The following is a 114,349-nucleotide window of genomic DNA, read 5'->3' on the forward strand; positions in this document are numbered from 1 at the left end:
GCTGCCTTGACATCCGCTCCGAACGTTTCAAAGCCGGGACAGTCCTCAATTTTCGCCATTCTGCATCACCCATATACATTTTATAGTTCATGAGCGATTGGCGAAATGTTGCTATGTCCGTTCTGTCTACATTTTATAATTCATGTTTATTTGATTATGGCAATACATAACCATGACACCAGAGTAGACTAATCTGGGCCATCCTGAACAGCCCATAAGAAAGCCATTTAGAGAATTTTCAAAATGAGTGTTGACTTTCTTTCTTATTGTGCTACAATGAAAATATCATTTAGAGATTTTTCAAAATAACAGGGGGGCAAAGGTGAAAGCACTGTGAGTTTACCTAATATTTTCAAAGCATTAAGTGATCCTGTCCGACGGGAGATACTACTGAAACTAAAACAAAAACGGAAGATGTCAGCCGGTGAAATTGCCGCAGAATTTGACTTGACTAATGCCACTATTTCATACCACCTTTCCACTCTAAAAAAGGCTGATTTGATTTTTGAAACACGCTATCAGAAATACATCTATTATGAAATCAATACATCGGTATTTGAAAGTGTTGTCATGTGGCTTATGCAATTTCAGGAGGATAAAGATGAACCCCAAAAATAAACGAACCTTGTTTCTGACAAGTACAATTTGCATTATTTTGTCCATCGTAGCATTCGCTCTGTCCCACATGGGCGAGGCCAGCAACGAAAACTATATTCTGCTCTATGTGATTGCCGTTTTGCTGAATATTGTTCTGAACCTTGCGCTTAGTATCAAAATCGCTTCGACAAACGGAGCCAAGGCGTTAGTATCTTTGGGTAAATGGATTATGCCGATTGCGGGAGTTGTATATTTGATCCCGCAGGTATATTCCGTACTTTTTCCCGCTAAGACTATGCAAGATACTTATTGGTATGTCTTTATTGGCATTTTATTTATTGTCAGCGGCAATTATTTCCCCAAAAACCACATCAACCCCTATATCGGGCTAAAGTTTCCATGGTTATTCAATGATGAAGAAGGCTGGTACAAGACGCATCGGCTGGGCGGCTACACATGGATATTAGCCGGTATTGTCAGCATTCTTCATCCACTACACAATCTTGTTTTTGTAACCGTTCCGCTAATCATTTTTCTGGTTGGCATTGTCCCGTTGGTCTATTCGCTTGTCCTCTATTTTAAGAGGAAACGAAGCAATTAAAGGAGGTAATACTTATGAAGTCCGCAACGAAGCATATTGTTATCAGCACCATTTTGTGTGCATTGACGCTGGTAGTCTTTCTCGCTTTCTATAACCGCCTGCCGGCGTCTATCCCCGTCCACTTTGATTCTACCGGAGTTGCAAATTCTTTCTGGCCCCGCAATGTTGTAGTGTTCGGCGTCCCTGTGGCTTGCGTCCTGCTGAACCTCATTTCTGGCTTTACCGTAAGGCAGAAAGAGAATGCAAAGCCGTATATGTACTATATCATGGCTGTTGTTGCATTCGTAGCAACGGGCATCATGATTTATTTGGGGATGAAGTGAATTTCCCCAACAAGAACTTTGGTGGCGGAACGGTTATTTTTTTTTGAGTTTCATTTTGAAATTTTTCTAAATAAAGACAAGGAATGCTATGTTACAAATCAAGAACTTATCCAAAAGCTACGGTGCGAAAAAGGCTGTAAGCAACCTTAGTTTTGTCGTGGAAGATGGCGACATAATGGGCTTCATCGGAAAGAATGGAGCTGGCAAAACCACAACATTGAAAGCCTGTTTAGGTATCATCGGCATTGACGAGGGAGAAATCCTTTTGGATGGAACTTCTGTCCTAAAAGAACCGTTGGCTTGTAAGCAGAAGATGGCGTATGTGCCAGATAATCCCCAGCTTGACGAGTATATGACAGGATTGCAGTATATCAACTTTATCTGTGATATTTACGAAGTACCGTCCAAGATGCGGAAACAAAACTTCGAGAAATTGGCCTTGGCTTTTCAGATGGGGCCGCATTTGAATAACTTGATTTCCTCTTACTCCCACGGCATGAAACAGAAACTTGCGCTGATTGCCGCCTTTTCACACACGCCTAAACTGCTGATATTGGATGAACCTTTCGTCGGATTAGACCCGGAGGCATTTGTGATCCTGAAAGAGCAGATGAAAGAACTCTGTGCAAGTGGAAATTCCGTTCTGTTTTCAAGCCATATTCTTGATGTGGTAGAAAAGGTGTGCAATAAAGTGTCCGTTATTAAGCATGGACAATTACTGTATTCCGGCAGGACAACAGAAATCGTTGGAACAAAGGGTTTGGAAGAAGTATTTATGGAGATGAATGGCGATGAAATTTCTGTTACCCCTACTAAGGAATAATCTTTTGCAGCTATCTCATGCCAATCAGCTTCGATATGCAGATACAAAGAACCGCACAAAAACGATCACTTTGTATATGCTTATAGCCGCGATCCTAATGGGATTGCTTGCATACCTGATTTACTCCTTGAAAATCATTTATTCTATTGCGTGGTCGTTGGAAGAAGTAGTCATAGAACTTGTTGTTCCTATGGCGCTAATCTGCGTGATACTCAATATTGCGATTAGTGTTTTTTGGGGAAGCGGCCTGCTCCTTAGCGATACTAACATTGACAGTGTGCTTGCGCTTCCAATTCCGCTGCGTACATTGATACTCTCAAAATTGAGTGTCTTGTTTATAGTTGAAGTAGCCCTTACTGCGGCTCTGCTGCTTCCTATGATGGTGCTGTTTGGCCTGACCGCAGATATGGGATTTCCGTTTTATCTAATTGTGCTTGAAATAACAATCCTCTTTCCTGTCATTCCCGGCCTTTTGGGAACAATGATCGGAACACAGATTTACCGCATCTTGAAAAGTTCCTCTGCTCGTATCGCCCGACTAAAGGCAGCGGCGGCTATTCTGGTTTTGTTTGCATTTATGATCTTTATGTTCTGCAAATTCCCTGATATAGCTGCCGGAAATTTTGGGGATGTTATTTCTACCTCGACTTTTACACTTTATGCAGGCCGGTATATTCACCGATTGCTTAACGGGGACTATCTGTTGATAGGTTTATACTTCGGCGGGGTATTCCTGATAGGCGTTACTCTGCTCTATGGTCTAATCAAAATATTTCGTAACTGGTATAGCAATGATGCAATACAAGGCTCAAAAAGTCAGCCCGTCGATTGGAACAAAGAAACCACGGAACAGCACAGCCCGGTATCTGCTCTTTTAGAAAGAGAGCGCACACGTTATTTTTCGCTTCCAGTATATCTAACCAATACCGCCTGCGGATTGCTTTTTGCTGCGGTCTTTGTTCTGCTGGTTGTTTTAATGTCGGATAAGATCACACCATACATTTATCAGTTGGCCGAATATTTTCAGGTGCCTTTTGCTGATTATGATGTGCTGTTCATATATGCTTTTTCTATCTTGACAACAATATCCTGCACAACCTATGTCAGTATTTCTATCGAGGGGAAACAGATTGAAATACTGAAATCCTTACCCATTGCGGCAAAGAGCCTCTTTCGAGTAAAGCTGCTGCACCATCTCTCAATGTCTGTACCGACAATTTTTGTTTTGAATACCATCATGGCATTGTATTTGCAATGGTCTTTCCCTAAAGCTATGCTGGGGTATGCTTTTCCTTTGCTATGTTCGGTGCTGATTGGAATGATAGGCTACATCTTAAATCTTATTTTCCCAAATTTTGAATGGGAGAATGTCACCCACATTATCAAGCAAAGCCTACCAGCGATTTTGACAGCATTGATTGGAGTTGTAGTTACCTGCGGAACGGCATATTTGTTGTTGAGATTTTTCCCAAGTTCTTTGTTTATCGGGAGTTGGATTGCCTGTGCAATCATTTTACTGTTGTTTTTAGCAATGGTGACGTGGGTAGACAAAAAAGGTCAGTATTTATATTACAAAGTTTAATCAAGGATTGAAGGGAGTTTTGATTATGTGGTTTATCTGGATTATGTGGGTGATTGTGGCAATCGCTATTATCGCTACGATTATCTTGTTGACGGGCAAAGGAAGTATGTTGGTTTCAGGATTTAATACGAAAAGCCCCGAAGAACGTGCGAAATACGATAAGGAAAAGGTAAGCAAGCAGACTGGATTGCTTATGATTTTCGTCGATGTTGGGTTGCTGGCCTTGACATCGTACATTCAATTTCGGGCCATCCCGGCGATACAGAATATCACTATTTCGGACTATGGCACGGAAATAACTATTGTCGCGCTGGGTATCTGTGCATATATCATTGTTATCGGCATTTGGGCTGCTATGCGTGGTTTCAAGAACTGCAAGAATGACGGTACAAAGCAATGATCGAAACATGGATATTGTGTCCAGTATGCGATTCCAAAACGCGAGTACGAATACGAGAAGATACAGTTCTTGAAAACTTCCCGTTGTACTGTCCCAAATGCAAGCATGAAACATTGATCTCCGCACGACAACTGAATATATCTGTTATCAAAGAGCCAGACGCACAGACGCAGAGCCGGTAATGCACAAGGTGAATTCACTTGTGATTATCGGTTCTTTTTTTCAGTATATGATGAGAACCTGCCCCGACTAAGGGGAAATAAAAAAGCCGTTGGTTGGAGCAGGTAATTTTACGCGCCCATTTTGAACCGGCGGCTTTTGAGAAAATCAAGGCCGCCGGCTCTTTTTGCTTATCAAAGCGTTTCATCGTCCGTATGGCGGCCATAGGAGGATGCCGCCATGCGCCTGATATTCTATCGAACGCCTAGCTTTGAACTGTCAAAAAAAGCCTTGCTCCCGCACAGGGTCAGCAGGGCTTTTACTATGTACTATACGATGTAGTTACTGCGCGTTTCGTGCTGTCATTATGCCCAGTTGGCCGTTTTCGGTCTGCTGGGCTTTTCTATTGTCGCCTGAAAATCTACCTGTTTCAAAAAATATTTTTGGAAATTTTCAAAAAAGCGGGTAGAATCGGGTATTTCAGGTGTCATATTAGCGGAAAGGGAAAAATCCACCCGACATCCCCACGGAAAGGGGGTGAGAAGATGGAAGCTATCCCTCGCAACGATGGCGAACAGTACCGATTCGATGCGTTCTGCAAAGCGGTGCTGCGAAATGAGGCCCGGAACTATCACCGAAATAAGAAACGTCTGCTTGACCGTGAAAAGTCATTCAGCGTTCTTTCGTTGGAAGAACTGGGGCAGCTCACGAGTGTAGACCATTATCCAAGTGAAGAATTTGTATTTTCATCCTACGGCTGTGATCTGCACATCGACAATGAACTTGTTGCCAATGCGTTTGCCGCTCTGCCAAAGCAAGAACAAAGCATTTTGATTCTGTTTTGCGTTCTGGAACTGGGCGATGGCGAGATTGGCGACCTCATGGGAATGTCCCGGAGTGCTGTACAGCGCCACCGGACAAAAACGCTGAATGAGCTGCGAAAAGAACTAAAGGCGCACTTGCCGGAGGGAGGTTAGGCGTAAATGAACTCCTATGAACACACGAGCAGAGATTTTTTACCGCTCTCGGTGATTCGCTCTGCCTGCGCTGGGGACACCGATGCAGTTGAACAGGTTTTGCGACATTACAGAGGTTATATCAACAAGCTCTGTACAGGCATTCTCTACGACAAGCACGGCCAGCCCCATGTGTGCATAGACGAGTACATGAAACGCCATCTGGAAATCAAACTTATTTCCTCTATTGTGACCAGAGCCGAAACGGTCTGACCCTTTCCACGTTTCGGGACAGCACCTTGAAAAATATGCCCGCAGGACAATGGCGGTGCATCATAGGGCAAACGGATACGTTGCTGTCTGTATCGAGCCGGACGGCGGGTGCGCCACGATGCTTTTCTCTGAAAAGCGGAGCGATTTCCACCCCGCCGCAATGCAAGCGCGGCTGCTTGCGGGCCATGACATACAGGCAGGCTGATACTCCCTTACCGTCAAAGTCCGAGCGTTCAGAGCGTCGCAGGCAATGAGTAGGGCTGCATGAGGAATGCAGGGGTGAGATTCCCGTGGGCTGCTGCCAGCAGCCATCCGTTGGCTCATTTTTTGATTTTTAAGAAAGGGGATTTTTACGATGCAAGCGAAAAAGACAAACCCTGAAAAAACAAAAAATCCAGAGATGCTTACTCTGGATTCGACTTATCGTATTGGCAATCGCTCCTTTATCGTTGAGCCGGTGTTCAAAGAAGAAAGCTCCCAGACCTTAGGAGAAGTTCTTCTCCGGCTGATGAAATCCGAAAGCGAAAAATTATAATGACCTTTCGGGAGGCAGCGGACAGAGAAAGCGGATTGTGTTATAATATAGGTGTACAAGTGAATTTGCTATTCGACTGTCCCAAGAAAGGAGCGAGTATGAAACAGTCGAGTAACAAGAAATCCCGTGAAGCAACCGCTTTTCTCTATGAGCGTCTTTCCCGTGATGATAATTTGGAGGGCGAGAGTTACAGCATCGGCAACCAAAAGAAGCTGCTCACCAAAGTTGCAAAGGAAAAAGGCTATACCAATCTGGTTCACTTTCTGGATGATGGCATTTCCGGCGTGACCATGAACCGTCCCGGTTTCGTTGAAATGATGCAGCAACTTGAACAAGGGAAAGCCGCCGCTGTGTTCGTCAAAGACCTTTCCCGTCTGGGCCGAAACTATATTGAGGTCGGACGGCTGACAGAAGAATTTTTCCCGGACCATGACATCCGACTTGTTGCCGTTTCGGACAACATCGACACGGCCGAGGGAGAAAACGAACTGGCACCCATCCGAAACCTGTTCAATGAGTGGTATGCCCGCGACATCAGCAAGAAACGCCGTATCAGTAATAAAATCAAAGGCAACTCCGGCGAACCGATGGGACTTCCTCCCTATGGGTATATCAAGGACCCGAACAATCCCAAGCATTGGGTCATTGATGAAGAAGCTGCACAAGCTGTCCGGCGCATTTTTGATATGACGTTGGAGGGCTTTGGCACGGAACAGATTGCCACCCAGTTTGAAAAGGAAGGCATCCTGACGCCGCAGGCCTACTGGATTCAGAAAGGCATCGGCCGTCCCGGAAGGAGCAAGATACGGCCCGCTACCAAGTGGAATGGCTCCACGATTACCCATCTTCTGTACCAGCAGGAGTATTGTGGTGATGTTCTGAACTTCAAAACCTACTCCAAGTCCTACAAGAACAAGAAGCGGATTCATAACGACCCGGAAAATTGGGTGGTGTTCCAAGATGTTCACGAACCCATTATTGAACGTGCCGTGTTTGAGCAGGTACAGCAGAAACGCGGAAAAATGCGCAAACGTCGTACCAGCAACGGAGAACACAATATGTTCTCTGGCTTACTTGTCTGCGCAGACTGCGGCTGCAATCTGCACTTCCACTTCAATCAGGGCAACCCGGAAATCAAGTATTTCAACTGCTCCAACTACAAGGGCAATCGCGGCACCTGCCAATCCACCCACTACATCAGGGTAGACTTTCTGGAAGAAGTGGTGCTGGGCGAAATTCGGCGGCTGACCAAGTTTGCCAGCCTCTATGAGGACGACTTTTTGAAGGCTGTTATCGGGCACTCCCAGCAGGCGGACGAAGCCGACCGCAAGCTGAAAGAGAAAGAGTTGAAAGCACTCCTTGCCCGTGATGAAGAACTGGACGGCCTCTTTGAGCGCATCTATGAGGACAATGTTTCCGGCAAGATCTCTGATGAACGCTTTTCCAGAATGTCCCGGAGATATGAGGACGAGCAAAAGGAGCTGACCGAGAAAATCAAACAGCTCCGCTCCGAAATCGAAAAGCAGAGCAGCCGAACTATGACAACGGATATGTTTATCAGTCTGGTTCGCAAGTACACCAGAGCAAAAAAGCTGACACCCCGGATGCTGAACGAACTGGTGGAAAAAATCGAAGTGTTCGATGCAGAAAAGGTCAACGGCGTGTGGGGGCAGCGGCTCCGCATTCACTACAACTGCGTGGGCACCATCGAGATTCCAAGCGCACTTCCTTTACCGACACCTGATGTGTCGGTGAATACAAGAAAAGGCGTAGTTGTGAACTACGCCCCCTGTGATGTCGCTATTTAGCAAATAAAAAATGACGAATGCTCTTTAACAGCTAAATGCTGTAAGAACATTCGTCATGGTGCGGATAAGAGGACTTGAACCTCCACCGAGTTGCCCCGATTAGAACCTGAATCTAACGCGTCTGCCAATTCCGCCATATCCGCATATTCTGTTTTGTTCGTGAGCTGTGTTGCTCGGAACGATAGTTATTATACCAGATATGGCAGAATTGTCAAGCATTTTTTCAAAAAAACTTTTTTCTCACTGCAAAGCGTCATACTTTCGCGAAAAAAGCCCTCTGCAGGCCGATTTTCCGGCGGTGCAGAGGGTCGGAGTTTCTTTGTTTTTTTCTTCAGCAGGCAGCCGTGCCGGAGGCCAGCAGATCAGACTTTGCCCCACACCAGCCACAGGTACGCATAGCCTGCCAGCACTGCAGCCAGCGTAAAGGGCACGCCGATGCGCAGGAAGTCGCGGGTGGTGACGGTCTCGCCGTTTTTGCGCAGAATGCCAATGGCCGCGATATTGGCCGAAGCACCGATCGGCGTCAAGTTGCCGCCCAGAGTGGCACCGGTGAGCAGGCCGAAGTAAAACACGTAGGGTTCCACGCCCACGCCATCGTTCATCAGGGCGGCGATGCTCTGCACCACCGGCAGCATGGCGGCCACGTAAGGGATGTTATCGATGAAGGCCGAAAGCACCACCGACACCACCACCAGCAGGGTGAACAGCCGGAAGGGACTTTCCCCTGCCACGGCATGGAACAGCCGGGCTGCTGCGTCGATAACACCCGCCGCGTGGATGCCCGCGATCACGATGAACAAGCCGAACAACAGCAGCAGGGTGTCGCAGTCCAGCTCGCCCAGCACATGCGCCAGCGGCTTGGCCGACCCTGCCCGCAGGCAGGCGCGCGCCACGCCAAACAGGCACAGCCCCATGCACACAAGACCGCTGCGCAGCTCGTACACCGTGTGCAGCGGCCCGGCTGCAGGCTCCGGCAGGAAAGATGCCGCGATCAGCAGGCCTACCGTCAGCAGCATCAGGGCAGTGGGCACATCGTCCTCCACCTCAGTCTCCACCTTTGCACAGACCGGCTGGGTCTCACGGCGGAACAGCCACATCAGCACCGCCAGCGATGCCAGTGCGCCCAGCTCCACGCCCCAGAAGATGCCCGGACGGCCCCGCATCCAGAAGAAATCGAAGAAGTTCATGTCGGCAAAGCTGCCCAGCAGGATGCTGGTGGTGTCGCCCACCAGCGTGGCCGCGCCCTGCAGGTTGGAGGACACCGCAATGGCAATGAGCACCGGCACCGGCGAGATCTTCAGCTTGCGGGCAATGGCAAGGCCCACCGGTGCCACCATGAGCACCGTGGCCACATTGTCCACAAAAGCACTGATGACACCGGAAAACAGCGCCAGCATACACACCGCCCACTTGACATCCGGCACACAGACGATCAGCATTTCCGCCAGGCGGGCAGGCATTTTGCTCTCGATGAACAGTGCCACCGTACCCATGGTGCCCGCCATCATGAGCAGCACATTATAATCCACGGCCTGCAGCGCGGCGCGGAGTGAAAACTCGTAGACCCCTGCCTCGCCCAGCACAATAAAGAGCACCGCACTGCACAGTGCCACCCACGGGCGGTACTGCTGCAGCTGCAGCATCAATACATAGGTAACAGCAAACAGGATCAGTGCAAGTATCATTCGTTGATCTCCCCGCTGCGGGCATCCTCGTCGATCATGCGGTAGCCCACGCCCAGCTCATTGAGGATATAGGCATTGCTGCCCGGACGGCTGCCCAGCTTTTTGCGGATATTGGCCATGTTCACCTGCAGCTTTTTGGTGCTGCCGATGTCGGTATCGCCCCAGATGGCCTTGACGATGGCCGCATAGGTCATCACGCGGCCCGCGTGCTGGGAAAGGAACGCCACGATGTTGTATTCGGTCTGGGTCAGCTTGATCTCCTGCTCGTCCACGAACACCTTACGGCGGTCATAGTTGATGCGCATTCCCTGTGCGCGGAACTCACCCGCCGGGGCATTGCCGCCGTGCATGGCACTGTAGCGGTTCAGCCGCAGGGCAGCGCGCACGCGGGCCAGCAGTTCGCCGGTGCTGAAGGGCTTGGTGATGTAATCATTGGCACCCAGATCCAGCGCTTCGATCTTATCCATCTCGTCGGTGCGGGCCGAGAGCACCACGATGGGGGTCATATACTTCTGCCGCACGGTGCGGATGAATTCCAGCCCGTCCCGGTCCGGCAGGCCCAGATCCAGAATGACCAGATCCGGGTTGTGGGAGGCGAACAGGGTCAGGCCCATGGTACAGGTATGGGCCACCAGAGCCTGATAATCGTTGGTAGTGAGCAGCGTTTCGATAAAGCTGCAGATATTTGCCTCATCCTCTACGATCAGGACCTTGAATTTGTTATTGCTCATCTTCTGCATCCTCCATTTCAATTTCTTCGGTCTCCAGCCAGAAGCGGATGGTCGTTCCCTCACCCAGACGGCTCTCGGCCTTGATCTCGCCGCCGTGCGCCTTGATGATGGCCGCACACACCGAAAGGCCGATGCCCATGCCGTGCTTGCGGCTGTCTGCCGGTACATCTGGGTCGGTGCCGCCGGTGCCGGAGAACAGCGTTTTCAGCCGTTCTCTGGGGATGCCGCAGCCATTGTCCGTCACCTCGAACACCGCACGATTGCCCACCGTGAACACCTTCAAGGTCAGTTTTGTCATGCCCTCGGCGTGCAGAGCGGCATTTTCCAGCAGGTTCATCAGCACCTGCTGGATCAGCATAGAATCCATGGGGATCACGATAAAGGCATCCGGCGTTTCCAGCTCCACCGGGATCTCCGGGTAGCGCTTGCGGAACTTGACCAGCACCGTATCCAGCAGTTCGTCCAGCACAGTGGGGGTCTTTTGCACCGTCACCTTCTCGCTGTCGATGCGGGTGACGGAAAGCAGATTCTCCACCATGCGGGTCAGCCACTGGGCATCGCTGCAGGCTTCGCCAAGCAGTTTAATGGTCTTTTCCTTATCCAGCGAGTCATAATTTTCGATCACAGTGGAGCAGGCACCGTAGATGGAGGTGAGCGGGGTGCGCAGATCGTGAGAAACCGCGCGCAGAAGATTTGCACGCATCTTCTCCTTCTCGCTTTCCATACGCAGCTGTTCCTGTTTTTTGATGCGGGTGGTGAGGGTGCTGGTCATGATGGACACCACCAGCATCACAAGGCCGGAGAACAGGTTTTCCGACAGGGTAAAGTTGAAGGCGAAATACGGTGAGAGGAAGGCAAAGTTCACTGCCAGCACGCTGATGAGCGAAGCCGCCACGCCCCACGCATAACCTTCTGTATACATAGAGGTAACGAATACTGCCAGCATAAAGATAAGCATTGCCACGCCCTCAATGCGGCCCATAACGGCCTGTGTAAGCATCACCATGGCATAGGCGGCGAACAGAGCCAGCAGCATTACGGTGGCATCCCGCACAAGCGTCTGTTTTTTCATGCACATTCCCCTTCCCAAATAATATATTCCGTTTCCCGCATTATACCATAGAAAAACTAAAGATACAGTAAAAATCCTTTGCCGTAAAGAGGGACGTGATTTGACACTCCCTCTCCCCCGTAGTAGAATAGCCTTATCAACACTTTATCTCACTGGATCAGGAGTAACGATATGCTGTATTTCGAGAACGACTACTGTGAGGGTGCACACCCTGCCATCCTGCAAAAGCTGGCCGAGACCAACTTTGAAAAGGTGCCCGGCTATGGCACCGACCCCTACTGCGCCAGCGCCAAAGCAAAGATTTGCGCTGCCTGCGGCTGCCCGGATGCAGACGTGACCTTCATCTCCGGCGGCACCCAGACCAACGCCATCGTCATTGCGTCCATGCTGCAGCGCTGGCAGGGCGTGATGGCTGCTGTCACCGCCCATGTGGCTGCACACGAAGCCGGTGCCATTGAGTATACCGGCCACAAGGTCATCGCCCTGCCCGCCCACGAGGGCAAGGTGAGCGCCGCCGATGTGCGCGACTGGTGCGCCACCTTCTATGCCGATGCCAACCACGACCACATGGTGTTCCCCGGCATGGTATATATCTCTCACCCGTCCGAGTACGGCACCCTGTACACCAAGGCTGAGCTGGAAGAGCTGCACGCTGTGTGTCAGGAGTACCACATGCCCCTGTTCATGGACGGCGCACGCCTGGGCTACGGTTTGATGGCCAAGGGCACCGATGTTACCCTGCAGGATATCGCCCGCCTGACCGATGTGTTCTACATCGGCGGCACCAAGGTGGGCGCGCTGTGCGGCGAGGCCGTGGTGTTCCCCCACGGCGCACCGGCCCACTTTATGACTATGGTCAAGCAGCAGGGCGCGCTGCTTGCCAAGGGCCGTCTGATGGGCCTGCAGTTCGATGTGCTGTTCACCGATGATCTGTACACCCGCATCAGCCGGAACGCCATCGAGACCGCCGACCGTCTGAAGGAGGGCCTTGCTGCCAAGGGCTACCGCTTCTATATGGAGTCGCCCACCAATCAGGTGTTCCCCATTCTGGAAAACAGCCAGCTGGAAGCGCTGGAGCCTCTGGCAAAGTTCGGCTTCTGGGAGAAGTACGACGACACCCACACCGTGATGCGCATTGCCACCAGCTGGGCCACCCGCATGGAGGAGATCGAGCAGTTGATCGACCTGATGTGACCCTGCCGAAGATTTTTGGCGGTTTTATGCGGGATACCAATTGCAATTTCTTTCACAATGTGGTATCTTTTGGGTAGACCAATGGGTTGGAGCCGGTGGGCCTTGCAGGACAGCGCTTCGGCCAGCTGGCTCTATGAAATGATCGGAAAGAAGGTATTTTACATGGGATTTTTTGATAAGCTGTTCGGCGGCAAGGCCGAGCAGGAAGAGACCGCCAAATTCTTTGGTCAGAGCAAGACCGTTCTGACCCCCATCCGCGGCAAGGTGCTGGCACAGGCCGACATCCCCGACGAGACCTTTGCACAGGGCATCCTTGGCCCCGGCTGCGGCATCGAGCCCACCGGCAAGACCGTGTATGCTCCGTTTGACGGCACCGTGGAACAGGTGGCTTCCACCCTGCACGCCGTGGGCCTGACCAGCGAGGACGGCATCGAGATCCTGATCCATGTTGGCATGGACACTGTGGAGATGCAGGGCAAGGGCTTCAAGGCACTGGTCAAGGTGGGCGATAAGGTCAAGGCCGGCACCCCGCTGCTGAAGGTGGATCTGGACGCCATCCGCGCCGCAGGCCATCCCACCGCTACCGCCATCATCGTGACCAACGGCGATGACATGGGCGAGCTGAAGATGCTGGCCGAGGGCGATGTGCTGGCCGGCACCCCGCTGTTCAAGTTCTGATTTCTGCACAGCAAAAGGCGTGCACTTCCGCAAAGGAGGTGCACGCCTTTTTGATTTCCCGATCTTACTGGCCGCCCGGCTTGTAGTGCAGCACCCGCTCCGACACCAACCCGTTGAAGAACTGGATGAAGGGCCCCAGGCAGAAGGCACAGATCAGCGTACCGATGCCCACAAGGCCGCCCAGCAGCCAGCACAGCAGCGCACACAGTGCATCGGTGAACACGCGGCAGCCGAAGTACGGCACCGGGGTGTAGTCCCGCAGGCCCAGCGAGAGGTAATCGTACGGGGCGATGCCCAGATCTGCCGTCTGGTACAGCGAAGCCCCCAGCGCCGTGACCGGCACCGCCAGCGCCACCCACAGCAGCTGCACCGGCAGGCCCAGCGCCTCGGCCGGGCCAAAGTGGGCTGCAATGGGGTCGTAGAAGGCCGTGACAATGAACCCGACGCCAATGCCGTTGACAAAGGTGCCAAGGCCGATGTACTTGCGCCCGAACCAGAACTGCAGTGCAAAGAACAGGATGTTCGTGCACAGGTTCTGCACGCCCAGCGAGATGCCCAGCATCTCGGCCAGACGCATATTCAGTGCGCTGATGGAGTCGTTGCCAAGGTGAGACTGCTTGAACAGTGCAATGCCCAGCCCGATGATCACAATACCGACCACCATGCCGAGGATGCGCCGCGCCGAGGGCATCTGCGGGTTCTTTTTCATGATTCTGTTCTCCTTTTTTGCACCAGTTTTACAACGTTCGTTGAAAGCTCAGCGGTGAAGCTGCGTTTCGATCCTTGCCCTGTCCAGCCCCTCGCCGATGACGATGAGCACATCCTGCCCCTGCGGGATGGGTTCCAGTGTTCTGCCGGCAGCGGTGGCGTTCAGCTCCAGCCAGCCGGTGGTGCCCTGCGGGTCCGGTGCAAAGCCCTTCACCCGCAGCACATGACCGCAGGCGGCATCCGCAAACAGGTGGTCGGCAGCGGCCTGCAGCTGCTGCAGCGTCAGGTGCTGCTCCAGAAAGCACAGAGAGCTGAAGGCTTCGTGCTCATCAAAATGCATCTTTTCGCAGCTGGCCTGCCTGCAGCCGCAGGCCGCAATGGCGGCAAGGTCGGCATCGGTAAGCCGTGCCCAGTCCTTGGTGATGATTTCTTCCGGCGCAAAGCGGCGGGAGCACTTGCAGCCCTCCAGCGCACGGGTCAGGTGGGCCACGGCGGCAGCGGTCTGCTGCTGCCCGGCCAGCTGGGTACGGCTGACCAGCACCCGGCCCGCATTGGATGTCTCGGATGCCAGCACGTACTCAGCCTGCGGCGAAAGCGTTTCCGGCAGCATGGCATCCACTATGGCGATCACATTGCCGATGTGATACCAGCGGTCCAGCGGGTCGTCCCGCAGTACATCAAAAAACTCGTCCACATCAAAGATGCCGCTGGGTTCCACCACCACCCGGTCGAACCCGCGCATGGCCATAGCAATAAGCTTGGTGCGCATCCGGCGTTGATGGGTGTCGCAGTCGCATCCGCCGCTGATGGTCTCAAGGTCGCAGTTCGGGCCAAGAAGGTCCTGCACCAGCATGGCATCCACGTTCACCGCGCCGAAGTCGTTTTCCAGAATGCAGACGTTGTGGCCCTGTGCCACCAGATACCGGACATACCGGCGCAGAAAGGTGGTTTTGCCTGCACCCAGAAAGCCGGTGATAAGGTCTACCTGTACCATAATAAAAAAGCACCCCCTGTGCTGTTGTTTGCCCGATCCCAGTATACCGCAGCAAACTGCAATACGCCAGTAGCAGATGCAAAAGCCCCGCATTTCTGCGGGACTTTTTATGTTCGTATTCAGCCGCTGTCGGATGCAGAGCTGTACTCGGCAATGATTTTGCGGGCGGCAGGTGCCATTTGGGCCGGTACGGCGGCAGGCTTTGCAAGGAAGTAGCCCTGCAGCGCATCCGCGCCCAGCTCTATGACCTTGCGCAGTTCGGCGGCGGTCTCCACGCCCTCGGCAATGATCTGCATACTGCGCGGGTGGGCATAGGCCACGATGTTCTGCACGATCTGCTGCTTGTCCGGGTCGGTATCGATGCCGCGGATGATGGCTATATCCACCTTGATGAACCGGGGCGAAAGCTCCAGCAGGCTGTTCTCGTTGGCAAAGCCGCTGCCGTAATCGTCCAGCGCGAACATGCCGGAGAAGCCCGGCGCATGGCGCTTGGCCTCCAGTGCTTCGTGGTCGATCTCCTCTTCCTCGGTGATCTCAATGACCATCTGGCGGCACAGCTCATGCCAGCGGCTTTCCATATACTCGCTGTCCTCTCTGGGCAGGCAGACGCTTGCAATGGAGTTGATGAACAGCATCGTGTCCCTGCGCACAAGGCCCTCGCTGCGCAGGTGGTCGAAGGTCTCCAGCGACTTGAAGAAGGTCAGCCGCTCGATCTCGCACAGTGCGCCCTGCTCCCGCGCCAGCTTCATGATGGTAGCGGGCGAGCGCAGCGCTTCCCTATCGGAGCGCATCAGGGCTTCGTAGGCCATCACCTTGCCGGTGCGGGCCGAGAAGATAGGCTGGAATACATAGTACACCCGCTCCTCGGTAAGCAGCTGCTGGAAGTCGCGTCTCAGCTGTGCGGCCTGTGCTTCCTGCTGGTAGATCTCCATGCTGAACTCTTCCAGATGTCCCTTGTTGGTGCGCTTGACCTGATAGAGGGCAAAGTCGGCATACTTTTTCAGGGTGTCCATATCGGTGCCGCTGGCCGGGTACCATGCCACACCGCCGGAAATGCTGATACGCAGCTCATTGCCGCTGGGCAGGATGGCAACGCTCTTCTGCATAGCGCTGCTCAGGGTGCGGATCTTCTCACGGATCTGATCCTGACTGGAATAGCCGTAGAACAGCAGCACGAACTCATCGCCGGAAAGGCGGGACACCACAGTGCCGTTGGGCGTGTTCTCAGCAAGGCAGCGACCCGTGCGGTGGATGTACTGGTCGCCCCAGTCGTGGCCGTAGGTATCGTTGATGTGCTTGAGGTTGTCCAGATCCATCATCAGCAGAGCTGCAACGCCCAGCTGGTGCGGATCGCGGAACAGCTCTTCGCTCACGCGGTGGAAGGCCTGACGGTTATACAGGCCGGTCAGGATATCGTAATCGCGTTCGTGCTCAATACGCATGCGCTCCAGCGTGGCGGCGGTAACGTCCTCAGCCAGACCCACCTGCGTGGTCTGGTCGTTGGTGACGCGCAGCATGATGTAGCGGGTCTCGCCCTCCTTGCGGATGGTGAGCATCTTGTCCCCCTCTGCCGTAGTGGTGCAGGGATGGGAAAGTTGGATGTGGCTCAGCTTTTCCTCAAAGCGGCGCACACTCAGGAAGCAATCCTTGGGCTGGGGGGCACCCAGCAGCGCAAAAAAGTTATCGGTAACATACACACTGCCAGTGTCGAACCGCAGCTCATAGCCGCCCAGCTCCACACTGGCCATGTCCATGATGCGCAAAAACTTTGTGGAGTTGTTCAGCAGCTCGCTGTTCAAGCTGGTCAGTGCATCGGCCAGACGGTCCAGCTCCCGGATGTTGGTATGGGACAGCTGCGGGAACTGCTTTTTCTCCTGCCCGTCCACCACTTCGTGATACAGCAGCTCCACCGGATGGGCCAGATTGCGGGCAACGACCAGACTGCCCAGCGCGCCCAGCACCAGCGTAAACGCAATGGCAATGGCGATCACGCTGCGCACATTGTCTGCAAAGGCAAACAGCACCTTGCTGTTCACGGTGCCGATCAGCAGCCAGCGCTCATTGGAAAACGGCGCGTTGCGGCTGTACAGGGTAATGGGCAGGGCCACGGCATAATAGTCTTTATTCCGTAGCGTCAGCCAGTACTCGTCCGCCCGGAGTTCGCAGTTCATCATGCCGGCCGGTGCTTCCAAAGCGGTCACGTCCTCGCTGGAAGTGACCGCCTTGCTGACGATAAAGGAGGTATCTTTCTCATCAGCAGTGGTGGAGACTAAGAAGTAGGTGCCGGTATTGCCGTCCTGCAGTTCACTGTAAGGCAGCTTTGTCTGCAGGTAACTGGTAAGCAGCTCCACACCCACCACACCGTAGATTGTGCCGTCCGGCAGGATCAGCGGCTGGGAGTAGGCAATGGCGGTGCGGCTGTCGTCGCCTATCTTATAGACACTGGTGGTCCAGCGGCCGTAATCCTCAGCGTTCAGCCTTGCGCCGTCCTCCCACGCGGTCTGGAAGGGAGTCTTGAAAAAGCCGTTGCCCTTCAGGCCGTAGTAGCGCAAGGTGGGCTGCCAGCTTTTATCGGTGGTGATGCTCAGCTTTTTGACCACCGCCGAGCTGCCGCGCTCGATCATCAGATCGGCGTTGTCCCCCGAAGGGCGGGCATCCGGGTCCAGATCCCGCAGGTAGATGCCGGGCAGGCCGCAGCCCACATCAAGGTTGTACAGATTCACGGTGTTCAGTACCACAAAGATGCCACTGACCGGTTTTGCTCGCAGGGTGCTCACCAACTCCGGCGCAATGGCCGTGAGCAGTGCGTCGCTCTTCTCACGGCTCGTGTTCAGTTCGGCCAGATCGAGCTGGCCTTCTTCCTGCATGGCAAGAACGGTATTGTTGATGTGCTCCGACAGATCGGTCAGGTTCTGTGCATCCTGCATCAGGTCCTGCACGTAGCTGACGCGGTTGCGCACCTGCATGTTGAGCATGTCCTTGGCGTTCTGGTTCAGCCTGCCGTCCACATTGGTAATGGTAATGCTGACTGCCAGCAGCACCACCTCTACCTGCATCACCAGCATCATGGCGCTAAAAATGGTGCGGAAGATAGGCCTGCCCGTTTTTTTGCGCCGGGCGGCATCCGTATCCTTCTGTCTGCACAGCATCACCATCACCTCTCTTCCTCAGCGTGTTCCGTCGGCTCAGCCCTCGTACCGTTTGAGCTGGCTGCAGATATCCTGATACCATGCCTCAAAGTGATCGTCGGTCAGGAACTCGGCTTCTGCGTCCGCAGCGCTCTGACCCTCGGCGATGCGCTGCTCCACGGTCTCGCGGTCCGCAGCGGCAAGGTCACTCAGGCCGTATTCCAGCACCTTGCGGGCGCTGCTGCCGCCTGCAAAGGCGTGGGGCGTGTACAGGCGGTTGCCGTTCACGGTATCTACGGCAGCGGTCAGGATCTGCTCCATGCTGTCGTTCAGGGTCAGGCCGCTGGAGGTGATCGTATCCATGCTGTTGGCTTCCCTGGTAACAGGCAGATAGCCGGAACCCACCGCAAAGGCAATGTTGTTTTCCGGCTGGACGAACCACTTGAGGAACTCCACCGAAGCTTCGATCTCTTCCTCCTTGCCAGCAGTCACCACCATGCCGGCACCCTGCTGCACGGCAACCTTTTCGCCGTCTGCAAACTCCGGGCTGGGCAGCGCCTTCATGCTGATATCGTGGCTCTCGTTGGCATCGTTCGTCACCCGCGCGGGGAAGAAGGTAGCGCTGGAACAGGAGCCAACATAGCCCAGCACGTTGCCGGCCTTGATATCGTCACTGCGGAAGCGGCCGCTGGCGGCAAACCAGCCCTTGACGAAGGGCACGTAGTAGTTATCCCACAGCTTGCGGGCCGCATCGTGCTCAAAGTTGACGGTCATTTTGCCGTTCTTCACCTCAAAGATGGTGCCGCCCAGCTGCTGTGCGCCCACCAGCATGTAGTTTGCCATAGCATCGCGGCCGAACAGGGCCTTGCCGTCGTCCGGGGCAGCGGTCTGGGCATCGGTCCAGTTGTAGTATTTTTCAGCGGTGTCTACCAGACCTTCCACGGTGGCAAGGTCGTCGTAGCTGGCACCGGTGGCCTCGGCAAAGGGCTGCCAGTCGGTGTCGTTGAAGAGCATCACCTCGGTGGATTTTGCCACCGGGAAGATCTTTACGCTGCCGTTGGCGTCAAAGTCGCCCTCAGAGAGGTAGCCGTCAATAAACTGGGCCTTCTCGTCATCGGTCAGGTAGGGTGCAAGATCCACCACCATATCCATCTGATCCAGCGCATAGACCGTATCGGCATAAGCCGAGAACACGTTGGGCATGGCGGGCGCACCCACCTTGCCTTCGGCAGCATCCATCACGCTCTGTTCCAGATCGTTCACGCTGCCCTGACTCTCGGTGGACACCACGATGCCCTTCTCGGCACCCACGGTCTCGTTGAACTTGTCCACAAGATCGGTAAAGCTTTCCAGCTGGTCGCCGTTATAATAAGTCCACACCGTAATGTTGGTCACCTGCGTGGTCTTTGCATTCTGGGCGCTGCTGCCGCAGCCAACGCAGCCAAGGGCCAGTGCCGCGGCGCACAGCCCGGACACGACCGCTTTGAGATATTTTTTCATCAAATCCCCCCTGAGAGCGCTCACGCAGCAGGACGTTCCGGCTGCCATATCACCCGACTATACCTAGTCTATCATACCACCTTTTTCCGGGTGCGTAAACAAAATCCGGCAAAAATCTTCACAATCACAAGAAAGCGGAAGAACTTTCCACCCATCGGAACAAAAAGCACAGCCCTTCCCATTGGCTGGGAAAAGCTGTGCTTTGCAGCTGTTATTCGGTTTTTTCTGCCGGGACGGTGGACACAGTGATCTGCTCATAATCCGCACTGTGGGCAAGATAAACGCTCAGGTCACCGGTGTTGGTGGTCTCCATGCCGTCCAGCTTTGTGCAGGCGCAAAGGCCGAAGGCCAGCACATCCATGCCGGCAGCAGCGCCCTGCCAGAATTTATCCTCGCAGCCGGGCTTTGCCCAGCGCCGCGGCAGATACTGCACAAAGCCCACAGCCGTCAACAATTCATCCGCCTCGGCCAGCTGGGCCTCGGCAGCGGCATCGTCCAGCATATCCCTGCCCGCGCAGCGCTGCAGGATGACATGGCACACCGGGCGGCGTGTGGCCTCCAGCACCGAGTGGCGGAAACCGTAGCGGGAGACGTTCTTTTTGCCGTACAGCAGGATGAAGCCCATGCTGTTGCGGCTGTCCGCCCGCAGGAAGCCGTGGGTGATGTAGGGCATCTGCTGGGTATAGTTGAGGGTATCCAGCGTGCAGAAATCCAGCGGTTCCAGCGAGTACAGCTCCAGATCGTACCGGGTGATGTGGGAGCGGTTGTAGAACGGCATGTTCGCGCCGTTGATGTCCGCCGGGCAGGTGCGCATGGTGACAGGCGCGTTCTCGGCCACATGGTAACAGTTGCGGATGAGCCGCAGCAGGTGGTCGATATCGCTGCCGTTGGTAATGGAAGCCGAGCCACCGCCCAGACGGATGGCCTGCACCTCGCAGTCGGCAAAGTCAGCAGCGTTGGCCCTAAGCTCCAGCGCCATGGCCAGCACATATTCATGCAGCATTTCGGTGTTGCGGCCCTCGATCAGGGTGCGTCCGTTGAAGGACGGCTTCCGGGTGATGAAGGGGAAATTCAGCTTCATCACCACCGGGTGAAGCGGGGTAGTTTCCATAATTATATGACCTCCGTCAACAGCAATGCCGCACCGGAAGCAGAGGTTTGCCCTGCCCCGGCGCGGCACCGAGAAGAAAGAAAAAACCGTTTAGGATGGGCTTGCGGTACCGACAGCTTTATTCTATCGGACAGCAGCCCGTTTGGCAAGAGAAATTATGCCTTTGCCTGTGCGATGCAGTCGGCCACAGCCTCCTGCACAGCCTTGACAGAGAAGCTCAGAGTGGAAGAGGTGATGGCATCCACGCTGGTATCGCCCTGGCTCTCCACAACGGCAGCTGCCATGCTGGAGCGCAGGTCGTCCTTCATCAGGTCCTCGTTGCCGGAAGAGGTGATCTTGCAGTCGGTGATGGCATCCTCGCTGAAGGTCATGGTAACGGTGACGGTGCTGTAGCTGGAGTTCTTGGAGGAGGTGTAGGTACCGGCATAGTATTTGCCGTTGGTGGTACGCTCCTCGGCAGAGTTCTCGCCGCCAATGCCGTTGTCCAGATCGTTCTTGACATACTCAGCAGCCAGGTAACCGGTCACGAATGCACTGCCACAGCTGTTGCCTGCGGTGGGGGTGTGGTACTGCACACCGTAGCGCTGGCCGCAGCAGTTGCCGACAGCGTACAGGCCGGGGATGGGTGCCTTGGCACCGGTCAGAACGCGGTACTCACCGTCAGTGCAGACAGCAGCATGCTGGCACAGGCCGCCGGAGGGGTTGCCGCCGGTAACGGCAGAAGCTGCGAAGAAGGGAGGATCCTGGATCTTGAAGTGCATCATGGATGCGTCTGCGCCCCAGTCGGAGTCGTAACCGGCATCGCACATCTCGTTCCAGTGCTTCACTTCGTCCAGGAAGCCCTGCTTTGCGTCACCCTCATAGCCCATGATGTCGGCCAGCTCTTCCAGAGTGTCGGCAGCATACAGGGTGGTGGGGTCGTTGCCGTAGCGGGCAAATGCCTGCACGGAGAAGCCGTCGGGGCCGGTCTTGTAGTTGGCCATATCCTTGCGGACCTTCTCCAGCATGTACTCGTTGCTGCGATCCATGGCCTGATGGTCGTAGGCCTGATACTCGCAGTATGCATCCCAGTTGGAGTCGGTGACGCAGACCATCTTCTGGCCTTCGGGCATCATATCCAGATAGCCCACGGAGCCGTGGCGGGTGATGGTCTCATTGAAGAAACGCTTGCCGTCGTTGCCAAAGATGGGCCAGATGCCGCCGAAGGGGAAGGACGGACGGCTGTTGATGCCGGCTGCCTGACCTGCACGGGGGCCTGCCTCCATGGTAGCGCCTGCCCACATCATCATACGGATGCCGGAGCCATCACGGCCCATGGAAGAAACGTTGTTCACATCGGTGCGGTCCTTGCCGTAAGACCATGCCAGATTGCGCAGGGTATCGCACAGGTCCAGACGCATGTCCGGGTTGCCTCCAAAGTCGCCTGCTGCCACGATGACAGCGTCGGCGTTGACCTGGAAGTACTTGCCGTCGATATCGGTGAAGATGGCACCGGTGACCTTGCCATTGTCGTGTACGAGGGTCAGGCCCTGAGCGCCGTAGATGTACTCACAGCCCTTCTCCACAGCCTTCTGCTGCAGCAGTCGCACGGTATACGGCCACATGTTGTTGTTGGTGTTGGTCTCGGTGCCGGTATCACGCCACTGGGTCATGCCAACGTAGTAGTAGCTGTGGCTGCAGGGGTTCTGAAAGTGCTTGTTGCCCTTGTAGTTCACAGCGTGAGCGTACTTTGCAACATAGTCGGGATCCAGCTCAGCCAGCATCCAGTCCAGAGCTTCGCCGGAACGGGTGGCGTAATCCTTGACGATCTTCTGGTTTGCGTGGCCCAGAGCCTTGACCATGTACTCGGTGAAGATGTCCATGGGGTCGTACTTCTCGGCACCCTTGTCCAGGAAGAACTTGGAGTTGTAGGTGGTCAGGTCGCAGGCGTAGTTGTCGTACTCTTCCCAGGTCTGCACCTCGCAGCAGATGGTGTCCAGACCCTCTTCTGCACAGCGCAGGGCAGCGGCAGTACCAGCCTGACCAGCACCGATGACCAGGACCTCGCAGTCCTTGGTGTACTCCACCTTATCGGCCAGCTGCGGCTCGTCGCCCAGCCATGCGGGCTTGTTGTTCATGAACTGCTCTTCCGGAATGTTCAGAGGATCGACCATGCCCACCATCATGGAACCCATGATGTCGCCGTTGCCCTTCTGCTCGATGTACTCCTCAGGAGTTTCGGGAGCCTTGGCATCCGGGTTGGAGCCGCGGTTGGACTGGCAGTAGCTGGTGGCAAAGATGTCGTCCCAGGTAATGGTGGAAGCGGCAGCAGCCGGTGCTTCGGAAGCAGCGGCACTGCCTGCTGCAGAGGAAGCAACAGCACTGCTTGCGCTGTTGGAGCAGCCGGACAGTGCGCCTGCAGCGGCAGCGCCCAGAGCGCTGAGAGCCGATGCGCGGATGAAGTTTCTGCGCGAGATCTTGTTCATAGTGCGGAACCCTTTCTTTTCTCTTCTTGTCTTCTTTTCTCAAAACATTTTGCTGCACAGGACACAGTTTGATGTTTTTTTGACGATATTCATTATAATTAAATCTTTACCAAAAGAGAAATTCAATTTTCCCGTTTGCAGTTATTCAGTTTTTCTATCAGTTATCTTGACCTTTTCCCGGCCCGCTGTTACAATTGGCGTATCACTTTTGCCCGAAGGGAGGCTTCTGCTGTGACCGACCGCCAGCTGCGCTGCTTTCTGGCGCTGTACGAAACACTGAACTTTTCTGTCGCCGCACGGCAGCTGTTCCTCACCCAGCCCACGCTGAGCTACCAGATCCGCACGTTGGAGGAGGAGCTTGGCACCCCGCTGTTCGTGCGCACCACCTGCCGGGTGGAGCCAACGCAGGCCGGCCAGCTGTTTGCCGAGTTTGCCCAGAGCACCCGCAAAGGCTACGAGGCTTTTCAGGCTGCTCTTGCGGCCGGGCAGCGCCAGCGGGAAAAGCTGGTGCTGCAGGTACCCGCCACCATGGCCGCACGCGACCCGCTCTATCACGACCTGCTGCTGGCTCTGAGCCGGGAGCTGCCGGACTGCGATCTGGAAGTCGTCACCGACTCCACCTTCCGCCCGCCGGAGGAAGTACTGCAAAGCGGCGTGGATGCACTGGTGCAGCTGCTTGCTGAGCCGGTGGGCAGTGCCGTGGACGTGATGAGCCTGTTCGATACCCGGTGCTACCTGCTGGCAAGCCCCAACAACCCCCTCAGTGCCGAAAGCTTCCTCACACCGCCGCAGCTCACCGGGCAGACCGTCTGCTTTGAGAGCTGCGATGCCGTTTTTGTCTCCATCGTTCGCCGCTGCATGGAGGAAGTGCCTATGCGCTGGCTGATGGTGCCCAGCTTCGAGAAGGAGTATGTTCGGATGCTGGCAGGCAAGTGCCTGTTCTTCAGTCCGGTGCGGGGGCATGGCTCCCCGAGAGAGTGGTTCCATGCCCTCATGTTCCCCTTCCCGCCCATGCCCACCTGCCTGTTCACCCGCCGGGGCGACACCCGGCCCGAGATCCAGACACTAAAGACCCTTGCTCTCGCCGAGCACGCCCGTGCCGTGGAGGACGGCAGGTTGTAAATGGTAAATATAGAAGAAGCACCGCTGCGCAGTACGATTTTGCCGCCATCATTGAACGAGCGCAGCCCCTTCTTCGTATCGGATACAGACAACAAAAAAGCGTTCTGAGATATCTCAGAACGCTTGGTGGTTGCGGGGGCCGGATTTGAACCAACGACCTTCGGGTTATGAGCCCGACGAGCTACCAGACTGCTCCACCCCGCGATATTTACTTTGTGCTCTCAGCGGTTCTCGCTGACTGCTCAAGTATAATACCACAAGGGCGGGCGGATGTCAAGTATTTTTTGATTTATTTTTTCTTCTTTTTCCAAACCACGAACCCTGCGCAGGCGGCGGCTGCGATCACCACCACCGGCCATGCACCGGCAAGGGCAACGATGACCTGCTGCAGGCCATCCACAAAGTTCTGCCAGCCAGCGGAAAGGGCGCTGACAAAGCGGCTGCCGAAGCCCTCGCTGGGCGGCGAGTAGGTGCTCACCTCGCTCAGGCTCACGCACACGGTGCACTCTTCCACCTGATCGTTGTACCAGTCCATCTGGCTCTGCCAGCTCTCGATCTGGCTCTGCACATCCGTCAGGCTGGACTCGATCTCAAGCAGGTCGGAGAGGTTGTCGGCCTGCTGCTGCAGCTGCTGCAGGCGGGTTCGCTGGTTCTTGAGATTTTCAAGCCGGGTCTCCACGTCCATGTACTGGGCGGTCACGTCGTCGGCCTGCTGGTTTTTGTAGGTCACGTTGCCTGCTTCGGCCACGGCGGCAAGAAAGTTCTCGTAGTTCTGCTGCGGCACCCGGTAGGTCAGGCTGACGCTGCGGCTGTCACCGGCATCCGAGTATTCACTGCTGGATTCCAGATAGCCGCCCGCTTCAGCAAGGGCAGCATCCAGCGCAGCGCGGGCTGCGTCGTAGTCCTTGCTTTCCAGACTGAGGTTCGCGGTGTAGATGATCTTTGCGTGGTCGGTGCTGTGGGCCGCTGCTGTCGCGTCGTCCTCCGAATAAACAGCGGTGCTGTTGTCTGCGCCGCTTTCCAGCGCCATGGTGTTCAGACTGTAATCGGCTGCCATGGGGCTGTCCACAGCGGCACGGTCCGCGCCGCCTGCCGACATCACCGCCGCAGTGCTGTCCGCAGAATAATAGACCGCCGGGCTGCTGCTCTTTGCGCCAAGGCCGATTTGTCCGGTGGCAAAAGCACCATAGCCTACCACACACACCGCCAGACAGGCCGCCAGTGCGCCCACCCGCTTTGCGGGAAAGCGGATCAGTTTCTTCTTCGGCTGCACCGGGGCGGACTGGGCCGGTACCGGTGCGGCGGTCTTCATCATGGGCTGGGCCTTTTCTTCTTCGGTCAGCTGGTCGGTCATGGCCAGCAGCTTTGCCTTCAGATCGTCCGGGGCGTAGAGGTCATCCGTCTCCATCTTATACTCATACCACCTCATCTTCGATCTCCTCCTTCAGCATCGTATGTAACTGCGCCCGGGCACGCCGCAGCCAGCTCAGCACCGTGTTGGATGGTGCGCCCATCATCCGGCCGATCTCCGCAGCCGTGTACCCCTCGTAGTAATGCAGATAGATGGCATTGCGGTAGTTTTCCGGCAGGGCGCGCACTGCGTCCAGCACACTGCCGTCCTCAAACGCATCGGGCGCGGGCAGGTTCTCGTCCAGCTCGGTGTCCTTCTGATGGGCTGCGCGGGTCAGATCCCGGCAGCGGTTGATGGCCACCCGCAGCAGCCACGCCTTGAGGTGCTCCTCACTCTCAAACGTACCATTATAATGCAGGAGCTTCTCGTAGACATCCTGCACCACATCCTCGGCATCGGCTGTGCATCGGCTATTGTGTATGGCAGCGCGGTAAACAGCATCGCTGTATTTCTGCACTGCCAGCGTAAATACTTCGTTTCTGGTCAGCTGTCCCATAGTTTCAAGCTCTCCTTTACCGCCTGTACAGGGCTGGTGGAATTCGTATTCCACGGGGGACATTCACCCTATACACGGCTGAACGCCCCCGAAGATTGCATTGTTGGAAAAATTTATGAAAATCACCTTTTATATACTCTCTGCAGCAGGGCCACCCGTTCTGCAAGGAAGGTCTCGGCCTTCGGATGGTGCAGCCAGCGCTTGTTCGCCGCTGTGCCAGCCAGCTTTCTGCCCAGCGCTGCCGGGTCGGTATCGGCCTGCATCACATCCTGCATGGTCAACTGCAGCGTCAACGCCGCAGGAGTGTCCGGCAGCGGCGGCAGCGGGTCCTCCCACACAAAGGGCGGCAGCAGCCGCACCGCCACCGTGGCGCGGGTGCACTCCTCGGTGAGCAGCAGGGCTGCAGGCGTGCCGTCCGGCTGGACGTGCAGGGTGCTGTACAGCAGCTGCAGACTGCCCTCGGCCAGCAGGCGGATATCCCCCTCCCGCCCGGTAGGCGAAAGGCTCAAATATTCCCGCGCCTCGTCCAGATAGATGTGCCGGGCCGGTGCCTGCACGCGGGCATACAGCGCAGGCAGCGCAAAGCGGCCCGCTTTGTCCAGTGCGTGCTGCAAAAGCAGGTAGAACTCGGTCAGTGGGTAGGCCGGGTCCGGCTGCGGCATCCCGAAGTCCGGCCGCGAAACATGTCCTCCACCCATGGGGAACCTCCTTGATAAATAACGCTGATGCGGTATTCTAAACATAGAAGGGGTGCTGACTGCAAGGGTCAGCTTTCCATCCCGTTTGTCAAAAAGATTGACCGCACAGTTTGGAAGCAGGGCGGTCAATCTTTTTTGTTATCATCTTACCATATTCTACGACGCATTACAACACGCCCTATTGTAAACCCTGCTGCAACTTCATTGTTGACCGTCTTCCCTCTGCCGCGTTATACTCGGGCACAGATGCCTTGTAAATTTTTAACAGAGGGGAATTCTATTCTATGAAAAACAAAAAACTGACCACCTATCAGATGGCTGTCACTGCGCTGATGGCCGCCGCGCTGTGCGTGCTTGGCCCGCTGAGCGTGCCTATCGGGGCCATTCCCATTTCGCTGTCAAACTTTGTCATCTGCCTGACCGTATGGCTGCTGGGGCCCAAGTTCGGCACCTTGAGCGTGGCGGTGTACCTGCTCATCGGCCTTGTGGGCGTGCCGGTATTCTCCGGCTACGGCGCGGGCATTGCCAAGCTGGCAGGCCCCACCGGCGGCTATCTGGTGGGCTACCTGCTGCTGGCCTTCATCGGCGGTCTGTTCATCGAAAAGAGCAAGGGCCAGCCGGTGATTTCCGGCATCGGCCTTGTGCTGGGCGATGCCGCCTGCTACGTGCTGGGCACCGCATGGTTCGTGTTCCAGATGCAGTGCGAGCTGGGCTATGCGCTTTCGGTGTGCGTGTACCCGTTCATTGCGCTGGACCTCGCCAAGATCGTGGTGAGCTGCATCGTGGGTGCACTGCTGCGCAAGCGTCTGGTACAGGCTGGCGTGCTGAAGCTGAAGGAGGCCTAACAGGCAAAGCAAAAGGGAGACTGCAAACGCAGCCTCCCTTTTTTATTTGTGATCCGTTATTTTACATAGCCAAGGGTCGCAGCCATCACGGCCTTGATGGTGTGCATCCGGTTCTCGGCTTCGTCAAACACGATGCTCTGGGGGCCTTCAAACACTTCATCGGTCACTTCCATGGCATCGCGGCCAAAGCGCTCGCCCATCTCCTTGCCCACGGTGGTCTTGTGGTCGTGGAAGGCGGGCAGGCAGTGCATGAACACAGCGTGCGGGCCTGCAATGTCCATCAGCTGCTGGTTGATCTGGTAGGCGGCAAGGTCGTTGATGCGCTCAGCCCACACCTCCACCGGCTCACCCATGGACACCCACACATCGGTGTACAGCACGTCGGCACCCTTGGCGGCCTTGGCGGGGTCCTCCTCAAAGGTGAGAGTGGCACCGGTCTCGGCAGCGATCTTCTGGCACTCGGCCACGAGGGCAGCGTCCGGCTGGTACTTCTTGGGTGCACAGGCGGTGAAGTTCAGGCCCATCTTGGCGCAGCCCACCATCAGGCTGTTGCCCATGTTGTAGCGGGCATCGCCGAAGTAGACGAAGTTGATGCCCTTCAGGTGACCAAAGTGCTCCCGGATGGTGAGGAAGTCGGCCAGGATCTGGGTGGGATGGAACTCATTGGTCAGGCCGTTCCACACCGGCACACCGGCGTAGTGGGCAAGGTCTTCCACGATCTGCTGGCCGTAGCCCCGATACTCGATGCCGTCGAACATGCGGCCCAGCACACGGGCAGTGTCGGCGATGGACTCCTTCTTGCCGATCTGGCTGCCGGACGGGTCAAGGTAGGTCACTTCCATGCCCAGATCGTGGGCAGCGACCTCGAAGCTGCAACGGGTGCGGGTGGAGGTCTTTTCAAAGATCAGGGCGATGTTCTTGCCTGCCAGCTGGTCATTGTGGCGGATGCCGGCCTTCTTTTTTGCCTTCAGGTCTGCGGCAAGGTCCAGCAGTTCTTCGATCTCGGCAGGGGTGTAGTCCAATAGCTTCAAAAAGCTGCGGTTCTTCAGACTCATTGTATATTTCCCTCTCTATGCAAATTTTATTGTATATTTATACTTATATTATATATTATACTGGGATTCTGAAAAAATTGCAATACCCTGTCGGATATGCTATACTGGCTGTGCTGCCCTTCTGGCATCCTGTACGGGTTGCGGCTCCCTGCATCTGCTTCGTGCCTTGGGCGGCACTCGCATCTTGCAGGCCGCGGCCCCAACAGCTTCTCCCTGTTTCCGCCGCTGGCGGCGGTCGTCGCCGTTGCGCAGCACAGGTAGCTGCACACTTCCTGTGCAAGTGGCTTGAGAGTCACCGCAAGGGCAAGTAAGCACAAAAAGAACCCTCTCGGAGCTGCAACTCTGAGAGGGCTCTTTTTTGTGCGTGGATACAATGGAATGTTCTAACCAACTTCCTACCCTTAGTATATGCAATCCCACACAAAAGTCAAGATGCTATGAAAAAAGTTCACAGCTCCAGCTCTGCCTTCCGTCCGGTGGACTGATAGGCAGTCAGCTTCACGCCGGCCTTTTTGAACATGAACCGCGCCGCCACGCTGGAATCGCTGTCGTGGTACTTGTCGCCGTAGTACACCACCTCGGCAATGCCCGACTGGATGATGGCCTTGGTGCACTCGTTGCAGGGGAACAGCGTCACGTACACCCGCGCACCTTTCAGGTTATTGTGGGCGCTGTTGAGGATGGCGTTCAGCTCGGCGTGGCACACGTACATATACTTGGTGTCCAGCGGTGCGCCCTCCCGCTCCCAGGGCATCTCGTCGTCGCTGCAGCCAATGGGCATACCGTTGTAGCCCAAGGACAGAATTTTGTTTTCCGAGCTGACGATGCACGCTCCCACCTGACTGTTGGGGTCCTTGGAGCGCATGGCCGTGAGCAGCGCAATGCCCATGAAATATTCATCCCAGTTGATGTAATCGGTACGTTTCATTTTGGTATGCTCCTTGTGCCTGTATTCTGCCTTTTATTATAGCGTATCGCTGTGGGTTTTACAATAAACTTTGGCACTGCCGTGCAACTTGCACAAAACCTTGCCCCGAAGTTTGGCGCTTGATTCGTCAGAATTTTCAAACGAAATATTTAAAAATCATTTTGAGTGTGGTATTATCTTTGTAAAATATGCCACAAAAGCGGAGAGAATGCTCCGTGCGGCGGAAATGAGGGAAAAACCGATATGAAATACGCAAGCAACAACATCCGCAATATCCTGATTGCCGGTCATGCCGGCAGCGGCAAGACCACGCTCACCGAGGCGCTGGTCTATTTTTCGGGCGCTGCCGAGCGTATGGGCCGTGTCGAGGACGGCACTACTGTTTCGGACTTTGACCCCGAGGAAGCAAAGCGCAAGGCCAGCCTGTCGGCATCTGTAGTGCCGGTGGAGTACGAGGGCATCAAGTACAACCTGATCGATGCGCCGGGCCTGTTCGACTTCGAGGCCGGTGAGTACGAGGGCATCCGTGCCGCCGAGAGCGTGCTGGTGGTGGTGTCCGGCCGCAGCGGTGTGACTGTGGGTGCGGAAAAGGCGTTCCAGCTGGCCCGCAAGAATGGCAAGGCTACCATGGTGTTCGTCTCCAAGTGCGATCTGGAGAATGCCAACTACTTCAAGATCCTTGAGGATATGAAGATCAAGTTCGGCTCCACCGTCTGCCCCTGCGTGGTACCCGCCAAGCTGGACGACGGCACCCCCGTGTACATCAACCTGTTCAGCCAGAAGGCTTTCAAGTACGAGGGCGGCAAGCAGATCCAGGTGGACCTGCCGGACATCGGCCACCGTTTTCAGGGCCTGATCGAGGCCATGAGCGAAGCCATTGCCGAGACCGACGATGAGCTGATGGAAAAGTTCTTCGGCGGCGAAGCCTTCACCACCGAGGAGATCGTGGAAGGCATGCGCAAGGGCGTCAAGGACGGCCTGATCACCCCCGTGTTCTGCGGCAGCGCCGTGAACCAGCAGGCACTGGATATGCTGCTGTTCAACATGCACAAGCTCCTGCCCAGCCCGGAGCACGAAGCCAGCACGCTGGCCGAGGATGCCGCCGGCGAGCCGGTGGAACTGCACTGCACCGAAGCAGAGCCTACCGCCGCCTACGTGTTCAAGACCGTGGCCGACCCGTTCGTGGGCAAGCTGAGCTACCTGCGCGTGGTCAGCGGCAAGGTGACTGCAGGCGAACCCCTCACCAACGCCCGCACCGGCGATGTGGAGAAGATCTCCAAGCCCCTCACCGTCATTGGCAAAAAACAGGTGGACTCCGACGGCATCATTGCCGGTGACATCGGCGCAGTGGCAAAGCTGGTGAGCGCCAAGACCGGCGACACCCTGTGCGACGCTGAGCGCGTGGTCAAGCTGCCCGCCCCCGTGTTCCCCAAGCCCAGCCTGTTCATGGCCGTCACTGTGGCCAAGAAGGGCGACGAGGGCAAGATCAGCAGCGCGCTGGCCCGCCTGATGGAAGAAGACCCCACCCTGAGCTACGAGAACAACGCCGAGACCCATCAGCAGGTGATCGGCGGTCTGGGCGAGCAGCATCTGGACGTGGTGAAGGCCAAGCTCAAGAACAAGTTCGGCGTGGAGATCGGGCTGGAAGCACCCCGCATCGCCTACCGCGAGTCCATCCGCAAGGCCTGCCAGAAGCAGGGCCGTCATAAGAAGCAGACCGGCGGCCACGGCCAGTTCGGTGATGTTATCATCAACTTCGAGCCCTGCGACAGCGAGCAGGTGGTGTTCGAGGAGAAGGTGTTCGGCGGCAGCGTGCCCAAGAACTTCTTCCCGGCTGTTGAAAAGGGCGTGCGCCTTGCCGCCGAAAAGGGCGTGCTGGCAGGCTACCCCGTGGTGGGCCTGAAAGCCACCCTGCTGGACGGCAGCTACCACCCGGTAGACAGCTCCGAGATGGCCTTTATTATGGCCGCAAAGCTGGCTTATAAGGCCGCTATGCCGGAGGCCGGCCCGGTCATTCTGGAACCCATCCACACCCTGAAGGCTCATGTGCCGAACGACAACACCGGCGATATCATGGGCGATGTGACCAAGCGCCGCGGCCGCGTGCTGGGCATGGAGCCGGACGAGGACGGCCTGCAGACCATCATCGCTGAAGTGCCGCTGGCAGAGCTTGCAAACTTTACCACCTTCATCCGGCAGACCACGCAGGGCCGCGGCTGGTTCACCACCGAGTTTGCCCGCTACGAGGTTCTGCCCGAGATGCTGGTGCCTGCCGTTGTGGAGCAGGCCAAGAAGCTGGGCAATCTGGACGAGAGCGCAGACGATTAAACGGCAAACGTCAACTTCCCCAGTCTGCTGCGCAGACAGCCCCCTCACCGAGGGAGCTGTCAGAGCCGTCAGGTTCTGACTGAAGGAGTTCCAACCGAAATACGACATCACCCCGACCCCCGTTGACACTTTTCCCTCTGTCAGCGGGGGTTTTTGCGGGCAAAAAGCCCCCTCGGAGTAGGAGCTCCGGGAGGGCTTTTTTGTTGTATTGCGTCGAAACTTATGTTATACCGGGCCTGCGGCCCTTCTCCGATCCCCCTGTCGCGGAAAGGAGGTGAACCTTGTGGAAAATTTCATCACCTTTTTCCAGACTGTTGCAGCAGAGGTCGTTGCATACTATCTCTGTAAGTGGCTTGACAGCCTGATGTGCAAGGGCAGTAAGCACTAAACACGAAGCCCCCCGGTATTCCGACTACCGGGGGGCTTTGCTTTGTTCATTGCATGAACCCTATGGATAAGTTCTCATCACCTTATCTATCTCTACTATATGCACTTTGGCGCAAAAGTCAAGGATGTACGAGAAAATTTACAATTTACTTTGCCTTGGGGAATGCCTTATTCCAAGTCTCGATCACGTTGAACTTCGGTGTCCAGCCTTCGGGCTTGAAGGTGTCTGCGCTCTTGGCTTCCATAATGCCCTGCTCCACGCACCACTGTGCAGCCTTTGCCATGTCAGCGTCGGCCACATCCGCAAACGCGGGCTGTGCGGCGGGTTCGGGCCTGCCTGCATTGTTCCACACCAGCAATGCCAGCTGGCCGCGGTTTGCGGGGATGGCTGCACCCTCGGGCAGTAGTTCATTCAGGATCACCCGGGTCACCACCTCGTAGCCGCCCCACACGGCTGCGCTGCCAAGGACCACGGCGGCAATGGCACCGCCTGCGTCACCGGAAGCATTGCCCGCGTCGCCGCCGGGCTGGGGCTCCAGCGTACCGTGAATGACAACGTAGCCCTCGCTGTCTTTCTCTGCATCGGTATCAAGCGGGTCTGGCTGATAGCGCAGGTAGCCGTCGGTGGTCAGGCCGCTAAGGTCGAACCGGCTCAGCGGTCCTTCGTCCAGATAGCCATCAAAGGTCACCTTTGCGTCGCCGGACAGCACGATGGGGCCCGACACATTGAAGCCCTTGGTGGTCACTTTGCCGCCGGAAATGTTCAGGCCCTTTGTGCCGCACAAAGTATGCGCTTTCACTTCGCCGCCGCTGATGCGGATGCTGCCGCTCTCGGCGTAGAGCTCGCCGCCCTCCGCCTGCACACTGCCGCCGGAAATAACGATGTCGCCATCGCGGCTGTAAAGGGCGCGGTGCTGGACGGTATCGGCGCCGGAGACGGTGCTGGCAGTCTTTGTTACCACACTGCCGCCGTGGATGAAAATGCCTTTGCGAGCAGAAAGTGCATCGTTGTGGTAATCTTCCGAAGTGGGTGGCGCGATCGAGACATGGATGCGGCCGCCGTTCAGGGTGATGGTGTCCGCCGTGACACCGCTTTGCAGGGCCTTCGTGGACGTTTCGGTTTCGGCGATGTCCACGATGCCGCTGTTCAGGGTAAAGCTGCCACCCACCCGGATGCCGATGCCGCTGCGGATGTTCAGCGTGCCGGTGCCGCCAAGGGTAAGGCTGCCGTCATCCGAGCAGATGCCGTAATTACCCGGGATGGTGAGAATGTTTGTGCCGCGCAGGTCCACCGACGCGTCACCGTAGGTGCGGATACAGGCACCGCTGCCGGAAATATCCTCCAACATGATGTCCAACTCGTTCAGCGCCACGCTCACCGGCGCACTGTGCCCGTTCAGGCTGGTGTAGATGGCACCGCTGCCGGAGAGGACGGTCTCGTCGGTCTCCGTGTACTCGGACGAAGAGCCGTCATTGCTTGCATCTACGCCAAACAGCTCCACGGTGCGCCCGCTTGTGGTGCCCGTCACGCAGACGGAATCGACCTTGCTGAAGCCATGACTGCCATTGCTGATGTTCCACGTTTCGGCCAGTGCGGGCATGCAAAGGCTCAGGGCCATGGCCCCTGCCACCGCCGCTGCGGCCAGCTGTCTTGCAAGCTTGCGTAGTTTCATGCAGATTGCCTCCTTTTTTCCCTCGTATTTTTACGGGGGGGGGTATGTATTACAGTACTTTGATTATCTCACACTTTACCGGATTTTGGAAGCAAACCTGCGTGAATCGCCCTGAAAAGCGCGTGAATCGTCAAAAGTATCACTTCTCGGGCGGGTCAGCCTTTGCCGCGCCAGCGGCACATCATTGCGCAGGCACATCATCTGCGCGCCGACGGCGCGCATTACGGCAGGATTTCCTCCCCAGCACCGCCTTTTTTGTTGACAAAGCAGCCGCCTGCTATTATAATAATGTAGTCAAAATGGCATTATTGTGCGGCTTTGCGGCTGTGCAAAACAAATAGACAAGGAGAGATTCTCAAATGGCACAAGAGATCAAGATGTCCGCTGCCGGTCTGAAGGCAATGCAGGAGGAACTGGAATACCTCAAAACGGTGCGCCGCAAGGAGCTGGCCGAAGAGATCAAGGAGGCACGCAGCCACGGCGACCTTTCCGAGAACAGCGAGTACGACGAGGCCAAGAATACGCAGGGTCTGGTGGAGAACCGCATCACCGAACTGGAGCAGATGATCAAGAACGCCGTCATCATTGATGAGAGCGAGCTGAGCGTGGACAATGTCTCTGTGGGCACCCACGTCACCATCCTCATGGCCGGCGAGGACGAGAACGAGGAGTACGACATTGTGGGCCGCACCGAAGCCGACCCTCTGAACGGCAAGATCAGCGACGAAAGCCCCGTGGGCCACGCCCTGCTGGGTAAGGCTGTGGGCGACAAGGCCGAAGTGCTGCTGCCCACCGGCCACACCGTGGAGTACACCGTGCTGAACATCACCCACGCTGCAGGCTGAGCAGGCTAAACGAATAGGAGAAACCATGGAAGAACAAAAGAAGAATCCGGCGCAGGGCCTGTCCGAGAGCGAGCAGGTGCAGGTGCGCCGCCAGAAGCTGGCCGACCTGCAGGCTGCAGGCCACGACCCCTTCACCCTGACCAAGTACCCGCAGGATGCCTACTCTGCCGACCTGAAGGCCGAGTTTGCCGACCTGCCCAACGAGACCGACAGCGGCAAGACCGTGGCGCTGGCTGGCCGTATGATGTCCAAGCGCGTAATGGGCAAGGCAAGCTTTGCCCACCTGCGGGACGATAAGGGCGACATTCAGCTGTACGTCCGCCGCGATGAGCTGGGCGAAGAGCCTTACACCGCCTTCAAGAAGCTGGACGTGGGCGATATCATCGGCGTGAAGGGCGAGGTGTTCCGCACCAAGACCGGCGAACTGAGCGTGCGCGCCACCGAGCTGACCCTGCTGGCCAAGAGCCTGCGCCCCCTGCCCGAGAAGTTCCACGGCCTGACCGACACCGAGATGCGTTACCGTCAGCGCTACGTGGACCTGATTGCAAACCCCGAGGTGAAGGACACCTTCGTGAAGCGCAGCCAGATCCTGAAGGAGATCCGCGCCTATCTGGACGAGAAGGGCTTCCTCGAAGTGGACACCCCCATCCTGACCCCCTTCGAGATCGGTGCATCCGCACGCCCCTTCTACACCCATCACAACAGCCTGAACATGGACATGGTGCTGCGCATCGAGACCGAGCTGTACCTCAAGCGTCTGATCGTGGGCGGCATGGACCGCGTGTACGAGGTGGGCCGCATCTTCCGCAACGAGGGCATGGACCCCAAGCACAACCCGGAGTTCACCAGCATCGAGCTGTATCAGGCCTTCACCGACTTCCACGGCATGATGGATCTGGTGGAGGAGCTGTACAAGCGCCTTGCCCAGAAGATCTGCGGCAGCATGGTCATCCCCTATCAGGGCAAGCAGATCGACATGGGCCACTGGGAGCGCCTGACCATGATCGAGGCCGTCAAGAAGTATTCCGGCGTGGACTTCAACGACTGGAAGTCCGACGAGGATGCCATCGCCGCCGCCAAGGAGCACCACGTGGAGCTGCCCGAGGTGCCCACCAAGGGTTCCATTCTGGCCGAGTTCTTCGATGCCTTCGTGGAGGACAAGCTGATCCAGCCCACCTTCATCTACGACTACCCCGTGGAGATCAGCCCGCTGGCAAAGCGCAAGCCGGACGACCCCGCCTTCACCGAGCGCTTTGAGTATTTCATCGACTGCACCGAGTACGGCAACGCCTTCAGCGAGCTGAACGACCCCATCGACCAGAAGGGCCGCTTCGAGCGTCAGGTAGCCGAGCGCAAGGCCATCGAGCCCGACTGCAAGGCACAGGTGGACTACGACTACGTGAACGCACTGGAGTATGGCCTGCCCCCCACGGGCGGTCTGGGCTTCGGCGTGGACCGTCTGGTGATGCTGCTCACCGACAGCGCCTCCATCCGCGATGTGCTGCTGTTCCCCACGATGAAGCCGATTGAGCAGTAAAACGTAAAAAATGGCTTTGTTTCGTTTGAAATTGTGGTGTTCGATACTGGAACAACGTGGATTTACCACCAACTTACCACCAAATTTGATAATTTGCATCAGTAAAACGGAAAGCAGCCTACAATAAACACAAGCACCCCTGCCAATGAAATGTGCGATGACACATAGATTGGCAGGGGTGCTTTTCATGCTTGGAAGATATTAAGAGCATCCTCGTCAATGACTTTTTTCACTTTGCCGCCCGGCTGCCTGATCTCCACCGTGGAAAGCTCGTCGATGTAGTCCGCATAGTGGGCCAGCACCTTTTCTGTGGCCCACTTCTCACCGGCAACGGCGGCTTTGATTGTTTCATAGTCCAGCAGCTTTTCTTGTCCGTCCATCCTGATACCCCCGTCAGATTGATTTTTTCCATGATACCATATCTGGGAGTATGGAGCCAGAGAAACCGGCGATTTTCTGCTGGTAAATTCTACGCATTTAGAGCGGCACTATGGCGGGGATAGGATAAAACACTCACATACCCCGCCGACTATGCGGGAAAAACCTTGAAATATAGGGCTTTTTAAGGCCCTAAATGCGTAGGTTGGTGCTTTGTTGCGATATGCTCCACGGTTACGGTGTATTGTTCATATTCTGTTTTCGGGAATCTTTATGAAATCTTCAAAATTGCCCGGTATGCTATCCGTAAAATCAAAGAAAGGACTTGATTATATGGATATGATTTTGAAAACGACTGACCTCTGCAAAAATTTCAAGGGGCAAATGGCGGTAAACAATGTGTCACTGAACATCCGGCGCAACTCGGTTTATGGTCTGCTGGGGCCGAATGGGGCTGGCAAATCCACGATCTTAAAAATGGTCACCGGCATTTTGCGCCCCACATCGGGAAGCATCGAGTTTGACGGCCACCCGTGGAAGCGGAATGATCTGGAGCATATCGGTGCTTTGATTGAGATGCCCCCGCTTTACGAAAATCTGACTGCATACGAAAATCTCAAAGTCAGAACTACATTGCTCGGCCTGGACGATGCACGAATTAACGAGGTATTGCAAATTGTCCATCTCACGAATACCGGCAAGAAACGGGCCGGGCAGTTTTCTCTTGGTATGAAGCAGCGGCTTGGTATTGCTATTGCATTGCTGAACAGTCCCCAGCTTTTGATTCTGGATGAACCGACTAACGGCCTTGACCCTTTAGGGATTGAGGAACTTCGTGAACTGATTCGTTCTTTTCCGTCCAATGGAATCACGGTCATTCTGTCCAGCCATATTCTGTCAGAAGTCCAGCAGATTGCAGATCATGTGGGTATCATTGCTGGCGGCGTCCTTGGATATGAGGGAGAGCTTCGCGCCGGTGAAGATTTGGAACAACTCTTTATGGATGTTATTCGCAGAAATGGTAAGGAGGGATATTAAATGGAGATGGCATATATTCAGGCAGAGAACCTAAAGCATAAGAGAACTTTCACAAAAACGCTGATCGTTCTGGCCCCATTTGTAACTGCGCTTATGAACTTTTTTGCCCCTCTTTGGTTCCAGCTCAATTCTTATAATTGGTGGTATAACCTGCTTTATCCTGGATTCCTTACGCTCACCTGTGCCTTGATTGAACAGCGGGATAATGGCAAACTAAAATATCGTGCCGTTGCTTCATTGCCTGTTTCGCAGAACAAAGTCTGGAAAGCAAAAATTGGAGTGGCCGGTATTTACTCCTGTGTGGGGAATTTCATTTTCCTGGCGCTAAATCTGTTGGGCGGTTTTGCAATATTAGTTATCAACGAAATTCCCCTGACAATCGGAATTTTGCAGGCTGCGGCCGGAACAGCTTGTATTGTCATTGCAAGCCTATGGGAAGTTCCGCTGTGCTTATGGTTATCAAAAGAAGTTGGTATCTTTGTCACGGTTATTCTTAATGCCGGACTTGGAAGCGTTTTAGGGATTTTCACGGCTACAACCTCTTTGTGGATGATCTGCCCGTATAGCTGGGTGCCGCATCTTATGATTTCCGTGTTAGGTATTTTGCCTAATGGTGAGCCGGTTGCAGATCAGAGTACGGCAATGGCATTTTGGATGATTATACTTGTATTGGTCATTTCGCTGGCCTGGTTTGCGGCGCTGTCATTTTTAACTGCAAGATGGTTTGAGAAAAAGGAGGTGGGGTGACTATGGTATCTGTGGTTCGCTGCTGGAAAGCAGAATATCAGAAGTGTAAACATAGCATTTTGCTCTATATGCACAGCATGATTCCGATTATATGTGCGGCGATTTTTGCGGGTTACTATCATATATCCAGATGGGAACTGGCAACCAAAATCAGTGCCTATCTGGAAGTGCTGGCCGTTGCGTTCCCGTTTCTGATCGGCATTATTGTGGGCCTGGTTGTTCAGATCGAAAATCAGGCCGGGCATTATCAGCTTTTGTTAGGAACAATCCCATCCCGCATAGCAACGTATATTGGTAAACTTGGGTTTCTGATGATCTGTGCTATGGGTGCAACATTTTTAGCACTGGGAACATTTGCTGTACTATACAGGGAGGCCCCGGCAAGCCTATACCTGAAAGCAGGGATTCTATTGTTGATTACCATGCTCCCTATTTACCTGATTCATTTGTTTGTGGGAATGAGCTTCGGAAAAGGTGCATCTATGGGATTGGGAATTGCAGGGAGTTTAATAGCTGCCCTTATGATAACAGGGCTTGGTGACGCTACATGGAAATATATTCCCTGGGCCTGGGGCGTTCGTGCTATGGATTACACTGTGCTTGCATGGGATAGCCCCCAACTGTATGCACAGGTAAGAACCGATTTTTTCAGCGGTATGATTATTTCTGTATGCTGCACTGTTTGTCTGCTGATTGCCAGTTTGGTTTGGTTTCATGGTTGGGAGGGAGGTAAAAACAGTGAATAAAAAGTGCCTGTTTGCCGTGGTAATTGTGCTTGTAAGTCTTATATGCTTATCGGCCTGCGGTGCGCTCCGCGATACCGCCGATAAAAATAAGGCGTTAAATGAATCTCTGCCGTATTATGAGCTGAACGCCGCAAACTATGATGAAATTTCATATAACGGCCTGACATATACCATAACGGATGAATGTCTTGAAATGTCAGAACTGCAAGAAGAAATCGGGCAGGTATCGAAACGCTTCAAAAATGTGGCGGGGGAAGATTTCAGTTTCGGCTACGTTTACAGTATTGTGGATGTGGATATAAGCAATGCCGTAGCTGTAAATATCAACAATGAATATCGGAAAGCTGACATTAAAAATAATGATGAATTAGTGTGGTTTCAGAGATGGGAAGGAGCAAAAGAAGGGGACTATTCCAGAGAGCAATGCTATCTGAATAAGGAAAATGTGACGCAATTTTCCTATAAGGGAAATGACTACACGATTTTAGCGGATACTGTCTCTAATAGTGGACTCGGGGAATGGATTGGGTATATCCAACAACTTGCGGCTGTAGACGAATCAGGAAAAATATTACTTCAAGAAAATCTCAAAACTGCTACCTTTCAGACGTTGGCAGATTTAGCAGATTTAGTGGATAAAGCCCCTAATGACGCCTATATTATTCCATTCTTAAATGTGTATGCAGCTCCTAACGCTGACGACTATCTGATTGTAGATATAAATGGATGGTATCACAAAGCTGTTATAGATGAAAATATCAAAGGCACAGATACAGTTTTTGACTTTAAGGATATAGAGCAATCTATGAGTGGAAAGTTTGAAATCAATCCTCAAAATGCAACGCAGCTTCTTTGTGATGGGACGGTTTATCAAGTAACTTCTGATACTGTATCAAATAATGAATTGGGAAGTCACATTGGTATTCTTGCGGAGAATGTCATATTTAATGCAGAAACAAACATTCCTTTGTCAAAGGAGGAACTAAGAAAAATTGACTGGTATGGGGAAAACGCCGGACAACATCGGGAACAATGGATTTACAAAGATATTTATGAAATTCATGGTACAGAAAAGACCGAAGCCGTTGCAGTACAGATAAATGACCGCTACTATATTGCAAAGCGTCAATGACCGATTTTTGTTTTTCTGCCTTTATGGGTTATGATATACTAAAAAAGCTAGGAGGCGATACTATGGCAACAATCCTTAACCTCGACAATGTGGTATAATGGGGCGGGAGGTGATTTTTTGACCCACTTACTTGTAGTTGACGATGAAGTTTCTATCTTGGAATTGATTAAGAACAGTTTGGGGAAAGATGGATATTTGATAACAGTCTGTCAAAATGCGGATGATGTAGACATCAAAAAGCTGCATTTCTATGACCTCATTCTTTTGGATGTGATGATGCCTGGCACAGACGGATTTGAGTTTTGCAAACAGATCAGGAATATGGTAGACTGCCCGATTCTCTTTCTGACCGCAAAGACATTAGAGGAAGATATATTGTTTGGATTGGGCATCGGTGCGGATGATTATATTACGAAACCTTTTCGTATTCAGGAGCTTCGCGCCCGTGTCGCGGCACATTTACGCAGAGAAAAAAGGGAGCATCACAGCACACTTTCATTTGAGCCTGATATAAGATTTGACCTTTCCGCAAAGGTACTGTATGTTTCAGAACAGCCGGTTCCCCTTACCAAAAGCGAGTATTCAATCTGTGAATACCTTGCGAAAAACCGGGGACAGGTTTTTGCAAAAGAACAAATCTATGAAGCCGTTTTCGGGTTTGATGGAATAGGCGATAACTCTACGATCTCAACGCATATAAAAAATATTCGTGCGAAATTGGAGCATTTCAAAATAAGTCCGATCAGCACCGTATGGGGGATAGGATATAAATGGGAGTGAAAAAGAAACCTACATTGAAAATATTGTTTCGCCAGTTTGCTATCTCCCTCATTGTCATGCTGGTAGCGGCAATTATTGTCCCTTCTGGTTTGGAGGGACTTGCTGTAAATGCTGGATTAGCTACAAGAGCAAATCTAAGTGAATTGCAGGTAAAAGAGATCATTCCAACGCTGACGATTGCCCCGGATATTACAAAGGTTGTGATTCCACAGGGATGCGGCTACTTAATTCTGGACAAGAACTTTAATGAGCTTTACAGCAATATGGACGATGATGAAAAAGAAATTGCCCTGCTGTACGCAAAGGGAGAATATATTGAATATGCTACGGGGAGGCAGTTTGCACTTGTTGTCCGGGAAAACGAATTTTGCGTTTTAAGGTATTATATTGGTTCTCAATTTACAGTGTCATGGCTACCGGAATATTTTCCATCTCCTGACACGCTTGCGCTTATCCTGATGGCTGTAAATTCGCTGCTGGTCATTATCATACTGACCGCCAGATTTGCTAAGAACCTGCGTACACAACTGACCCCGCTTTTTGAAGCAACTGCGGAGGTTTCAAAGCAAAACCTTGATTTTGAAGTAGGACACGCCAAAATCAAAGAGTTTGAAGATGTCCTTGCATCTTTTTCAGATATGAAAGATAATCTGAAAATTTCGTTAGAACGGCAATGGAAAACCGAACAGACACAGAAAGAGCAAATCGCCGCGCTTGCCCATGATTTGAAAACGCCTCTGACGGTTATTCAAGGAAATGCTGATTTACTCACAGAAACAAATCTTGATGATGAGCAACGACTATACGCTGGTTACGTCGTGGAAAGCTCCGGCCAGATGCAGTCATATATTCAAACCCTGATTGATATATCACGGGCGGCGGTTGGTTATCAGCTCCATATTGAAAGTATAGACTTGCCAGCGTTCATGCAGCACTTGTTCGGTTATATGGAATCACTATGCCGGACAAAAGAAATCCGGCTGCAAATGAATACTGTTTCACTCCCTCAAATGCTGAAATTTGATAGGATGCTGATAGAACGTGCTATTATGAATGTTATCAGTAATGGGCTGGACTACTCCCCGCAAGGCGGAACGCTTTATGTGGATGTTCAGAGTAACAACGGTTTCGTGGAAATTTCAGTCACAGACGAGGGAACGGGGTTTTCTAAAGAGGCATTATGCCACGCACAGGAACGGTTTTTCATGGGCGACAAAAGTCGTACTTCTAATATGCACTTTGGTATGGGACTTTATATCACAAGCAGCATTATCAAGCAACATGGCGGGCAGCTTGTTTTAGAAAATTCAAAAGAAACCGGCGGCGCAAAGGTTACTATGAAACTTCCTTGCTGATTTTCCGATAGTGTAATGGACGTCTTTTATGTCCGTCCATTTTTCAAATCTTTATGGAATCTTCAAAAATTCCTCTTATCATGTATCTAAAGAAAAAACATCTGCTCAGCGGCAGAAAAGAAAAAAACCGCTGCTGGGCAGACCCATTTTCACGCTTAATTTATATTCACTGGTGGCGGTTTTGAGAAATCAAGGCCGCTGCCTTCTTTCTGTCATTCCCAGCAGTTAAAGGCATGGCGGCCCACGGGAGGACGCCGCCATGCTGTTTTACTATCATTATAATCTAATCCACTTCTACCGCTTAAAAAAAGCCTTGCCCCGCCACGGGAATATTCCGGCTATGAGTATGAACTATACCATGTAAGAAAACAACAAAACGCTTCAAATCGTCGCCCGGTAGGTTTACGACCTGCCGGGCGATTTTTGTCGATTTTTGCGGATTGTCATTTCCGGCAAAAAATCAGATGGAAAAGGAGGCGGTCAGCAGACCAGGGCCAGCATAACATATCATCGTATACCATTTCCACCATAGCATGGAACGGCATTTGCAAATGGCTTTTCACTTATGGATGAAGATGAGATATTTTTTCCTGCTTGAAGAAAAAACAATTCTCCTATTCGACACCACTCCCAACTCTCCGGGATGTCAAAAGGCACTTCATCTGCAATGCAGACAGGCTCATTTTTGCCGATCTTCTCATAAGGCAAATTATCGGAAAAGCCCAAGACAGTAATCTATGCGTATCGCGCTATCGACACAAAACGGTAAAGTGGATTTTATCTGCTTTGCCGTTTTTCTTTTTTCTTAAATTGAAAAATTTTCAAAACTGTATTCCAAAACAGCCCTGCGGATTCCTATTAGTGTAGGGGCCTTCAAAATCTTTTGTGAAACGGCTTTCCTCTAGTTTTATGAGTGGAAAATAAACAAAATCCATGTTCTAAAATTAGGTAGTTCAACAAAATTTGAAAATCTGTATGCCAAACGCCCATTTTAGAATGTTATAGGTAGAGGGGAACGTTGGAAAAATGAATTTTCTTTGAACTTTCAAAAGACCCGGTTTAAAAACACCCCTTAAAGTTTGTATAGGGTATAGGAAGTGTTTTCAAAAGTAAGCCAATTCACTACGGTATCACTGATGAAATTCCCCGATTCCTTACAAAGTTACATCGCACCTTGAAAATCGCATGAGCCACCCCAGCAGGATACCTCTGGTACTGAATGTGCATTCTGCGCGTCTTACCGGAAAATACGCCGGAGAAAATCGGGCAGGAACGGGCTGGGACAGAGTGGACAGTGGTTAAGAGCAAGATTCGCCTTTGTATACGAAACCGCTCCTACGGGCAGTTTCTCCACGGCGGCATCTTGATGGGGATTGCGCTCCCCATACCCTCACATCGTGCAAAATCACATGATTTTGCCTATTGGTGGCCTGCCGCAGCAGGTCACAGCCGGAGTGCAAACGCACTGCCGGGAAAATCAAACTCTTGATTTTGGAAAGGAGACCCCATGCCACGAACGAAGAAAAAAGTGAAATCAATCGTAAAGACAAAAGTAATCTCCGCACGAGTTACAGAAGTAGTACATGAACTTTTACACCAGCAGGCCGAAGATGCCGGAATGACGCTCTCTGAATTTGCAGCGCAGATGCTGATGAAAGGCCGCGTGGATACCTCGTATGTATTCTATGTCCACCCGGACGAGATCGAAGCAATCACACGGGAGTTTGCCGCCATCGGAAACAACCTGAACCAGATCGCGGCTTTCTTCAACAGCGGCGGTATCCAGTCCCGTGCGATGCACGAAAACATCAACCATGCGATTGCCTGTATTTTTGAGATGCGGGAACAAGTCGCAGAAATGGCAGGAAAGAACTATGGCAATATTAAAGCACATCGCAAGTAAGAGTTCCAACTATGGTGCTGCACTGGAGTATCTGATTTTCAAGCATGACGAGCTTCGGAAAACTCCGATCCTTGACCAGAAGGGAAATCGTATCATGCGAGATGAGTTTTATCTGGACGGTCTGAACTGTGAACCCTATTCCTTTGATGCGGCCTGCCGACAGTTGAACCGCGAATATCAGAAGAACAAAAACAAAAATGAAATCAAAAGCCATCATTACATCATCAGCTTTGACCCACGGGACAGCACAGAAAATTGCTTGACGGGGAAACGGGCACAGGAGCTTGGACTGGAATACGCAAAAGCAAATTTTCCGGGGCATCAGGCATTGGTCTGTACGCACATGGACGGTCACAATGGCAGCGGAAATATTCATGTCCATATCGTAATCAACAGTTTGCGAAAGCTGGATGTACCTAAGCAGCCCTTTATGGAGCGGCCCATTGACTGCAAGGCAGGGTACAAGCACCATCTGATAAAAGACTACTTGAAACATTTACAGAAATCTCTGATGGATATTTGCATGAGGGAAAACTTGAATCAAATGGATTTGCTTTCCTCCTCTCTCTCGAAAGTTTCGGAGCAGGAATATTACGCTAAACGGCGCGGACAGATCAACTTGGATCTGACCAATCTGGAACTTCTTGGCGATGGGTTTACACCAGTAAAGACGACTTTTGAAACGGAGAAGGAAAAAATTCGAAATGCCATTACCGATGTAGCAAAACGATCTGTATCTTTTATGGACTTCCAAAACCTATTAAAGCTGGAATACGGCATTCTGGTGAAAGACCATCGAGGGCAATTCAGCTATCTTCCGGCAGACAGAGAAAAATTTATCTCGGTCAGAACGCTGGGAACCAGTTTTGACCGTGAGCATCTTTTACTGCTTTTTCAGTGCAACGCAGCCGAGAAAGAAAAGCAGCAGTGGCGCGTCGATGATCCTATGGATGCGCTGTACATCAAGTCGAATCTCCGGCTGGTTGTAAATTTGCAGGATTGCGTAAAGGCTCAACAGAACTATGCCTATGCCCAGAAAGTCAAAATCTCAAATTTACAGAAGATGGCGCAGACCGTTCTCTATGTGCAAGAGCACGGATATGATTCATACGAAAAACTTTATGAAGCTGCAGAGAGTATTGACCGAAAAATGGCGACGGCTCGAAGTGATGCGAAACTCACGGAAGTCAAGCTGAAAAAGGTCAACGAGCAGATTCATCATTTGGGTCAGTATTTTTCTACAAAATCTGTTTATAGCGAATTTCTGAAAGCACCTAACAAGAAAATTTTTCGGCAAACCTATTTCGATGAAATTGCAAAATACGAGGAAGCACGTCAATTTCTAAAGCGGGATTTCCAAGACGAAAAATTCCCTTCGATGAAAGATCTCCGGGCAGAAAAAGAACTTCTGATGCGCACAAAGGATGCACGGTATGAAACATACCACTATTTTAAGGAACGCAATGCAGAAATACAGACGGTACTTGCCAATGTTGACAGCATCCTTGAAATGGAAAAATTGCAGCAGCGTGAACAGCGGCCGCGAGCCAAGAAGCGTAGCTACGATATGAGCCTGTAATCAGCAGGATCTTCCACCCCGCACCCCGGAACCCTGTCGGATGCGTAAGCCCACAGGGAGCTTTCCCATCCGATAGGGACTTTTAAAAATAAGAAGGAGCTCAATTTCAAGAACAACAATTTATTTAAAATCGTAAAACGGAATATCACTACCCGGCAGACCGCAGAAGCCTATGGCTTTCAACCCAACCATAGTAGCATGATTTGCTGTCCATTCCATGCAGACCGCAATCCCAGCATGAAAGTGGATTCCCGGTTTCACTGTTTTGGCTGTGGAGCGGATGGTGATGTAATCGACTTCACCGCAAAACTGTTTCAGCTGTCCTTGCGGCAGGCTGCTGAAAAGCTGACCGCAGATTTTGGACTTTCGGGGAATCCTGTTTTTCCACTACAGTACCCGAAAATTGTGGAATATAAAAGTCAAAACCCAATCCAAACATTGTACGAGTGCAGCGCGATTCTGGGTGACTGGCGCACACGTTTTGCGCCAAAATCATCGGAGGAAGAACTGCATCCCTGTTTTGTTGCCAGTCTGCATCACGCCGCTTACACCCAATATCTGATCGAAAACCGAAATTTTCTCACCGAACATCGGAAGGAGGTTCAACAGATTGCCCAACGAATCCGAAAATACCAGATCGACCATTTCCAACATCCGCAAAATACTCTCGCAGGCTGAAAAAGGCGGTGTTCAGAACACGATTCAAAACTGTGTGACCGTTTTGCAGAACGACCCAGTTCTTGCAGATTCCATCCGGCTGAATCTGCTGAGTGAACGTATTGATATTGTAAAGCCGATGGGTTGGCAGCGTTCCGGCCCTACGCTGACCGACACCGATATGATGTACATTCTGCGCCGAATGGAAAAATACGGCCTGTACAGCGAAAAACGGGTGTCTGCAGCAATTCGCATTGTTGCCAACGAAAATCATTATCACCCTATCTGGGACTACTTGAATGACTTGAAGTGGGATGGCGCAGAGCGGATAAGCCACGCGTTGCATCGCCTTCTCGGTGCGGCAGAAGATGAGCTTACCGCAGAAGCCTTGAAGATTTTTCTGCTTGGAGCGATCAAACGGGTGTTTCATCCCGGCTGCAAGTTTGAAATGATGCTTTGCTTGGTCGGTGGGCAGGGTGCAGGAAAATCCTCTTTTTTCCGGCTGCTTGCTATTAAAGATGAATGGTTCTCGGATGATTTGCGGCGACTGGACGATGATAATGTGTTCCGCAAGCTGCAAGGCCACTGGATCATGGAAATGTCGGAAATGATTGCGACTGCCAATGCCAAAAGCATCGAGGAAATCAAGAGCTTTCTCAGCAAGCAGAAAGAAACCTACAAAATCCCGTATGAAACACACCCGGCAGATCGTTTGCGGCAATGTGTCTTTGCAGGAACGACCAATCGACAGGACTTCCTGCCCCGTGACCGCACGGGAAACCGCCGCTTTATCCCCATCCCGGTGGATGCAACACAGGCTGAAGTACATATTCTGGATAACGAAGCGGAATCCCGTGCCTATATCGACCAGCTTTGGGCAGAAGCCATGACAATTTACAACAGCGGTGATTATAAGCTGACATTCAGCCCTGCCATGCAGGAGGCCTTGCAGATTCGCCAGAAAGATTTCATGCAGGAAGATACGCAGGCTGGTATAATCTATGCGTTTCTGGAAGATTACACGGGTGACCGGGTATGTTCCAAGCAACTTTACACCGAAGCACTGGGCAACCTGAATCTTCCTGCGGAATGGGAAACCCGTGCCATCTGTGAGATCATGACTGCTGGAATTGCGAATGGCGAAATCAAGGGGTGGATAGCCCATAAAGCAGCCAAACGCTACCCGAAATATGGCGTGCAGAAAGGCTGGGAGCGTGTAACCGCTGCAAAAGTGGATGCAGATGGTTTCGTAGAACTGACAGACAAAGAAGCCCAACAGATGGGATTTCCGTTTTGAAGGGCTGCTTTACATTGTTGGTTACAGGTCTGGTTACATCTTACAGCTGCCTCAAAGTCGCATCATTCCAAATAATTTCCCTATTTGTAACCATGTAACCTGTAACTGATAAGAAAAAATAAATACAGAAAATTGCCAGCACACCATTGCAGAAAAAGTTTTCTGTTGTGGTTACAGTCTGTTGGTTACAAACAAAAACACGGAGGTTTTGCCTATGAAAGAAGTTCGCGTTTGCGAAGCAATGAAGTCCCCGGTGGGGACTTTAAGCGACGGAACGGTCTTGCATCAGCAAGATGGAGGGACCAAGTCCCGACAAGTTCCGATCTGGGAGAAAAGCAATCTGACGCTGGAAGAAGCCGCAGCTTATTCCGGCATTGGTATCAACAAGCTGCGTGAAATGAGCGATTCCAAAGACTGTACCTTTGTTCTCTGGAATGGTACGAAACGGCTGTTGAAACGCCGCAGGCTGGATGAACACCTTGACCGATTATTTTCGATTTGACAATAAAAATGAAGTCGGCAGTTGAAAGCACCTCGGCGGTATGGTATGATTAAGCTGTAGGTTGCTTTCTGCCAACAATGGAGGACATAACGATGGCAGAAAGAAGAAAAGACTCAAAGAAGCGTGTTCTAAAGGAAGGTGAATATCAGCGCAGCAACGGAACGTATGAATATCGCTGGCGCAGTGAAAACGGCAAGCGAAATAATGTGTACGCCAAAAGTCTGGAAGAACTTCGTGAGAAAGAAGCAGAGATTCAGCGTGACCGCAGTGATGGAATCCGTGCAGAAGCGCGGAACGCGACTATCAATGACATTCACGAGCAGTGGCTGCAACTGAAAAAGGGGCTGAAAGCCAATACACTGGTCAATTACGAGTATATGTACAAGATGTACGTATTCCCGGAGTTTGGGAAGCGGAAGGTCGGAAGCCTGAAAAAGTCGGATGTGCGGCGGTTTTACAACGGCCTTGTGGATTCACAGCGTTTGAAAGTGGCAACGGTGGAGAACATCCATACCGTGCTGCATCAGGTGCTGGATTTTGCAGTGGAGGACGAATATCTCCGTATCAATCCATCCGATAATGCGTTGAAAGAACTCAAACAGACGCACAATCTGGACAGTGAACGCCGCAAGGCTCTGACCGCAGGCCAGCAGAAGCTGTTGATGAACTTCTTGAAAAACAGCGAGAAGTACAATCACTGGCTTCCCATCATTACCGTGATGGTGGAATGTGGTCTCCGTGCTGGTGAGGCAACGGGTTTGCGTTGGGAGGACATCAACCTTGATACGGGTGAAATCAGTGTAAATCACACGTTGATTTATTACAGCCACCGGGAGAAAGGTTGTCTGTACGGAATCAATACACCCAAAACGGAAGCTGGAAACCGAATTGTGCCTATGACTCCGGAAGTCAAGGCTGCTTTTGTACAAGAGCGAGAGTATCAGAAGAAAACTGGAATTTCCTGCAAGGTGACGATTGATGGCTATACGGATTTTATTTTTGTAAACCGTTTTGGCGAGTGCCAGCATCACAGCACCATCAATAAAGGCATTGACCGTATCATCCGCGACTGCAACGAGGAACAGTTGGCAAAATGCGAAAGCGGTACAATCAAGCCGAAAAAACTTGTTCTGCTTCCGAAGTTTAGCTGTCATTCCCTGCGTCACACCTGTGCTACCCGTCTTTGCGAGGCTGGAATCAACATGAAGGTCATTCAAGACGTATTGGGCCACGCCGATATTACCACCACCATGAACATCTACACCGAGGCCACAAAAAATCTCAAGAAAAAGGAAATCGACAAGTTTGCAGAGTTCTTATCTGCAACCACGACATTTGAAGGAAAGGAGGAAAATGACTGATGGAAAATAAATCTGCAGCCCCAGTAGCACAGGTTCTTGTTCCGGCAGTGAGTGAGATTCGTTCTCTGCTGGAAGCTTCCCGTAAAAATGTAGCACAGCAAGTCAATCAGGAACTGCTGTCAACTTATTGGAAGATTGGTGAGGTCGTTGTTCGTTGTGAACAAAATGACAGCATCCGTGCTGCATATGGTGAAAAGACCTTATCGCAGCTTTCCAGGGCGTTGACAAAGGAGCTTGGCAAGGGCTTTTCGCGCTCGAATGTTTACAATATGCGGCAGTTCTATCTCAGCTATCCAATTTTCCAGACAGTGTCTGGAAAATTGAGTTGGTCGCACTACTGTGAGCTGTTATCCATTTCCGATAAGGAGAAGCGCAGCTTCTACGAAAAAGAAGCGGTCAATTCTGGCTGGTCTGTCCGTGAATTAAGACGCCAGATGGAAAGTTCCCTGTTTGAACGGTTGCTCTTGTCTCGTGGGGATGCCAACAAGGAACAAGTTTTAGCATTGGCTGAAAAAGGTGTGGACTACACAAAGCCGGAGGACATCATCAAAGACCCGTATGTATTCGAGTTTTTGGGGCTGCCGGAAGAAAAGCCGTTCCTTGAAAGCGATTTGGAAGCAGCACTGGTGCGACAAATCGAAGATTTCTTGCTGGAACTTGGCCGGGGCTTTATGTTTGTCGGCACACAGCAGCGTGTCACAGTGAACAACACCCACTACTATGTGGATATGGTGTTCTACAATAAGATTTTACACGCCTATGTGCTGATCGAGTTGAAAACCACCAAGCTCACGCCCGAAGCCGCCGGACAAATCAATATGTATCTGAACTACTACGCCGCAGAGGTCAACGACCCGGAAGATAATCCTCCTATCGGCATCATCCTCTGCACTGACAAGGACAGCGTAGCAGCCGAGTATGCGCTGGGCGGTTTGTCGAATCAGATTTTTGCATCCCGGTACGTCTTATATATGCCGAACAAGGAGCAGCTTATTAGGCAGGTGGAAGAAGTCCTGAAGCGTTGGCACTCTCACGAGGACGAATAAGTTTACCACCAGCCTTACCACTGACTTACCACCAATTTGAGAATAGCTGTAAACAGTTGCGTAGAGTTGCGAAAAATAAGACCTTTTTATCTTGCACAAATAAAGGCTTATGAACACTTGTAAACAGCTATAAATCACCACCAGTCAAGCTCCCCACGATGAAGCCGATTGAGCAGTAAATTTCCAATTTGCAACCAATAAAGCCTGAAACTTCTTGATGTTACGAGAAGTTTCAGGCTTTTTGTTTGCGATAATTTCCAGCGATTTTCACGCCATACGCCAATTTTACGCCAAATGATGTAGGATTTTGTGCAGAGCAAAAAGAGCGTTGTTCCGGTTTGGCAGTAGAAACGGCTGTGTGGTAGGCGGGTGCAGACCTGCAAAGGGCTGCATCACAAAGCGAATTCATGGATCTGCAAACGGACAGCCGGAACTTTTCACCGCAGAAGAAGCAAACGCGAAGAACATGGAGTTTTTCTTATGAACAAACTGCTTTCTTGCCGCTACAACATGGACACCAACCGGGTAGAAGCCCGGTTTGCAGACGGCTCTGCCATTGCCATCGACTGCATCGTCATCGAGGACGAGTACGGCAATACCCCAGCACAGAGGGCAGAGCTGGACTGGCTGCTGTACAATAAGCCGTTGGAGTATGCACAGCTTGTACTGAGTGGGAAGATTGCGCACTATCTGTCACTGGGATGTGAGCATGGCAGACCAAAAGATCAAGTCTAATGAACCAAACAACTGCTGATTCGTATTTCTTTTGATACGGGTTAGCAGTTGTTTCTGTTTTATGCATATCACAACTGTGCAAGCAAATACGCTTATTCCGCCTTCCCTTCCAGCCTGTTTTTATACCCTTCGCCCCATGCCCGCATGGCATCCAGAACCGGTTTCAAACTATATCCCAATTCGGTCAGAGTATATTCCACCCGGGGCGGCACTTCAGCATAGACCTTCCGGGTCAGCAATCCGCTTTCCTCCATCTGCCGCAGCTGAGCGGTCAAAACCTTCTGGGTCACATGGCCGATGGACTTTTTCAGTTCTCCAAAACGCTTTGTGCCCGGCATCAGATCCCGGAGGATCAGCACCTTCCATTTATCGCTGATGAGGGTCAGGGTGGTCTCCACCGGGCAGGCCGGGAGTTCTTTGAGGATTTCCTTTTCCATAATTACCTCCAAGGGAATTTCAAGTGGTCATCGTGCCGGATGCACGGATACCACAAACCGCTTTATGGCATCATTATAGCTTTCAACAGCAAAAAAAGCAAGCAGCATCGCAATGGTATCTTTTTGGTAACTACACCACAATATTGTGCGTACTTCACAAGCCGCACAAAGCACATTACAATAAAGCTGTCAGAAAAAACAATGTATGGAGGTACATCCCATGAATAAAGTCGTAGAATTTCTGAACGCAAACCCAGTGCAGTATCTGGCCACCGTAGGCCGTGACGGCAAGGCCAAGTGCCGTCCCTTCATGTTTGCCGGTGAGCTGGACGGCAAGCTGTGGTTCTGCACCAACAACCAGAAGGATGTTTACAAGGACCTGCAGGCAAACCCCAATATCGAGATCTCCGTTTCCAGCCCGGAGTACGCATGGATCCGTCTGCATGGCAAGGCTGTGTTTGAAAACAACATGACCGCCAAAGAGATGTGCATCGCAAACCCCATCGTAAAGAGCCAGTACGGCGAGGCTGCCAACCCCATCTTTGAGGTGTTCTATCTGGAGGATGCCCACGGCATCATTGCAGACTTCTCCGGCAACCCTCCCTACGAGTTCTGATCTGAAAAAACAGCGCAGCAGTCTTCTGAACGGGTAGACTGCTGCGTTTTTATAGAAAGGTTTTGAAAGGCAGGCGAACACCATGAACCAGAGTGAGCGGCGAACGATCCTTATTCAGGTGCTTTTGAAAGAACGCCCGGAGTATCGGGGACTGCGGATACCGGCAGACGCAGACACCCAGTGGCAGCTTCTGCGGGGCTTGCTGAATATCCGTGAACCACGGCGTATCGGCACAGACTTTCTGCAAATACAGGATGCGTACCTGCAAGAGGAAATCGCCGCAAAAGGCATCACCGATGCGGCTGACCTGACGCCCCTGCAGCCGGGGCTGTACCTCTGGCAGGGGGACATTACCACCCTGAAATGCGATGCCATTGTCAACGCCGCCAACAGCGGCATGACCGGCTGCTACTGCCCGAACCACGGCTGTATCGACAACGCCATCCACACCTATGCCGGGGTACAGCTGCGTCTTGCCTGTGCGGAAATCATGGACAGGCAGGGACACCCGGAGCCCACCGGACAGGCAAAGATCACGGCCGCATTTAATCTGCCCTGCCGCTATGTGCTGCATACGGTTGGCCCGATCATCAACAGGCGAGTGACCAAAGAGGACAAAGAACTGCTGGCTTCCTGTTATCGCTCCTGTCTGGAGCTGGCGGCAGAGAACGGGCTGGAAAGCGTAGCGTTCTGCTGCATTTCCACGGGAGAGTTTCACTTTCCCAACCAGCTTGCAGCAGAGATTGCGGTGCAGACTGTGAAAGAGTTCCTGCAAACACCCACAAGCATCAAGAAGGTGATCTTCAATGTTTTCAAAGATATGGACAAAAAAATCTACGAACGACTGCTCCGAACCGATTGATACGCTGCGGCAGGTCCTGAGCCATGCTGATGCAGTGATCATTGGTGCAGGTGCTGGGCTTTCCACCTCGGCAGGTTTCACCTATGACGGGGAGCGGTTCCGGGAATATTTCTCCGATTTTGCCAGCAAGTACGGATTTACGGATATGTACTCCGGTGGCTTTTACCCCTACCCCACCATGGAGGAATACTGGGCATACTGGAGCCGCTATATTTACATCAACCGCTATCAGGATGCACCCAAGCCGGTGTATCAAGGTCTGTTTTCTCTTGTGAAAGACAAGGACTACTTTGTACTGACCACCAACGTAGACCACTGTTTTCAGAAAGCAGGGTTCGACAAAAAACGGTTGTTCTATACACAGGGTGATTACGGTCTGTTCCAATGCAGTGTGCCCTGCTGTCAGGAAACGTATGACAATGATAAGCTTATCCGGCAGATGGTAGAAGCGCAAGGGTATATCATTGCACCGGATGGTCAGCTGACCGTGCCGAAGAATACCATCCTGAAAACTTATATTCCGTCCGAGCTTGTGCCACATTGTCCGCATTGCGGCAGACCCATGAGCATGAACCTGCGTGCAGACGATACCTTTGTAGAGGACGAAGGCTGGCACCGTGCGGCAGAGCGATACCGTGAATTTCTGCGCCGTCACGAGGGGCAGCACATCCTCTTTCTGGAATTGGGTGTTGGCTACAACACCCCGGTCATCATCAAGTATCCGTTCTGGCGGATGACCGCTAAAAATCCAAATGCATTCTACGCCTGCATCAATCAGGGACAGGCCATTTGCCCGCCGGAGATCGAGCGGCAGTCTGTCTGCATTCATGCAGATATTGGCGCTATTATAGCGCAATTGTGACCCACAAGAGGGCTGGCATCGTCCAGCCCTCTCTCTTTTTGCCAAAGTTTTTGATGCATTTTCTTGCATTCTGCCGAAAGTAACGTATTCTCGGATTTTTTTGTTGACAAAGCTCGATTTTTGTGGTAATCTATCCCAACAATTTAATATAACATATTTACCTAGAGTTCCAGCTCGGCTCCTGAAGGAGCCGGAGCAAGTTTTTGACTTTCTTATCGCTACATAACGAACCCGAACCAAGGCCATCCCGGAAGGGATGGTCAGGTTCAGGTTGTTGTGTGGCGATTTTTTATTGCCAAATCCAGCACCGAACCTTGACAACCGCATGACCGTCTGCATGGGATACCCGGCGATGACCCCTCACGAGGGAGAGCCGGAAAACGCCGCCGAGAGGGGGCAGGAAAACCATGTGGGGAGAACGGCTAAACGTTGATTCCTCAGTTACCAGAAAACAATGTGGTCAAATTGACCACATTGTTTTTCTGTAACGCCAGTGAAAGGAGGGTCATCTCCATGTATATGACAAACGAAAAATGGGAGCAGAACAATCAGGATTATTTGAAAGAATCGTATGAGGAAACGGGTTTTACCGCCGGAGGATACGCCGTCCGCAAACTTATCTGCGGCGGCTGCGGTCGGGTGTTCTACACCACCATCTACACCAAGAAATACTGTCACAGCTACTGGTGCGGCAATCAGGCCAACAATCGGCGGCAGCGGGAATACCGCCAAATGCGCCGTCAGGATTTAGTATGCCAGTGCTGCGGTGAAAAATTCACACCCAAACGTGCAGATGCCCGCTATTGCAGCAATGCCTGTCGGCAAAAAGTCTATCGAAAACGTGTTACAGATGCTGCAAGTGCTCAAAATGAGCACATCGTTTTCCGTAACACTGCAAGGTCTGTTGAAAATCAGGTGCCGCCACCCGGCACTTGATTTTACCCGTAACGGAATCAGAGGGTCAAAATGACCCTCTGAAAAACCGGACGAGCTGTCCATTCGAGACAGCTTGCCCGGAGCAGGAGTGCAGAGGACGTAGTCCTTTGCCCCAGTGATATGATGCTGTGCGTCATATAATACTGGGTATTATCTGGCGCACCGCAGGCGGCAGATTCAGCAGCAAAGCTGCTGCGCACCCCACCCCACCAAGACGTTGAAATGGAGGGATGTTTATCTGAAGCTGACACGACACAATGGACGAGCCGGAAAACACGGCACCTATAACCCCAAGCACAACGACCGTAATTTCGACCTCACCAACAGCGAGCACATTGACCCGGAACGAGCCAAGGGCAACATCTACTGGGACTGCTTCGGCTTCCGTTCGGCTCTCGCCCCACAAGACCCGGATGATCTGGCAGGGACATTCTCGGATGTGGAACGGCAATTCTACGAGACCCGTTACTCGGAGTTCATCGAAAGGCAAAATGAGCGCAACGCCAAGATCCGGCACACGGAACGAAACCGCAGCATTCCTGACCTGCTGTCCAGCCGCAAGACCTGCCCGGAAGAAACCATCTATCAGCTGGGAACAGAGGACGACCATGCTTCGGGCGAAGTTCTTCTGGCGGTCGTGACCGAATTCATTGAGGAGTTCAAGGCGAGGTTCGGAGACCATGTTCATGTACTGGACTGGGCACTGCATCTGGACGAAAGTACGCCTCACATCCACGAGCGCCATGTGTTCGACTGCGAGAACAAGCATGGAGAGGTAGCTCCCCAGCAGGAAAAGGCGCTGGAAGCGTTGGGTTTTGAGCTGCCTGACCAGGGCAAGCCCCTCAGCCGCCGCAGCAACCGCAAAATCACCTTTGATAGCGCAGTTCCTCAAGCAATGCCGTGCATCCTTCCAGTATATCCTGCCATGTGGCTTCAAAATCTCCCGTGAACCATGGGTCTGCCACTTCACAGGGATGATCCGTATGCGCCATCAGCAGCGAGACTTTATGCTGTGGGTCACCGCCGACAATCCGCAGGATGTCACACAGATTGCTTTCATCCATGCCAATCAGATGATCATACCGTGCATAATCCAGCCGAGTCATCTGCCGGGCGGTCTTGCCGTTGCAGTCGATGCCATGTTCTGCCAGCTTCTGCCGCGCAGGAGGATAGACCGGATTTCCGATTTCCCATGCACTGGTGGCGGCTGACGCAATTTCAAATTGCTCGGAAAATCCCGCCTTGGACGTAAGGTCTTTCATTATAGATTCGGCCATCGGGCTTCGGCAGATATTTCCGAGACAAATAAATAAGATCCTGGTCATACCGGGTCGTTCTCCTTTTGGCTTACAAAAGTATAGCCGCCGTGGGTAGTGCGGATAAAGCTGCCGCAGCCGGCCAGCTTCTTTCGCAGATTGGAAACGGTATTTGCCACGACCTTTAAGGTGTCATCACAGTTTTGTCCCCACACAGCACGGAAAAGCTCTTCTTTTGAAAAGATTTGTCTTTCGTGAGAGGCAAGCATCAGCAGCAAATCGAACTCCAGTCGTGTAAGGGAGACTTTTCTGCCGTTGCACGACACTTCGTGGGTCATTCCATCCAGTGTAAGCCCCGGAAGAACCAACTTCTCCCATGAATCAATGGATATTTGCTCTGCCTCGATGTGCTCTCGTTCCAGAAGCATCCGGATCTTCTGCTCCAATTCCGGGTCAGGCTGTCGGGTTTTTATAACGATCATGGCAAACTCCTGCGTGTATTTTACTCTGCGGCGGTATCCATTTCCCGGAGCAGGTTTACCATCTCGATGGCACTGACCGCGCAGTCATAGCCTTTATTACCTGCTTTGGTGCCTGCCCTCTCGATGGCCTGCTCGATGTTTTCGGTGGTCAGAACACCAAAGAGGACGGGAACCCCGCTTTCCAGCGAGACCGTGGCAATGCCTTTGGAAACCTCATTGCACACATAGTCGTAATGGCTGGTAGAACCGCGAATCACTGCACCAAGGCAGATCACAGCATCATACTTTCCGCTTTTTGCCATTTTAGAGGCAACCAGTGGGATCTCAAAAGCACCCGGAACCCATGCAACATTAACATCAGCGTCCTGCACATCGTGCCGGAACAGACCATCCATTGCTCCGCTCAGAAGTTTGGACGTGATAAATTCGTTGAAGCGGGCAGCTACGATACCGACCTTGATGTTCTGAGAAACCAGCTTGCCTTCAAATGTTTTCATTTTTAAATACCTCTTTCGTTGTTAATATTCCAGAAGATGTCCCATCCGTGCCTGCTTCGTTTTCAGGTAAAACAGGTCATACGGGGTCGCCGTCATCTGAATGGGTACGCGCTCGGAGATCTCCAGCCCAAACTCGGAGAGCTGATATACTTTGTCTGGGTTATTGGTAAGCAGGCGCAGGCTTTTTACGCCAAGTTCCCGGAGGATCTGTGCGCCGAGATAATACTCCCGTTCATCTCCATGGAACCCCAGAGCGAGATTGGCTTCCAGCGTATCCATGCCCTGCTCCTGAAGTTCATAGGCACGCAGTTTGTTGATCAGACCGATGCCCCGGCCTTCCTGCCGCATATAAAGCAGGATGCCCCGGCCTTCTTTTTCGATCTGTGTCATGGCAGCGGCCAGCTGCTGGCCGCAGTCACAACGCAAAGAGCCAAATGTATCTCCTGTCAGGCATTCCGAGTGGACGCGGCACAGAATATCCTTTCCATCGCCAATGTCACCTTTTACCAGTGCAATGTGATGCTCTCCGTTCAGGCGGCTCACAAAACCATAAGCTCTGAAGGTGCCATACTTGGTGGGCAGGTTCACTGCCGTCACCTGATCGACCAGTTTATCGTGACACTTGCGGTACTCCTGTAAATCACGGATGGTGATGAATTTGATCTGGAAACGCTCTGCCAGCTTTGCCAGTTCAGCGGTGCGCATCATCGTGCCATCCTCCCGCATGATCTCGCAGCACAGGCCGCATTCTTTCAGCCCTGCCAGACGGCACAGGTCAACGGTTGCTTCCGTGTGACCGTTGCGCTCCAACACACCGTTCTTTTTTGCCAGAAGGGGGAACATATGGCCCGGTCTGCGGAAATCTTCTGCTTTTGCGTGATCGTCCACACAAGCCATCGCCGTAATGGAACGCTCTGCGGCAGAAATGCCTGTAGAAGTAGAAACGTGGTCGATGGACACCGTAAATGCCGTTTCATGGTTGTCGGTGTTATGCTGCACCATCTGCGGGAATTGCAGCTTCTGGACGAAAGCCTCGGACATCGGCATACAGATCAGACCTTTGCCGTGGGTCGCCATAAAGTTGATGTTTTCAGTGGTGGCAAATTCGGCAGCACAGATGAAGTCCCCCTCGTTTTCACGGTCGGGGTCATCCGTTACCAGAATGATTTTTCCTTGTTTCAGGTCTTGCAAAGCTTCGGGAATGGTATTGAAGTTCATCCTAAACTCTCCTTAAAAGCCGCAGCGCAGCAGTATTTCTTTTGTGAGCGTGTTTTGTTTCGGTGCTTCTGATGGAAGCAGCTTCTCGATATATTTTCCGATAACATCGGTTTCCAGATTGACAAAATCCCCTTTGTGCCGCTGGTTCAGGTTCGTCTGACAGACGGTGTGCGGTATCGTGGACACGGAAAAGCCCGTAGGTTCCACCGCAGCCACGGTCAGGCTGATACCGTCTATTGTGATGGAACCCTTTTCGACGACATAGCGAAGGATCGCAGAATCTGCATGAATGGTGTACCAGATGGCCGTATCGTCTTTTCGGATATTAGCAATGCGTCCGACGCCATCCACATGGCCTGCTACGATGTGTCCGCCAAAACGTCCGTTGGCCGGCATGGCACGTTCCAGATTGACAGCACTTCCAACGCTGAGCTGTGCAAGCGCAGAGCGGTTCAAGGTTTCGTGCATGACATCTGCAGCAAAGCCATCCGGAAAGAGCTGCCTGACGGTCAGACAGATGCCGTTGACGGCGATGCTGTCACCGATCCTGGTTTCTTCCAGAACCGTTTTTGCACGAACAGTCAGTACGGCGGAATGCTGTCCCCGATTGATGGATTTTATTGTTCCGACTTCTTCCACGATTCCGGTAAACACGGGTACTCCACCTCACTTTCAATCAGGAGATCCTCGCCCAGACGTTCCAACCGGCTATTTTTCAGCTGGAATGCTGCATCCGGGAACGAGACACCTGCGCCCTCAATGGGCGTTTTGGCATCTCTCCCCCCAAACAGCTTCGGGGCAATGTAAGCCTGTACCTGCTGCACGATGCCGCTTTCCAGTGCAGACCAGCTCAAGGTTCCGCCGCCTTCCAGCAGAATGCTGTCGATCTGCTCCTGCCCCAGCTGTTCCATCAGTTGCAAAAGATTCACATGACCGCAATGCTCTTCCAGAAAAAGAATCCGGCACCCGGCCTGTTGATATGCCGCCTGCTTCTCTGGGTCGCCGCAGCAGGTCGCAAGAATGGTGGGGACCTGTTTGGCGGTCATGACCACCTGTGATTGCAGCTGTGTCCGCAAATGTGTATCGCAGATGATCCGGACAGGATCACGGCCACCCTCTATCCGGCAGGTCAGCAGCGGGTCATCTGCCAGAATGGTTCCGACTCCCACCATAATGCCGCGGAATCGGTGCCGCTGCCGTTGAACATGATTCCGGGCAATTTCCCCGGTGATCCATTTGGAAGCGCCTGTGTATGTGGCGATTTTTCCGTCCATCGTCATGGCGTATTTCATGGAAACGAAGGGGCGTTTTGTGGTGATATAGTGGAAGAATACCTTGTTCAGCGCATCGCATTCCTCTTGCAGAACATTTTCGATCACATCTATGCCATGTGCACGCAGGAACGCAATTCCTTTTCCAGCCACCAGCGGATTCGGGTCAGCAGAACCCACGACCACCCGGTGAATGCCCGCGTCCAGAATCGCATCCACGCAGGGCGGCTGCTTTCCGTAATGGCAGCACGGCTCCAATGTCACATACAGGGTCGCTCCCTGCGGATCTTCGGTGCAGGATGCCAGCGCATTGCGCTCCGCATGAGCCTGACCGTATCTCTGGTGCCAGCCCTGTCCGATGGTCCTGCCCTCTTTTACGACCACGGCACCCACCATCGGGTTGGGAGATGTCCATCCGCAACCCTTTTTTGCAAGCTGCAAAGCCAGACGCATATAATCTTCGTCGTTCATCGTGTCGCCTCCAAAAGAAAAAGCCCTGAACAAAAACGTTCAGGGCAAGCCGAAAAGACACAAGGGACTCTTGTGCAAAAAAGAAAGCTCCAGAATGCAAACGCATCCCAGAGCAGCCTCCACAAGCACAGAACCGTGCGGGCTCTGCGCTTGGTATCTTCTTTCATCCAGACTGTACTGTCGGCTTCGGAGTTTCACCGAATCATGCCTTACGGCTCGTGGGCTGTACCACCGGTAGGGAATCACACCCTGCCCTGAAGATTTATGATTCAATTACAGCGGCATTATAGCACGGCTCCTTTCGGATTGCAAGGGCATTCTGCAAACCGGGACGAAACCGGGATGAAGATGGTTTGAGGGTGGGAATGAAACTTTTTGGCTGTTGTTGCCTTGTCAAGAGGGCTGGCATCGTCCGGTCCTCTCTCTTTTTACCAAAGTTCCCCTTGTGTTTTCTTGCAAGCTGCCGAAAATATCGTGTTTTCAAAAGTTCGCGTTTGCGCAGCGAAGCGGAGCAATGAAAGCCCCAGTGGGGCTTTTAAGCGACCGAACGGTCTTGCGCAGCAAGATGGAGGGGCCTTGCCCCGACAAGTTCACGTTGACACGGCTCGGTTCTTGTGGTAATCTATCCCAACAATTTAATATAACATATTTACTTAGAGTTCTAGCTTGGCTCCCGAAGGAGCCGGAGCAAGTTTTTAACTTTCTTATCGCTACATAACGAACCCGAACCAAGGCCATCCCGGAAAGGATGGTCAGGTTCAGGTTGTTGTGTAGCGATTTTTTATTGCCAAATCCAGCACCGCACCTTGAAAACCGCATGACCGTCTGCATGGGATACCCGGCGATGACCCTGAGAAGGAGAGCCGGAAAACGCCGCCGGAAGGGGGCAGGAAATCCATGCAGGGAGAACGGCTAAACGTTGATTCCTCAGTTACCAGAAAACAATGTGGTCAAATTGACCACATTGTTTTTCCGTAACACCAACGAAAGGATGGAATGCCTATGAGTAATTTTACCCCTGCATGGTTCAAGAAGGGCTTTTTCAACGAATCCCTGTTCTGTGACGATTTTCTGAGCATCCACCAACTGCTTTACTCGAATGGCGCATTTTTCACCCCGGACGGCAGGGTCACAGACACCATGAACCTGCGCTGTGAAATTTTCGATATGCTGCGAGACCATATCGGCGCAAATATCGCAAAACGGGTCAGCAATGTCGTGGATGTTCTGAAACTGGCGGCGCAGGTGAAGGACTTCCCGCCCGTCACCGACCGCATTGCGCTGGCAAACGGCACCCTGTATCTGGACGGAACCTTTCAAGAAGGCAAGTCGGAGATCGTCCGCAACCGCCTGCCCGTCAAGTATGACCTGAAAGCCGTCCAGCCTGTCCACTGGCTGCAGTTCCTGTCCGATTTGCTCTACCCGGAGGACATTCCCACAGTGCAGGAGTTCATCGGCTACTGCCTGATCCCCAGCAACAAGGGGCAGCGCATGATGGTCATCAAGGGCAGCGGCGGCGAGGGAAAATCGCAGATCGGCGTGATGCTGTCCCGGCTGTTCGGCTGCAACATGAAGGATGGCAGCATCGGCAAGATTTCGGAGAACCGCTTTGCCCGTGCCGATCTGGAGCACATCCTGCTCTGCGTGGACGATGATATGCGGATGGAAGTCCTGCGTCAGACCAACTACGTCAAATCCATCGTGACCGCACAGGGACAGATGGACTTGGAGCGCAAGGGCAAACAGAGCTATCAGGGCTGGATGTACGCCCGTCTGCTGGCGTTCAGCAACGGGGACTTGCAGGCTCTGTATGACCGCTCGGACGGATTCTACCGCCGCCAGCTTGTCCTGACTACCAAGGACAAACCCCTGTCCCGTGTAGACGACCCGGACATTGCCGAGAAGATGGCGGCAGAAGCCGAGGGCATCCTGCTGTGAGCATTTGAGGGCTTGCAGCGGCTGGTGAAGAACGGCTTTCAGTTCACCGAGAGCGACCGTGCCAAGCGCAACCGGGAACTGGTGAAGCGGGATAACAACAATGTGTTCGATTTCCTCGAATCCGAGGGCTACATTCGCCTGAAGGCGGATGCCTGCACCAGCTCGAAAGAGCTGTATGAGGTTTACAAGATGTGGTGTGAGGAGAACAGCCTGAACGCCATCAAGTCCCGTGGGTTCAGCGATGCCCTGATCGCCAACCAGCGCAGGTACAATCTGGAATCCACCAACAACATCATCAATTCTTCCGGGCGGCGGGTCCGGGGATTTGTGGGCATCGAGACCCTTGTGCAGCCTGACCTTACCCCAAACGGCTGGCGGGCATGACCCGCTTTTGATCCCCCTATATGGCACGTTTTCGGTCTTTCGCTGCGTACGTGCGTACAGAGAACGCCGCCTGCTGTGTACGCACGTACGCAGAAAAACGCTCAAGTTCTCCTTTATAGGGGGCGTTGGCAAAGTGTCATCTTGACAGTTTGCCAAAATCAGAGGGTCAAAATGGCCCTCTGAAAAGCCGGACAAGCTGCGGGCAGGGATTCGCCAATCTTTGCCTGTCAGCTTGCCCGGAGCAAGAGTGCAGAGGTGCGGGTCGCCAGTGGCGACCTCAAAAGGCCGCAGGTATTTTGAAGCACCGACCGAGCCGACAGGCGAGACCGCAGCCCTTTGAAGGGAGTCAAGGGGGAACGCCTTGCCCAGTGATATGATGCTGTGCGTCATATCCTACTGGGTATTATCTGGCGCAAAACGGCGGCAGATCCAGCAGCTCCGCTGCTGCGTTCTCCCCGCCAAGCTGTTGAAACGGAGGGATGTCTATGGAGACCTTGCTGGAAGATGTTTCGGCTGCGGCCTACGACAAGGCGGTGGAGGTCGTGACCGATGTGGTGCGCACCGAAACTCGCAAGGAAGATATGCGGATGATCGAGGATACGAAGAAGTGGGTGCTGTCCCCGGAGCGCAACGCTTCGCAACCCACGAGAGAGTACGCCGCTCATCGGTTGGACACCGTGTTGGACAAGTTCCTCAAGACCATGCAGACCACTGCCACCCGCTTGCAAGAGAAGTTGCTGAAGCCGGAAGTCCGGCAGAAAGGCAAGGAGCAGGTCAAGGAGAAAGCACGGGATTCCGTTCTGCAACTGCTGAACCGCTTGCAGGCAGAACAGGCACAAAACAAACCAGCGGCACAACCCCGCACACAGGAGGGGCACTCGGAAATCTGAACCTCATCGGGAGCGTTTGGGGCAGAAAGCTGGCACCTTCTGCCCCGGCACCCGGTTACAAGGATATGGAGGTGCAAGTGAAAGAAGTTTGCGTTTGCGCAGCAATGAAAGCCCCAGTGGGGCTTTTAAGCGGCCGAGCGGTCTTGCGCCAGCAAGATGGAGGGGCCTTGCCCCGACAAGCTCCAATTTAAGCACAGCAAAGCCCCCGGCAGGTTTGCGCCTGCCGGGGGCTGTTTGCTGTTTTACTGCTTGGGGAACGCCTTATTCCACACTTCGATCACCTTGAACTTCGGGGTCCAGCCTTCGGGTTCAAAGCGGTCGCCCTTGGCATCCATGATGCCCTGCTCGGTGCACCACTGTGCGGCCTTTGCCATGTCAGCGTCGGCCACATCCGCAAAGGCGGGTGCGCCTGCGGGTTCAGGCCTGCCTGCGGTGTTCCACACCAGCAGCGCCAGCTGGCCGCGGTTTGCCGGGATGGCTGCGCCTTCGGGCAGGAGGTTGTGCAGGATCACGCGGGTGGTGATCTCGTAGCCGCCCCAGATGGCTGCACCGCCAACGGCCACGGCGGCAATTGCACCGCCTGCAGCAGAGCTGGCATCGTAGCCAGCGCCGGGGTCAAGGGATTCGTCCGGGTCGATGGCCGACCAGTGGGCGATCAGTTTGACCGGGTAAGCGGGCATCTCAAACGTCGTTTTTGCACGGTTGGGTTCTTCCAGCTTGAGCTGCAGCTCTTCCGGCACATTCTCCGGGAAGTTCTCAGGGTACACGATTTCCCATTTCACGAACACCTTATCGGGGTGTTCCTCGGTATCAGCAGAGATCTCCACCTTGGTGCCGATCTCTGCGGAGATACCGCTGCCCTCGCCCAGAGTGGACTTTGCCTTGCCGCCCTCAACGGTGACGGTGTTCCTCAACACAGAAGCGGGGATGCTGTAAACAGCGGTCAGCTTCACATTGCCTTTGGGCATATCAAAGCTGATCTCCTCGGTGCCTGCTTCAGTCGCAGAACCCAGACTGCCCGCAGTCGGGTCGACGCTGATGTTTCCCTCTTCCACCTTCCAGTGGTGGAACTTCACGCCCTTGGCGGCATCCTCATCGGTGGGTGCGTTGGCCTTGACGGTGACCTTTTCGCCCTCAAAGGCGGTAGTAATCTGGCCGGTGGTGTCGTCGCCCACCTGCGCGGTGCCGTTCGCAACGGTAATGCTGTAAGTCGTCTCCCTCGGCTCAATGCGCAGGTAGCTGCTTTCTGCCGCTTCTGCAAGCGGATGGATGCGCAGGTCGATCAGTTTTGCATCCGGCTCATCGCTGATATAGTAGACGTAGGCCTTGCCGTCTGCCTGTGTAAAGTCAACAGTGCCCACACGGCCGCCCTGTGCGTTGTTTTTCAGGATCACAGTACCGGAAGAGGTGATCTTGGTATCTTCGGAGACTGCTCTTTCGGCATCACTGATGGTAATGGTGACATTCTGGGCCTTGTTGATCGTCAGTTCTTGCGCCGCTCTACCGTCGGTACTCTCAATGGTCACGTCACCGTTGCTGGTGATATTTGCGCTGCCCGTCACAACGCTGCTGTACGCAGAAAGGATCACTTCGCTGGAAGCATAAATGTTCAGATTTCCGTTCACAGCCATATCTTCGTCGCTGCTGATATTCACCTTACCGGTGCAGTTGATGTAAGCCCAGCCATCAATTGTTGCATACTGGTCACTGGTGACGGTCACATCATCTGCACCTACAACACTCGGATCGTCCTGCTGTCTGATCGTCAAATCGCCTCTACCGATGCCACCGTTCAAAATGACATCTGTTTCTGGCGCTCTGATCTTCAGCAGGTTCTTGATCCTATTTGCTGCCGTCAGGGTCTTTTGCTCCGGGTCGTAGACGATACGCCCACTCTTCAGGTTTTGATAATTCTCGCTGGTGACAGGCTTATCGTCAACATAAATGCCAAAATTTTGCACGACCTTATTGCCAACCTGATTGCCGTTGTTGAGATCCATCTGATATGCCGTTTCTTCCGTCATACCGTTCTCTTCGTCCAGCACGTTCACCGCGCTTTTGGCGGCGGTGCTCTGCTGGAGCAGGTCATCGGTGCTTGCGGCCAGAGCCGGGGCGGAAAGGGTGAACATCATGCATCCGGCCAGCGCCGCCGATACTGCACGCCGGATAAGTTTGCCTTGTTTCATGGTACAACCTCCTTTTTTCCCCTCGCATTTTTACGGGGGGGGGTATGTATTACAGTACCTTGATTATCCCACACTTTACCGCATTTTGGAAGCAAACCTGCGTGAATCGCCCTAAAAGCAGCGTGAAAAGCACGATTTGTGCCGGTTCTGTTGCAGATACCCGGCCCGCAGGCACAGCAAAGCCCCCGGCAGGTTTGCGCCTGCCGGGGGCTTTGTTGTGTTATGAAAGATCAATCCTTCTTCTCTGCTGTGCGGGCAAAGAAGTTGGCGAGGATGGCACCGGAAATGTTATGCCACACGGAGAACACAGCGCCGGGAATGGTAGCCAACGGATACTGTGCAAAGTGTGCGGCGGCCAGACTGGTTGCAAGGCCGGAGTTCTGCATGCCCACCTCGATGGAGATCGCGCGGCACTTGGTGGAGTCCAGCTTGAGCAGCTTGCCCACGCCAAAGCCGGTGAGGTAGCCCAGCACATTGTGCAGGATGACCACCACAAGGATCAGCAGACCGCTGGTCATGATCTTGGCGCTGTTGGCGGAGACCACGGCGCAGATGATCAGCACGATGGCGGTAGTGGAGACCAGAGGCAGCACACGGACGGCTTCCTCGGTGAACTTATGGAAGAAGTGATTGACCACAAAGCCCAGTGCGATGGGCACCAGCACCACCTTGACGATGGACATGAACATGCTCACGGGGTTCACGTCAACACGCTGGCCAGCGTACAGCAGGGTGAGCAGCGGGGTGAGGAGCGGAGCCAGCACGGTGGAAACAGCGGTCATGCCAACGGACAGTGCAACGTCGCCCTTGGAAAGGTAGGTCATCACGTTGGAAGAGGTGCCGCCGGGGCAGGTGCCAACCAGGATCACGCCAATGGCCAGCTCGGTGGGCAGGTGGAACACCTGCGTGAGCGCCCATGCCAGAAACGGCATGAGGGTGAACTGTGCAACGCAGCCCACGATCACATCCTTCGGGCGGCTGAACACCACCTTGAAGTCCTCCGGCTTCAGGGTAAGGCCCATACCGAACATCACGATGCCCAGCAGGTTATTGACCCACGCCGTCTTTACCACGCTGAACGGGCCGGGGAAGAACAGGGCACCCGCGGCCACCACAATAACGATGGCGGCCATGTACTTGCCCACAAAGTCGCTTACTTTTTCCAGTGTTTTCATAGTTGTTTCTCCTTTTCCTTCTGACATGCTCTGGGACAAAAGCATCCGCAAAATAAAACGCCCTTGTCCCTTACGGTCTGTAAGAGACAAAGGCGTGTAAAATCCTCTGCGGTACCACTCTTATTGCCAGCACAACGCTGACCACTCAGTGCACGTCCAACAACGCGCGGCCCGTGATAACGGGGGCCTGCCGTTCCTGCTTACTGGGGCGCACACCGTCCATTCAGCCGGAAAGCTCGGAGAGGATCTTCCCACGGATGCCCTGCACTGCCTTGCACCAACCGGCAGCTCTCTGCAGCATTCCTTCCGGGTACTCTTTCTCGTCATAGCCGTGATATTCTTGGTGACATGGAGTATACTCCCCTGCAAAGGCAAAGTCAATAGAATGGGTCCTTCTGATTTTTCATGCAGTTCATTTCAGGAGTGAAAGTGGTTCACGCAGCAAAGCCGCCCACCCATAACGGGCAGACGGCCTTGCTGTTTCTGCGGTTTATTCGCCTTTGGCTTTTGTAAGCAGCATGTGCACGTATTCCGCGCAGGCATCCCAATCGCGGGCGGCGGCCTTGTCCTTCGGCATCAGGCTGCTGGCAAGGCCCACGCCAAGGCAGCCCGCCTTGCGGAACTCCGGGATGTTCTCCGGCGTTAAACAATGCTCCTTTCCGGGTCTTTGGCAAAAAAGAGGGTCAGGCCGCTTCCACCCGGGAGGGATGAAAGCAGCCTGACCTCTGCACGAATGGTTTCTGTTTTGGGAGATCGTTGGGAAGTAATGGAGAATGCAAAGCATGGGATAGGAGATTTAGGAGAAAATTTAGAAAAAGCTTTTCATGAGCATCTGCTGTCCGGCTGCAGATCAGGCCAGCATGTTGGGGATGGTCAGGCAGATAGCCGGGCAGTAAGCAACTGCGAACAGCACTGCGATGAACAGTGCGATGAATGGCCACATTTCCTTGAGCAGATTGGTGAACTTGATCTTTGCAACAGCGGTTGCGATGTACAGGGTAACGCCAACGGGAGGAGTGATGCCGCCCAGAATGAAGGTGAGCACCATGACCATGCCGAAGTGGATGCCGTCGATGCCGGCAGCTGCGGCGATGGGGTAGAAGATGGGCACCATGATGATGGCGGCAGAGGTGGTATCCATGAACATGCCGATGACGCACATGGCAAGGATCATCAGGAGCATCAGGACGTTGGGGTTGGTGGAGATGCCGGTCAGCAGAGCGGACACCTGCTCGGGGAACTTCTCAATGGCCAGGCAGTAACCAAATGCGGTGGTGCTTGCCACGATGAGCATGGTCATGCCAGAGGTGCGGGCTGCGCTGAGGACCGTCTTGATGGCACCCTCAAAGGTGAACTCCTTGTAGACGAAGATGCCGATGATCAGACCGTAAGCACCGGCGATCGCACCGGCCTCGGTTGCGGTGAACACACCGGACAGGATGCCGCCAATGATGATCAGAGGCATGACCAGCGCAGGCAGAGCATTGATGAAGGACTTGACCATGCGCTTGAAGTCGAACTTGACCTTCACATCGCCGTCGTACTTGGCAGGGTTCTTCTTTGCCTTGATGAAAGCGTAGATCATCTGACTGACACCCACCAGAATGCCGGGGATCACGCCTGCCATGAACAGCTTACCAACGGAGATACCGGTGATGGAGCTGTACAACACCATCAGGATGGAAGGCGGAATGATGGAGCCGATGGTTGCGGATGCCGCGGTGACGGCAGTGGCGTAGTCGCGGTCGAAACCGGCTTCGTCCATGGAGCCGATCAGCATGCCGCCGATGGAAGCAACGTCGGCAGAGGTGGAACCGGAAACGCCTGCAAACAGCATGGATGCCAGAATGTTGACGTGTGCCAGACCGCCGGGGATAAAGCCGACCAGCTCGTTTGCAAAGCCGACGATACGCTTGGTAACGCCGCAGGCATTCATGATCTCGCCTGCAAAGATGAACAGCGGAATTGCCATCAGGGTGAAGGAGTCACCGCCAGCGAAGATGCGCTGGGTGAGGATGACGAGATCCTTACCATTCAGGGCCAGATACAGCATGGAGGAGATGCCAACACCGAACGCAACAGGCACGCCGATGAGCAGCATCAGAAAGAAGATACCAATGATCATCCACATATTACATGCCACCTCCCATGTCGCCTGCATCTAATTTTTCGCTGCCGCCCTTGCCCAGCAGGAGAAGCAGCTCTTCAATGAACATACCGGCACTGCCAATGACCATGGCCAGATACACAACAGACATGGGCAGATGCATGGTGCTGGAACGGTTGGTCCAGTTCTCCATAACCATGCGGGTGCTCATGCAGAAGAATACGGCCAGATAGGCAAGAACCAGCACGCGGGAGAACTTTTTCACGATGGTGCGCAGCGGCTGTGGAAGAGCATCCACCACGATGTCCAGACCGATGTGACCGTCGTCGCGCATGACGTAGATGGAGCCGAGATAGACCATGCCTGCAAAGGTGTAGCGGCCAAACTCGACTGCAAAGCTCAGCGGCGAGTTAAAGACATAACGCATGATAACGTTCAGAGTGGTAACACCGAACATTGCGATGAAGAGAACCAGAATGCACACATTCAGGATCTTATCCACCGTTTTACGCACATTTTTCATGCGGGGGTTCATCTCCTTTTATTCAATTAAGTGCGGGCAAGCCCTTTGTGGCCTGCCCGCGCATTTTTTCAGGGAAAGACGGACGGTCTATCAGAGAGCAACACCCATGGAAGTCAGGATCTGCTTGCCGACATCGGTCTTTGCGCAAGCATATGCGTTGTAGTTGATCTTTGCCTTCAGGCTGTCAACATCGGTGTCCACCACTTCCAGACCGGCACCTTCCAGAGCGGCGAAGTTTGCATCGCTGCCGTCCTTGGTAGCATTCAGGCCAAACTCGCAGGCTTCCTTAGCGGCCTCGGTCAGGATGTTCTGCTGCTCTTCGGTCAGCTTCTGGAATACCTGCTCGGAAACGGAGATGGTGGTGGGTCCAATGATGTGGTTGGAAACGTTGACGTACTTGCACACTTCCTGCATGGAGGCAGACATGATGGACTCGGGGATGTTCTCCACAGCGGACACCAGACCGGTATCCAGTGCGGTGTAGGTCTCGCCCCATGCCACAGGAGTGGGAGCAGCGCCCAGCTGGGTGAAGGTCTCTTTATAAGTAGAGGAGTCCGGGATGCGGATGATCAGGCCGGACATATCGTTCACGGTGTTCAGAGGCTTATCGGTGGTAAAGATCTGACGGAATGCCAGCACGTAGTAGTCCAGAATGCGGACATTGGTCTTGTCCAGAATCATCTGTGCAACAGTGGTGCCAGCCTCACCGGCCAGCTTCTCAGCGCAGTCGTCGTAGCTGCTGTATACGAAGGGCAGGCACAGGCAGCCAGCCTCGTCCACGTAGTTTGCATAGAACTCGGCAGCGATCACGGCCAGATCCAGAGTGCCGTTAGTCAGGGCCTGCAGGTTCTCGGTCTCGGTGCCCAGAGTTGCAGCGGAGTAAACATCCACCTTCATCTTGCCCTCGGACTTCTCAGCGACCAGACGAGCGAACTCCTCAGCAGTCTTGTTGATGGAGTGGCTTGCAGCCATCTGGTGGCTCATGGTCAGGGTGACATCGGCCTTGACATCATCGTACTTGCCGGCAGCGGCGGTGCTGGATGCAGCCGTGCTGGATGCAGTGGCGGTGGAGCCGGAAGTGACACCGCAGCCAGCCAGAGCAGCGGCAGCTGCGGTCACGCCAGCAGCCTTCAGGAAATCGCGGCGGTTGATGTACTGTTTCATCTTATTGTCCTCCAATTTTCTTAAACATCATGACCGGGCTTGTGTCAGCCGGTCTGCACGTACTTTTCTGGCGCCCACCTGCGTGGGACTTTCTGTTGCCAACATAATAGCATGTAATACAAGCCTTGTCAACATTCTTTTTACAAGTTACATGTTTTTTGTGCAGAGTGCACTTGTTTCAAAATGCAAATCTGTACAATTCAAAGGTAAAACTTAAGATTTTCGGCCACTTTTGTTACACTTTTGACTTTTTTGACGTTTTATCGTTGTCACATCTCTTCATATTCCTGTGCTTTTTGTCCGTTCAAGTTGACGTTTTTCACTTTTTTGGCTTCATTTTCTTCTGCCGGCTTCCACCGTCCACCGCCTCTTTCTCCCCTCTTCCGACCCGATCCGGCACCGCTGGCACACCCCAACTTGTTTTTGGGCCGAAACAAGTTCATCTTCCGCAAGAGGCATTTATAATAGGAAGTATCCATAAAATGATCCGTCCTGCCGTTTTTTCTGTGATACATGTCCAGTTTCGTCAGAATTCCTGTCCGCAGCTGCTATTCTTTGCCGTATCTTTATTTTTAGTGCTCCTTCTATTCCGCTCTTATGTTCTGCCGGGCACTTGTCTTGACATCAGTTTCCGTCTTGTATCACAAAGCGGCAGGCCCAGAATTGTGCAGTTAGTCAAAAATCATCCTTAAAGCCCTGTTTTTTCAAATTTCCTCTTGCTTTTCTTGTATTGTCGTGTATACTAAAGCCAATGAATCTTGTATTACAACAAGATACGACGACGGAACATTTACAAGAAGATCACTGATCACCAACAAGGAGGTCTACTGTTATGAAAGAGTGTTGGGTCACCGAGCCGCTCCACTTTGAGATGCGCGAGACTGAGATCCCTGAACCGAAGGACAACGAAGTCCAGATTAAGATGATGGCTGCTGGTGTCTGCGGCAGCGACATCCATATTTATAAGGGCGAGAACCCCAACTCCCGCTACCCGCTGATTCCCGGCCACGAGAATGTTGGTCTGGTCACCAAGGTTGGCGCAGACTGCAAAAACATCAAGGTGGGCGACCACGTCGTGATTGACTACGTGATCCGCTGCGGCGAGTGCTACCAGTGCAAGCATGGCCGCGGCAATGTCTGCGAGCACGTTCTGGTGCGCGGCAGCGGCACCAACGGCGGCTGGCGTGAATACTGGTGCGTCGAAGAGCCTTACGTCTACAAGATCGACGACAGCATCCCCTGGAAAGATGCCGCTCTGATCGAGCCGCTGACCATCGGCGAGCACAGCACCAGCCGTGCAGGCGTGTGCGAGGACGATGTGGTGTTCATTCTGGGCACCGGCACCATCGGCACCATCATTGCACAGGCCTGCAAGCTCAAGGGCGCTAAAACCGTCATCTGCTGCGACATCAGCGACAGCAGTCTGGAGCGCAGCAAGCAGTTCGGTGCCGATTACACCGTGAACAGCAAAACGCAGGACATCGTTGCCGAAGTGCAGAAGATCACCAACGGCCACGGCTGCACCGTCGCATTCGACTCCGCCTGCTTCCCCGGCAGCCTGACCATGATCATGCAGCCCGGCATCGTGTGCAACGCAGGCCGCGTGGTTCCCATGGGCTTCTGCACCGTGCCCGAAAAGATCACCCAGCAAATGATCAATGGCCGCGAGCTGACCATCTGCGGCACCCGCATGAGCCTGAACCAGTGGGTCCCCACTGCACAGAAGATGGCCGAGGGCAAGTACCACATGGAAGGTCTTGCAACCACCTTCGTCAAGTTCAGCGAAATCGAAAAGGTCTTTGACAACATCGTTCATCCCGATCCGGCTGTCAAGAAGACCGTTATCCTGTTCGACGGCGCAGAGGACTGACCCTCTGGCCCTGATATAAACACGTACATTATAAAATAGAAGGAGATCATTATTATGGCTGCTCTTACTAAGTTTGATATTGCCGGCAAGCATGCGATCGTTACCGGCGGCGCACAGGGTTTGTCCCGCGGCATGGCCGAAGGTCTGCTGGAGGCAGGCTGCAAGGTCGTCATCATCGACGTGCAGAAGGAAAAGGTCGAGAAGGTGTGCGAGGAGTACCGCGCCAAGGGTCTGGAAGCCTACCCCGTCATCGGCAATCTGGCCGACCGTGCTGACCTGAACCGCGCCTTTGACGAAGCACTGCAGATTTTGGACGGCCGTCTGGACGTTCTGATCCCCGCTGCAGGCATCCAGCGCCGCTATCTGCCCGAGGAGTTCCCCGCAGAGCAGTGGGATCTGGTCATGAAGATCAATCTGGACCACGTCTGGTTCATGATCCAGCGTTCTCTGCAGGTCATGCTCAAGCAGCCCACCGGCGGCAAGATCATCACCATCGGCTCCATGGCTTCCTACTTCGGCTGCACCACCGTGCCTGCCTACACCGCAACCAAGGGCGCTGTTGCTCAGCTGACCAAGAGCGTTGCTGTTGACTGCGCCGGCCGCGGCATCAACATCAACTGCATCTGCCCGGGCTACATGGACACCGAGATGTGCGCCAACATGACGCAGGAGCGCAAGGACGAGTGCACCAAGCGCATCCCCGCTGGCCGCTGGGGCCTGCCCGAGGATATGAAGGGTCCCGTCGTCTTCCTGGCTTCCGCTGCATCCGACTACCTGAACGGTGCCCTGATCCCCGTTGACGGCGGCTATCTGGTCAAGTAATCAACACAGAAAAAGGGAGGAACCTTATCATGGCCCCTACCATACGCGATATTAAAGTGATCTGCACCGCCCCCGAGGGCATCAATCTGGTGGTGGTGAAGGTGGAGACCAGCGAGCCGGGCCTGTACGGTCTGGGCTGCGCCACCTTCGCTTACCGCCACCTGACCGTGCAGCATCTCATTGAGACCTATCTGCGTCCGCTGCTGATCGGCAAGGATGTGCGCAACATCTCCGACCTGTGGCAGCTGATGCACCAGAACGCCTACTGGCGCTGCGGCCCCATCGTCAACAATGCCATCTCCGGTGTGGATATGGCCCTGTGGGACATCAAGGGCAAAATGGCCAACATGCCTGTGTACGACCTGTTCGGCGGCAAAATGCGCGCCGGTGTGCCGGTGTACCGCCATGTGGACGGTGCCAATGTGGACGAGATCTGCGAGAACATCGAGAAGTATCGTTCCATCGGTGTCAAGCACATCCGCTGCCAGTGCGGCGGCTACGGCGGCGGCGGCTTTGGCCCTGCTCCGGAGTGGGCAGCCAAGGGCGCAGAGCCGGGCGTGTATCTGGACAGCAAGAAGTATATGCGCGACACCCTGAAGCTGTTCGACGGCATCCGTGCCAAGGAAGGCTTCGACATTGATCTGGTGCACGATGTGCACGAGCGCATCCACCCCACCGAGGCTGTCACCTTTGTCAAGGAGATGGAGCCTTACAAGCTGTTCTTCATGGAGGACGTTGTGCCTCTGGAGCAGGTGGAATGGCTGGATAAGATCAAGCAGACCAGCGTGACCCCGCTGAGCCAGGGCGAGCTGTTCAACAACCCTGCCGAGTACAAGAAGCTGGTGCAGAATCGCAGCATCGACTACATGCGCGTGCATCTGAGCCAGGTGGGCGGCATCACCCCGGCCCGCAAGCTGCAGATGTTCTGCGAGCAGTATGGTGTGCGCATCTGCTGGCACGGCCCCGGCGATATGAGCCCGCTGGCCCATGCAGCCAACATCCACATCGATCTGGCCGCTCAGAATCTGGGCCTGCAGGAGTGGAGCGGCATCGAACCGCCCAACTTCGTCATCCAGAAGCTGAAGGACAACCACGGCGCTCTGCTGGAAGTGTTCCCCGGTATGCCCGAGTACGGCAACGACGGCTTTGTTTACGCCAACGACAAGCCCGGTCTCGGCGTAGACCTGAATGAGAAGGAGGCCGCAAAGTATCCCTGTGAGAATACTGTGACCACCTGGACTCAGACCCGCAACCGCGACGGCAGCCTGCAGACTCCGTAATTTGCAATAATCTTTGACACTGTACGATCCCTGACGGAGAAACACGGCTGGAATCGTACAGTGTTTTTTGTTCTCAAAGGAGCATTGCTATGAAGATCACAAAAATTCAGACATGGCTGGTGCGTCCTCGCTGGGCTTTTATTGAGATCAGCACTGATGCAGGCATTTCCGGCTGGGGCGAGCCGGTGCTGGAAGGCCGCGCCGCCACCGTATGCGAGTGCATCCATGAGATGGAGCCGTACCTCATTGGTGCCGACCCCATGAAGATCGAAGACCTGTGGACTGTGCTGTTCCGCGGTGGCTTCTACCGCGGCGGCGGCATCCTGATGAGCGCCATCTCCGGCATCGATCAGGCCCTGTGGGATATCAAGGGCAAATACTTCAATGTGCCGGTCTGGCAGCTGATGGGCGGCAGCTGCCGCGATAAGATGCGGGTGTACAGCTGGGTGGGCGGCGACCGCCCCGCCGATGTGGGCCGCGCTGCACTGGAAAAGAAAAAGCAAGGCTTCACCGCCATCAAGATGAACGGCACCGACGAGCTGCAGTTTCTGGACAGCTACGCCAAGATTGATGCCCTGCTGGAGCGCGTAGCCAGCGTGCGCGAGAGCTGCGGCAAGGACTTTGGCATTGCCATTGATTTTCACGGCCGGGTGCACAAGCCCATGGCAAAGATCGTGGCCAAAAAGCTGGAAGAGTTCGACCCCATGTTCATTGAGGAACCCGTTCTCTGCGATAACATGGAGTATTTCCCCGAGATTGCGGCGGCCTGCAACATTCCCATTGCTACCGGTGAACGCCTGTTCACCAAGTACGATTTCAAGCGTCTGCTGGCCATTGGCGGCGTGGACATCGTGCAGCCGGACCTTTCCCACGCCGGCGGCCTGACCGAGTGCAAGAAGATCGCCGCCATGGCCGAAGCCCACGATGTGGCCCTTGCTCCCCACTGCCCGCTTGGCCCGGTGGCCCTTGCCAGCTGCCTGAATCTGGATGCCACCTGCTACAACGCGGCCATTCAGGAGCAAAGCATCGGCATCCACTACAACGAGGGCCGCAGCGTGCTGGACTACGCGCTGAACCCCGAGGATTTCAAGTTCGTGAACGGCTTTGTCAGCCTGCCCCAGAAGCCCGGCCTTGGCGTAGAGGTGAACAAGGCTCTGGTGGAGGAAGAGGGCCAAACCCCGCACAGCTGGAAGAACCCGGTTTGGAGGCATGAGGACGGGAGCGTGGCAGAATGGTAAACATGATGAAAGCACTGGTGTTCACCGCACCGCATACCTTTGAATACCGGGATGTTCCCCGCCCTGAACCGGCACCGGACGAGGTGCTGGTGGAGGTAAAGGCCTGCGCCATCTGCGGCAGCGATGTGCACGGCAGCAGCGGTGAGAACGGGCGGCGCATCCCGCCGCTGGTCATGGGCCACGAAGCCAGCGGCACCATTGCGCAGCTGGGCGAAGCCGTGCAAAGCTGGGCCGTGGGCGACCGCGTCACCTTTGATTCCACCGAATACTGCGGCTACTGCTGGTTCTGCACCCACGGGATGCACAACCTCTGCGCACAGCGCCGCATCGTAGGCGTTGCCTGCACCGAGTACCGCAAAAATGGTGCCATGGCCCAGTACATCGCCGTAAAGGCCCGCACTCTGTATGCCCTGCCGCCCGCCGTCAGCTTTGAGCAGGGCTGCCTTGTGGAGCCGTTTGCCGTGGGAATGCACGCAGTGCTGCGCAGCGGCCTTGCCGCCGGGCAAACCGCTGCCGTGATCGGTGACGGCACCATTGGCCTGATGACCCTGATCGCCGCAAAAAGTCAGGGCGCACAGGTCTGCATAAGCGGCCACCACACCCGGCCCATGCAGCTGGCCGCACAGCTGGGTGCACTGGACTGCGCTCAGCTGCCGCAGCTCACCGCAGAGCGCGGTGCCGATGTGGTGTACGATGCCGTCGGTTCCCAAAGCTCCTTTACACAGGCCATGGAGCTGGTGCGCAAGGGCGGACGCATCATGGTCATCGGCAACCACGCCCGGACCATCGACTTCCCGCTGCAGCGCTGCATCACCGAGCAGATCGATGTGCAGTTCAGCTATTCCTCCGCCGGGGAGTACCCGGTCTGCCTGCAGGCCATTGCCGAGGGCCGCGCCGACCTGACCGGCCTGTGGCAGAGCTTTCCGCTGGCAGAGGGTGCGCAGGTGTTCGACCGTCTTGTGCACCGGGACGAAAGCCTGACCAAAGCCGTCCTGATTCCGTGAGCAATTGTCTGCATACAAGTTTTTCTGCCAGTTTTCGCTGATTTTGATTTACTTTTGCAACATCCTATGATATAGTTAGAAAAAGTTGTAATACAAAGAGGTGTTCCACTATGGCCGATAAGGGCAGCGTCACCGGAAAGATCGCCCACTATATCCGCAAAAATATCCGCAACGGCAACTGGACCGTGGGCGAAAAGATCCCCAGTGAGAACCAGCTGTGCGAAGAGCTGGGGGTCAGCCGTGTATCCGTGCGCAGCGCCCTGCAGCAGTTCATTGCGCTGGGCATTCTGGAAAGCGTGCACGGCAAGGGCACCTTCCTGATCTCGGACGATCTTTCGGCCTTCTATTCCAATGTGGAGGAACCGGCTCCCACCATCGATGCTACCGAGACCATGAAGCAGATCCTGGAGTTCCGCAGCATCGTAGAACCGGCAGTCTGCGCACAGGTGGCCCAGACCGCCTCGCCGGAGCTGATCGCCAAACTGGAGGGCTACCTCAAGGCCATGAAGGCCTCTGTGGGCAAGTGCGAAGAGTTCATCAACGCGGACGTGGCGTTCCATATGGAGATCATTAACGCCTGCGGCAACGATTACACCATTGCCATTATGAACGAGACCTTCCAGCGCCGTGCTAGTCTGGGTAAGATGCTCATTCTTTCCAACGGTTACTACGGCGGCATCTACTACCACGGCATTTTGCTGGACGCTTTCCGCAAGCACGATGGCAAGCGTGCCCGGGTCATGATGGAAGAGCACCTGCAGCACGGCCTGTACGATCTGGAATCCGATAATCTTGGGCAGGAGAAAAACGACCTCTGAGCCGCTTTTTCCTGTCTGATACGCAAAAAAGATCCCGTTCACCCAGAAGTGGACGGGATCTTTTATTGCTTATGGGGCTTTACTGCAGCCGATCAGGCTTTGACGAAGGCAGCTGCTTCCTCAGCGCAGATATAGCCGCTGTCAATGCACAGGCCATAGCAGAAGCCGGGGATATCGTAGTAGGGGCTGTAGTACAGGCTGCCGCTGTCGGTGCCGGCAACGTACAGGCCGTCGATGGGCTGGTTGTCCAGATCCAGAGCGCGGCAGCAGTCGTCGGTGCGCACGCCGCCAAAGGTGCTCCATGCACTCGGCTCACACTGCACAGCGTAGAAGGGGCCTTCCTTGATGGGGCTGAGGTACCACTTGTTAGCACCAAACTGCTCGTCCACGCCCTTCTCGCAGTACTCGTTGTACTTTGCAACGGTCTCAGCCAGATGGGTCAGGCCGAACTTCTCGCCCAGCTCTTCAATGGTGTCAGCCTTGACCAGCCAGCCTTCCTTCAGGCCCTCTTCAATATCGCTGGGCAGGTTGTCCAGAATGCGGCCCTTGAAGTAGTTGCCAATGAACCAGTTCTCGCTGGTAGCGCCCTTTGCAGTGGTGTACTCGTACAGGCCCTGCGTGGTCATGGCATCCACATAAGCCTGATCCACAATGCCGTACCAAGGGGCGTTCAGCAGGATCTGCTCGGAGCCGTAGCTCATGGGGTAATCGCACAGCAGGCCCTCGTTGATAAAGCGCTTGCCTTCGCCGTCCACCAGCAGGTTGCCGTACAGGCCGAACTTGAAGCAGTAGTTCTGGTCGTACTTATCCTGCTTTGCGGGGCGGCTGGCCTTGCTGTTGGTTCCGCCGTACTCGCAGGGGCAGTAGCCAAAGGTCTTGCACAGCACAGCGCCTGCGTCGTTTGCCATTACAATGCCGTCGCCGGTGCACAGGCTGTTGCCGCCTGCAGCTGCGTTCAGCTTGCGGGTGTGCAGGAACTTCTCCTGCAGGTCGCGGTTGCCAAGGAAGCCGCCGGATGCAATGATGACAGCGCCTGCATGGACGGTGATGGGGGTGCCGTCCTCTTTTTCAGCGGTAAAGCCGCAGATCTTGTCGTTCTCCACGATCAGGCTCTTGGCTGCGGTGTTGTAGATCATCTGCACGCCGTTGTCGTCCAGAGCCTTCTCCCACAGCTGCACGCGCTCATCCAGAGCGTTGGTGATCAGGTGGAAGCCGCCCTTCTCATCCTTGAAGGGGGTCTCGAAGCGGAAGTTTGCTTCCTTCATCTCGTAGCCGATGCCCACCAGCTCTTCCACAGCGTCCTTGGAGGTCTCCAGGCAGCGCTTGATCAGGCTGGGGTTCGGGGTCCAGTGGGTGTAGTTCATGGCATGGTTGAACACTTCGTCCACAGTCAGGGTGGTGCCGCCCTCACGTGCGTGCAGCACGCTGGTGTCCACTGCAAAGGGGCCGGAGACCTTGATGCCGTTCACGCCTGCAACGCTGCCGGCCTTTTCCACGGTGAGCACCTTCATGCCCTTCTGGGCTGCCACGATACTTGCCATAAAGCCTGCTGCGCCGCAGCCAATGACGGCCACATCCACATCGTATTCCTCAGCTGCGCCTGCGGTCTTTTCCACAGTCTTGCCCAGCCATGCCTGACGGTCGCCGCCTGCCTGCGCAACACAGTCTGCAATGGCTTCCTTGACAGCGCGGCTGGAATTGGTAGCACCGGTAATGCTGTCCACGCCGCCTGCCTGATTGTCCAGAATGGCGGGGATCAGCTCGTTCTCCACCTGACTGAACAGCGCGGGAGTCTCGTTCTGGCCCACGATCTTCACATCGGTCAGCGCAGTCTCAGAGAAGGTGCACTCCAGCTCAATGTCGGAGATATTGCCGTAAGCCTTGGCGGTGTAGGTGCCGGGCTTGAAGGTAAAGCCAGCCTCGGAAGCTGCGCTTGCAGCAGCAGAGGAAGCGGTGGAGGAAGCAGCAGTGCTGGAAGCAACAGAGCTTGCAGAGCTGCCGCAGCTGGTCAGCACACCGGCAGCAGCAGCGCCGACGGCACCGGCAGCAGCCTTTTTCAGGAAGTTGCGACGGGAAATGCGGTTTGCCATGATAAGGTTCTCCTTTACGTTTTCTTTCTTCTTCGTGTGTACGATGTTTTCCGGTCAGGCACCGCCGGGCCGGAACTTCGTTTGACATTTCACGAACAACACTTTACAGCATAAACCGGGTTTAAGGTCAAGCACCGTTACCGTTTTGAAACTTTGTTTGTCATTTAACAACAAGAAAGCCCCTGTGAGTTTGTGCAAACTCCACAAGGGCTTTTTGTGTCTATTGTGCTGTACCGCGTTTTTGGCTCAGATTACCGGCAGGATCACCGTCTCCATGTCCTTTCCGCAGCCATCCAGATTCAAAAAACCGGGCAGGATCATCATTTTTTCCCGCATATGGTAGCCGTGGGCAGTCATCCAGTCCAGAAGCAGGGCAAAGGTTTCCTTGCGCACGCTCTCCTCCCGCGTCAGGCTGCGGTGATACACGATGCATTTGCCCAGATTCATCCAGTGGACATGGGTGCGGTCATATGTTCCAAGCCGCCACTCCTCCGAAGCCGGGATGGCACAGACATAGCTGGGGTCCAGCTCCGGTTTTTCGGAGCTGAACTGCGCCGTCTCGATCACCCGCGCATAGCTGGAAATGGACAGCAGCTCCACAAAGCGGGAAATGGTCTCCCCTGCCTGCCCCGCCACGCTGAAGTCCCGCCCATTGGAAGCATAGACATATATTTTATCCGGCACATCCTGAACCGAAAAGTCTGAACCGGGTTCCATGTTCAGCAGGCCAATGGCCTCATCCAGCGCCTGCAGGCGGTATTCCAGCAGCTGCTTCTCGTGGGTCAGGGTGTAGCGCTGCCGCTTGAGAGATTGCTCAAACTGTTCGGTCTGCTGCTTTTCGTCCAGCATCCGCACCGCTTCCTCTATGCTGAAGCCATACTGCAGCAGGCAGCGGAAAGCGTTCACCCGGAATGCATCCTCCGGGCTGAACCAGCGGTAGCCGTTTTTCATCCGCTTCACCTTGAACAGGCCGATCTTTTCGTAATACCGGATCTTGCTCTGGGGCAGACCGGTCATGTTGGAAAATTCTCGGATATAATAGCCCTTTTCGTTTTCGCTCACCGTGCTTCCTCCTTACCCCGGAGCCGCACCGCCCGGCACCGGTTTCTTTGCGGTTTCTTTGCCAGTTCTATTGTAACATACTTTTTATAAAAAGCAAAAAGGCAGGCCCTTTCCCAGCGGAAAAAGCCTGCCTTTTCTATATTTATATCAGAACTGCTTACTTTGCAGCCAGATACTTGCCCAGCTCACGGCCCAGCGTCAGGCACATGCCAATGCTCACGCCGGGGATCGGGGTGATATACTCGGGACCGAAGCGCATACCGCAGGTGTTGCCGGAAGCGTACAGGCCCTCGATGGGCTGATAATCCTCGTTCAGCACCTGCTGGTCATTGGTGGTCACAAAGCCGCCGGTGGTCACCAGTGCAAAGCCCAGACTCGGGGTGGTGACATGGGCGTAGAAGGGAGCCTTTGCAACTGCATTCAGGAAGTGCGGGTCCTTGGCAAAGTCGCTGTCGTAGCCCTCGGCGCAAACCTTATTGTACTGCTCCACAGTAGCGGAAAGGGCTGCAGGCTCCACACCGATGTACTCGGCCAGCTGCTCGATGGTGTCGGCGCAGTACCAGCCGTTGGCGCCCTCGGCACCAGCAGCCTTTGCGGCCTCAAAGTTGCCCTTCATGGCTTCCACCACAGCGGGCATGTCGTACTCGAATGCCTGATGGCCGGGGAAGCCGCGCAGGATCTGGGTCTCATAGGTGCTGTCGTAGATGGAGGTGATATTGCCGCGCTTTGCACGTGCCATGAAGAAGCCGTTGATCTCCGGGCCGGCAAAGGCTTCGTTCTGGAAGCGCTGGCCATTCTCGTCCACCCACAGGGGGCCGGGCAGATAGTCGGGCACGGCCATGGAGTCGAAGTTCATGGTGGAGATGTCGCCCTCCAGACGGCCGCCTGCCCACACACCCATCTGGATGGTGGAGCCGTCGCGGCCAAAGGGAGCAAAGAAGTCCTCATCCTTGGTGAACAGACGCTTGATGTCCGGCAGCAGATCGTCCATCATTTCCTTGTTGCCGCCAAAGCCGCCGCCTGCCAGCACAATGCCATTCTTAGCGTTGATCTTAAGGTAATTGCCGTCGCTGTCCTGTGCGATCACGCCGGTGACCTTTGCACCGTCCATTACCAGCTGCACACCCTTGGTGCCAAACAGAGCGGTGGCATTGTCAGAGAAATTCTCCTCCACATAATTGTAGTTATCCCAGCTCAGGTCCTTCAGCTCCAGCTGACCGGCGGTGTTGTTGTTCTTCTCGCCGCTGGTGGGGTTCTCCCAGTAGTTCTCCCACCATTCCAGCGTGCCGGTGTAGTAGTGCATGCCGTTGTTCAGCTGGTGCACGGCGTACTCGTTGTCCGGCCAGAACTGGATGCGGGTCTTGGCCAGCGTGTCCGGGTTGATCTTGTCCAGCCACCAGTCCACAGTGCTGCCGCTGTTCTTGGCAAACTTCATCACCAGTGCGGTGTTTGCCTTGCCGTGGGTCTGCATCATCCAGTTGTTCACAAACTCCACTTCGTCCACCTTGGGCACACCGTGGCTCAGCAGGTATGTACCCGCCATGGACCGGGAGCTGTGGAACCAGTTTGCGCAAGTCCTCACCCGCCACGGCAGCGACCCGCAGAACATCAAATTTGCGTATTCCATGGAGGAGTTGATGCTGCAGCTGGCTTTCTACGGCGGCTATACCATCCTTGCCGAGCCGGTGCTGGCTCAGCTGCCCGCCAACAAAAACCTCACCTTTATCCCGCTGGAAAACGATACCGTTCCCGCTTGGGCCGTGTGGAACCGCGAGAACATCTCGCCCGCCCTCCGGCTGCTTCTGCGCGAGCTGGATATTGACCCGTGACCTGCTGCAGAATGCATTGACGATCTTGCGCAAAAGCGCTGCTCTTTTTTCAGAAATTCAGCAAGAAAGGTCTCTCCGGCGCTGCGTGGAGAAATGCAAAGGTCGATCACATGAATCAAAACGATCCTGTCCCGGACGATTTCACTCTTTCGCCGGCCTTTGTGGATGCACTGCCCACGCTGTTTTTTTGCCTGCAACATGGTACTGGTGGCAGGAATTTTGCTTTTATCATGAATATGCAGTGAGCCGGAAGCCTCTGATCTACAGAAGGCTCCCGGCTCATTTGCTATGGACTTTTTACGTGGATGCCATTCGAGTCCTTGATCGAAACAAAAAATTCCACGTCATGCGACTTGGGATTTCCTGTCAGCCTATTCTGTTGCTCAAACATCCCACTGGGGTGTTTATTGCTGTCGCAAACGCAAACCTCCGATAAACAAAAAACGTACCCGAACCCTTTCTCATAGAGAATCGGGTTCGAGTACGAACTGAATGGTGGAGAATTAGGGACTCGAACCCCAGACCCCCTGCGTGTGATGCAGGTGCTCTAACCAGCTGAGCTAATCCTCCATATTTTGTTTTGTGCGTTCCGAACTGGAACGTGATTATTATAGCACGGCCTTTGCCAAAATGCAAGCCCTAATTTTAAAAAAATCACACTTTTTGTATCCGCTTTCCGGTTGCCCTTTGATGCCAAATCGTGTATACTGAACACAGAAACTTTCCCACCGGGAAAAGAGGTACAAAAAATGCTGACACTTCGTGGAATCATTACGCTGATCGTTCTGATCGTTCTGTTTGCACTGGCCGTTGTGTGGATCTCCAAGCAGGGCGGCTGGAAGGGCGAGGGCTGCGGCGGCAACTGTGCATCCTGCCACAGCCACTGCGAAAAACAGGACCCGAACAAAAAAGCCTGAGTTCAAAAATGCCCCCGGACATTGCCTGCTGGCAGCGTCCGGGGGCATTCTGCTTTCAACTTTCCGTCTCGCGGTAAAACACCCCGCGCTCTGCCGCGTACACGGCAATGGTGCTCAGCAGGTCCTGATGGGCTTTCTGGTAAGTAGTGCGGCCGATGTGCAGCTGATCGATCACATCGTCCTCCGTGCGGTGCTGCACATAGCGCAGCTCGAACAGATCCGCACGCAGCGGGTCATTTTGCCGGTAATAGGCAAGGCCCTCCTCAATGGCGGCGCACCAGCTGCGCTCCACCGGGTTTCGTGCACGCTGCCGCATCCCATACCGGTACAGTGCCAGCCGCGTCTGATTTCTCTGCTCGCTTGTCATGTTCTGCCCTCCTCTTTTCATCCGCGCGGCGTGCCAGCACTTCGCGACGGTTCTGTTCTTCAAAAAAGCAGAGATCCCGCTCGTACATGCTCAGACCAAGCACCGCGCTCAGCCGTTCTGCTTCGCTCAGTTTGAACTGTGTTCGCCCCTGCAGTTTCAGGTTCAGTGCATTGGGGCTGATCTTCAAGGCTCGTGCCACATACTGCATCTTGTACCCGCTGGCGCGGATATAATCCCGGATCATTTCAGTGTTTGCCATATTCCGCTCTCCTTTTTTCGTATCGGCAATGCCGTTTCACAATCTTTGGTTGTAGTATATTCCTGCATTGATTCAGTGTCAACCCATTTTTGCAAATTCGCAGAAAAAAGTTGATTTTAATGCAATTTTTTTGGTATACTTCTGGTAACAGCATTCTTTTTACAGAACAACCATACGTTTTTCAGAGAGGTTTCGCATGTCTGAGCTTTCTACCCGTCTGCATCTGCGCCGCAAAGAACTGGGCCTTTCGCAGGAAGAGCTTGCCCAGCGCATGGGCTATCGGTCCAAATCCTCCATTACCAAGCTGGAAAAAGGCATCAACGACCTGCCGCAGTCCAAGGTGGAAGAGCTGGCAGCCGCGCTGGAGACCACCCCTGCCTATCTGCTGGGGCTGGACACACCCTGTCCGCCGCCGGGCTTTGAGCCGCTGCCTGCCATGACGCAGGTCCCGCTGATCGGTTCCATTGCCTGCGGCACTCCTATCACGGCAGAGCAGAACATTGAACGCTATATCGGCGTTCCCGCCGCGTGGCGCGCCGACTTTGCCCTGACCTGCCACGGTGACAGCATGTCCCCCACCATCTGCGACGGCGACATCGTATGCATTCGCTGCCAGCCGGAGGTGGAGCAGGGCGAGATCGCCGCAGTGCGCATTGGCGGCGAGGCCACCCTCAAGCACTTCCATCGGCAGGGTGATGCTGTGATGCTGCTTGCGGACAATGCCGCCGTCTGCCCACCCATGATCTTTACCGGCCTGCAGCTGGAAGAGCTGCACATTGAGGGCCGCGCTGTCGGCCTGTGCCGGGGGCTGTGAGCCGCCTGCAGTCTTTCAGGCACGTTTCATAAAAGAAGGAGGCTTCTCATGTTTTTCTCCCGCAAAAAGCCTGCCCGTTCTTACGACCCCGCCACCCAGCAGCCTGCACTGCGGTGCAGCATCTGCACCGGGGAGCAGGTGGCCGGTTTCATCTCCCCGGATGGCCATTTTGAGGACGTTCAGCTCATTCGCACGCCTCAGGAACTGGACGCATTCCGGGCACGGTACAGCATCCCGCCGGAATGCCCCCTGAAAAAGATCTATTAAAAGGAGTTCGCCATGCCCACTGCACCTGAAGAGATGACCCTGAAGGTCATTGCCCATATCCATACTGCCTTTCCCACCAAGTTCGGCATCCCGCGCCAGAGCGGCCTTGTGGACGAGCTGCGCGGCGAGGTGATCTTTACGCCCGAATACCGCAATGCCGATGCCGTGCGCGGTCTGGAAGATTTCAGTCACATCTGGCTGGTGTGGCAGTTCTCCGGCGCGGTGCGGGACAGCTGGTCCCCCACTGTACGCCCGCCGCGTCTGGGCGGCAACACCCGCATGGGCGTGTTCGCCACCCGGTCGCCGTTCCGTCCCAATCCTTTGGGCCTTTCCAGCGTGCGTCTGGAAGGCATCGAGCACCGGCCGGACGTTGGCCCGGTGCTCATCGTGCGCGGTGCCGACCTGATGGATGGAACCCCCATCTACGACATCAAGCCTTACATCCCCTATGCCGACTGCCACCCGGATGCCGCCGAGGGTTTTACCGGCCAGACCCAGTTCCACCGTCTGCAGGTACAGTTCCCGCCCGAACTGCTGGCACAGGTGCCGCAGGCCGACCGCGCCGCCCTGACCGGCGTACTGGCAGGTGACCCGCGCCCCTCCTACCAGCACGACCCGCAGCGGGTGTACGGCATGGAGTTCGGCCCGGTAGAGGTGCATTTTACCGTGGATGGCGAGGTGCTCACCGTGACCGGCATCGCCCGCCGCTGAGAGGAAGCGTTTATGGAACTGCGGAACATCAATACCTTTTTGCACATCGCCGAGCTGCACAGCTTTTCCCGCACTGCGCGGCAGCTTGGCTATTCCCAGTCGGCGGTGTCCTCCCAGATCGCACAGCTGGAAGCAGAGCTGGGCGCACCGCTGTTCGACCGCGTGGGCAAGACCGTGCGGCTCACCGATGCGGGCCAGACCTTTTTAGGCTATGCACGCACCCTGCTGGCCACGGCGCAGCAGGCGCAGGCTGCCCTGCAGCCCGCCCGGCAGATCAGCGGCAGTCTGCGCATCGCGCTGGCGGATTCGGTGTGCTCCACCTTCCTGCCCGGTCTGCTCAAACGCTACCACGCCCTGTGCCCGCAGGTGGAGCTGGTGCTGTGCACCGCCACTGCCGACGGAATGCTGCAGATGCTGGGCACAAATCAGATCGATCTGGCCTATACGCTGGACCAGCCCCTGCTGCAGCCCAATCTGGTGCTTGCGGCGGATGTGCCGGAGCCGGTGTGTTTTATTGCACCGTCCGCTCACCCGCTTGCCGGGCAGGAAGTCGTTACGCTGGAAGAGCTGCCCCGGCAGGAATTTCTGCTCACTGAGCGCGGCATGAGCTACCGCGACGCTTTGGATCAGTGCCTTGCCGCCCGCGGCCTTGCCATCCACCCTTATCTGGAGCTGGGCAGCGCTGCGCTGCTGTGCCAGATGGTGGAGCAGGGCATGGGTCTTTCCTTCCTGCCGGAGTACATCGTGCGTCCGGCGCTGGCCGCAGGTCGTCTTGCCCGGCTGAATGTGCCGGACTGCACCGTGGAGATGCACCGTCAGCTGTTTTACCACCGTGACAAATGGCTGACCCCTCAGATGAAAGCCTTTATCGAGCTGGTGCACCAGCCCGCGCCCGGCACTGCCAGCAAATGAAAAGAGCACGGGTCCATTGAAGCGTAAAGCTGAACACACAAACGAAAAACCGCCGAAGGTTTCTTTCCTTCGGCGGTTTCTCTTATGATAGGAGGATCAAAAATGATCGTCGCTAAAATGTTTAGTTCAGGATGGTCAGCTCGGTCTCGACGTCGAACAGGTGGACCTTGTGGGGATCGAATGCAACGCGGACGGTGTCTCCGTTGCGAGCCTTGGAGGTGGGAGCCACACGAGCGGTCATCTTGTTGCCCTTGTACTCCAGATACAGGTAGATCTCAGCGCCCATCATTTCGGAGACGTCCACCTGAGCATCCAGCTGGCAGTCAGTGTGCTTTGCCATAAACTCGGGCTCGTCGTCGATATCCTCGGGACGGATGCCCATCTTGATCTTCTTGCCGACGTAAGCATCCAGCTTGCCGTCTGCGGTCTTCTCCTTGGGCAGGGGGATCACGTCGCCGCCCAGGTCAACACCGTACAGGTCGCCCTTCTTGATCAGGGTGCCGTCCAGGAAGTTCATCTGGGGGCTGCCGATGAAGCCAGCAACGAACATGTTGCAAGGCATATCGTACAGGTTCTGCGGGGTATCGACCTGCTGGATGATGCCGTCCTTCATAACAACGATACGGTCGCCCATGGTCATAGCCTCGGTCTGGTCGTGGGTAACGTAGATGAAGGTGGTAGCCAGCTTCTTGTGCAGCTTGATGATCTCGGTGCGCATGCTGGTACGCAGCTTAGCATCCAGGTTGGACAGAGGCTCGTCCAGCAGGAAGACTGCCGGGTTACGAACCATTGCACGGCCCAGAGCAACACGCTGACGCTGACCACCGGACAGAGCCTTGGGCTTGCGGTCCAGCAGATGCTCGATCTCCAGGATCTTAGCAGCCTCGTGCACGCGCTTGTCGATCTCGTCCTTCGGGGTCTTGCGCAGTTCCAGACCGAAAGCGATGTTCTTGTAAACGGTCATGTGGGGGTACAGAGCGTAGCTCTGGAACACCATTGCGATATCACGATCCTTCGGGGGAACGTCGTTGATCAGACGGCCGCCGATGTACATTTCGCCCTTGGAGATCTCCTCCAGACCGGCGATCATGCGCAGGGTGGTGGACTTGCCGCAGCCAGAGGGGCCGACGAAGATGATGAATTCCTTATCCTGGATCTCCAGGTTAAAGTCGGTAACAGAGGGAGCGGTAGCACCCGGATAGATCTTATAGATGTGCTGGCAGCTGATCGAAGCCATAGTCGTTTGCCTCCATAATTTTTAAGGTTCCCACGCTCTTGACGGCGTGTTCATTCGTTGGTACTATAATAACAGATAATTTTGTGATATAAAATAGCATTTTATTGATTAGAGGTGTCAGATATTGCTTTTTGACTGGAACACCATCGCTTTTCCCGCTTCCGTGCAGGATCTGCAGCTGTCTGCCCCCCTCACTCTCTCCGGCGAAGGACTGTGGGTGTGCCTTGTGTCCAGCGGCCGGTGCTCTGCATCCGTACCTGCTGCCGGGCCGCTGCCGCTGGGTGCAGCGCTCATTTTGCCGCCGCAGTCCGTGCCTGCCGGGCACCTGATCCTGAGCCGTGCCCCGCTGGCCCTTGTACCGGAAAGCATCTGCCACCTGCTCTGCGTCCAGCTTACCGGGCAGGCGGCTTCCCAGTTTCTGGCCGGGCTGCACGAACTGCCCTTCCTTGCCAAGGGCGGTTCCTGCCCGGCCGCTGCCGAACTGATGGACCGCCTTGCTGAGGAAAAGACCGCCCACAGCCGTGCCCGCAGCCAGTTGGCCTACGCACTGCTGTGTGAGCTGGCCGATGCCGACAGTGCCGCGTCCGCCCTGCCGCCGCTGGTGCAGGCCGCCATTGAGGACATCCGCGCAAACTACGCGGGCCTTTACGGCGTGGAGGAGCTGAGCGAACGGCTGGGCGTGTCCAAGAGCCATCTAGTGCGCACCTTTACCGCAGCCATTGGCGTGCCGCCGGGCAAATACCTCACCACGGTGCGCGTTGAAGCAGCCCAGCGGCTGCTGCTCCACCGGGAGTACACACTGGACGTGGTAGCCAGCCTGTGCGGCTTTTCCGGTGCCAACTACCTGTGCCGGGTGTTCAAAAAAGAAACCGGCCAATCCCCCGCACAGTGGCGGGCAATGGCCGGTCACGCCGCGCAGAGTGGGCTTTCGCCCGAGGAATCTCTGCGCGAACAGGAGCTTTATATTTAAGGGCTATGCGGTCTGCTTTTTACCGCGCAGCAGCAAAAACAGGGTCAGCACTGCGGTGAGCAGTTCCGATGCCGGGAACGCTGCCCACACACCATTCATGCCAAACAGGCGGCTCAGCACCAGCGAGCAGGCCACGATGGCCACCATGCCGCGGCAGATGGAGGTGACGGAGGCTTCCACCGGGCGGTCGGTCGCGCTCAGATAGCCCGCCGCCACGATGTTGAACCCGGCAAAGAAGTAGCCCACAAAGTACAGCCTCATGCCCATGTGGGCAAACTGGGCCATCTGGGCGGAGCTTTCGCTGTTGAACACGCCCACCAGTGCATCGGTAGCACCAAAGATGATGCCGTACAGCACCGCTGCCAGCACCAGTGCGGTGCAGCTGCCCAGGATGAGCAGCTTTCTGGCACCGACCTTGTCGCTTTTGCCGTAGCACTCGCTCACCAGCGGCTGCGCACCCTGTGCTACGCCGTTGAAGATGGCCGTTGCCACCAGCGCAAAGTTCGCCACCACACCATAGGCCGCCACGGCCACATTGCCCGCCAAACCCAGCAGCAGGAAGTTGAATACGGTGGTGGTAACGCCGGAGGACATCTCACCCACAAAGCCGGAGATGCCAAGCTGGCAGCTCTGGCCCAGCAGCCTTGCCGAGGGGCGCTGGCGCACGAACTGCACGCTGTTCTCCTTTTTAAAGAAGTGGCGGCTGCAGATGGAAATGCTGATGATGGGAGACGCGGCGGTGGCCAGCGCCGCACCGGCCAGCCCCAGACCCATGGGAAACATGAAAATATAGTCGAACACCACATTGAACAGGCTGCTGCTCAGGGTAGCCACCATGGCAAGTGAGGGGTCGCCGTCGTTGCGCACAAAGGCCGACACGATATAGTTGCACATGAAGAAGGGCGTGAACATAAGGAAGATACGGGCATACGGGATGCCCAGCGCCATGATCCCCGCGTCACCGCCCATCAGCCGCAGAAGGCCGCCGGGCGCAAAAATGCCCACCAACAGGAACGGCACGCTGAGCACACAGGCGCAGAAGATGGCATTGGAAAAATAGCGCTGGCAGCGCTCGTCTCCCTGCGCCTTGAGGATGGCATAGCGGGTGGCCGCGCCAAGGCCGACCATGGAGCCGACGGCAAAGATGAAGTTGTAGACCGGCAGGCAGAGGTTGAGCAGGGTCACACCGTCGGTACCCGCCGCCTGCGAGATGAAATAGGTATCGGCCAGAATGTAGCACGAAGTGCCCAGCAGGCCGAAGATATTCTGTGATACATATTTAAAGAACTGTTTTGTCAGGTTCATCCAAGTTCCCTTTCATGGCATTTTTTACGCATACCGGCATATTTTAGCACACCCCAAAATGCAAGTCAACACAAAAGCGCCCTATACCGCGCAAAAAAGCATTGACAGTCCGGGCTCTGGCCCTTACACTGGGAGCGGTCACAAAATCATCCCCCTCGCCGGGGGAAGTCTTTTATTACCAGCATCTTAATTTGGGAGGTTCTCTATGTCCGGCAGCACACTGTTTTCCATTGGCGAAGCACTCATCGATATGATCCCGTCCAAGGTGGGCTGTTCTTTTGACGAGGTTCCCTCGTTCAGCCCGCGCACTGGCGGCGCACCGGCCAACGTGTGCGCGGCCTTTGCCCGGCTGGGCGGCAAAAGTGCTTTTCTGAGCCAGCTGGGCGACGACCCCTTCGGCCACAAGATCGCCCGGGAATTGGAAGCCTGCGGCATCGACCTCTCCCATCTGGCCTTTACCGATAAGGCCAACACGGCCCTTGCCTTCGTCAGTCTGGAAGAGGACGGCAGCCGTACCTTCAGCTTCTACCGCAAGCCCTCGGCGGACCTGCTTTATTCTCCGGAGCAGATCGACCCGGCATGGTTCGCCGATGCCTTTGCCCTGCACTACTGCAGCGTATCACTGGTGGACAGCCCCATGCGCTACGCCCACCTTGCGGCCATCTCCGCCGCACGCGAAGCTGGTGCTATCGTCAGCTTTGACCCGAACCTGCGCTTCCCGCTCTGGCCGGACCGCGACATGCTGCGCGGGACCGTGCTGCAGTTCCTGCCGCTTTCCAATATCCTCAAAATTTCGGACGAAGAGCTGGAATTTCTCACCGGCACTGCGGACATTGAATCCGCCCTGCCGCAGCTGTTCGTGGGCGATGTGCAGCTGGTGCTGTACACCTGCGGCAGCAGCGGTGCCCACGCCTATACCCGCACCACCCACGGCTTTGCCCCCTGCCGGAAAGTCCGGGCTGTGGACACCACCGGCGCAGGCGACGGCTTCATCGGCTCGTTTTTGTGGCAGCTGGAACGTGACGGCGTGACACTGGAAAAACTGGCAAAGCTCAGCAAAACAAAGCTGAACGAATACCTTGCGTTTTCCAATCAGTTCTGCGGCATCAGCGTTCAGACGAATGGTGCCATCGACAGCTACCCCACCCTTGACCAGATGCAGTAAAGGATGCAAAAAGCCCTGCGTCCAGCACCGCAGGGCTTCTTTTCTATTTACAATTTGTAGTATTATGTCGTTATATTCCAGTTTTGTCCTGTTTCCGACATCTTTTCTGCCGGTTTAAGATTTGTTTATCCTTTGTACAAGCCTTGTTCTTATTCTCTGCCCGGTTCCATGTTACCATAAGGGCAAGAACAACAAGCAGGGAGGCTTTATCCATGTCCTTTGAATTTACCCTTCTGAATGCCTTGCAGGCTCTGCGCTGTCCGGTGCTGGATGCACTGGCGATGTTTTTCGATCAGGCCGGTGCCCACGGCGAGATCTGGATCGCCTTCACGGCGGTACTGCTGGCGTTCCGGCGCACCCGCCGGGCCGGGCTGGCCATGGCGTTGGCGCTGGGCCTTTATATGCTGGCGGGCCACTGCGCCCTAAAGCCGCTGTTCGCACGCCCGCGCCCCTGCGACCTCCGGCCGGAGATGCTCACGCTGGTGGCCCGGCCCCATGGCTGGTCCTTCCCTTCCGGACACACATCCTCCGCCTTTGCCGCTGCCTTTGCGCTCTGGCTGCAGAACCGCCGGCTCGGCGTCCCGGCTCTTGTGCTGGCCGGGTTCATCGGCTTCACGCGGATGTACCTGTATGTGCATTTTCCCACCGACATTCTGGGCGGCGTGGCACTGGGCCTTGCATTGGGGGCCTGCGGCTCCCTGCTGGCAGATAAGATCAGCAACAAATGGGCGAAACGCAGCGAAGTAAAACGAACTGTATAAACCAATTTCGTCTCGCACTTGTTCTCGCTTTGCTTTTTACATTCAGATGAAGTATATCGCTTCGATCCTATTCGTGAAAAAGAGCCTCGGAAAAATCCGCAGATTTTTCCGAGGCTCAACGAATTATAATAGAATTTCCGCTAAAACAGCCAAAGCGCACGCAGCGGCTATTCCCGATCGTTCTCTTGCATTCAGGTAAAAACAAAAGCAGCCAGCACCGTGGAAAGGAGGATAAAGCGGTGCTGGCTGCGGTATGAGAACTCCCGAACTTTGCGGCGGATCAGGAGGGATTTGGTAGTCTGTCCGCCGTCGTTGGCGATTGCCTGGCATAGGCGGGGGACAGTGTTTTAATAAGTACCTGCTGGGCTGTGCCAGATGCACCAGCCCCCGCAGATGAAAGCCCTTGTCGGCTTTGGGGAGATGTCTTTGCATCTCCCTGACTGCACCCTTATGTTACCAGACAATCATGGCATTTCTTTGTGGACTTTTTGAACAATTTGCAAATAGATTTTCAGGTGTTTTCAAAGGAGGCCCCGCGCATAAGCGTTGGGGCGGGACTGGAGTCCCGGGCTGTTCGCTGAGAAAGCTTCCTGCTGGCCTGCATTCATGCTTTTACTGCGCCCCGAAAAATTCCTTGGCGATGTCCGCGCTGCGCTTGGCATCCTTGGCGTACCAGTCCGCGCCGATCTTCTCGGCATATTCCGGCGTGAGCACCGCACCGCCCACCATGATCTTGCAGTCCAGGCCCGCTTCGTGCAGGGCGGCAATGGTTTCCTCCATGCTCTTGAGGGTAGTGGTCATCAGGGCCGAAAGGCCCACCAGATGCACATTCTTTTCCCGCACAGTGTTCACCACCGTCTCCACCGGCACATCACGGCCCAGATCGATCACCTCAAAGCCGTAGTTCTCCAGAATCACCTTGACGATGTTCTTGCCGATGTCGTGCACGTCGCCCTTGACGGTGGCCAGCACGATGCGGCCCTTGCTGGCGCTGCCCTCGCCCTTCTGGGCAATGACGTTCTTGATCTCCTCAAAGGCGCTCTGGGCCGCACTTGCGGCCTGCAGCAGCTGCGGCAGGAACAGCGTACCCTTCTCGTACTTGGCACCCACGATGTCCAGCGCCGGGATCAGTGCTTCGTCCACCACTTCCAGCGGCTGCTTTTCGGCCAGCAGTGCCTTGGTCTGGGCGGCAGCATCACCCTTCAGGCCCTTTTCCACCGCCTTCATCAGCAGGGCATAAGGGCCGGTAAGCTCTGCGCTCTCACCGGATGCCGAAGCCGCAGGCACCGCCTGCGCGGCCTGCCGGATGGCTGCGGATGCAGGCACACGATCGGCATACCGCTCAATGTACTTGGTGCTCTGCGGATCGCGGTTGGTCAGCACGTTGTAAGCATACACCGCCGCCATCATCTCCTCGCTGGAAGGGTTCATGATGGCAAGGTCCAGCCCGGCGTACATGGCCATGGTGAGGAAGGTGGTGTTCAGATAGGGGCGGCAGGGCAGGCCAAAGCTGATGTTGGACACGCCCAGAATGGTGCGCACCCCCAGCTCCTTCTTGCAGGCTTCCAGCGCCTGCACGGTGGCCAGAACGTCCTTCTGCTGGGCGCTGGCGGTCAGGGTCAGGCAGTCGATGTAGATGTCCTCCCGCGGGATGCCGGCGGCAAGGGCCGCCTCCGTGATGCGGCGGGCAATGGCCACCCGGTCCTCGGCGGCGGGCAGGATGCCCCGCTCATCGATGGCAAGGCCCACGATGGCCGCACCGTACTTTTTGCACAGGGGCAGGATCGCGTCCAGCTTTTCCTGCTCGCCGTTGGTGGAGTTGACGATGGGCTTGCCGTTATAAACGCGCAGGCCGTTTTCCAGCGCCTCCACATTGGAGGAATCCAGCTGCAGCGGCAGGCTGGTGACGCTCTGCAGGGCCTTGACCACCTTGGGCATCAGGGCAGGCTCGTCCACGCCGGGCGCACCCACGTTCACGTCCAGCACCTGAGCACCGGCTTCCACCTGACTGACCGCCTGCTCCAGAACGTAGTTCATATCCTCTTCCCGCAGTGCCTGCTGGAAGCGCTTTTTGCCGGTGGGGTTGATGCGCTCACCCACCACCGTGATGCCGTCCACGTTGACGAAATCCACCGGCGTACACAGCACCGAGGGCATTTTGTGGGCCGGACGGCCGGGTACGCAGCCTGCAAAAACGCTGTTCAGCAGCTTGATGAACTCCGGCGTGGTGCCGCAGCAGCCGCCCGCCGCAAACAGGTGCAGTTCCCGGTAGGGCTTCATTTCCATGGCGAAGAGCTGCGGGGTGATATCGTAGCCGCTGCCGTCGGCCCGGGGCAGGCCCGCATTGGGCTTGACGAACACCGGAAAGTCGCCGGGCACAGCCTCTGCCAGACGCTTTGCCATAGGGAAGATCTCCTTGGGGCCCAGTGAGCAGTTGATGCCCACCGCGTTGGCACCCAGGCCACGGGCGGTCACGCCGAAGCTTTCCACCGTGCAGCCGGTAAAGGTGCGCCCGCCGGCTTCAAAGCTCATGCTGGCTAAGATAGGCAGGCCGCTGTTTTCCTTTGCTGCCAGCAGAGCGGCTTTCAGCTCGTACAGATCGGTAAAGGTCTCAAAGAAAATGAGGTCGGCCCCGGCGGCAGCGCCTGCCCGGACGATGCGCGCATACTCGCTCACCGCATCCTCAAAGGCCAGCGTTCCGCTGGGTTCCAGCAGTTCTCCCAGCGGGCCGACATCCAGCGCGGTCAGGGCACCGTAGGGCGCACAGGCGCGCTTGCAGTTGGCGATGCCCGCCGCAATGATCTCTTCCAGACTGTAGGCGCTACCCGCCAGCTTGTGGGCCGATGCGCCAAAGGTGTTGGCGTTGACGATGCGGCTGCCCGCAGCGGCATACTTGGCATGGATGCTCTCGATCAGCTCCGGGTTCGTGATGTTCAGCTCCTCCGGCTTTGCACCCAGCTTCAGGCCCGAAGCCTGCAGCATGGTGCCCATGCCGCCATCCAGCAGGACGGTATTGCTCTGTTTGAAAAGTTCACTCGCTTGCACAGGTCTTTCCCCTCTTTCTATACTCACACCGGGTGCGCAGCACACAGTGGCCGCACCCGGCCAGTTTTCCCTTTACCGGGTGGCTGCTCAGACCCAGAACGGCCGTCACGCTCTTGCGCGGGGTCATCAGGTTGGTATCGGTCACACACAGGCCCGCCCGGCGCACCGTATCCAGCGCGTTTGCCACCAGCGGCTGTACTGCAATATCCCAGTCACCGTAGCCGGGCGAAAACCGCCCGGTCAAATACTTTCCCTCTTTTGCGGCCCACTGGCGCAGCTCTGCTTCGGCTGCGTCTGCGGCCTGCTCGGCCAGCGCGCTGCCCAGTGCGTCGGACGCAACGCCCGCCGCGATATCTCCCACACCGGCACGGCGGATCTGTGCATCCACGCCGGGGCCAAGGGTCACAGCCAGCAGCACCGCCTGCGGGCAGTTTTCCAGATGCTTCATCACATCCCCACCCCGCAGGATGCCTGCTTCGGCAAGGGCAGCCGTGTCCGCTTCCAGCCAGACCGCCCGGGGCGTTGCCGCCGCCAGCAGCGGCATGGCGCATGTTTCCAACAGGGTCATGGTGCGGTCGTCCGGTTCCCCTCTGGCCCCGAAATACCGCGCTGCCTGTGCTGTATCGATCGCCGCCGGTTTTGCCAGCACCAGCGGCTGCGGTGCACCGATCATCCGCCGCACCTCCTTGCTTTTTTGAAATAAAGTGGTCTTAAGTATACCGCACCTGTTGGATTTTATCAATCCCGCAGAGCGGCGGATAAAAGAAAACTCCCTCAGTCACAGCTCACGCCGTGTCAGCTCCCTCAAGGAGGGAGCTGGCTGTGAAGCAGACTGGGGGAGTTCGTTCTTTATTTGATGCAGCTGGAACAGGGCGTATAGCCTGCTTCCACGGCTTCCTGATAGCTGGAGAAGAGGATCTGATTCTTCTCTGCCGGCAGGTTCGGACAGGTAGGCAGATGGAACTTTTTGCTGTTCACATTGCCGATGTACGCCTGCTGGGCTGTGCTGGATGCCGCCGGGTCGGTGGGGTTCAGCGCGGGATCTGCCGCAAAGTGCTCGGTGCCCACGGTGTAGTTCTGGCCGTCACTGCCAATGGTGATGGTGCCCTGCAGGTCGGTGCGGTACACATCCACCCCGGCATCCCGCAGGATGCTCAGCGTTTCCTCGTGCGGGTGGCCGTACTTGTTGTTCACGCCGCAGGAGATGATGCCCATTTCCGGCAGCACTGCATTCAGGAAGAGGTAGCTGGTGGAGGTGCTGGAACCGTGGTGGCCCACCTGCAGAACATTGGCCCTGAGGTTGGCACCGCTGTTCACAAGGTCGGTCTCCGCAGTCTTTTCCATGTCGCCGGTCAGCAGGAAGCTGGTGGAGCCGTAGTCGATGCGCAGCACAATGGAGGTATCGTTGGTGTCGCTGTACTGTGCCACCGGGCCAAGCATGGTCACGGTAGCGCCGCCCAGCGGCCACATCGTGCCCACGGCGGGCACCTCTACCTGCAGGCCCTGCTGTTGGGTGTACTTGACAAAATCCTGAAAGCACTTGGTGGAGGCATCGGCCACCGGGCTGTACACATGGTACGCCGGGAAGTAGGCCAGTGCGGCAGCCAAGCCGCCTACATGATCCTCGTGCGCGTGGGAGCAGAACACATATTCCAGCTGTTCCACCCCCTGACTCTGCAGGTAAGAGACGATGAGACTGCCGTCGTCCACATTGCCGCCGTCGTAGAGCATGAACTGTCCGTCGCATTCCACCAGCACACTCAGCGCCTGACCCACATCGATGAAATGCACCTCCAGCGGTGCGTCCACCGTATCCACAGCCGCCGCAGCAGAAGCGGACGGGTTCGGCACTACATCGGCGCTTCCGCCCGGGACGGACGGCAGCCCGCTGCAGCCCGCAAGGCTCAGCACCAGTGCGGCGGCAGCGGCCAGCGCAGCAAGGCGCTGCCACAGGCCTTTCTTAGGCGCGTTTACTTTTTCTTCTTTCCAGTTTTCCACGTTGTGTTCTCTTTCTGTTGATCGTTTTTGGGCTTGCGCGCGGGTGCCGAATGGGGCGCAAAGCGTGCGCCGGGGCTGGGTGCACGGCCTGTCGGTGCAGCGGCACGGCTCTGGCCGTGGGCAGACTTGCCGTTATGGCCCTTCTGGTTCGGGCGCACCGTGTAGGTGCCATCGTTGTGGATAGTCACATCGGCGGCTTCGGCCCGGCGGGCAGAGCGCTGCACGGCGCGGCGGCCTGCGGCGGGCACCAGCAGGGGGATCAGGTCCTCCCGGTGGGTCATCTTCAGCGCCTTGACCACCTTTTCGGCGTTGCGAGGCTCGTAGTATTGCAGCAGTGCCCGCTGCAGCGCCTTGCCCTCGGGGGTCTTTTCCACAAACACCGGCTTCAGGGTGTAGGGGTCAAGGCCGGTGTAGAACATGCAGGTGCTCACAGTGCCGGGGGTGGGATAAAAATCCTGCACCTGTTCCGGGCGCATGTGGTTTTTGTAAAGATATTCTGCCAGATAGACCGCATCCTTGAGAGTGCTGCCCGGGTGACTGGACATCAGATAGGGCACGAGGTACTGCTTTTTGCCGGCCTTTTTGCTCAGCTCATAGAACTTATCCTTGAACTTGTTGAAGGTCTCGATGGGCGGCTTGCCCATGTAGGCCAGCGTGTTGGGGGCACAGTGCTCCGGAGCCACCTTCAGCTGGCCGGACACATGGTACTCTACCAGTTCCTTGAAGAAGGTGTCGTCCGGGTCGGCCATCAGGTAGTCGAACCGGATACCGCTGCGGATGAACACCTTTTTCACGCCCGGCAGCTCCCGCACCCGGCGCAGGATCTTCAGGTAGTCGCTGTGGTCCACGATCATGTGGGAGCAGGTGGTGGGGGCAAGACAGTGCTTGCCGCCGGTGCACATGCCCCGCAGCATCTGCTCCCGGCAGGAGGGAAAGCGGAAGTTTGCGGTGGGGCCGCCCACATCGTGGATGTAGCCCTTGAAATCCGGCTCGTGGGTCATGCGCTCGGCTTCTGCCACGATGCTGTCCGCGCTGCGGCTGGTGACACGCCGCCCCTGATGCAGCTGGATGGCGCAGAAGTTGCAGCCGCCGAAGCAGCCGCGGTTCTGGATGATGGAGAACTGCACCTCCCGGATGGCGGGCACTCCGCCCATGCTCTCGTAGATGGGGTGGTAACGGCGGGTGTAGGGCAGAGCGTAGACCTTATCCAGCTCCCCGCGCACCAGCGGCTTTGCGGGGATGTTCTGCACCAGATACTTTTCGCTCTGCTTCTGCACGATGATCTGGCCGCTGACCACGTCCTGATTGTCCATCTGGATGCGGCAGGCCTTGGCATACGCCGTCTTATCCGACGCCACCTTTTTAAAGCCTGCGCACTCCACGTAGCGCTCGGGCAGATGGTCGAAGTCGGTCATGTAACAGGTGCCGTCCACGTCCGTGATGCTCTCCACCGGTTCCCCGGCGGCAAGGCGGCGGGCGATCTCCACAGTCTGGTGCTCGCCCATGCCAAAGCTGATGATGTCCGCGCCGGAATCCTCGGCGATGCTGGGCAGCACGGTGTCCAGCCAGTAGTCATAGTGGGCAAAGCGGCGCAGAGAAGCTTCCAGACCACCTAAGATCACCGGCAGGTCGGGATAGGCCTGCTTGGCAAGGCGGGTGTACACGGTGGCGCTGCGGTCCGGGCGTGCGCCGCCCTTGCCACCGGGGGAATATTCGTCCTCGGCGCGGGGGATCTTTGCCACGGAATAGTGGCTGACCATGCTGTCCACGTTGCCGCCGCCGATGAAGAAGCCGTACTTCGGCTTGCCGAACCGCTTGAAGTCCTCGCAGTCGGTGTAGCGTGGCTGGGCCAGCACGCCGATCTTATAGCCCTCGGCTTCCAGCAGACGGCTGATGATGGCAGTGCCAAAGCTGGGGTGGTCCACATAGGCATCGCCGCCCACCACCACAAAGTCCAGCTGCTCCCACCCGCGGGCCTCCATATCGGCCCGGCTGATGGGAAGAAATTCGGTGTAGATCTTTGGGGAAGAGTTGTCCATAATACTCCTTATCTTTATGTTTCATCCGGTTGGTTCATCTGCATTTCCAGCCACTGCTGGCGGCTGATAAGCACAGCGCGGGGCTTGGCGCCCTCGTAGGGTCCGATGATGCCTTTTTGTTCCATCTCGTCCATGATACGGGCCGCGCGGGCGTAGCCTAGCTTGCAGCGGCGCTGCAGCAGGCTGGTGGAGGCCTGGCCGGCATCGATGACCACCTCCACGGCCTGCTTGAACATCGGGTCGGTATCGGGATCCTCGTCGGAGTCCGCGCCGCTGCTGCCCTTCTTGCCGTCCTGAATGGCGTGCTTTTCCATGGCTTCGATCATAGCTTCGTCATACTGCACGGTGCCGCTCTGCTTGATGAAGTCCAGCACACGGCTGATTTCCTCATCCCGCACGAAAGTGCCCTGAATACGGGTAGGCTTGGGCGCACCCACGGGCATGAACAGCATATCACCCATGCCCAGCAGCTTTTCGGCACCGGAGCCATCCAGAATAGTGCGGCTGTCCACCTGACTGGACACTGCAAATGCGATGCGGCTGGGGATGTTGGCCTTGATCAGGCCAGTGATCACGTCCACGCTGGGGCGCTGGGTGGCTACGATCAGGTGCATACCGGCGGCGCGGGCCTTCTGGGCGATGCGGCAGATGGAGTCCTCCACATCCTTGCCCACCACCATCATCAGGTCGGCCAGCTCGTCGATGATAATGGCGATGTATGGCATTTTTTCCAGATCAGGCCGTTCTGCGGCCAGCTTGTTGAAAGACTTGATGTCGCGCACATTGTTCTCTGCAAACAGATGATAGCGGCGCTCCATCTCCTGCACGGCACTGCCCAGCGCACCGGCAGCCTTTTTCGGCTCGGTGACCACCGGCATCAGCAGGTGGGGAATGCCGTTGTACTCGGCCAGCTCCACCACCTTGGGGTCGATCAGCAGCAGCTTCACGTCCTCCGGGCTGGAGCGGAACAACAGGCTCATAATGATGCTGTTCACGCACACGGATTTACCGCTGCCGGTGCTGCCTGCAATGAGCAGATGGGGCATCTTGCACAGGTCTGCCACCTGTGCCACACCGGCAATGTCTTTGCCAAGCGCAATGCCCAAGGGTGAAGTCATGCGCAAAAAGCTCTGGCTCTCGAACACGCTGCGGATATACACCGGGGTCTTTTTGTGGTTGGGCACTTCAATGCCCACGGCAGGCTTGCCGGGGATGGGCGCCTCCATACGCACATCCGCCACCGCAAGGTTCAGGGCGATATCGTCTGCCAGCGAGGTGATGCGGCTGATCTTGACACCCGCCATGGGCTGCACCTCGTACCGGGTGACGGAGGGGCCCCGGGAGATATCCAGCACACGGGTGCGCACGCCAAAGCTTTCCAGCGTGTCCACCAGCTTCTGGGCGTTGGCTTTCAGCTCTTCCTGCGCGCCGGGGTCGGTCTCGTCCTGCGATTTTTCAAACAGCTCAATGGGCGGATACTGGTACTGATAAGTATCCACCGGTTCGGTCTCGTCCACAGGGGCCGCTGCCGCGGCCTGCTCGGAAGCGGCAGGCTTTTCCATTGCCGCTGCCACCAGCGTGCTGATATCCTTTTCCTCCACCGGTTCGCTGGTAATGCTGATCCAGCCGTCCTCGTCGGGCGTGCCGCGCATGGCAACGGCGTTTTCGGCGCTCACCCGGGCGGGTGCCGCCGGGACTGCGGGCTGGATGGGCACGGCGGGCATCTCCGGCGTGACTGCCGCTGCCGGGCTTTCCGGCTGGGCCGTCGGCATTGCCGGGGTCATGACCGGAGTATCAAAGCTTTCCGCTGCCGCAGGCTGCACCGGCTGTGCAGCCTTTGCAAAGAAATCGGATGCATCGGTCTCCACCGCGTCCTGTACGATGGGCTGCGGGGCAGGTCTGGGGGCCGGGCGCAGCGGGTTCTGCCCAAAGGTGCCGCCCGGGCCCACGATGAGCGGCTCGATGGGTTCGCTGCCGCCCTCCTTCACCTCAGTGTGGTCGGGGCCAAGGTCTACGTCAAAGGAAGCCCGGGGCCGGGATACCCGTACCTGCACCGGCGTGATGGCCGGGGCAGCAGGCTCCGGCTGGGCAAGCGGCTGGCCGGAAGTATCTGCGGGCGGCTCCGGCTGTGGGGCGGCCTCCGGCTCCTCTGCCTCCATCTCTTCGGTCACCTTGTGGCCCCAGTGGCGGATGCCGTTCAGCCAGTCCGGCACACCGATGCGGAAAGCCGGAGTTTCCATCTCCTCTTCGGCATCTTCCTCATCCCGGTATTCATCTTCTGCTTCGTCGTAGTCTTCCTCAGCCTCGGCTTCTGCCGCGCGGGCAGCGGCACGTTCAGCGCGGCGGGCTGCGCTCTGCTGCGCCATGGCCGCACCCTTTGCGTGCACGCCGCCAAACGCAGCGCACAGCCACTGCCACACCTCTGCCGGGGTCAGATCAAAAATGTACAGGCTGACACACAGTGCCAGCACGATCATGATAAGGGTTGCCGCAGGCCGTCCGCACAGCAGCAGCAGGCTGCCGCCCAGCAGTGCGCCCAACGCACCGCCGCCGATCCATGCATTCACGCCGTTTGCGTAGCAGGCAGCCGTCATCTGAAATGCCGACATGCCCTGCGGCTGGATATCGGAAAAAACGATCACCGTGCCGCAGGCAAACACCAGCCCAAGAACCAGCTTGAAGATCTTGGGCAGAAGGTCTTCGCCCCGGGTATACTGCACAGCAAGGCAACACACTGCCGCGCCCAGCACAAAGCTGCCGCAGCCAAAAAGTCCGAACAGCACATCGTGCAGGGCCTTCCATGCCGAATCTCCCTCCACAAAGGCCAGCACCACCAGCAAAAGGCCTGCAAACAGGGTGCCAAGCCCCGCCGGAAGCCGCTGCTCGGCCCGCTTTTTGCGCGATGCTGCGCGCCGTGTTGTCGTTTTACGTTTTTTTGTTGCCATGTTTCTTTGTTCCCCGCGTTTGTAGTAGACACACTATTTGATTTTATTATTGTACCACGCAGGGAAGAAAATGGCAAACCTATTGTTGTACAAAATCGGCCTTCATTTGCGTTCGATCTCTTTATACAGCCACGCCAGCGCATCCGAAAGCCCGCCCAGCTCGTCGATGAGCTTTTCCTTCACGGCCCGGCGTCCATCTAGCACGGTGCCCATGTCCATCACCAGCTCGCCGGTGTGGAGCATCAGGTCGGTGTAGCGTTTTTCGGTCATGCCGCTGTGGGCCGCTACGAAGCCGGTGATGCGCTGCTGCATCTGCTCAAAGCTGCGCATGGTCTGCGGCACCCCCAGAATGACACCGGAATGCCGCACCGGGTGCACGGTCATGGTGGCTGTGGGCACGATGAAGCTGCGCCGGGCGCTGACGGCAAGCGGGATGCCGATGGAGTGCCCACCGCCCAGCACAAGCGTTGCACTGGGTTTGGACACGCTGGCGATCAGCTCCGCCAGCGCAAGGCCTGCTTCCACATCACCACCTACCGTGTTCAGCAACACCAGAAGACCTTCGATGCGAGGATCTTCCTGCGCGGCCACCAGCTGCGGGATCACATGCTCATACTTCGTGGTCTTCTGGCCCTGCGGCGCTTCCGAATGGCCTTCGATCTGGCCGATGACGGTCAGGCAGTGGATCACATGCTCCCCGCGGGCCAGCGTGACCGTGCCCAGATCTTCGATCTCTTCCTTTTCCAGCCGACGCTCGTCGGTCAGCTGCGTTTCATCGTTCATATGCTTTCCTCCTGCGTTTTCTGTCAGCATTCCCCAGCCTGTGCCGGGCTATGCAGACTCGCTGCAGCAAAAAAGCGGTAACATTTCATAAAATTTTTTTGAGAATGATTTGACATTCTCCATCGGTGCAGTATACTTTAAATAATTGATTGTAATATCTGCAATATGAACCCGTAAACGGATCGGGGTTTCTCTGCGCCGCATCTGTAAAGCAGGCAGCTGCGGCAAGTACTGCGATAGAGCGAAAGGAGAAAGTATTCTATGAACACCCCTGCAAAGGCTTCACTTCCCGTTATCAAGCGTCTTCCCAAATATTACCGCTATCTGCGCTCTCTGCAGGTGGACGGCATCAACAGCATTTCTTCCCGCGAGCTGGCTGCTCAGATGGGCACCACCGCTTCGCAGGTACGGCAGGACTTCAACTGCATCGGCGATGTGAATGGCCGGCAGGGCATCGGCTACTCGGTGGAAAACCTGCTCTCCATTCTGGAAGGCCTGCTGTTCGGCAACGGTGACCGCCTGCCCACCATCCTGATCGGCTGCGGCCGTCTGGGCAAGGCAGTGAGCCGCTTTATCACCACCGATACCAACGGCTACCGCCTGATCGCCGCCTTTGATGTGGCACAGAGCGAGGTAGGCAAGGAGATCAGCGGCATCCAGATCCGCCATATCGACGAGCTGGAGTCTTTCTGTGCCGAGCATCACCCCAAGGTCGCAGTGCTCTGTGTGCCCCGCGATGGTGCGGAACAGGTCAGCGGCCGTCTGGTAGATCTGGGCATCGAGGGCTTCTGGAACTTCTCCCACTATGACCTCTCTGTGCCGTATCCCGATGTGGTGGTGGAGAATGTCCATCTGGGCGACAGCCTGATGAGCCTTGGCTACCGCCTGCGCAATCAGGACTGAAGATACCTGTTATAAGGAACAAGAGTAATAAAAGGACCCTCTCAGGCTTTGACTGAGAGGGTTCTTCTGCAAGGAGAGTTTTTCAAATGGCAAAACTGTATTTCCGCTACGGCGCAATGAACAGCGGCAAAAGCACCGCCCTGATGCAGGTAGCCCACAACTACGAAGAACAGGGGATGCGGGTGCTGATCCTCAAGCCACAGGTGGACACCAAGGGCGGCGGTGAGCTGGTGAGCCGTCTGGGCGTGCGCCGCAAGGCTGATCTGTTGATCCCGCCGGAGACGGATGTATTCGAGGCCGTGCGCACGGCCAACGCTGACGGTGCGCCGCTGGCCTGCGTGCTGTGCGACGAGAGCCAGTTTTTCACTGCGCAGCAGGCAGAGCAGCTGTTCATGGTAACTGTGGATCTGAACATTCCGGTGATCTGCTACGGCCTGCGGGCAGATTTTTCACTCAAAGGCTTTCCCGGCTCCACCCGCCTGCTGGAGCTGGCCCACACCATCGAGGAGATGAAGACTATCTGCACCTGCGGCCGCAAGGCCATCTGCAACTGCCGCAGGGTGAACGGCAGGTTCGTCTTTGAGGGCGAGCAGGTGGCCATCGATTTGGAAAACGATGTGCAGTACGTGAGCATGTGCCCCCAGTGCTACTTCAAGGCAAAACGCGCGTTCTACGCCGAAAAAGCTGCTTCGCAGGTCGAATAAGCTTGTATACAAGACTGTTGTGTTCAACGACACGGCAGTCTTTCTTTTTTTCCCCGGCCCACAGGCGCTGTCCACGCAGCAGCGCAAAATATGTCGCTGTCGATGCTTCTTCACCCCCCAAAAGGGCGAAGAAGCACCGATTTCAACGCCTGCAGACCGGTGCCGGATGCCTGCTTCACGCGATTGATATATCAGAGTGCACATTTTTTGCACTATTGATATATCAGTTTGCAAGCCCGCATCCGGGCCATTTTAATGTGTTGCTCTGCCACAATGTATGCAACAGTTCCATATTCCAAAACCGAATGTTTACAAAATTATTGCAAAATTCGACGTTCCCCCTATGATACATCCCAGTTTTCTATGCAAAATGGCGAAATATACATGTTGCACAGTTTTTCGAGCCAAGTTTATTCATTTCAGCAAAGGCATCAATTCTCGCGTGAAAACAAGAGCAATATTTGTACGTTTTTTGTTTAGATATCTGCAATTTGCGTCTTTCTTTTTGGTTGTTGTTTTGTTATCATAATTGTATACAACGGGGTATGTGCAGAACCCCCGTTCGAGATGATGTTTTCTGTATTTAGGAGGAGAACAAAAATGAGCATGGCAATTTCTCGTCGTGATTTTATGAAGGTCACCGGCGCTGTGGGCGCTGCCGGCCTTCTGGCTGCCTGCGGCGGCAACTCTGCTGCATCCAGCTCTGCTGCTTCCACCGCTTCTTCCGCTCCCGCTGCTTCTGCAGACGAGAGCCTGGCACTGTCTGACGGCCCTGTTTCCATGACCATCAGCTGGTGGGGCGGCGACAGCCGTCACGAGGCTTACCAGAACGCCATCAAGGAGTTCCAGGCTGAGCACACCAACATCACCATCGAGCCCACCTTCGCCGCATGGTCCGGCTGGGAAGAGAAAATGGCAGCTGCCTTCATCGCTGGCAACGCACAGGATGTGTGCCAGGTGAACTGGAACTGGCTGTACAACTACTCTGCTGATGGCAGCAAGTTCGTGGATCTGAACACCGTTTCCAAGTTTCTGGATCTGACCCAGTGGGATGACGCTGCTCTGGATGCCTGCTACGTTGCAAACGCTCAGCAGTGCGTGCCTGTCTCCATGACCGGCCGTATCTTCTTCTGGAACATGACCACCTTCAACAAGGCTGGCATCACCGAAGTTCCCAAGTCTCTGGATGATCTGATGGCTGCCGGCAAGGCATTCAAGGAGAAGCTGGGCGACGATTACTACCCCATGCATCTGGGCGCATACGACCGTATGATCCTGATGGTGTTCTACCTCGAGTCCAAGTACGGCAAGGACTGGGCTGATCCCGTCACCTCTACCCTGAACTACACCGAGGACGAGATCGCTGAGGGCATCGACTTCATCAAGAGCCTGGTGGATGGCCACGTCATGATGAACCTGAAGACCTACTACTCCGCTAACTCCGATACCGCTACCCACCAGTCCAACGAGTGGATCACCGGTAAGATCGCAGGTATCTTCGAGTGGGATTCCGCTGCTTCCAAGTACTCCTCCGCTCTGGATGATGCCAACAAGGACGGCTTCACCGTTGGCGAAGAGATCAAGTTCGGCGACAACAACGGCGGCTTCTCCAAGGTCTCCATGGGTCTGGCTATCACCAAGACCAGCCAGTGCGTTGCTGAGGCTGCTACCCTGATCGACTTCCTGCTGAACAACGGCAAGGGCGCTGCCATCATGGGTTCCGAGTGCGGCATCCCCGCTTCCAAGGCTGGTCTGGCTGCTGCTCAGGAAGCCGGCGCTGTCAAGGATCTGGTTGCTGAGGCAAATGCAAAGGTCATGGCCTTCACCACCAACAAGCTGGATCCCCTGTTCGAGAACAACGACCTGAAGGCTTCCGGCACCGGCATCTATCAGGAAGTGTTCGACACCGTTGACTACGACGGCGTTTCCGGTGCAGATGTTGTTGATACCCTGCTGGACGGCATGGAGTCTGTTGGTTACACCATCGGCTAAGTTTTTCTTCAGAGTGCCGCTGTGTGCGGTGACGTACATATCATAAAAGGCACCCTTTGACCAAAACGGAGGGGCACCTGCCGCCCATACGGCAGATGCCCCTTTTTTGTCAGGAATATGTTACAAATTCTTGACAAAGCTGTATCCGGTCTGTTACCCCCTTCGTCCGTCTCATGCTCCGAAATTCCTTAAAAAGGAGGATTTCCCAGATGAAAGAAAGCAATGCTCCCGCCGTCGGGCGCACCCCGTTCCAGAAGTGGCTGGACAAATATCAGGGTCTGTTTTATCTGATTCCCTGGATCATCGGCTTCGTCGTCTTTAAGGCAGTTCCCTTTGGTCAGTCGCTGTACTACAGCTTCACCGATATGAACTTCTTCAAGAGCGGCACCCAGTTCGTTGGTCTGGCCAACTACATCACGGCCTTTACCACCACCAAGATCACCAAGGCGCTGCTCATCACCTTCAAGTACGCTTTCATTACCGTGCCTCTGAAGCTGGTCTTTGCGCTGTTCATCGCATACATCCTGAACTTCAAGATCGCATGCGTCAACCTGTTCCGCACGGTGTACTACATTCCCTCCATTCTGGGCGGCTCTGTTGCAATCGCCGTTCTGTGGAAGGCTGTGTTCAGCGTGGACGGCCTGCTCAACACCGTGCTGCGCGCTGTCACCTTTGGTCTGGTGCAGGGCCCCGAGTGGCTGTCTGACCCCAGCTACGCGCTGTGGATCATCTGCTTCCTGCGCATCTGGCAGTTTGGTTCCGCCATGGTGCTGTTCCTGGCCGCTCTGAAGGGCGTGCCTGCAGACCTGTACGAAGCCGCTACCATTGATGGTGCCGGCAAGTGGCGTCAGTTCTTCTCCATCACCGTTCCGATGATCACCCCCATCATCTTCTACAATCTGGTCACTCAGATCTGCCAGGCTTTCCAGGAGTTCAATGGCCCCTACATCATCACCAACGGCGGTCCCCGTGGTTCTACCACGCTGATCTCTCTGCTGGTCTACAACTATGCATTCAAGTCTTATGACATGGGTATGGCATCCGCTCTGGCATGGATCATGTTCATCATCGTCTGCATCCTGACGATCATTGCATTCACCAGCCAGAAGAAGTGGGTCTACTACTCTGACGAAAGGTAAGGTGACCAGTATGGGAATGAAAACATCGAACAAAATTGCAACCTTCTTCAAGTATTTCGTCCTGATCCTGGTCGGCGTTATCATGATCTATCCCCTGCTGTGGATGATCAGCGCTACCTTTAAGGACAACAGCGAGATCTTTGCAGGCATCAGCCTGTGGATCAAGCACCCCACTCTGGATGGCTACCGCGGCGCACTAAACAACTTCGGCGGTTCCATCAACATCCTGCAGGCCATGCTGAACACCTACAGCTACGTCATCCCCAAGGTGATCTGCACGGTGGTCTCCGCCTGTGTGGCTGCCTACGGCTTTGGCCGCTTCGATTTCCCCGGCCGTAAGCTGATGTTCAACATCATGCTGGCCACCCTGTTCCTGCCGCAGGTCGTTCTGAATGTGCCGCAGTACCTGCTGTACAACAAGTTCGGCTGGCTGGACAGCCCCTTCTATCTGGCTATCTGGGTGCACTGCGCATTTGCAACCGAGACCTACTTCGTCTACCAGTTGGTGCAGTTCATGCGCAATGTCCCCCGTGATCTGGACGAAGCCGCTGCCATCGACGGCTGCTCCTCCTTCCAGACCCTGTACAAGGTCATCGTGCCCATGCTTGGCCCCGCTCTGGTGTCCTGCGCACTGTTCCAGTTCATGTGGAGCTGCAACGACTTCATGGGTCCGCTGCTTTACGTCAGCACTCCCGGTAAGTACCCGATGTCCCTGTTCGTCAAGCTGTCCATGGACGGTGATACCGGTTTCGCATGGAACAAGATCCTTGCTCTGTCCCTCATCTCCATCCTGCCGCAGCTGATCGTCTTCTTCTGTGCACAGGACCAGTTCGTTGAAGGTATCTCTGCCGGTGCCGTCAAGGGCTAAGCCCTTTCCCCGCACAGCGTAAGATCATCTGATACAAACAAACACCCCCTGTGCCGTTCCCGTAGATGGTGCAGGGGGTGTTTCTTATTTCTTATGTCCTTTGCGGTACTGCAGTGGGCCGGTACCCATCACATCGCGGAACACCCGGCGGAAATGGGCGGCGCTGGCAAAGCCGGTCTGTTCGGCCACCGCACTGATGGAAAGCTCAGTCGTTTCCAGCAGCTTCTGGGCCGCTTCGATGCGGCGGTTGTTGATATAATCCACGATGGACTGGCCCGTTACCCGCCGGAACAAACGGCTCAGGTAGTAGGGCGAAAGATAAAACTGCGCCGCTACCTCGGTGAGGGAAAACTTCTGCCGGTAATTGGCCGCAAGGTAGGCGCAGATCCGCTCCACCGTTTCGTTGTGGGGACGCGCCACGGCGCTGCTCTCGGCAATGCACTCCTGCTCCACATAGTGCAGGATCAGCAGCAGGTACAGCGGGCCGGGGTAATCCTGCTCGGTGCTGGCGCTGGCCATCATTTCCAACAGGGTACGGATGCGGCTCTGCCACTGCACCGGTGCATACAGCACTGTGCGCTCCCCGGGCGCAAACAGGCGGCCGAAATCCCGCCCGGCTGTGTTTTTCAAATCATGCAGCATCCCCAGCGGAAAGTGGCACCCCACGATCTGCGGCACGGCGCTGCCGGTCTGTGCAAAGCTGCAGCCGCCGGGGCCAAGCAGCACGGCGCTGCCGGGGTTTACCAGCACATTCCCGCTCTCGTATTCCAGCGTGACGCTGCCCTCCGACACCAGCAGCAGATAGCAGGTGTCCTCATCCGGCGGCAGCTCGTAGCGGCCAATATTCAGGCGCAGGGTGGCTGCGGCCACTTTGCCGGTGATTTTTTCCCGTTCCGGTTTCATAAAAAATCCTCATTTTTGTATTTTCCCCATCATACCACGCCTGCACCCTACAGGCAAGACAAAACCATCAGGAGGTTCTCCCATGAATCTGTCGCTTATCCGTTCCATGACGCGCAGCGCTGTTTTCGAGCTGGAAAACGGCCTGTGCTATCGTCCGGCCCACCCGTTCACCGTTACCCTGAACGGCAAGACCGTCTACGAAGCCTGCCAGACCAACGTGTTCTCTCTGTTCTCCCTGCTGCCCGGCACTGAGTACACGGTGGGTGTGCAGGCCGAGGGCGAAAGCCTGACCTGCACCTTTACCACCGAGGCCGAGACCTTCTTTGTGGATGCTTCCCGCTACGGTCTGGTGGCCGACGGCACCACGGACAACACTCTCAAGCTGCAGGCGGCTCTTTCCACCTGCCCCAAGGGCGGCACAGTGTACGTGCCCGCAGGCCGCTACCGCACCTGCAGCCTGTTCCTGAAAAGCAACACCACCCTCTATCTTGAAAAGGGCGCTGTGCTGCTGGGCGACAACGACCGCACCCACTACCCCATCCTGCCCGGCGTGATCCCCAGCGAGAACGAGGTGGATGAATACTACCTGACCGGCTGGGAGGGAAACCCGCTGGACAGCTTTGCGGGTCTGTTGAACATCACGCAGGTGCACGATGTCGTTGTGACCGGCGAGGGCACGCTGGACTGCGATGCCGAGAACGGCGACTGGTGGGTGACTCCCAAGATCAAGCGCATCGCATGGCGGCCCCGCGCTGTGGCTGCTGTGGACAGCGAGAATATCTGCCTGCACGGCATCACGGTGCAGAACAGCTATTCGTGGACGATCCACCCCATCTTTGTCAAGCACCTTGACCTGCTGAACTTCAACATCAACAATCCTTACAATGCCCCCAACACTGACGGCATTGACCCCGAAAGCTGCGAGTATATCCGCATCATCGGCGTGAACATCCATGTGGGCGACGACTGCATTGCCATGAAGGCCAGCAAGGTATTCCTTGGCATGAAGCTGAAAAAGAGCTGTGAGCACACCGTTATCCGCAACTGCCTGCTGGACAAAGGCCACGGCGGCATCGTCATTGGCAGCGAGATGAGCGGCGGCGTGAAGGATATGGTGGTCACCCAGTGCCTGATGGACCACACCGACCGCGGCCTGCGCGTCAAGACCCGCCGCGGCCGCGGCAACACCGCCGTCATCGATGGGCTGGTGTTCCGCAATGTGGAGATGCGGGGTGTCAAGGCACCCTTCGTCATCAACATGTTCTACTTCTGCGACCCGGACGGCCACGGCCCCTATGTGCAGTGCCGCGATGCCATGCCCGTGGACGAATACACCCCGAAGCTGGGCAGCCTGACCATGGAGGACATCGTCGCCACCGACGCTCAGTTCGCGGGATGCTACTTCGACGGCCTGCCGGAGCAGCCCATTGAGCGCGTTTCCATGAAGAACGTCACTATCACCTTTGACCCCAATGCCGAGGCCGGTCAGGCCGCTATGGCAGATAACCGCCCTCTGGTGAAGAAGCTGGCCATCTACGCCGAGAATGTCAAGGAGATCGACCTGCACAACGTGAAGATCGAGGGCTACGAGGGCGAACGCCTGCACTTTGCAAATGTCGGCCATTTTGAGGAGGACTAAACCCATGACCCATGAAGAAATTCTTACCATGCTGGGCGATTACGTGGACTACCTGATCGCCAATTCCAGCGCCGAAGCACCCATGTGGAACATCGAGAAGGTGCGCAGCGGCAAGCCCAACAAGTGGAACTACATCGACGGCTGCATGATCACGGCCTGCCTGAGCCTGTACAAGACCACCGGCGACGAGAAGTATCTGAACTTCTCCAAGAGCTTCATTGATTCCTTTGTTCAGGAGGATGGCTCCATCAAGACCTACGACCCCAAGGAGTACAATCTGGATAACGTGAATCAGGGCAAGAACCTGTTTACCCTGTACGATATCTTTGGGGATGAAAAATACCGCAAGGCCATCGAGACCATCCGCAGCCAGCTGGCCACCCAGCCCCGCACCAAAGAGGGGAATTTCTGGCACAAGGACATCTACCCGTGGCAGGTGTGGCTGGACGGCACCTACATGGCCCAGCCCTTCTACATGGAGTACGAGACCCGCTTTAACAAGATGCAGGGCTGCATCGACAGCTACAAACAGTTCATGAATATCAAAAAGCACATGCGGGACGAAAAGACCGGCCTGTACTACCACGGCTACGATGAGAGCCGCCAGATGTACTGGGCCGACCCCGTCACCGGCTGCAGCCCCAACTTCTGGCTGCGTGCCATGGGCTGGTTCATGGTAGCCATGGTGGACGTGCTGGAGCGGATGGACGAGCAGCTGTACAACGAGTACCGCGGCATCATGGCAATGCTCAAGCAGACCATTGAGGATGTGCACAAATTCCAGGACGAGGAGACCGGCATGTTCTGGCAGGTGATGGATCACCCCGGCGTGGAGGGCAACTACCTCGAGACCAGCGGCACCGCTCTGTTTGCCTACGCGGTGCTCAAAGGCGTGCGTCTGGGCTACCTGCCCAAACGCATGGCCGCATGGGCCGAAAAGGCCTTCTACGGCACCTGCGACAAGTACCTCTCCAAGAACCCGGATGGCAGTCTGCAGCTGGACGGCATCTGCCTGGTGGCGGGTCTTGGCGGCAAGGATCACCGCGACGGCTCTCTGGCCTATTACTTCAGCGAGCCGGTGGTCTGCAACGATGCCAAGGGTGTCGGCCCGCTGGTGCTGGCTTACACCGAAATGATCGCACGCAAGTAAACTGCATATCGTAGGCGGGCAGCTTTCTTGCCGGACACAAGTCGGGCCATTCCATCGCCCGTGGGGCTGTTGCAAAACAGCGTCCCTTTAAAATGTTGAAAACAGCCGCATTCACCGTACAAAACGGGCAGAATGCTGAAAACTCAAAGGCAGATCTCAAAAAAGAAATGAGATAGGCAGCCCCTTTCGGGGAAGTCTATCTCATTTTTTCGTTGGGGCTGTTTTGCAGCAGCCCCTTCTCTATGAAAAGAGGTTCAACATGAATTCTCGAAGACGTCTTATCAGAACTTGAACAGGTTCACGATGCGCTGCCACAGACGGGTAAAGACATTGCCTTCCTTCACCGTCTCAGTCTCGGCTGCAGTGGTGTCGGCAGCAGCCACGGTTTCAGCGGTCTTGTAGACGAACTTCACGCTGCTCTCGGCATCGTCCGGTGCACCGGCAAAGCTGGTGTAGTCGTTCAGGCGGTCGGTCATCTCGTCCAGCACGGTTTTCAGGCCATGGAGCTGATTCTGATCCAGCGCGCCGGTCAGCTTGGAGATGCCTTCCTCGTTGAACTGGTTCAGACCGTCGTTCAGCCGGCCTGCGCCGTCATTCAACTGACCTGCACCGGTGTTCAGAGTGTTCACGCCGTCATACAGGGTCTTGGTGCCTGCAGCCAGCTGTGCGCTGCCATCCTTTGCGGAGTGGGCACCGTCCGCAGCGGTCTGCACGCCTGCGGTGTACTGGTTCACGCTGGAAACAAAGAACTGGATCTGAGAAAGGCTGGTCTTCAGGGCGCGGACATCGGCCATATCCTGACTGTTCTCCACCTGATACTTCAGCTCGGCCTTGGCAGTGTTCTTGGCATCCTCGCTGGTCAGCAGCTGTACCAGACCGCACAGCATGGAGGGGTCGTAGTTCTGCATCAGCTTGAGGGCTGCTTCCAAATCGTGGTTCGTCTTGGTCGCAGACAGATACAGGGCCAGATCCAGCTGGCTGTCCTTGAAGCTGGGAGCCTGTTCCCACACGGTGCGCACGATCTTGCGGCGTCCGGCAGCGAGGGTCTTCTCGTTCATGGTGAGGATGTTGTCGATCACAGCCTCGTAGTTCGACCATGTCATGTCCTCGTCGATCAGGCCGCCTTCCTTCAGAGTCTTGTTGGCAGAAGCCAGCACACCGTCAGCCACCTGCTGCGCACCGGCGTTCAGTGCTGCATTGTTGGCGCTCAGGGTGTCCAGACCGTTGGTCAGCTGGCCAAGGCCGTCGTCCAGAGCGGCAGCGCCGTTGTTCAGGGTGTTGGCACCATCCAGCAGGGCCAGAACACCGCTTGCCAGCTGAGAGGTGCCGTCCACCAGCTGGGAAGCGCCGTCCATGAGCTGGCT

106 protein-coding genes, 3 tRNA genes, 1 pseudogene, 1 riboswitch and 1 other annotated feature (1 of these 112 cut by a window edge) are annotated in these 114,349 nt (G+C 55.3%); of the genes and pseudogenes, 63 read left to right on the forward strand and 47 right to left on the reverse strand.

The window, feature by feature from the left end:
• The first annotated feature begins 333 nt into the window (after nt 1-333).
• The 11 genes from DWV57_RS06845 to DWV57_RS06900 all read left to right on the forward strand — a co-directional run bounded on the left by DWV57_RS06845 (nt 334) and on the right by DWV57_RS06900 (nt 8,057).
• A complete protein-coding gene (locus DWV57_RS06845; protein ID WP_040342330.1) occupies nt 334-618 on the forward strand; it encodes an autorepressor SdpR family transcription factor in 285 nt (94 codons plus the stop codon).
• Entirely contained in the window at nt 602-1,198 is a 597-nt protein-coding gene (locus DWV57_RS06850; protein ID WP_120020352.1) for an SdpI family protein, read from the forward strand. Before DWV57_RS06845 ends, DWV57_RS06850 begins: the two co-directional genes overlap by 17 nt.
• Nucleotides 1,199-1,212: 14 nt before the next feature.
• The gene (locus DWV57_RS06855) at nt 1,213-1,521 is read left to right on the forward strand and encodes a DUF1648 domain-containing protein (protein WP_117948264.1); all 309 of its coding nucleotides are present in this window, start codon (nt 1,213-1,215) and stop codon (nt 1,519-1,521) included.
• Between the two features lie 88 nt (nt 1,522-1,609).
• The gene (locus DWV57_RS06860; protein WP_117948265.1) at nt 1,610-2,344 is read left to right on the forward strand and encodes an ABC transporter ATP-binding protein; all 735 of its coding nucleotides are present in this window, start codon (nt 1,610-1,612) and stop codon (nt 2,342-2,344) included.
• Nucleotides 2,313-3,926 (forward strand): hypothetical protein, encoded by a 1,614-nt coding sequence (locus tag DWV57_RS06865; RefSeq protein ID WP_120020353.1) that lies wholly within the window; start codon nt 2,313-2,315, stop codon nt 3,924-3,926. Before DWV57_RS06860 ends, DWV57_RS06865 begins: the two co-directional genes overlap by 32 nt.
• A gap of 25 nt (nt 3,927-3,951) precedes the next feature.
• Nucleotides 3,952-4,326, forward strand: coding sequence for a DUF3784 domain-containing protein (locus DWV57_RS06870; RefSeq protein WP_117948267.1), 375 nt, complete (start codon nt 3,952-3,954; stop codon nt 4,324-4,326).
• On the forward strand, nt 4,323-4,508 hold the full coding sequence (locus DWV57_RS06875) for a cysteine-rich KTR domain-containing protein (RefSeq protein ID WP_117948268.1): 186 nt from the start codon (nt 4,323-4,325) through the stop codon (nt 4,506-4,508). Before DWV57_RS06870 ends, DWV57_RS06875 begins: the two co-directional genes overlap by 4 nt.
• 522 nt (nt 4,509-5,030) lie before the next feature.
• Nucleotides 5,031-5,462, forward strand: coding sequence for a sigma-70 family RNA polymerase sigma factor (locus tag DWV57_RS06880; protein ID WP_120020354.1), 432 nt, complete (start codon nt 5,031-5,033; stop codon nt 5,460-5,462).
• 6 nt (nt 5,463-5,468) lie between these two features.
• On the forward strand, nt 5,469-5,714 hold the full coding sequence (locus tag DWV57_RS06885; protein WP_117477652.1) for a helix-turn-helix domain-containing protein: 246 nt from the start codon (nt 5,469-5,471) through the stop codon (nt 5,712-5,714).
• Between the two features lie 355 nt (nt 5,715-6,069).
• Nucleotides 6,070-6,249: a hypothetical protein gene (locus DWV57_RS06895; protein ID WP_005927535.1), complete on the forward strand. Its 180-nt coding sequence runs from the start codon at nt 6,070-6,072 to the stop codon at nt 6,247-6,249.
• 98 nt (nt 6,250-6,347) lie between these two features.
• The gene (locus tag DWV57_RS06900; protein WP_120020355.1) at nt 6,348-8,057 is read left to right on the forward strand and encodes a recombinase family protein; all 1,710 of its coding nucleotides are present in this window, start codon (nt 6,348-6,350) and stop codon (nt 8,055-8,057) included.
• A 56-nt stretch (nt 8,058-8,113) separates the two neighbouring features.
• Here DWV57_RS06900 and DWV57_RS06905 read toward each other — a convergent pair.
• From DWV57_RS06905 to DWV57_RS06920, 4 genes are all read right to left on the reverse strand, one after another.
• A tRNA-Leu gene (locus DWV57_RS06905) sits at nt 8,114-8,200 on the reverse strand.
• A 219-nt stretch (nt 8,201-8,419) separates the two neighbouring features.
• A complete protein-coding gene (locus DWV57_RS06910; protein WP_120020356.1) occupies nt 8,420-9,742 on the reverse strand; it encodes an SLC13 family permease in 1,323 nt (440 codons plus the stop codon).
• Nucleotides 9,739-10,473 carry a response regulator transcription factor gene (locus DWV57_RS06915; protein WP_044954127.1) on the reverse strand — a complete coding sequence of 245 codons (735 nt, stop codon included), beginning with the start codon at nt 10,471-10,473 and terminating at the stop codon, nt 9,739-9,741. Before DWV57_RS06915 ends, DWV57_RS06910 begins: the two co-directional genes overlap by 4 nt.
• Nucleotides 10,463-11,545: an ATP-binding protein gene (locus DWV57_RS06920; RefSeq protein WP_005944943.1), complete on the reverse strand. Its 1,083-nt coding sequence runs from the start codon at nt 11,543-11,545 to the stop codon at nt 10,463-10,465. Before DWV57_RS06920 ends, DWV57_RS06915 begins: the two co-directional genes overlap by 11 nt.
• Before the next feature lie 171 nt (nt 11,546-11,716).
• Between DWV57_RS06920 and DWV57_RS06925 the strand changes: the two genes are divergently transcribed.
• Together DWV57_RS06925 and DWV57_RS06930 are read left to right on the forward strand one after the other, a co-directional pair.
• Nucleotides 11,717-12,739 (forward strand): aminotransferase class I/II-fold pyridoxal phosphate-dependent enzyme, encoded by a 1,023-nt coding sequence (locus DWV57_RS06925; protein ID WP_120020357.1) that lies wholly within the window; start codon nt 11,717-11,719, stop codon nt 12,737-12,739.
• Between the two features lie 162 nt (nt 12,740-12,901).
• Nucleotides 12,902-13,417: a PTS glucose transporter subunit IIA gene (locus tag DWV57_RS06930; protein ID WP_120020436.1), complete on the forward strand. Its 516-nt coding sequence runs from the start codon at nt 12,902-12,904 to the stop codon at nt 13,415-13,417.
• Nucleotides 13,418-13,481: 64 nt separating this feature from the next.
• On the opposite strand, the gene DWV57_RS06935 is transcribed toward DWV57_RS06930, so the two are convergent.
• From DWV57_RS06935 to DWV57_RS06960, 6 genes are all read right to left on the reverse strand, one after another.
• Nucleotides 13,482-14,126, reverse strand: coding sequence for a hypothetical protein (locus tag DWV57_RS06935; protein ID WP_097777278.1), 645 nt, complete (start codon nt 14,124-14,126; stop codon nt 13,482-13,484).
• Between the two features lie 48 nt (nt 14,127-14,174).
• On the reverse strand, nt 14,175-15,119 hold the full coding sequence (locus tag DWV57_RS06940; RefSeq protein ID WP_120020358.1) for a GTP-binding protein: 945 nt from the start codon (nt 15,117-15,119) through the stop codon (nt 14,175-14,177).
• 119 nt (nt 15,120-15,238) lie between these two features.
• Nucleotides 15,239-18,268 carry an EAL domain-containing protein gene (locus DWV57_RS06945; RefSeq protein ID WP_243112318.1) on the reverse strand — a complete coding sequence of 1,010 codons (3,030 nt, stop codon included), beginning with the start codon at nt 18,266-18,268 and terminating at the stop codon, nt 15,239-15,241.
• 36 nt (nt 18,269-18,304) lie between these two features.
• Nucleotides 18,305-19,747 carry an extracellular solute-binding protein gene (locus tag DWV57_RS06950; RefSeq protein WP_120020360.1) on the reverse strand — a complete coding sequence of 481 codons (1,443 nt, stop codon included), beginning with the start codon at nt 19,745-19,747 and terminating at the stop codon, nt 18,305-18,307.
• Nucleotides 19,748-19,958: 211 nt separating this feature from the next.
• Complete coding sequence (locus DWV57_RS06955) at nt 19,959-20,858, reverse strand: hypothetical protein (RefSeq protein WP_120020361.1); 900 nt, start codon at nt 20,856-20,858, stop codon at nt 19,959-19,961.
• 155 nt (nt 20,859-21,013) lie between these two features.
• Nucleotides 21,014-23,323, reverse strand: a complete 2,310-nt coding sequence (locus DWV57_RS06960; RefSeq protein ID WP_120020362.1) for an FAD-binding protein — start codon at nt 23,321-23,323, stop codon at nt 21,014-21,016.
• Nucleotides 23,324-23,554: 231 nt separating this feature from the next.
• Here DWV57_RS06960 and DWV57_RS06965 point away from each other — a divergent pair, with 231 nt between their 5' ends.
• Complete coding sequence (locus DWV57_RS06965; RefSeq protein WP_133303639.1) at nt 23,555-24,445, forward strand: LysR family transcriptional regulator; 891 nt, start codon at nt 23,555-23,557, stop codon at nt 24,443-24,445.
• 127 nt (nt 24,446-24,572) lie between these two features.
• Here DWV57_RS06965 and DWV57_RS06970 read toward each other — a convergent pair.
• From DWV57_RS06970 to DWV57_RS06985, 4 genes are all read right to left on the reverse strand, one after another.
• Nucleotides 24,573-24,649, reverse strand: a tRNA-Met gene (locus DWV57_RS06970).
• Nucleotides 24,650-24,734: 85 nt separating this feature from the next.
• Entirely contained in the window at nt 24,735-25,874 is a 1,140-nt protein-coding gene (locus DWV57_RS06975) for a DUF4349 domain-containing protein (protein ID WP_120020364.1), read from the reverse strand.
• Complete coding sequence (locus tag DWV57_RS06980) at nt 25,861-26,352, reverse strand: sigma-70 family RNA polymerase sigma factor (protein ID WP_044954130.1); 492 nt, start codon at nt 26,350-26,352, stop codon at nt 25,861-25,863. The genes DWV57_RS06975 and DWV57_RS06980 overlap by 14 nt, the downstream gene beginning before the upstream one ends.
• A 122-nt stretch (nt 26,353-26,474) precedes the next feature.
• A complete protein-coding gene (locus DWV57_RS06985; protein WP_243112319.1) occupies nt 26,475-27,050 on the reverse strand; it encodes a hypothetical protein in 576 nt (191 codons plus the stop codon).
• A 284-nt stretch (nt 27,051-27,334) separates the two neighbouring features.
• Here DWV57_RS06985 and DWV57_RS06990 point away from each other — a divergent pair, with 284 nt between their 5' ends.
• A complete protein-coding gene (locus DWV57_RS06990) occupies nt 27,335-27,895 on the forward strand; it encodes a biotin transporter BioY (protein ID WP_120020365.1) in 561 nt (186 codons plus the stop codon).
• A 56-nt stretch (nt 27,896-27,951) separates the two neighbouring features.
• Here DWV57_RS06990 and argF read toward each other — a convergent pair whose 3' ends face one another.
• Both argF and DWV57_RS07000 read right to left on the reverse strand, forming a co-directional pair.
• Nucleotides 27,952-28,950 carry an ornithine carbamoyltransferase gene (gene argF / locus DWV57_RS06995; RefSeq protein WP_097777271.1) on the reverse strand — a complete coding sequence of 333 codons (999 nt, stop codon included), beginning with the start codon at nt 28,948-28,950 and terminating at the stop codon, nt 27,952-27,954.
• Nucleotides 28,951-29,398: 448 nt separating this feature from the next.
• Nucleotides 29,399-29,878 carry a dCMP deaminase family protein gene (locus tag DWV57_RS07000; protein ID WP_005944992.1) on the reverse strand — a complete coding sequence of 160 codons (480 nt, stop codon included), beginning with the start codon at nt 29,876-29,878 and terminating at the stop codon, nt 29,399-29,401.
• Between the two features lie 243 nt (nt 29,879-30,121).
• Here DWV57_RS07000 and DWV57_RS07005 point away from each other — a divergent pair, with 243 nt between their 5' ends.
• A complete protein-coding gene (locus DWV57_RS07005; protein WP_120020366.1) occupies nt 30,122-32,206 on the forward strand; it encodes an elongation factor G in 2,085 nt (694 codons plus the stop codon).
• A 533-nt stretch (nt 32,207-32,739) separates the two neighbouring features.
• On the opposite strand, the gene DWV57_RS07010 is transcribed toward DWV57_RS07005, so the two are convergent.
• On the reverse strand, nt 32,740-34,266 hold the full coding sequence (locus DWV57_RS07010; protein WP_118526847.1) for an S-layer homology domain-containing protein: 1,527 nt from the start codon (nt 34,264-34,266) through the stop codon (nt 32,740-32,742).
• A gap of 44 nt (nt 34,267-34,310) precedes the next feature.
• Between DWV57_RS07010 and DWV57_RS07015 the strand changes: the two genes are divergently transcribed.
• The 3 genes from DWV57_RS07015 to lysS are packed head-to-tail and all read left to right on the forward strand — an operon-like array spanning nt 34,311 to nt 36,648.
• Nucleotides 34,311-34,607: a hypothetical protein gene (locus DWV57_RS07015; protein ID WP_118526845.1), complete on the forward strand. Its 297-nt coding sequence runs from the start codon at nt 34,311-34,313 to the stop codon at nt 34,605-34,607.
• A gap of 18 nt (nt 34,608-34,625) precedes the next feature.
• Nucleotides 34,626-35,111, forward strand: coding sequence for a transcription elongation factor GreA (gene greA, locus DWV57_RS07020; protein WP_120020367.1), 486 nt, complete (start codon nt 34,626-34,628; stop codon nt 35,109-35,111).
• A 25-nt stretch (nt 35,112-35,136) separates the two neighbouring features.
• Nucleotides 35,137-36,648 carry a lysine--tRNA ligase gene (lysS, locus tag DWV57_RS07025; RefSeq protein WP_120020368.1) on the forward strand — a complete coding sequence of 504 codons (1,512 nt, stop codon included), beginning with the start codon at nt 35,137-35,139 and terminating at the stop codon, nt 36,646-36,648.
• Nucleotides 36,649-36,833: 185 nt separating this feature from the next.
• Here lysS and DWV57_RS07030 read toward each other — a convergent pair whose 3' ends face one another.
• Entirely contained in the window at nt 36,834-37,028 is a 195-nt protein-coding gene (locus tag DWV57_RS07030; protein ID WP_118526843.1) for a helix-turn-helix domain-containing protein, read from the reverse strand.
• A 331-nt stretch (nt 37,029-37,359) separates the two neighbouring features.
• On the opposite strand from DWV57_RS07030, the gene DWV57_RS07035 reads away from it, so the two are divergent.
• The 14 genes from DWV57_RS07035 to DWV57_RS07110 all read left to right on the forward strand — a co-directional run bounded on the left by DWV57_RS07035 (nt 37,360) and on the right by DWV57_RS07110 (nt 51,904).
• Nucleotides 37,360-38,064 (forward strand): lantibiotic protection ABC transporter ATP-binding protein, encoded by a 705-nt coding sequence (locus DWV57_RS07035; protein ID WP_207666246.1) that lies wholly within the window; start codon nt 37,360-37,362, stop codon nt 38,062-38,064.
• Nucleotides 38,065-38,811, forward strand: a complete 747-nt coding sequence (locus DWV57_RS07040) for a lantibiotic immunity ABC transporter MutE/EpiE family permease subunit (RefSeq protein ID WP_120020370.1) — start codon at nt 38,065-38,067, stop codon at nt 38,809-38,811.
• A gap of 2 nt (nt 38,812-38,813) precedes the next feature.
• On the forward strand, nt 38,814-39,557 hold the full coding sequence (locus DWV57_RS07045) for a lantibiotic immunity ABC transporter MutG family permease subunit (protein WP_120020371.1): 744 nt from the start codon (nt 38,814-38,816) through the stop codon (nt 39,555-39,557).
• Nucleotides 39,550-40,689 carry a NisI/SpaI family lantibiotic immunity lipoprotein gene (locus tag DWV57_RS07050; protein WP_243112320.1) on the forward strand — a complete coding sequence of 380 codons (1,140 nt, stop codon included), beginning with the start codon at nt 39,550-39,552 and terminating at the stop codon, nt 40,687-40,689. Before DWV57_RS07045 ends, DWV57_RS07050 begins: the two co-directional genes overlap by 8 nt.
• A 117-nt stretch (nt 40,690-40,806) precedes the next feature.
• Entirely contained in the window at nt 40,807-41,469 is a 663-nt protein-coding gene (locus DWV57_RS07055) for a response regulator transcription factor (protein ID WP_172679304.1), read from the forward strand.
• Nucleotides 41,460-42,824 carry a HAMP domain-containing sensor histidine kinase gene (locus DWV57_RS07060; protein ID WP_120020372.1) on the forward strand — a complete coding sequence of 455 codons (1,365 nt, stop codon included), beginning with the start codon at nt 41,460-41,462 and terminating at the stop codon, nt 42,822-42,824. The genes DWV57_RS07055 and DWV57_RS07060 overlap by 10 nt, the downstream gene beginning before the upstream one ends.
• A 1,507-nt stretch (nt 42,825-44,331) precedes the next feature.
• Nucleotides 44,332-44,727, forward strand: a complete 396-nt coding sequence (locus tag DWV57_RS07075; protein ID WP_133303640.1) for a plasmid mobilization relaxosome protein MobC — start codon at nt 44,332-44,334, stop codon at nt 44,725-44,727.
• Entirely contained in the window at nt 44,699-46,306 is a 1,608-nt protein-coding gene (locus DWV57_RS07080; protein ID WP_120020374.1) for a relaxase/mobilization nuclease domain-containing protein, read from the forward strand. The genes DWV57_RS07075 and DWV57_RS07080 overlap by 29 nt, the downstream gene beginning before the upstream one ends.
• Before the next feature lie 198 nt (nt 46,307-46,504).
• Nucleotides 46,505-46,984, forward strand: coding sequence for a CHC2 zinc finger domain-containing protein (locus tag DWV57_RS07085; RefSeq protein WP_279221634.1), 480 nt, complete (start codon nt 46,505-46,507; stop codon nt 46,982-46,984).
• Nucleotides 46,968-48,260: a virulence-associated E family protein gene (locus DWV57_RS07090; protein WP_120020439.1), complete on the forward strand. Its 1,293-nt coding sequence runs from the start codon at nt 46,968-46,970 to the stop codon at nt 48,258-48,260. Before DWV57_RS07085 ends, DWV57_RS07090 begins: the two co-directional genes overlap by 17 nt.
• A gap of 280 nt (nt 48,261-48,540) precedes the next feature.
• Nucleotides 48,541-48,762, forward strand: a complete 222-nt coding sequence (locus tag DWV57_RS07095; protein WP_242699565.1) for an excisionase — start codon at nt 48,541-48,543, stop codon at nt 48,760-48,762.
• A gap of 92 nt (nt 48,763-48,854) precedes the next feature.
• Complete coding sequence (locus DWV57_RS07100; RefSeq protein WP_118526785.1) at nt 48,855-50,123, forward strand: site-specific integrase; 1,269 nt, start codon at nt 48,855-48,857, stop codon at nt 50,121-50,123.
• On the forward strand, nt 50,123-51,169 hold the full coding sequence (locus tag DWV57_RS07105; protein ID WP_118526783.1) for a PDDEXK nuclease domain-containing protein: 1,047 nt from the start codon (nt 50,123-50,125) through the stop codon (nt 51,167-51,169). Before DWV57_RS07100 ends, DWV57_RS07105 begins: the two co-directional genes overlap by 1 nt.
• Nucleotides 51,170-51,649: 480 nt before the next feature.
• Nucleotides 51,650-51,904 carry a DUF6061 family protein gene (locus DWV57_RS07110; protein WP_118526781.1) on the forward strand — a complete coding sequence of 85 codons (255 nt, stop codon included), beginning with the start codon at nt 51,650-51,652 and terminating at the stop codon, nt 51,902-51,904.
• 92 nt (nt 51,905-51,996) lie between these two features.
• Here DWV57_RS07110 and DWV57_RS07115 read toward each other — a convergent pair whose 3' ends face one another.
• Entirely contained in the window at nt 51,997-52,341 is a 345-nt protein-coding gene (locus DWV57_RS07115; protein WP_118526779.1) for a helix-turn-helix domain-containing protein, read from the reverse strand.
• A gap of 220 nt (nt 52,342-52,561) precedes the next feature.
• Between DWV57_RS07115 and DWV57_RS07120 the strand changes: the two genes are divergently transcribed.
• The 5 genes from DWV57_RS07120 (at nt 52,562) to DWV57_RS07140 (ending at nt 56,566) form a co-directional block, all read left to right on the forward strand.
• Nucleotides 52,562-52,957, forward strand: a complete 396-nt coding sequence (locus DWV57_RS07120; protein WP_118526777.1) for a pyridoxamine 5'-phosphate oxidase family protein — start codon at nt 52,562-52,564, stop codon at nt 52,955-52,957.
• Between the two features lie 82 nt (nt 52,958-53,039).
• A complete protein-coding gene (locus tag DWV57_RS07125; RefSeq protein WP_120020376.1) occupies nt 53,040-53,819 on the forward strand; it encodes a protein-ADP-ribose hydrolase in 780 nt (259 codons plus the stop codon).
• Nucleotides 53,764-54,681: a Sir2 silent information regulator family NAD-dependent deacetylase gene (locus tag DWV57_RS07130; RefSeq protein ID WP_118526769.1), complete on the forward strand. Its 918-nt coding sequence runs from the start codon at nt 53,764-53,766 to the stop codon at nt 54,679-54,681. The genes DWV57_RS07125 and DWV57_RS07130 overlap by 56 nt, the downstream gene beginning before the upstream one ends.
• 513 nt (nt 54,682-55,194) lie before the next feature.
• Entirely contained in the window at nt 55,195-55,617 is a 423-nt protein-coding gene (locus tag DWV57_RS07135) for a hypothetical protein (RefSeq protein ID WP_187119373.1), read from the forward strand.
• 217 nt (nt 55,618-55,834) lie between these two features.
• Entirely contained in the window at nt 55,835-56,566 is a 732-nt protein-coding gene (locus tag DWV57_RS07140; protein WP_243089017.1) for a plasmid recombination protein, read from the forward strand.
• Here the strand turns inward: DWV57_RS07140 and DWV57_RS07145 are convergent.
• From DWV57_RS07145 to ribD, 6 genes are read right to left on the reverse strand one after another with little or no spacing between them, the layout of a single operon-like run.
• Nucleotides 56,484-56,942 carry a low molecular weight protein-tyrosine-phosphatase gene (locus DWV57_RS07145; protein WP_120020377.1) on the reverse strand — a complete coding sequence of 153 codons (459 nt, stop codon included), beginning with the start codon at nt 56,940-56,942 and terminating at the stop codon, nt 56,484-56,486. The two genes, DWV57_RS07140 and DWV57_RS07145, sit on opposite strands and share 83 nt — an antisense overlap.
• Nucleotides 56,939-57,355 carry a response regulator transcription factor gene (locus tag DWV57_RS07150; protein WP_120020378.1) on the reverse strand — a complete coding sequence of 139 codons (417 nt, stop codon included), beginning with the start codon at nt 57,353-57,355 and terminating at the stop codon, nt 56,939-56,941. The genes DWV57_RS07145 and DWV57_RS07150 overlap by 4 nt, the downstream gene beginning before the upstream one ends.
• A gap of 20 nt (nt 57,356-57,375) precedes the next feature.
• On the reverse strand, nt 57,376-57,852 hold the full coding sequence (gene ribE, locus DWV57_RS07155; RefSeq protein ID WP_118526763.1) for a 6,7-dimethyl-8-ribityllumazine synthase: 477 nt from the start codon (nt 57,850-57,852) through the stop codon (nt 57,376-57,378).
• 21 nt (nt 57,853-57,873) lie between these two features.
• Nucleotides 57,874-59,070, reverse strand: coding sequence for a bifunctional 3,4-dihydroxy-2-butanone-4-phosphate synthase/GTP cyclohydrolase II (locus DWV57_RS07160; protein ID WP_118526761.1), 1,197 nt, complete (start codon nt 59,068-59,070; stop codon nt 57,874-57,876).
• A 12-nt stretch (nt 59,071-59,082) separates the two neighbouring features.
• On the reverse strand, nt 59,083-59,724 hold the full coding sequence (locus DWV57_RS07165; RefSeq protein ID WP_165853675.1) for a riboflavin synthase: 642 nt from the start codon (nt 59,722-59,724) through the stop codon (nt 59,083-59,085).
• A complete protein-coding gene (gene ribD, locus DWV57_RS07170) occupies nt 59,688-60,812 on the reverse strand; it encodes a bifunctional diaminohydroxyphosphoribosylaminopyrimidine deaminase/5-amino-6-(5-phosphoribosylamino)uracil reductase RibD (RefSeq protein WP_120020379.1) in 1,125 nt (374 codons plus the stop codon). The genes DWV57_RS07165 and ribD overlap by 37 nt, the downstream gene beginning before the upstream one ends.
• 151 nt (nt 60,813-60,963) lie before the next feature.
• Nucleotides 60,964-61,078: riboswitch (FMN riboswitch) on the reverse strand.
• 736 nt (nt 61,079-61,814) lie between these two features.
• Here ribD and DWV57_RS07180 point away from each other — a divergent pair.
• Nucleotides 61,815-63,134 (forward strand): annotated as a pseudogene (locus DWV57_RS07180) (phage/plasmid primase, P4 family).
• Nucleotides 63,135-63,619: 485 nt separating this feature from the next.
• Nucleotides 63,620-64,024: a hypothetical protein gene (locus DWV57_RS07185; protein WP_347562379.1), complete on the forward strand. Its 405-nt coding sequence runs from the start codon at nt 63,620-63,622 to the stop codon at nt 64,022-64,024.
• A gap of 242 nt (nt 64,025-64,266) precedes the next feature.
• Here the strand turns inward: DWV57_RS07185 and DWV57_RS07195 are convergent, their stop codons facing one another.
• From DWV57_RS07195 to DWV57_RS07220, 6 genes are all read right to left on the reverse strand, one after another.
• A complete protein-coding gene (locus DWV57_RS07195; RefSeq protein ID WP_120020381.1) occupies nt 64,267-66,210 on the reverse strand; it encodes a hypothetical protein in 1,944 nt (647 codons plus the stop codon).
• Between the two features lie 230 nt (nt 66,211-66,440).
• Nucleotides 66,441-67,385, reverse strand: coding sequence for a bile acid:sodium symporter family protein (locus DWV57_RS07200; protein ID WP_118526753.1), 945 nt, complete (start codon nt 67,383-67,385; stop codon nt 66,441-66,443).
• A 79-nt stretch (nt 67,386-67,464) separates the two neighbouring features.
• Nucleotides 67,465-67,721, reverse strand: a binding site (T-box leader).
• A gap of 514 nt (nt 67,722-68,235) precedes the next feature.
• A complete protein-coding gene (locus DWV57_RS07205; RefSeq protein WP_158576282.1) occupies nt 68,236-69,516 on the reverse strand; it encodes a TRAP transporter large permease in 1,281 nt (426 codons plus the stop codon).
• Nucleotide 69,517: 1 nt separating this feature from the next.
• Nucleotides 69,518-70,015, reverse strand: a complete 498-nt coding sequence (locus DWV57_RS07210) for a TRAP transporter small permease (protein WP_158576281.1) — start codon at nt 70,013-70,015, stop codon at nt 69,518-69,520.
• A gap of 90 nt (nt 70,016-70,105) precedes the next feature.
• Entirely contained in the window at nt 70,106-71,179 is a 1,074-nt protein-coding gene (locus DWV57_RS07215) for a TRAP transporter substrate-binding protein (RefSeq protein ID WP_118526909.1), read from the reverse strand.
• 269 nt (nt 71,180-71,448) lie between these two features.
• Nucleotides 71,449-71,658 (reverse strand): hypothetical protein, encoded by a 210-nt coding sequence (locus tag DWV57_RS07220; protein ID WP_118526747.1) that lies wholly within the window; start codon nt 71,656-71,658, stop codon nt 71,449-71,451.
• Between the two features lie 353 nt (nt 71,659-72,011).
• Here DWV57_RS07220 and DWV57_RS07225 point away from each other — a divergent pair, with 353 nt between their 5' ends.
• The 6 genes from DWV57_RS07225 to DWV57_RS07250 all read left to right on the forward strand — a co-directional run bounded on the left by DWV57_RS07225 (nt 72,012) and on the right by DWV57_RS07250 (nt 78,211).
• Nucleotides 72,012-73,049 carry an alcohol dehydrogenase catalytic domain-containing protein gene (locus DWV57_RS07225; protein WP_118526745.1) on the forward strand — a complete coding sequence of 346 codons (1,038 nt, stop codon included), beginning with the start codon at nt 72,012-72,014 and terminating at the stop codon, nt 73,047-73,049.
• Nucleotides 73,050-73,103: 54 nt separating this feature from the next.
• Nucleotides 73,104-73,871, forward strand: a complete 768-nt coding sequence (locus tag DWV57_RS07230; protein WP_118526743.1) for an SDR family oxidoreductase — start codon at nt 73,104-73,106, stop codon at nt 73,869-73,871.
• 29 nt (nt 73,872-73,900) lie between these two features.
• Nucleotides 73,901-75,151, forward strand: a complete 1,251-nt coding sequence (locus tag DWV57_RS07235) for an enolase C-terminal domain-like protein (RefSeq protein ID WP_097773820.1) — start codon at nt 73,901-73,903, stop codon at nt 75,149-75,151.
• 89 nt (nt 75,152-75,240) lie between these two features.
• On the forward strand, nt 75,241-76,389 hold the full coding sequence (dgoD, locus tag DWV57_RS07240; protein WP_120020383.1) for a galactonate dehydratase: 1,149 nt from the start codon (nt 75,241-75,243) through the stop codon (nt 76,387-76,389).
• Nucleotides 76,383-77,393, forward strand: coding sequence for an alcohol dehydrogenase catalytic domain-containing protein (locus DWV57_RS07245; RefSeq protein ID WP_118526739.1), 1,011 nt, complete (start codon nt 76,383-76,385; stop codon nt 77,391-77,393). The genes dgoD and DWV57_RS07245 overlap by 7 nt, the downstream gene beginning before the upstream one ends.
• A gap of 110 nt (nt 77,394-77,503) precedes the next feature.
• The gene (locus DWV57_RS07250; RefSeq protein WP_118526737.1) at nt 77,504-78,211 is read left to right on the forward strand and encodes an FCD domain-containing protein; all 708 of its coding nucleotides are present in this window, start codon (nt 77,504-77,506) and stop codon (nt 78,209-78,211) included.
• A gap of 92 nt (nt 78,212-78,303) precedes the next feature.
• Here the strand turns inward: DWV57_RS07250 and DWV57_RS07255 are convergent, their stop codons facing one another.
• From DWV57_RS07255 to DWV57_RS07265, 3 genes are all read right to left on the reverse strand, one after another.
• Nucleotides 78,304-80,301, reverse strand: a complete 1,998-nt coding sequence (locus DWV57_RS07255) for an FAD-binding protein (RefSeq protein ID WP_120020384.1) — start codon at nt 80,299-80,301, stop codon at nt 78,304-78,306.
• Between the two features lie 246 nt (nt 80,302-80,547).
• Nucleotides 80,548-81,363, reverse strand: a complete 816-nt coding sequence (locus DWV57_RS07260; protein ID WP_243089016.1) for a MerR family transcriptional regulator — start codon at nt 81,361-81,363, stop codon at nt 80,548-80,550.
• Nucleotides 81,364-81,520: 157 nt separating this feature from the next.
• Nucleotides 81,521-82,906 (reverse strand): FAD-binding protein, encoded by a 1,386-nt coding sequence (locus tag DWV57_RS07265; RefSeq protein WP_165853676.1) that lies wholly within the window; start codon nt 82,904-82,906, stop codon nt 81,521-81,523.
• On the opposite strand from DWV57_RS07265, the gene DWV57_RS07270 reads away from it, so the two are divergent.
• Both DWV57_RS07270 and DWV57_RS14935 read left to right on the forward strand, forming a co-directional pair.
• Nucleotides 82,905-83,192, forward strand: a complete 288-nt coding sequence (locus DWV57_RS07270) for a hypothetical protein (RefSeq protein ID WP_165852908.1) — start codon at nt 82,905-82,907, stop codon at nt 83,190-83,192. The two genes, DWV57_RS07265 and DWV57_RS07270, sit on opposite strands and share 2 nt — an antisense overlap.
• A 110-nt stretch (nt 83,193-83,302) precedes the next feature.
• Entirely contained in the window at nt 83,303-83,437 is a 135-nt protein-coding gene (locus tag DWV57_RS14935) for a hypothetical protein (protein WP_279221635.1), read from the forward strand.
• A gap of 248 nt (nt 83,438-83,685) precedes the next feature.
• Here DWV57_RS14935 and DWV57_RS07275 read toward each other — a convergent pair.
• Nucleotides 83,686-83,762 (reverse strand) — tRNA-Val (locus DWV57_RS07275).
• 179 nt (nt 83,763-83,941) lie between these two features.
• Between DWV57_RS07275 and DWV57_RS07280 the strand changes: the two genes are divergently transcribed.
• A complete protein-coding gene (locus tag DWV57_RS07280; RefSeq protein WP_044953787.1) occupies nt 83,942-84,109 on the forward strand; it encodes a FeoB-associated Cys-rich membrane protein in 168 nt (55 codons plus the stop codon).
• A 55-nt stretch (nt 84,110-84,164) separates the two neighbouring features.
• Here DWV57_RS07280 and DWV57_RS07285 read toward each other — a convergent pair whose 3' ends face one another.
• Together DWV57_RS07285 and DWV57_RS14775 are read right to left on the reverse strand one after the other, a co-directional pair.
• Nucleotides 84,165-84,401, reverse strand: coding sequence for a hypothetical protein (locus DWV57_RS07285; RefSeq protein ID WP_097773792.1), 237 nt, complete (start codon nt 84,399-84,401; stop codon nt 84,165-84,167).
• Complete coding sequence (locus DWV57_RS14775; RefSeq protein ID WP_005942847.1) at nt 84,373-84,735, reverse strand: helix-turn-helix transcriptional regulator; 363 nt, start codon at nt 84,733-84,735, stop codon at nt 84,373-84,375. The genes DWV57_RS07285 and DWV57_RS14775 overlap by 29 nt, the downstream gene beginning before the upstream one ends.
• Before the next feature lie 196 nt (nt 84,736-84,931).
• On the opposite strand from DWV57_RS14775, the gene DWV57_RS07295 reads away from it, so the two are divergent.
• From DWV57_RS07295 to DWV57_RS07310, 4 genes are read left to right on the forward strand one after another with little or no spacing between them, the layout of a single operon-like run.
• Nucleotides 84,932-85,549 carry a LexA family transcriptional regulator gene (locus DWV57_RS07295; RefSeq protein WP_005942852.1) on the forward strand — a complete coding sequence of 206 codons (618 nt, stop codon included), beginning with the start codon at nt 84,932-84,934 and terminating at the stop codon, nt 85,547-85,549.
• A gap of 48 nt (nt 85,550-85,597) precedes the next feature.
• Nucleotides 85,598-85,816, forward strand: a complete 219-nt coding sequence (locus tag DWV57_RS07300; RefSeq protein WP_005942855.1) for a hypothetical protein — start codon at nt 85,598-85,600, stop codon at nt 85,814-85,816.
• A 12-nt stretch (nt 85,817-85,828) separates the two neighbouring features.
• Nucleotides 85,829-86,527 (forward strand): tRNA (N6-threonylcarbamoyladenosine(37)-N6)-methyltransferase TrmO, encoded by a 699-nt coding sequence (tsaA, locus tag DWV57_RS07305; protein ID WP_097773794.1) that lies wholly within the window; start codon nt 85,829-85,831, stop codon nt 86,525-86,527.
• Between the two features lie 12 nt (nt 86,528-86,539).
• The gene (locus tag DWV57_RS07310) at nt 86,540-87,439 is read left to right on the forward strand and encodes a LysR family transcriptional regulator (RefSeq protein WP_120020387.1); all 900 of its coding nucleotides are present in this window, start codon (nt 86,540-86,542) and stop codon (nt 87,437-87,439) included.
• Between the two features lie 121 nt (nt 87,440-87,560).
• On the opposite strand, the gene ugpC is transcribed toward DWV57_RS07310, so the two are convergent.
• Complete coding sequence (gene ugpC, locus DWV57_RS07315; protein WP_120020388.1) at nt 87,561-88,676, reverse strand: sn-glycerol-3-phosphate ABC transporter ATP-binding protein UgpC; 1,116 nt, start codon at nt 88,674-88,676, stop codon at nt 87,561-87,563.
• Nucleotides 88,677-88,800: 124 nt separating this feature from the next.
• On the opposite strand from ugpC, the gene DWV57_RS07320 reads away from it, so the two are divergent.
• A complete protein-coding gene (locus tag DWV57_RS07320) occupies nt 88,801-89,646 on the forward strand; it encodes an AraC family transcriptional regulator (RefSeq protein ID WP_120020389.1) in 846 nt (281 codons plus the stop codon).
• Nucleotides 89,647-89,649: 3 nt separating this feature from the next.
• Here DWV57_RS07320 and DWV57_RS07325 read toward each other — a convergent pair whose 3' ends face one another.
• Nucleotides 89,650-90,951 (reverse strand): MATE family efflux transporter, encoded by a 1,302-nt coding sequence (locus DWV57_RS07325; RefSeq protein WP_120020390.1) that lies wholly within the window; start codon nt 90,949-90,951, stop codon nt 89,650-89,652.
• Nucleotides 90,952-91,156: 205 nt separating this feature from the next.
• Between DWV57_RS07325 and DWV57_RS07330 the strand changes: the two genes are divergently transcribed.
• Together DWV57_RS07330 and DWV57_RS07335 are read left to right on the forward strand one after the other, a co-directional pair.
• Entirely contained in the window at nt 91,157-92,116 is a 960-nt protein-coding gene (locus tag DWV57_RS07330; protein WP_120020391.1) for a carbohydrate kinase, read from the forward strand.
• A 212-nt stretch (nt 92,117-92,328) separates the two neighbouring features.
• The gene (locus DWV57_RS07335) at nt 92,329-92,877 is read left to right on the forward strand and encodes a phosphatase PAP2 family protein (RefSeq protein ID WP_120020392.1); all 549 of its coding nucleotides are present in this window, start codon (nt 92,329-92,331) and stop codon (nt 92,875-92,877) included.
• 612 nt (nt 92,878-93,489) lie between these two features.
• Here the strand turns inward: DWV57_RS07335 and DWV57_RS07340 are convergent.
• From DWV57_RS07340 to DWV57_RS07365, 6 genes are all read right to left on the reverse strand, one after another.
• Entirely contained in the window at nt 93,490-95,922 is a 2,433-nt protein-coding gene (locus DWV57_RS07340) for a homocysteine S-methyltransferase family protein (protein WP_120020393.1), read from the reverse strand.
• Entirely contained in the window at nt 95,909-96,595 is a 687-nt protein-coding gene (locus DWV57_RS07345; protein ID WP_097777242.1) for a methionine synthase, read from the reverse strand. The genes DWV57_RS07340 and DWV57_RS07345 overlap by 14 nt, the downstream gene beginning before the upstream one ends.
• A gap of 176 nt (nt 96,596-96,771) precedes the next feature.
• Complete coding sequence (locus DWV57_RS07350) at nt 96,772-97,920, reverse strand: MBL fold metallo-hydrolase (protein WP_120020394.1); 1,149 nt, start codon at nt 97,918-97,920, stop codon at nt 96,772-96,774.
• Nucleotides 97,893-99,959, reverse strand: a complete 2,067-nt coding sequence (locus DWV57_RS07355; RefSeq protein WP_118526713.1) for a YgiQ family radical SAM protein — start codon at nt 99,957-99,959, stop codon at nt 97,893-97,895. The genes DWV57_RS07350 and DWV57_RS07355 overlap by 28 nt, the downstream gene beginning before the upstream one ends.
• Before the next feature lie 14 nt (nt 99,960-99,973).
• A complete protein-coding gene (locus DWV57_RS07360; RefSeq protein ID WP_120020395.1) occupies nt 99,974-102,904 on the reverse strand; it encodes a DNA translocase FtsK in 2,931 nt (976 codons plus the stop codon).
• Between the two features lie 102 nt (nt 102,905-103,006).
• On the reverse strand, nt 103,007-103,687 hold the full coding sequence (locus DWV57_RS07365) for an ATP-dependent Clp protease proteolytic subunit (RefSeq protein ID WP_120020396.1): 681 nt from the start codon (nt 103,685-103,687) through the stop codon (nt 103,007-103,009).
• A gap of 261 nt (nt 103,688-103,948) precedes the next feature.
• Here DWV57_RS07365 and DWV57_RS07370 point away from each other — a divergent pair, with 261 nt between their 5' ends.
• The 5 genes from DWV57_RS07370 (at nt 103,949) to DWV57_RS07390 (ending at nt 109,293) form a co-directional block, all read left to right on the forward strand.
• A complete protein-coding gene (locus DWV57_RS07370; RefSeq protein WP_097777237.1) occupies nt 103,949-104,590 on the forward strand; it encodes a redox-sensing transcriptional repressor Rex in 642 nt (213 codons plus the stop codon).
• 86 nt (nt 104,591-104,676) lie between these two features.
• Nucleotides 104,677-105,294: a thymidine kinase gene (locus tag DWV57_RS07375; RefSeq protein ID WP_120020397.1), complete on the forward strand. Its 618-nt coding sequence runs from the start codon at nt 104,677-104,679 to the stop codon at nt 105,292-105,294.
• A 600-nt stretch (nt 105,295-105,894) separates the two neighbouring features.
• On the forward strand, nt 105,895-107,286 hold the full coding sequence (locus DWV57_RS07380) for an ABC transporter substrate-binding protein (protein WP_097777235.1): 1,392 nt from the start codon (nt 105,895-105,897) through the stop codon (nt 107,284-107,286).
• A 209-nt stretch (nt 107,287-107,495) separates the two neighbouring features.
• The gene (locus DWV57_RS07385) at nt 107,496-108,425 is read left to right on the forward strand and encodes a sugar ABC transporter permease (RefSeq protein ID WP_097777234.1); all 930 of its coding nucleotides are present in this window, start codon (nt 107,496-107,498) and stop codon (nt 108,423-108,425) included.
• A gap of 10 nt (nt 108,426-108,435) precedes the next feature.
• Nucleotides 108,436-109,293 carry a carbohydrate ABC transporter permease gene (locus DWV57_RS07390; protein WP_097777291.1) on the forward strand — a complete coding sequence of 286 codons (858 nt, stop codon included), beginning with the start codon at nt 108,436-108,438 and terminating at the stop codon, nt 109,291-109,293.
• Nucleotides 109,294-109,377: 84 nt separating this feature from the next.
• Here the strand turns inward: DWV57_RS07390 and DWV57_RS07395 are convergent, their stop codons facing one another.
• Nucleotides 109,378-110,196 (reverse strand): AraC family transcriptional regulator, encoded by an 819-nt coding sequence (locus DWV57_RS07395; protein WP_118526721.1) that lies wholly within the window; start codon nt 110,194-110,196, stop codon nt 109,378-109,380.
• Nucleotides 110,197-110,278: 82 nt separating this feature from the next.
• Between DWV57_RS07395 and DWV57_RS07400 the strand changes: the two genes are divergently transcribed.
• Nucleotides 110,279-111,835 carry a glycoside hydrolase family 28 protein gene (locus DWV57_RS07400; RefSeq protein ID WP_044953799.1) on the forward strand — a complete coding sequence of 519 codons (1,557 nt, stop codon included), beginning with the start codon at nt 110,279-110,281 and terminating at the stop codon, nt 111,833-111,835.
• Between the two features lie 4 nt (nt 111,836-111,839).
• Nucleotides 111,840-112,985, forward strand: coding sequence for a glycoside hydrolase family 88 protein (locus DWV57_RS07405; protein ID WP_120020398.1), 1,146 nt, complete (start codon nt 111,840-111,842; stop codon nt 112,983-112,985).
• Nucleotides 112,986-113,266: 281 nt separating this feature from the next.
• Here DWV57_RS07405 and DWV57_RS07410 read toward each other — a convergent pair whose 3' ends face one another.
• Nucleotides 113,267-114,349 carry the 3' portion of a hypothetical protein gene (locus DWV57_RS07410; RefSeq protein ID WP_120020399.1) on the reverse strand. The gene runs 828 nt beyond the window's last position, so 1,083 of the gene's 1,911 nt are visible here — the last part of the coding sequence; its start codon lies beyond the right edge, outside the window — the gene reads right to left on this strand; the stop codon is at nt 113,267-113,269.

This window comes from Faecalibacterium sp. AF10-46 (genome assembly GCF_003604105.1).
In the GTDB taxonomy this organism is placed as follows: Bacteria; Bacillota; Clostridia; order Oscillospirales; family Ruminococcaceae; genus Faecalibacterium; species Faecalibacterium taiwanense.

What these genes read in the sequence shown, in the direction of transcription:
- DWV57_RS06850 (WP_120020352.1), top strand. Translation starts at nt 602, where the DNA reads ATGAACCCCAAAAATAAACGAACCTTGTTTCTGACAAGTACAATTTGC.
- DWV57_RS06855 (WP_117948264.1), top strand. Translation starts at nt 1,213, where the DNA reads ATGAAGTCCGCAACGAAGCATATTGTTATCAGCACCATTTTGTGTGCA.
- DWV57_RS06860 (WP_117948265.1), top strand. Translation starts at nt 1,610, where the DNA reads ATGTTACAAATCAAGAACTTATCCAAAAGCTACGGTGCGAAAAAGGCT.
- DWV57_RS06865 (WP_120020353.1), top strand. Translation starts at nt 2,313, where the DNA reads ATGAAATTTCTGTTACCCCTACTAAGGAATAATCTTTTGCAGCTATCT.
- DWV57_RS06870 (WP_117948267.1), top strand. Translation starts at nt 3,952, where the DNA reads ATGTGGTTTATCTGGATTATGTGGGTGATTGTGGCAATCGCTATTATC.
- DWV57_RS06875 (WP_117948268.1), top strand. Translation starts at nt 4,323, where the DNA reads ATGATCGAAACATGGATATTGTGTCCAGTATGCGATTCCAAAACGCGA.
- DWV57_RS06880 (WP_120020354.1), top strand. Translation starts at nt 5,031, where the DNA reads ATGGAAGCTATCCCTCGCAACGATGGCGAACAGTACCGATTCGATGCG.
- DWV57_RS06885 (WP_117477652.1), top strand. Translation starts at nt 5,469, where the DNA reads ATGAACTCCTATGAACACACGAGCAGAGATTTTTTACCGCTCTCGGTG.
- DWV57_RS06895 (WP_005927535.1), top strand. Translation starts at nt 6,070, where the DNA reads ATGCAAGCGAAAAAGACAAACCCTGAAAAAACAAAAAATCCAGAGATG.
- DWV57_RS06900 (WP_120020355.1), top strand. Translation starts at nt 6,348, where the DNA reads ATGAAACAGTCGAGTAACAAGAAATCCCGTGAAGCAACCGCTTTTCTC.
- DWV57_RS06910 (WP_120020356.1), bottom strand. Translation starts at nt 9,742, where the DNA reads ATGATACTTGCACTGATCCTGTTTGCTGTTACCTATGTATTGATGCTG.
- DWV57_RS06915 (WP_044954127.1), bottom strand. Translation starts at nt 10,473, where the DNA reads ATGAGCAATAACAAATTCAAGGTCCTGATCGTAGAGGATGAGGCAAAT.
- DWV57_RS06920 (WP_005944943.1), bottom strand. Translation starts at nt 11,545, where the DNA reads ATGAAAAAACAGACGCTTGTGCGGGATGCCACCGTAATGCTGCTGGCT.
- DWV57_RS06925 (WP_120020357.1), top strand. Translation starts at nt 11,717, where the DNA reads ATGCTGTATTTCGAGAACGACTACTGTGAGGGTGCACACCCTGCCATC.
- DWV57_RS06930 (WP_120020436.1), top strand. Translation starts at nt 12,902, where the DNA reads ATGGGATTTTTTGATAAGCTGTTCGGCGGCAAGGCCGAGCAGGAAGAG.
- DWV57_RS06935 (WP_097777278.1), bottom strand. Translation starts at nt 14,126, where the DNA reads ATGAAAAAGAACCCGCAGATGCCCTCGGCGCGGCGCATCCTCGGCATG.
- DWV57_RS06940 (WP_120020358.1), bottom strand. Translation starts at nt 15,119, where the DNA reads ATGGTACAGGTAGACCTTATCACCGGCTTTCTGGGTGCAGGCAAAACC.
- DWV57_RS06945 (WP_243112318.1), bottom strand. Translation starts at nt 18,268, where the DNA reads ATGCTGTGCAGACAGAAGGATACGGATGCCGCCCGGCGCAAAAAAACG.
- DWV57_RS06950 (WP_120020360.1), bottom strand. Translation starts at nt 19,747, where the DNA reads ATGAAAAAATATCTCAAAGCGGTCGTGTCCGGGCTGTGCGCCGCGGCA.
- DWV57_RS06955 (WP_120020361.1), bottom strand. Translation starts at nt 20,858, where the DNA reads ATGGAAACTACCCCGCTTCACCCGGTGGTGATGAAGCTGAATTTCCCC.
- DWV57_RS06960 (WP_120020362.1), bottom strand. Translation starts at nt 23,323, where the DNA reads ATGAACAAGATCTCGCGCAGAAACTTCATCCGCGCATCGGCTCTCAGC.
- DWV57_RS06975 (WP_120020364.1), bottom strand. Translation starts at nt 25,874, where the DNA reads ATGAGGTGGTATGAGTATAAGATGGAGACGGATGACCTCTACGCCCCG.
- DWV57_RS06980 (WP_044954130.1), bottom strand. Translation starts at nt 26,352, where the DNA reads ATGGGACAGCTGACCAGAAACGAAGTATTTACGCTGGCAGTGCAGAAA.
- DWV57_RS06985 (WP_243112319.1), bottom strand. Translation starts at nt 27,050, where the DNA reads ATGGGTGGAGGACATGTTTCGCGGCCGGACTTCGGGATGCCGCAGCCG.
- DWV57_RS06990 (WP_120020365.1), top strand. Translation starts at nt 27,335, where the DNA reads ATGAAAAACAAAAAACTGACCACCTATCAGATGGCTGTCACTGCGCTG.
- argF (WP_097777271.1), bottom strand. Translation starts at nt 28,950, where the DNA reads ATGAGTCTGAAGAACCGCAGCTTTTTGAAGCTATTGGACTACACCCCT.
- DWV57_RS07000 (WP_005944992.1), bottom strand. Translation starts at nt 29,878, where the DNA reads ATGAAACGTACCGATTACATCAACTGGGATGAATATTTCATGGGCATT.
- DWV57_RS07005 (WP_120020366.1), top strand. Translation starts at nt 30,122, where the DNA reads ATGAAATACGCAAGCAACAACATCCGCAATATCCTGATTGCCGGTCAT.
- DWV57_RS07010 (WP_118526847.1), bottom strand. Translation starts at nt 34,266, where the DNA reads ATGAAACTACGCAAGCTTGCAAGACAGCTGGCCGCAGCGGCGGTGGCA.
- DWV57_RS07015 (WP_118526845.1), top strand. Translation starts at nt 34,311, where the DNA reads ATGTATTACAGTACTTTGATTATCTCACACTTTACCGGATTTTGGAAG.
- greA (WP_120020367.1), top strand. Translation starts at nt 34,626, where the DNA reads ATGGCACAAGAGATCAAGATGTCCGCTGCCGGTCTGAAGGCAATGCAG.
- lysS (WP_120020368.1), top strand. Translation starts at nt 35,137, where the DNA reads ATGGAAGAACAAAAGAAGAATCCGGCGCAGGGCCTGTCCGAGAGCGAG.
- DWV57_RS07030 (WP_118526843.1), bottom strand. Translation starts at nt 37,028, where the DNA reads ATGGACGGACAAGAAAAGCTGCTGGACTATGAAACAATCAAAGCCGCC.
- DWV57_RS07035 (WP_207666246.1), top strand. Translation starts at nt 37,360, where the DNA reads ATGGATATGATTTTGAAAACGACTGACCTCTGCAAAAATTTCAAGGGG.
- DWV57_RS07040 (WP_120020370.1), top strand. Translation starts at nt 38,065, where the DNA reads ATGGAGATGGCATATATTCAGGCAGAGAACCTAAAGCATAAGAGAACT.
- DWV57_RS07045 (WP_120020371.1), top strand. Translation starts at nt 38,814, where the DNA reads ATGGTATCTGTGGTTCGCTGCTGGAAAGCAGAATATCAGAAGTGTAAA.
- DWV57_RS07060 (WP_120020372.1), top strand. Translation starts at nt 41,460, where the DNA reads ATGGGAGTGAAAAAGAAACCTACATTGAAAATATTGTTTCGCCAGTTT.
- DWV57_RS07075 (WP_133303640.1), top strand. Translation starts at nt 44,332, where the DNA reads ATGCCACGAACGAAGAAAAAAGTGAAATCAATCGTAAAGACAAAAGTA.
- DWV57_RS07080 (WP_120020374.1), top strand. Translation starts at nt 44,699, where the DNA reads ATGGCAATATTAAAGCACATCGCAAGTAAGAGTTCCAACTATGGTGCT.
- DWV57_RS07085 (WP_279221634.1), top strand. Translation starts at nt 46,505, where the DNA reads ATGATTTGCTGTCCATTCCATGCAGACCGCAATCCCAGCATGAAAGTG.
- DWV57_RS07100 (WP_118526785.1), top strand. Translation starts at nt 48,855, where the DNA reads ATGGCAGAAAGAAGAAAAGACTCAAAGAAGCGTGTTCTAAAGGAAGGT.
- DWV57_RS07105 (WP_118526783.1), top strand. Translation starts at nt 50,123, where the DNA reads ATGGAAAATAAATCTGCAGCCCCAGTAGCACAGGTTCTTGTTCCGGCA.
- DWV57_RS07110 (WP_118526781.1), top strand. Translation starts at nt 51,650, where the DNA reads ATGAACAAACTGCTTTCTTGCCGCTACAACATGGACACCAACCGGGTA.
- DWV57_RS07115 (WP_118526779.1), bottom strand. Translation starts at nt 52,341, where the DNA reads ATGGAAAAGGAAATCCTCAAAGAACTCCCGGCCTGCCCGGTGGAGACC.
- DWV57_RS07120 (WP_118526777.1), top strand. Translation starts at nt 52,562, where the DNA reads ATGAATAAAGTCGTAGAATTTCTGAACGCAAACCCAGTGCAGTATCTG.
- DWV57_RS07125 (WP_120020376.1), top strand. Translation starts at nt 53,040, where the DNA reads ATGAACCAGAGTGAGCGGCGAACGATCCTTATTCAGGTGCTTTTGAAA.
- DWV57_RS07130 (WP_118526769.1), top strand. Translation starts at nt 53,764, where the DNA reads ATGTTTTCAAAGATATGGACAAAAAAATCTACGAACGACTGCTCCGAA.
- DWV57_RS07135 (WP_187119373.1), top strand. Translation starts at nt 55,195, where the DNA reads ATGTATATGACAAACGAAAAATGGGAGCAGAACAATCAGGATTATTTG.
- DWV57_RS07145 (WP_120020377.1), bottom strand. Translation starts at nt 56,942, where the DNA reads ATGACCAGGATCTTATTTATTTGTCTCGGAAATATCTGCCGAAGCCCG.
- DWV57_RS07150 (WP_120020378.1), bottom strand. Translation starts at nt 57,355, where the DNA reads ATGATCGTTATAAAAACCCGACAGCCTGACCCGGAATTGGAGCAGAAG.
- ribE (WP_118526763.1), bottom strand. Translation starts at nt 57,852, where the DNA reads ATGAAAACATTTGAAGGCAAGCTGGTTTCTCAGAACATCAAGGTCGGT.
- DWV57_RS07160 (WP_118526761.1), bottom strand. Translation starts at nt 59,070, where the DNA reads ATGAACTTCAATACCATTCCCGAAGCTTTGCAAGACCTGAAACAAGGA.
- ribD (WP_120020379.1), bottom strand. Translation starts at nt 60,812, where the DNA reads ATGAACGACGAAGATTATATGCGTCTGGCTTTGCAGCTTGCAAAAAAG.
- DWV57_RS07185 (WP_347562379.1), top strand. Translation starts at nt 63,620, where the DNA reads ATGGAGACCTTGCTGGAAGATGTTTCGGCTGCGGCCTACGACAAGGCG.
- DWV57_RS07195 (WP_120020381.1), bottom strand. Translation starts at nt 66,210, where the DNA reads ATGAAACAAGGCAAACTTATCCGGCGTGCAGTATCGGCGGCGCTGGCC.
- DWV57_RS07200 (WP_118526753.1), bottom strand. Translation starts at nt 67,385, where the DNA reads ATGAAAACACTGGAAAAAGTAAGCGACTTTGTGGGCAAGTACATGGCC.
- DWV57_RS07205 (WP_158576282.1), bottom strand. Translation starts at nt 69,516, where the DNA reads ATGTGGATGATCATTGGTATCTTCTTTCTGATGCTGCTCATCGGCGTG.
- DWV57_RS07210 (WP_158576281.1), bottom strand. Translation starts at nt 70,015, where the DNA reads ATGAAAAATGTGCGTAAAACGGTGGATAAGATCCTGAATGTGTGCATT.
- DWV57_RS07215 (WP_118526909.1), bottom strand. Translation starts at nt 71,179, where the DNA reads ATGAAACAGTACATCAACCGCCGCGATTTCCTGAAGGCTGCTGGCGTG.
- DWV57_RS07220 (WP_118526747.1), bottom strand. Translation starts at nt 71,658, where the DNA reads ATGGATACTTCCTATTATAAATGCCTCTTGCGGAAGATGAACTTGTTT.
- DWV57_RS07225 (WP_118526745.1), top strand. Translation starts at nt 72,012, where the DNA reads ATGAAAGAGTGTTGGGTCACCGAGCCGCTCCACTTTGAGATGCGCGAG.
- DWV57_RS07230 (WP_118526743.1), top strand. Translation starts at nt 73,104, where the DNA reads ATGGCTGCTCTTACTAAGTTTGATATTGCCGGCAAGCATGCGATCGTT.
- DWV57_RS07235 (WP_097773820.1), top strand. Translation starts at nt 73,901, where the DNA reads ATGGCCCCTACCATACGCGATATTAAAGTGATCTGCACCGCCCCCGAG.
- dgoD (WP_120020383.1), top strand. Translation starts at nt 75,241, where the DNA reads ATGAAGATCACAAAAATTCAGACATGGCTGGTGCGTCCTCGCTGGGCT.
- DWV57_RS07245 (WP_118526739.1), top strand. Translation starts at nt 76,383, where the DNA reads ATGGTAAACATGATGAAAGCACTGGTGTTCACCGCACCGCATACCTTT.
- DWV57_RS07250 (WP_118526737.1), top strand. Translation starts at nt 77,504, where the DNA reads ATGGCCGATAAGGGCAGCGTCACCGGAAAGATCGCCCACTATATCCGC.
- DWV57_RS07255 (WP_120020384.1), bottom strand. Translation starts at nt 80,301, where the DNA reads ATGGCAAACCGCATTTCCCGTCGCAACTTCCTGAAAAAGGCTGCTGCC.
- DWV57_RS07270 (WP_165852908.1), top strand. Translation starts at nt 82,905, where the DNA reads ATGGACCGGGAGCTGTGGAACCAGTTTGCGCAAGTCCTCACCCGCCAC.
- DWV57_RS07265 (WP_165853676.1), bottom strand. Translation starts at nt 82,906, where the DNA reads ATGGCGGGTACATACCTGCTGAGCCACGGTGTGCCCAAGGTGGACGAA.
- DWV57_RS14935 (WP_279221635.1), top strand. Translation starts at nt 83,303, where the DNA reads ATGAATCAAAACGATCCTGTCCCGGACGATTTCACTCTTTCGCCGGCC.
- DWV57_RS07280 (WP_044953787.1), top strand. Translation starts at nt 83,942, where the DNA reads ATGCTGACACTTCGTGGAATCATTACGCTGATCGTTCTGATCGTTCTG.
- DWV57_RS14775 (WP_005942847.1), bottom strand. Translation starts at nt 84,735, where the DNA reads ATGGCAAACACTGAAATGATCCGGGATTATATCCGCGCCAGCGGGTAC.
- DWV57_RS07295 (WP_005942852.1), top strand. Translation starts at nt 84,932, where the DNA reads ATGTCTGAGCTTTCTACCCGTCTGCATCTGCGCCGCAAAGAACTGGGC.
- DWV57_RS07300 (WP_005942855.1), top strand. Translation starts at nt 85,598, where the DNA reads ATGTTTTTCTCCCGCAAAAAGCCTGCCCGTTCTTACGACCCCGCCACC.
- tsaA (WP_097773794.1), top strand. Translation starts at nt 85,829, where the DNA reads ATGCCCACTGCACCTGAAGAGATGACCCTGAAGGTCATTGCCCATATC.
- DWV57_RS07310 (WP_120020387.1), top strand. Translation starts at nt 86,540, where the DNA reads ATGGAACTGCGGAACATCAATACCTTTTTGCACATCGCCGAGCTGCAC.
- ugpC (WP_120020388.1), bottom strand. Translation starts at nt 88,676, where the DNA reads ATGGCTTCGATCAGCTGCCAGCACATCTATAAGATCTATCCGGGTGCT.
- DWV57_RS07325 (WP_120020390.1), bottom strand. Translation starts at nt 90,951, where the DNA reads ATGAACCTGACAAAACAGTTCTTTAAATATGTATCACAGAATATCTTC.
- DWV57_RS07330 (WP_120020391.1), top strand. Translation starts at nt 91,157, where the DNA reads ATGTCCGGCAGCACACTGTTTTCCATTGGCGAAGCACTCATCGATATG.
- DWV57_RS07335 (WP_120020392.1), top strand. Translation starts at nt 92,329, where the DNA reads ATGTCCTTTGAATTTACCCTTCTGAATGCCTTGCAGGCTCTGCGCTGT.
- DWV57_RS07345 (WP_097777242.1), bottom strand. Translation starts at nt 96,595, where the DNA reads ATGATCGGTGCACCGCAGCCGCTGGTGCTGGCAAAACCGGCGGCGATC.
- DWV57_RS07355 (WP_118526713.1), bottom strand. Translation starts at nt 99,959, where the DNA reads ATGGACAACTCTTCCCCAAAGATCTACACCGAATTTCTTCCCATCAGC.
- DWV57_RS07360 (WP_120020395.1), bottom strand. Translation starts at nt 102,904, where the DNA reads ATGGCAACAAAAAAACGTAAAACGACAACACGGCGCGCAGCATCGCGC.
- DWV57_RS07365 (WP_120020396.1), bottom strand. Translation starts at nt 103,687, where the DNA reads ATGAACGATGAAACGCAGCTGACCGACGAGCGTCGGCTGGAAAAGGAA.
- DWV57_RS07370 (WP_097777237.1), top strand. Translation starts at nt 103,949, where the DNA reads ATGAACACCCCTGCAAAGGCTTCACTTCCCGTTATCAAGCGTCTTCCC.
- DWV57_RS07375 (WP_120020397.1), top strand. Translation starts at nt 104,677, where the DNA reads ATGGCAAAACTGTATTTCCGCTACGGCGCAATGAACAGCGGCAAAAGC.
- DWV57_RS07380 (WP_097777235.1), top strand. Translation starts at nt 105,895, where the DNA reads ATGAGCATGGCAATTTCTCGTCGTGATTTTATGAAGGTCACCGGCGCT.
- DWV57_RS07385 (WP_097777234.1), top strand. Translation starts at nt 107,496, where the DNA reads ATGAAAGAAAGCAATGCTCCCGCCGTCGGGCGCACCCCGTTCCAGAAG.
- DWV57_RS07390 (WP_097777291.1), top strand. Translation starts at nt 108,436, where the DNA reads ATGGGAATGAAAACATCGAACAAAATTGCAACCTTCTTCAAGTATTTC.
- DWV57_RS07395 (WP_118526721.1), bottom strand. Translation starts at nt 110,196, where the DNA reads ATGAAACCGGAACGGGAAAAAATCACCGGCAAAGTGGCCGCAGCCACC.
- DWV57_RS07400 (WP_044953799.1), top strand. Translation starts at nt 110,279, where the DNA reads ATGAATCTGTCGCTTATCCGTTCCATGACGCGCAGCGCTGTTTTCGAG.
- DWV57_RS07405 (WP_120020398.1), top strand. Translation starts at nt 111,840, where the DNA reads ATGACCCATGAAGAAATTCTTACCATGCTGGGCGATTACGTGGACTAC.